Here is an 88,011-nt window from a genome sequence, read left to right as displayed (position 1 = left end):
AGTAGAGTGTGAGAAGCAATATTTCGAGAGGCTCGAAAGTGTCTAGAGAAGCCGGGGCGATTCATTAATGATTTTCTGGCTAAGCCATCACGGATCGCCCCAGATGATACAAATTGTGTCGCTGACTCAGTGACATGAGGGAGGGCCAATTGAATAAAGCAGTAGGGGTACATGTTAGGCTGCGGTGGATTCAACTCTGAAGCAAAACCCTACCCTAAAGGCAACCAAGGAGACAGAACGAGCACTTCCGCCATTGAAATTTACATATCATGACCATGAGCTATATTGATACACGACCATTTTCATTGCTTTTATAATATACAAAAACAGTTTTAAAGTTCATTTTTACAGTATGAGCATGGCGACTTGCTTTTATATATCACAAAAGCAAGTCGCCTAAGAATAGAGCAAATTGACACATTCACCAATGATGTTTAACCTCCTAAAAAACAGGAGGCTATATGAACAAGAATGAACCAGCACTAATAAAAACCAAAGCACTATTAAAAAAACTTGGCATATCTAGATCGACTCTGTACAGGTGGATTAAAGAACACAAGTTTCCACCGCCACACAATAAAGGTTTTTATTCTGCCGCAGAGGTCAGCAGTTGGATATCAAGGGAAAATCGCTCATCTTAGATGATGAATTATACCGCTATTTTATGACTCCATTATATTTACATTTCCTGAATGGATTTCACTGCCTCCATTAATTTTTTATCCCATAACTCATATGCCTCACGTTGCTCATTGGTCCAATCATGAAGATTGTAAATAGCCATGACACCAGCCATACTGTGACCAAGCATTTTCTCGGTTACCTGTGGCATGATGCGCTCCTCCGATAAACGCGTACTCAGCGTCCGACGCATGTCGTGCATACGCCAATACGGAAGATCCAGTTTATCTCGCACCCGCTCTGCTAGCTGGATCAGGGACGCACTGCTCAATGACTGCTTTGGATTCACCGGCGAGCGACATACTGGCCCCCCCTTTAGCCGAGATTTCGCCGCCGCTTCTTGCAGCAACATCATCACCCGGGTAGGAATAGGCCGACGTATTGGTGATCCACTTTTGGCACGAGCAGCGGGAACCGTCCAAATTTGCTCCTCCAGATTAAACTCACTCCACTGCGCCCCCAATGCCTCGCCGCTGCGACAGCCCAGCAGGATCACCAGTTTGGCCGCCAATTTTAATCCGCGGCTGGCCTTACTCTGTTCGAATGCAATCCAAATCTGAGCGAGTTCACGCATGGTCAGCACGCGAGTACCTCTCTCAGGTTGAGAACCCACATCCTCCGTGCGTAATTGCAACACTGGGGAGCCGACAATGAGATTTCTCCGAATACAAAAACTAAGAATGGATTTTAACCTGCGCAATAAATGCCCTGCGTTTTTCGGCTTTTTCTTGCCAATTTTATCAAACCACTCCAGCCAGCTGGAAAACGGGACCTGTTCAACCGGAATACCAATAAACAGAGGTTCGAAATAGCGCTGCATGGTATGCTCATAAAGCATGACCGTACGGGGCCGCAGCTTGGGCAGATGGTGCTCACGAAAATGCTCGCAGCACTGTTTCAGTGTGACATCATGCTTCTGGTGGAGCTTATCCCAGAAAACTCTAGGGTGTTCATTACGCTCAAGTGCACCACGGATAGCAGGGATCAAAGCCCTGGCATCAGCGAGTTTAAGGTCGGGATAGCGTCCAATTTTGAGTCTCGCCGCTTTTCCTTGCCAGCGATAGCGATATTGCCATGAGATGGTGCCACGCTCGGTGACCCGAGCTGACAATCCATCACGATCTGACAATTCCGTCTTGCCAAAGTAGGGCTTACCATAGAGTGCCCGTAGCTTCGCATCAGTAAGTGGCATATGACTCTCCTGTGATTGGCCATCTGATTTTTCACTGACACAATAACGCGCCCAGACGTGTACACAGATACGTACCAAACTGGTCTGAAACGGACTGAATCAAGATTGGACAAAATGAGACAATCTGAGATGACACTCCGTATAACGACTTGTTTTTAAAGCATATAAACACAATTCAGAACCACGAAATGAGCCAGCAGACAAAGCCTACCTTCTATTTCCACGACTACGAGACCTTCGGCATCAGTCCGGCCAAAGACAGGCCGTCGCAGTTTGCGGGCATTCGCACCGACGCGGATTTCAACGTCATCGGCGAGCCGCTGGTGATTTACTGCAAGCCGTCGGCAGATTACCTGCCGGAGCCGGAAGCCTGCCTCATCACCGGCATCACGCCGCAAAAGGCGATGAAGGACGGGCTGTGCGAGGCGGACTTCATCCGCCAGATCCACGCAGAGTTCGCCACCCCGGGCACCTGCGTGCTCGGCTACAACAGCATCCGCTTCGATGACGAGGTGACCCGCTATACCCTCTATCGCAACTTCTATGACCCCTATGCCTACGCCTGGCAGAACGGCAACTCCCGCTGGGACATCCTCGACATGCTGCGGGCCTGCTACGCCCTGCGCCCGCAGGGGATAGAGTGGGCCTTCGATGAAGAGGGCAAGCCGAGCTTCAGGCTGGAGAAGCTGACGGTGGCCAACGGCGTGGCCCACGCCAACGCCCACGATGCGCTCTCGGATGTGCTGGCCACCATCGAGATGACCAGGCTGGTGAAAAATGCCCAGCCCAAGCTCTTCGAGTACCTCTTTGATCTTCGCAACAAGAACAAGGTGAAGGCCCTCATCGACGTGGTGACCATGAAACCCCTGGTGCACGTCTCCGGCATGTTCTCCCCCTGGCAGGGGTGTGCGAGCTGGGTGTCGCCGCTCGCCTGGCACCCCACCAACCAGAACGCGGTGATCATGGTGGATCTGACCCGTGACCCGACTCCGCTCATCGAGCTCTCCTGCGAGGAGATCCGCGAGCGCCTCTACACCAAAAAAGAGGAGCTGGGGGATCTGGCCGGCATTCCGGTCAAACTGGTGCACATCAACAAGTGCCCGGTACTGGCCCCGGCCGCCACCCTGACACCGGAGCGGGCGGACGAGCTGGGCATCAATCGGGCTCAGTGCCGCAAGAGCCTGGATCTGCTGCGGGCCCACCCCGAGGTGCGGGAAAAACTGGTGGAGGTGTTCAACCAGGAGTTTGCCGGCAGCACCGACGGCGACCCCGACACCCAGCTCTACGCCGGCTTCTTCGGCCACGGCGACAAGTCCACCATGGATCTGGTGCGCGCCACCCCGGCGGATCTGCTGGGGGAGCGGGAGTTTGCCTTCACGGATCCCCGTCTGCCCGAGATGCTGTTCCGTTACCGCGCCCGCAACTGGCCCCACACCTTGAGCGAAGCGGAGCAGAAGCGCTGGCGCCTGCACTGCAGCGACTACTTCAGCCGCCGCCTGCCGGATTATGTGCCGCGCCTGGAAGCACTGGCGGAACAGAACCAGGGGAACGAACGGAACTTTGCGATTCTAAAGAGTCTCTATCACTACCTTGAAAATCTGTGAGATGTGAGCCGTTTCACAGTTAAAAACCGATGCGTTTCCCCGGCTCGCGACATAATGGGCAGGGAGCCCAAGCTCCTGATAGTGTGAATATTTAGATGCGCTGACGGCATGGATGCCGTGCTTTCGACTGTTGGGGAACTCTCGTTTTATGCGTTCAGCTCTGCCTGCTTTGACACTCGTCGCCTGTGCCCTGCTGCCCCAGGCTGCCCTCGCTGGCGCCCGGTTCGAGGTGCCAGACTACCTCTTGCGCCTGCCGGAGCAGACCTACCGGCTCATCGAGCGCAATTTCAGCACTCTCTACCAGCAGACCGACTTCACCCCGCAAATCACCAACAGCTATTTCAACCACTCGGATCTCTACCGCTTCGCCGGCATTCCCCTGGCCATCACGCCGCAAAACGGCTTCCAGATGGAGGTGTTCGGCCAGCTCTACAACAAGTCGTCCCAGATCTATGCCCAGATGAGCCAGGATCTCTCCCTCTATCGCACCCTGCGGGTGGACATGATGGGGGATCAGAGCGACGAGATCGCCATCGGCATGGGGCTCGGCATCCCCCTGACAACCCGCCTCACCGTCAAGGCGCTCGCCTCCAGCAACGAGATCCCGGGCTATGGCTCCGCCAATTACGCCATCGGGATGGAGTGGCACTTCTAGAGACCATTTCGCCACGTAAAAAAGGCTCCCGAGGGAGCCTTTTTGCAGTGCAACGCCATCAGGGGTAGCGGATCACCGCCCCCTGCCCCCCTTGCAGCACCAGGGTGCTCCCCAGGGGCGTCTCGTCCCAGAAGTCCGTGTCCCCCGGCGCCAACGGGAACTCGCAGGCGTGCTCCCCCCAGTTGAACAGGCAGAGCAGCTCGCCGCCCCCGGGCAGCGCCACCCGCCCGCGCTCGAATGCCATCCCCTCGAAGCGGGCCGCCGGGGTGCGCGCGGCGCACAGGGCCAGCAGCTTGCCAAGGCGCGCCCCTTGCGCCTCGTCCAGATCCTGCAATCTGTCCCCCGCCAGTACCATGCCACCGCTCGCCACCAGGGCGGCCAGGTGGAAGTCGTACTCGACGCGGCTCCCGTGCTGGCCCGGAATATCCCGCAGGCAGACGCAGTCGGGGTCCAGCACCCAGAGCCGCTCGTGCTGCCAGGCGCGGCAGAAGGCTTCTCGCGCTATCTGGCGAAAACGGGGGCCCTGGCGCTCCACGTCATCGCTCACCCGCATGCCATGTACCAGGCCGAGGCTCGGCCACAGCGGCGCATTGCAGCCGAGCAGGAAGGCCCCCTCCCCGGCGCCGCGCAGGATGGCGGCCATTCCGCGCCGATAGGCCTCCACCCGGGTGGCGGCGGGGTCGTGGAAGCGCCCACCGTGGATGGCCCCCCAGAAGTTGGCATCGAGCTTGAAGTAGTGAATGCCCCACTGGGTACGCAGGGTGCGAAATACCTGATCCAGGTGCGTCTGCACCTCGGGGTGGGTGCCATCCAGCACGTACCAGGGGGTGCAGCGCCAGCCCCCGTAGGTGACCCGCTCCGAGGGGAGCGGCAGGCCATCCTCCCCTTTCACGAACCAGTCAGGGTGATCCTGGAACACTTGCGAGCCGGGCTCGGCGATAAAGGGGGCGACCCAGAGCGCAGGCTCGCAACCGGCGGCGCGGATCTCCCCTGCCAGGGCCGCCACCCCCTCCTCGAACTTGGCGGAAGGGGTGAGCCAGTCCCCCATCCTGGCCTGATAGCCATCGTCTATCTGCACGTAGCGCAGGGCCGGAAAACGCTCGGCCCGCACCGCCAGGTTCTCGCGAATGTCCGCCGCGCTCACGTTCGCGTAGTAGTGATACCAGGAGCACCAGCCGCTCGGGCGCGTGGGCACCTCCCCCACCAGGGAGCCGTGCTCGGCGGCGATATGCTGCGCCAGCGTCGCGAGCAGGGCCTCCCTGTCCGGCCCCTCCAGGCAGATCAGCGCCTCGCTCTCCCAGTGTGCACCCGGCGCCAGGGTGCGCCCTTCGGTGTTCATCACGATCTCGAGGCGCCCGTCGGGAAGGAGACGAAACTCCCCGCCAAAGCGCTGGCAGCTCGCAAAGGCCAGCAGCAGCCAGCCCCCCTCCTGCGCCACCAGCAGCAGGTTGTGCACCGTGTGGTAGCCATGGTCGGCGGTGATGCGATAGACAGACGCATCGGGGCAGCGGCCCAGGTGCTCGGGGGCATTCCAGCGTCCCCCGGTCTGGGCCAGCATCTGGAACCCCTCTCCGTAGATGGCCGCGTCGGGCGCAAGTCCGAGATCCCCCTCAAACAGCCGCCAGTGGTGGACGGCCTCGGACTGCCTCCCGGTGTTGTCGAGCCTCACCCGGCAAAGCGGCCCCTCCCATTGGCGGGTTTGCAGCAGGGTGTCAGGAAGGGCGGGATCGGCGGGCAGTTGGCGCAACCGGGCCAGGAGAGAGGGGGTCGACATGGGAACTCCTTCTTGTGAATGGGGATGAAGCCGGGGCCATTGTATCCCCTGCGGGCCAGTTGACCCTGTTCCCTCCCCCCCGTGCCTGTTAAACTGCGACCTTGCTCACACTTGCCAAGATGAGGCCCCCGTGCTGCTGCAACGCACCCTGCGCTACCTTCGTGATTTTCTGGTCATCATCGCCTGTCTGCTGGCAGGCAAGGCCGTGGCGGCCATCCTGCCCTTCGCCTTCCCCGGCAGCATCATCGGCATGCTGCTGCTGTTCGTGCTGCTCTCCTTGCAGATCGTCCGCTTCTCCTGGGTCGAGCTGGGGGGCGGCCTGCTGCTGCGCCACATGGGGGTGCTGTTCGTGCCGGTGGCGGTGGGCCTGGTGGCCTGGCTCGAGCCCCTGCGCCAATCCTTCGGTCTCATCATGCTCTGCGTCGTGCTCGGCATCGTGCTCATCCTGGGCGCGGTCGGCCACCTCTATCAAAGGATGAACAAGCCATGATCCTCTGGTTCGCCCTGCCCCTCACCCTGGCCCTCTATTTCATGACCCGGGCCCTCTACCGCCGCCTGCCCTGGCCCGTCATCAATCCGGTGCTGATCCCCACCGCCGTCATCATCGGCCTGCTGCTCTGGCTCGATCTGCCTCTGGATCAGTACCAGCAGGGGGCCTCGCCCCTGACCGCCCTGCTGGAACCCGCCGTGGTGGCCCTGGCCCTGCCGCTTTACCAGCAGGCGCGCCAGATCCGCGACAAGCTCACACCCATCCTGGCCTGTACCCTCACCGCGGTGCTCATCTCGGTCTGTACCACCCTGGGGGTCGGCCACCTGATGGGGGCGGATCCGGCGCTGCTCGCCTCCATCGCCACCAAGTCCATCACCACGCCGCTCGCCATGAGCGTCAGCCAGTCCCTCGGCGGCATTCCCGCCATCGCCGCCGCCGTGGTGGTGGTGGTGGGGATCCTGGGGGCCCTGGCGGGCTACCCCCTGCTCAAGCTGATGCGGGTCACCGACCCCGAGGCCCAGGGACTCGCCATGGGAGCCTGCGCCCACGCCATCGGCACCGCCGCCTCCGCCGAGCAGGGGGTGACCCAGGGCGCCTTCTCGTCGCTGGCCATGGTGGTGTGCGGTGTGCTGACCGCGGCCATCGCCCCCCTGCTGTTCGCCCTCTACCACTGGCTGACCTGATCCCCGTTGCCATGGCCGCCCCTGCGGCCATGGCCTCTGTGCCCTTTCACCGTTTCCATCCGATACCCTCGCCTCCCTGATGCCGGGAGCTGGCGCACAGATTGCGAAAGACAAACGTTTCCTTTACCATCCCCGCCCCTTTGCCCATCAAGGCGTGAGCGCGCTCACACAATTCGCCGCGCTTGCTCCCTACAATGGCCCCCCAATTGGCCTTTGAGGACACAGTATGCATCCCCGCTTTGCCAAGCCATTCGAGACCCTTTCCGCCCCGCTCCAGGCCGCCCTGCTGCCCATGCTGGGGGACGATTTCCAGGCCCGTTTCACCCCGGACCAGGTCGCGACCCTGAAGGCCGCCACCGGGCTGGATGACAGGGCCCTGCGTCTGGCCTTGCTGCCGCTGGCGGCCGCCTGCTCGGTGGCCCCCATCTCCAGGTTCTTCGTCGGCGCCATCGCCTGCGGCCTGAGCGGCACTTGGTACTTTGGCGCCAACATGGAGTTCGCGGGCCAGGGGCTGTTCCACTCGGTCCACGCCGAGCAGTCCGCCATCTCCAACGCCTGGCTGGGTGGCGAGACCGGGATCTCCGAGATCACCGTGAACTACACCCCTTGCGGCCACTGCCGCCAGTTCATGAACGAGCTGAGCACCGCCAAGACCCTGAAGGTCTCCCTGCCGGACGATCTCAGCGAGCTGCAATCCTTCCTGCCCCACTCCTTCGGCCCCGCCGATCTCGAGATCACCGATGCCCTTATGAGCCCCCAGGCCCATGACGAGCTGGTGCTCGAGAGCGACGACCCCCTGTGGCAGGCTGCGCTCGCCGCCGCCCGCCAGAGCTATGCCCCCTACAGCCAGGGCTATGCCGCGGTGGCGCTGCAGTTCGAGGACGGGCGCATCTTCTGCGGCCGCTATGCCGAGAACGCCGCCTTCAACCCGAGCCTGCCCCCCATGCAGATGGCCTGCGCCCACGCGGTGCTGGGTGGCGAGGATCTCGCCACCGTGCGCCGCGCCGTGCTGCTGGAGAGCAAGGATGGCCAGATCAGCCAGCGGGATTCGGCCCAGTCCACCCTGAAGGCCCTGGGCTCGGTCGAGCTTGAGTACAAAGCCGTCTGACCCCGGCATCCGCCAACGGGAAGGGGAGCTGCGGCTCCCCTTCTTGCTCTCTGCGGCTCTCATCCTGCCCCTCACCCCCTTTCTCTGCGCCTCTGGCGCCGTGCATCAGATGCCCCCCTGCCCCATGTGAGGGCGGTCTCCCTCCGATGACCTTATTGGCAGACCTCCTCTGCGGTGGCGGGAAGCCCAGGTTAAGGGGTCAATGCCTCCCCTCGCCCCTTGCGGCCCCCGTGTGTGACCCCAAGATGCATTTGCCCAGCCACTGGGATCACCCCTCTCCATGGATTTTGCAAATACCTTTCCCTGCCGTTCCCCCGACGCGGGGCGGTATGGCGGCGGGAAACGTCGGGGAAGGGGTCAATGCCCCGCCCCCGCCCCTTGCGGCCCCCGTGTGTGACCCCAAGATGCATTTGCCCAGCCACTGGGATCCCGCCTTTCCATGGATTTTGCAAATACCTTTCCCTGCCTGTTCCCTCGACGCGGGGCGGTATGGCGGCGGCGGGAAGCATCGGAGAAGGGGTCAATGTCCCGCCCCCGCCCCTGGCGGCCCCCGTGTGTGACCCCAAGATGCATTTGCCAAGCCACTGGGATCACCCCTCTCCATGGATTTTGCATATACCTTTCCCTGCCTGTTCCCCCGACGACGGGCCATATGGCGGCGGCGGGAAACGTCGGGGGGGTCAATGCCCCAGCCCCCTGTCGGCTGCTTCCCCCCGAAATACAGCGGGGGAGCCACTGGCTCCCCCGCTGTCATTGATGTGGCCCATATGGCGGCACCGACCCCTGTCAGGACTCCCACAGGATGCGCTGACTGCCGGACCAGCGCTCGCCGATGTCCGCGTATTTTTGTTCCAGCAGGTGGCGGCGGATCTTCATGGTGGGGGTCAGCACCCCGTTCTCGATGTTCCAGGGGCTCTTGACCACCAGGATGCCCCGCAGGCGAGCATGGGATTCCAGCTTGTCGTTGACCCGATTGAGGGCAGCCTCCAGCTGGGCTTCCACCCCGGCCTTGTCCCCCTTCATGGCGCTCTCGGCGAGCTGCACCAGGGCGACCGGCTGCGGCATGCCGTAGCCGATGACGCAGAGCTGCTCGATGATGGGCTCCTGCCCGAGCATCCCCTCGATGGGCACCGGGGCCACGTACTTGCCCTTGGCGGTCTTGAAGACATCCTTCATGCGGCCGGTGATGGTGAGGTAACCCTCCCGGTCCAGCTTGCCCATGTCACCGGTGTGCAGCCAGCCCTCGGCGTCGATGGCCTCTGCACTGTGCTCGGGATCCTTGTAGTAGCCCACCATCATGCCGTCGCAGCGACAGAGGATCTCCCCCTCGTCGGAGATCTTGATGGTCACCCCGGGCCCGGCCTTGCCGACGGTGCCTATCTTGTCCGCCCGGAACGGGTAGTTGAGGGTGGAGTAGGCGTGGTTCTCGGTCATGCCCCAGGCCTCGGTGATATGGATGCCGATGCTGTGATACCACTCCAGCAGCGCCGGGGCCACCGGCGCCGAGCCGCAGCCCAGCACCCGCGCCTGATCCAGCCCCAGCCCCTTTTGCAGCTTGCTCTTGATGAGGCTGGAGACGAGGGGGATCTTGAGCAGCAGCGCCAGCTTTTTCTGGGGCAGCTTCTCGTGGATCTTGATGCGGAACATGGCCCAGAGCCGCGGCACCGAGATGAAGACGGTGGGACGGCAGCGCTTGACGTCCTCGATGAAGGTGTCGAGGGATTCGGGGAAGGCGATGGTGGCACCGCTGAACAGGCTGCCGCCGTAGATGTAGACCCGCTCGGTGATGTGGGCAAGGGGCAGGTAGGAGAAGCCGCGATCCTCGGCGGTGAGGGAGACCGCCTCCACCAGCTTCTCGCAGGACCAGGCGTAGCGCTCCACGCTCAGCATGGCCCCCTTGGGCTTGCCGGTGCTGCCGGAGGTGTAGACCAGGCTCAGCAGGGCATCCGGCGCCTGCACCGGGCTGTCCGGGATGGGGTCGTATTGCGCCAGCAGATCGTCCCACTGGTGGGCGGCCGGCATGGTGTCGTAAGGCAGGGCGATACGCAGCAGATCCCCGGGCACCCCCGCCTCCTGGCTCTTCCAGTCGTCCAGCTTGCCGACGAAGATCGCCCTGGTTTCACTGTGACGCAGCACGTACTCGATGGTGTCGACGTTGGCGGTGGGGTAGATGGGCACGCTCACGTATCCCCCCATCTGCATCGCCAGATCGGCGATGAACCACTGGGCGCAGTTCTTGGAGAGCAGGGCCACCTTGTCACCGGGCACCAGGCCCAGGGCGCGCAGTGCCGTCACCATGCGCCGCGCCTCGTCGGCAACCTCACCCCAGGTGAAGTCGACGTATTCGCGGTGGATGGTCTGACGCAGATAGATTCGGTCGGGACACTGCCGCTCCCAGTGATAGAGCATCTCGAGCGGCAGTCTGGTGGCAATGCGTGAGGTGGAGGCCATGGTTTAATCCCTGAAACAAAAGGCGAGCCTCATTATTAACCTTTTGATAACACTCAGGGAAGCAGATTACTTAAACTTGTGTTTGAACTGCGAATGGGATCAAGCTTCCGCCTGGGCCTGCAGACGCTTCCACATCTCCTGCACCAGCACCTCGTCCTGCTCGGAGAGCTCACCCTGCAAGATGGCCTCGTTCAGGCTGCGCAGCACATAGCTCTTGACGTCCCGCACCAGGGTCTTGCCCTCCAGCTCGGCGCGCGCCACCGCAAGGGAGATGTGCCCTCGCAGATAGCCACCCGCAAACAGCTCGTCTTCGCTGGCCGTGGCGACCATGGCGTCGATCAGTCCCAACAACTTGTGTTCAAAATCGTGAATCGTCATTTAACGCAGCCTCATTTCCGGGGTTGCCGGCAAAAAATTCGGGGAGTGGAACCGCGATCCGGTTGATCGCGGCTCTCTGGCGCCAGGCCAGCCGCATCCTTGATGTCCTATTCCGGGTTGGCCACCGGGTAGATGACCTGATCCTTGTATCCCGTGGTTATGCGCAGATAACCACTCAACGACCGGTTCAGTGCCGGATCGTCGGTGTCCACCAGCAGCGGACGGCCTTCTAGCGCCGCCAGCTTGGCTTTGGTGGCGAGCACCTGGATATGCTCGCGCCCGACGGCCCGGATCACGTCTGGACTCAATTGCTGATTTCCGCGCCCGAACAGATGTCCCTGACCGCCGATCAGGGTGATGATCAGACGGCAGCGACGGCCGCGGATCCGGGTCAGGATCTCGGCGGCGGACAGATCCTGCCCGATAAGCCGGCCATTTTCCACCAGATCCACACCGAGCAAGGTATTTTCCAGACCCAGCTCCCCCATGCAGGCGGCCACCGTGCTCCCCGACCCCATCAGGTAGAGGGTATCGGGCTCCATCTGCTCCACCACACCGGCGGCAAGATCGGCGAGCACCAGCTCCTCGGACTCCCGCCCCCCCTGCTTGACCGCCTGCACGTAGCGCAGATCCCCGGGCACCAGCAACTGGCCGTAATGGCGGGCGCGCACCTTGCCGGCGCGAAACGCCTCCTCGTCGATGTCCATCACCTCCGCATCCACCAGGCTCAGAAGCTCCCCTGCGATCATTCTGGCCGCCACCCGGCCGCTCGCCGCCGGCGTCACCCCGTAGACCCCTGAGTGGATCTTGCACCCCGCCGGGATGCCGAGCACATGGCAGGACTCCCCCACCGCCGCGCAGATGTCACGGGCGGTGCCATCGCCACCGGCGAAGAGCAGCAGATCCACCCCGGCATCGCGCAGGGCCAGGGCGGCAGCCCGGGTGTCCTCGGCGCTCGTCTGCGCCCCGGCAGGCCGATGGACGATGCGATGGGGCAACCCCAGCTCGGCGGCGAGGTCGGCCCCCATCTCTTCGGCCACCGTCAGCAGCTCGAATGACGTGGTCAGCTCGCACAGGGGCAACAGGGCCTGGCGAGCCCGCTCCCGGGCCTTGGGGACGGCCCCGCGCGCCAGCGCCTCTGCGACCATGCCGTCACTGCCCTTGAGACCGACGGCCCCGCCGATGCCGGCGACGGGGTTGATGATGAGCCCTAATCGAAACATGTTTCCCTCCTGTTGGATCGCCGCCATTTTTATCTTTTCCCGCCACTGGGACAAGCCATGACCCCCTGCTAAAATGCGCGGCTTCTACCTCAATCACTGTTCAACCAAGGTTCAATCATGCTGGAATGGATTGCGGACCCCTCCGCCTGGGTCGCGCTCGCCACCCTGACCCTGCTCGAGATCGTGCTCGGCATCGACAACATCATTTTCATCTCCATCCTGGTGGGTCGCCTGCCGGAAGCCCAGCGCCAGAAAGCGCGCATCCTGGGGCTGGGGCTCGCCATGGGCACCCGCATCCTGCTGCTGCTCTCCCTGGCCTGGGTGATGCGCCTCACCGAGCCCCTCTTCACCGTGCTGGGGGAAGCCATCTCGGGACGGGATCTCATCTTGCTGGTGGGGGGTCTGTTCCTCATCGCCAAGAGCACCCACGAGATCCACCAGAGCCTGGAAGGGGCTGCCGAAGAGGCGGGTGTGGTGAGCAAGACCGCGGGCTTCCTGTCCACTCTGGTGCAGATCGCCATCCTCGACATCATCTTCAGCCTGGACTCCGTCATCACCGCCGTGGGCATGGCGGATCATGTCCCTGTCATGGTGCTGGCCATCATCATCGCCGTCGGCGTCATGATGTTTGCCGCCAAGGCCATCGGCGACTTCGTCGATACCCACCCCACCATCAAGATGCTGGCCCTCTCCTTCCTTATCCTGGTCGGGGTGGCGCTGATGGCCGAAGGGCTGGATCTGCACATTCCCAAGGGTTACATCTACTTCGCCATGGCCTTCTCGCTGGTGGTGGAGATGATCAACATCCGCCTGCGCGGCCACCAGGAGCGGGCCAAGTAAACCGCGACCTGCCGAGAGATGGCCAAACAAAAAGCGCGACCCAGGGTCGCGCTTTTTTATTGCCTCGCCAACGGGGCGCCTTGGGCTCAGAGGACGTTGCGAGCGGCCACGGCGTCCGCCAGGTTGCGCAGCAGCACCTCGGTATCGGCCCAGCCGATGCAGGCGTCGGTGATGCTCTGGCCGAAGGTGAGCTCGCACCCGTCCACCAGATCCTGACGCCCTTCCACCAGGTGACTCTCCACCATGACGCCGAACACCGCCTTGCTGCCGGCACGCAGCTGACCGGCCACGTCCTCGGCCACCAGCATCTGGTTCTTGAACTGCTTGCTGCTGTTGGCGTGGCTGAAGTCGATCATCACTTTCTGGGGCAGACCGGCCTTGTCCAGACCACTCACCACCTCATCCACGTGACGGGCGCTGTAGTTGGGCTCGCGGCCACCGCGCAGGATGATGTGACAGTCCGGGTTGCCGGCGGTCGAGACGATGGCGGAGTGGCCGTACTTGGTCACCGACAGGAAGTGGTGCGGGGCGCTGGCGGCGCCGATGGCGTCGATGGCCACCTTGATGGTGCCGTCGGTGCCGTTCTTGAAGCCCACCGGGCAGGAGAGACCGGAGGCCAGCTCGCGGTGTACCTGGGATTCGGTGGTACGGGCGCCGATGGCACCCCAGCTCATCAGATCCGCCACGTATTGCGGGGTGATCATGTCGAGGAACTCGGAGGCAGTCGGCAGCCCCATGTCGTTGAGATCCAGCAAGAGCTTGCGACCCAGGCGCAGGCCGTCATTGATCTGGCAGCTGTTGTCGAGGTAGGGATCGTTGATCAGCCCCTTCCAGCCCACTGTGGTACGGGGTTTTTCGAAGTAGACCCGCATCACGATCTCCAGCTGATCTTTCAGCTCGTCGCGCAGCACCTTGAGGCGCTTGCCGTATTCCAGGGCGGCGACCGGATCGTGGATGGAGCAGGGGCCGATCACCACCAGCAGGCGATCATCGTCGCCGGCCAGGATGTTGTGGATGGCCTGACGGGATTCAAACACGGTGGCCGAGGCGGTGTCGGTCGCCGGAAACTTCTCAAGCACCGCAACCGGGGGCAATAACTCTTTGATTTCACTGATACGAACGTCGTCGGTTTGATGCTGCATGACCAAGTTTCCTGCTAGATGACTGCGATAAAGAGATCTCAATCTAGCCCTGTGCCGGGTCGGTGTAAATAGAAAATTACATTCTTCGGCAAGGAATTTTATTATCGCACCTTGCAAGTTTGCATAATGCTGCTAGGAGGCATGAAAAAAGCGGGGGGGCAGAGATGAAAAGGCCCGCACGAAGCGGGCCGAAAGGGCTCAGGCCTGACTGACGCTGGCCAGCTTGTCGAAGTAGTCCGGGAAGGTCTTGGAGGTGCAACCCGGATCATTGATGGTGACCGGCGTATCGGAGAGTGCCACCAGGGAGAAGCACATGGCGATGCGGTGATCGTTGTAGGTGTCGATGGCCGCGTGGGTCAGCTGTGCGGGCGGAATCACGGTGATGAAGTCGTGCCCCTCCTCCACTTCCACGCCCAGCTTGCGCAGCTCGGTCGCCATGGCGTGCAGGCGGTCGGTCTCCTTCACCCGCCAGTTGTAGATGTTGCGGATGGTGGTGGTGCCCTCGGCAAACAGCGCCGTGGTGGCGATGGTCATGGCCGCATCCGGGATGTGGTTCATGTCCATGTCGATGCCCTTGAGCGGCCCCTGCTCGGCCTCGATGAAGTCATCGCCCCAGGTGATGCGGGCCCCCATCTTCTCCAGTACGTCGGCGAAGTGGATGTCCCCCTGGATGCTGTGCTTGCCGATGCCGGTAACCCGCACCTTGCCCTTGATGGCGCCCGCCGCGAGGAAGTAGGAGGCGCTGGAGGCATCCCCTTCCACCAGGAAGTCCCCCGGGCTGACATAGGTCTGGTTGCCCTTGATGTAGAACACCTTGTAGTCGTCGTGCTCGATGACCACCCCGAACTGCTTCATGATGTGCAGGGTGATGTCGATGTAGGGCTTGGAGACCAGCTCCCCCTTGATGTGGATGCGGGTGTCGCCAGCCGCCATGGGGGCCGCCATCAAAAACGCCGTCAGGAACTGGCTGGAGACGGAGCCGTCGATGTGGACATCGCCACCCCAGAGCCCCTTGGCATCCACCACCAGGGGCGGATAGCCATCTTTCTTCAGGTACTGGATGTGGGCACCCGCTTCGCGCAGGGCATCCACCAGGTGACCGATGGGGCGCTCTTCCATGCGCGGCTCGCCGCCCAGGGTGTACTCGCCGGAGCCCAGGCACAGGGCGGCGCACAGGGGGCGCATGGCAGTACCGGCATTGCCGAGGAACAGGTTGACCGGTGCCGAGACCGCGAAGCTGCGACCCAGACCGTGCACGGTGCACTCGGTCTTGTCGGCGGAGAGCTTGTACTTGACGCCAAGCTGGGTCAGCGCCGCCAGCATGTGGCGGATGTCATCGCTGTCGAGCAGGTTGGTCAGCCGGGTGGTGCCCCGGGCCAGGGCCGCCAGCAGCAGGGCCCGGTTAGAGACACTCTTGGAGCCGGGCAGATTGACCACCCCGGCCACGCTAGAAATGGGTTCCAAACGCAACGAATTCATAGACTTCCTGTTCGATCTCAATTAAATCACCTGACCGGACGTTAACAGCCCGCGTCCCCCGCGGCAAGTTCGACAGTGGCACAACCGCGGGAGAGGGCGGCCTGGGTCAGGATGGGTCTGAAAAACAGACGCCGGGGAGTCCCCGGCGTCTGGCAATGGGGAGACACGCCTCAACCGTGGCGTTTGGCAAAGTCATCCATAAAGCTGACCAGGGCCTTGACCCCTTCCAGGGGCATGGCGTTGTAGAGGCTGGCGCGCATGCCACCGACGATGCGGTGTCCCTTGAGGGCCAGCAGACCGGCCGCTTCCGACTCCGCCAGGAACAGCTTGTCCAGGGCCTCGTTTTTCAGCTGGAAGGGCACGTTCATGCGGGAGCGGCAGGTCACATCCACCTTGTTGCCATAGAAGCTCGACTGATCGAGGTAGCCGTAGAGGAAGTCGGCCTTCTCCTTGTTGCGTGCTTCCATCGCCGCCAGGCCACCCTGCTCCTTGAGCCACTCGAACACCAGACCGGCCAGGTACCAGGCGTAGGTGGGGGGCGTGTTGAACATGGAGTCGTTCTTGGCGGTGAGCTGGTAGTCGAAGACAGAGGGCACATCGGCGCGGGCCTGGTTCAGCAGGTCATCGCGCACGATGGCGATGGCCAGACCAGAGGGGCCTATGTTCTTCTGGGCACCGGCGTAGAGGATGCCGAAGCGGCTCACGTCGAGGGGACGGGAGAGGATGGTGGAGGAGAGATCCGCCACCAGGGGCACATCGCCGGTGGCCGGGATGTCGAACATCTCGATGCCATCGATGGTTTCGTTCGGGCAGTAGTGCACATAGGCAGCATCGGCGCGAAACGCCGGCGTCGGCAGCAGGTGGGAGACCCCCTGCTCGTTCTTGGCCACCCCCTGGAAGGTCTGGATGTCACCGTATTTCTGGGCTTCATCCACGGCGCTCTGGGCCCAGACGCCGGTCACCAGGTAATCCGCCTTCTTGTTGGCGCCACCCAGCAAGTTCATGGGCACGGCGGAGAACTGGCCGCGGCCACCGCCGTGCATGAAGAGCACCTTGTAGTTGTCCGGCACCGCCAGCAGGTCGCGCAGGTCCGCTTCGGCCTTCTCGGCGACCGCCATATAGGGCTTGCCGCGATGGGAAAGCTCCATGACCGAGGCTCCCAGCCCCTGGAAATTACAAAATTCGCGCTGGGCGCGCTCCATGACTTCAACCGGCAACATGGCGGGGCCGGCGCAGAAGTTGTAAATCTGTTTGCTCATGACGCTTTCCGTGAATGGATGTGTGTGATCGGTGACTCGAACGTTTTTACACGACAGCCCCCCGTGGGGGCAAAGGCTTTTTGGGATCCAGCGCAACCTTTTGCCCCGGCGCCACCGGGCACCCATCAGACAAAAGCCCTGAACGGGCCAGGGCTTGCAGAGAATATGCATGGAAACGGGGGCGAGACAGCACGGACGGCCTTGTTCGCCCCTTTGTGGCAAATTTACAGCTTGGCGGTGAGCTCCGGCAGCAGGGTGAAGAGATCCCCCACCAGACCGTAGTCCGCCACCTGGAAGATGGGGGCCTCGGCGTCCTTGTTGATGGCGACGATCACCTTGGACTCCTTCATCCCCGCCAGATGCTGGATGGCGCCCGAGATGCCCACCGCGATGTAGAGCTCGGGGGCCACCACCTTGCCTGTCTGCCCCACCTGCAGGTCGTTGGAGACATAACCCGCATCCACGGCGGCTCGCGATGCCCCGACGGCAGCCCCCAGCTTGTCCGCCAGGGCGTCGATGAGGGCAAAGTGCTCTTTCGAGCCGAGCGCCCGCCCGCCGGAGACCACCACCCGGGCCGCCCCGAGCTCGGGTCTGGCGGAGCGCACCGCACGCCGCTCGATGAGCCGGGTACGGCAGCGCACCTCGGTCACCGGCAGCGATTCCATCACGGCACGCTCCTCCCCGGATCCGGCCTTGGCGAACGCGGTGGGCCGCACGGTGAGCACCTTGACGGGGGCGCTGCTTGCCACCCGGGCGATGGCGTTGCCCGCATAGATGGGACGCAGGAAAGTGTCGGGCCCCTCGATGCCGGTCACCTCGGCGATCATCTCCACCCCGAGCCTGGCCGCCACCCGCGGCAGCAGATCCTTGCCCTGGTTGCTGGCCGCCATCAGGCAGTGCTGGTAGTCCCTGGCCACCTCGGCGAGCAGTCTGTCTACCCCGTCGTTGAGCCCCTCCGCCAGCATGGGATGTTCCGCCAGCAGCACCCGGTTTACCCCCGTGAGGGCGGCGGCCTGCTCCCCCGCCTCCGTCAGCCCCTGCCCCAGCAGCAAGAGATGCACCTCGCCCCCCAGGCGCCCCGCCGCCGTGACCAGCTGGGCCAGGTTGTCGGCGATCCGCCCCTGATGATGTTCCGCAATCACAAGTACGCTCATGGCAGCACCTTCATGTCATCCATTGATCCCTTGCTCCCCTGGGCCGCTGCCCCATGCATGGCGCTCACGCCTGCGGGAGGCATCCCTCTCATGCCCCTGCCCATCAGAGCACCCGGGCTTCGTGCTTGAGCTTGTCTAGCAGCTCGTCCACCGAGCCCACCCTGATGCCGGCGCTGCGCACCGGCGGCGCCATTACCCCGAGCTGCCGTGTCTGGTCGGCCGGCACCACCCCGAGGGCGGCGAACGGCTGGCTCTCCAGCGGCTTGCGCTTGGCCTTCATGATGTTGGGGAGGGAGGCGAAGCGCGGCTCGTTGAGGCGCAAGTCCACGGTCACCACGGCGGGCAGCGCCATGCCGAGGGTCTCGAGGCCACCGTCTATCTCGCGGGTCACCTGCAATTCCCCCTCCACCAGCCTGATGGCGGAAGCGAAGGTGGCAAGCGCCCAGTCATTGAGGGCGGCGAGCATCTGCCCCACCTGGTTGTTGTCGGAATCGATGGACTGTTTGCCGAGCAGCACCAAGTCGGGCTGCTCCTGCCCGCACACCGTTTGCAGGGCCCGGGCCACGGTGAGCGGAGTCAGGGTCTCGTCGGTAACATAGTGCAGCGCCCGATCCGCCCCCAGCGCCAGGGCATGGCGCAACTGCTCGGCCGCCGCCTCGGGGCCGAAGGTCACCACCACCAGCTCGGATGCCACGCCGGCTTCCCGCAGCCTGACCCCCTCCTCCACCGCGATTTCACAAAACGGGTTGATGCCCATCTTCACATTGGCGAGCTCCACATCGGAGCCATCCCCCTTGACCCGGATCCTGACGTTGTAATCAACGACCCGTTTGACTGCGACCAGCAGCTTCATGGCGGTCATCCCTCATACCTGTTGTGTGGGTCCACCTTGTCGTCACTCACTTTTCTGCTGACAAAGTGGTTTACGTTTACGTAAACTACCAGCACTACCCTAGGCCAAGTCGAGCGCAGAGGCAAGATGGAACGCGAAGCAATGGAATTTGATGTCGTCATCGTCGGTGGCGGCCCGGCAGGCCTGAGCGCCGCCATCGCATTGAAGCAGCAGGCCCCGGCCCTCTCGGTCTGCCTGCTGGAGAAGGGTGCCGAGATCGGCGCCCACCTGATCTCCGGCGCCCTGCTCGATCCCGTCGCCCTCAGGGAGCTGCTGCCAGAGAGCTGGCAGGAGGCCCCCCTCGGCGTGCCGGTGACGGATGATCAGGTCCATCTGCTGCAAAGCGACAGCCGCTCCCTGCAACTGCCCCACTGGGCGGTACCACCCCGCATGCACAACGACGGCAGCCACATCATCAGCCTCGGCACCCTCTGCCGCTGGCTCGGCAAGCAGGCCGAGGCCATCGGTGTCGAGATCTACCCGGGCTTTGCGGCAAGCACCCTCATCGTGGAGGAGGGCCGGGTACGCGGTGTGGTGACCGGCGATCTTGGTCTCGACAAGGAGGGCAACCCCAAGCCGGATCACGTGCCCGGCATGGCCCTGTATGGCCGCTATACCCTGTTTGCCGAAGGGGCGCGCGGCCACCTCGGCAAACAGCTGATCGCCCGATTCCATCTGGAAAATACCGCCCAGCCGCAGCATTACGCCATCGGCTTCAAGGAGGTGTGGCAGGTGCCTGCGGGACAATCCCATCCTGGGCGGGTGCTCCATGGCAGCGGCTGGCCCCTTGGCGAGGGAAAGGGCAACAAGAGTCAGGGGGGCTTCTATCTCTATCATCTGGCCCAGGATCAGGTGGCAGTCGGCCTTATCGTCGATCTCAACTACCAGAATCCCTGGCTCAGCCCCTTTGACGAATTCCAGCGTCTCAAGCACCACCCCCTCATCGCGGCAACGTTGCAGGGGGGCGAGCGCATCAGCTACGGCGCACGGGCCATCACCAAGGGGGGCTGGCACTCATTGCCGCGCATGCACTTTCCCGGCGGCCTGCTCATCGGCTGTGACGCGGGCACCCTGGACTTCTCCCGCATCAAGGGGATCCACACCGCCATGAAGTCCGGCATGGTGGCGGCCGCGACGGTCGCCATGGCACTGCGAGGAGGGGATGAAGGGGGACGGGATCTGGCCGAGTTTCAGGACGCGCTGCAGCAAAGCTGGCTGACCCGGGAACTGAAGAGGGCCCGCAACGTTGGGGCCGCCCTGCACCGCTTCGGCCCCTGGCTCGGCGGCGCCTTCAACTGGCTGGAGCAGCGACTCTTTGCCTTGACCTCTCCTTTTACTCTGCTGGACAAGGAGCCGGATTACCGCCAGCTGCGCCTGGCCAGCCGTTGCCAGCCCATCGACTACCCCAAACCCGACGGCAAGCTCAGCTTCGACAAGCTCTCCTCCGTCTATCTGGCCAGCACCAGCCACGACGAGGATCAACCCTGTCACCTGACCCTTCAGGACGCGCACATTCCGGTCGAGGTCAACCTGCCCACCTGGGCCGAACCCGCCCAGCGCTACTGCCCGGCGGGGGTGTTCGAGATCCTTGATGGGGATACCCGGCCCAGGCTGCAGATCAACGCCGCCAACTGCATTCACTGCAAAACCTGCGACATCAAGGATCCTAGCCAGAATATCGTCTGGACGCCGCCCCAGGGCGGCTCGGGCCCCAACTATCCCAATCTGTAACAGGCTTGCCCACGCACACCAGAGCAGATAACAAGGAGACGCAGCCCCGGAACACCGCACGGAGACCGTTTTCTGCGCTTGGCCGGGGGCTGTCGCAGGGCGACCAGCAACCCGTCATTCCCGCCGGTGAGCCCGGGCCCTCCTCCACTCCAGCGCGAACAAAGGAGGCGACGCCGGGATCGCCCGCATCGGGGTCGCCACGGCTGATCCGACCTCGCTGTTTTTTTGAGCAAACAGGCTGAACCCCTGATGAATAGGCCCTGACAAGCGGGTCCCGCCCCTGTATAGTTCGCCGCATTCAGGTTGTCCATCGGCCTCGTTATGCTATTTCATGGGATCGCTTTCCGTGCGATCTAAGGCCGCATGAACCTGTGCAACCATCCCTGATTACCCATGACTTCTTAAGGGGGGACAGATGATCACCGCCTACATTCTCAACAACAAGGTGCTGGACATAGTCACGCTCGGGCCGGATGACATCGTTCCCGACAACACCGTCTGGCTGGATGCCTACAAGCCGGACACTGCGGAGCGAGAATGGTTGACGGGCCTGTTCCTGGAGGAGGTGCCGGACAAGGAGGAGCTCGATGACATCGAGGCATCCGCCCGCTTCTACTGGGACACCGACGGTCTGCACATCCACTCCCTGTTTCCCCAGCGCATCGGTCGCGACACCAAGGGTGTGCACGTCTCCTTTACCCTGCGCAACAACCTGCTGATCAGCATTCGCGAGGATGACATCGGCCTGGTGCGTCTGCTGCGCCACTACATGCGCCAGGACAGGCTGGAGGTCGAAGACGCCCTCGACATCCTGCTGGAGGTGCAGAACCTCAAGGTGGAGTATCTCTCGGATCTCATCGAGGATGGGTACAAGACCCTGGAGAACACCGCCGATCAGATCTTCGAGCCGGACCAGATCAACCCCATGCTCAAGGAGCTGATGGCCCAGGAAGAGGCCAACGGCCAGATCCGTCTCTCCCTGCACGATACCCGCCGCGCCCTGCGCTTCCTCAAACGCAGTCTGCGCCAGCGCATGACGGGGGAGCAGAACAAGTGGATCGACGAGATGCTGCACGACGTGGAATCCCTGCTGCCCCATACCCAGTTCCTGTTCGACAAGATCAACTTCCAGCTGGAGGCCTCCATGGGGGTGACCAATCTGGAGCAGAACAAGGTGATCAAGATCTTCTCGGTAGCCGCGGTCATCTTCCTGCCGCCGACGCTTATCGCCAGCATCTACGGCATGAACTTCGGCCGCATGCCGGAGCTCGCCTGGGAATACGGCTACCCCCTCTCCCTGGTGCTGATGGTGATGTCATCGCTGGGCACCGGTCTCTTCTTCAAGCGAAAAGGCTGGCTGTGACGCCGGAACCCGGCAACTAAAGACTGTGGATTGGGGGGCCTGGCCCCCCGATTAATTCCCGGCCGTTGCCGGCCTTGCAATGGCCTGCCCTGTGCCCCATATCCCCTTCATCACTCGCACTGCATGAATGGATACCGGGCCACCATGACCCTCTACCCCGAACACCGTTACGACGATCACGGCCAGTTGCGCCCCCCGCTCTGGTTCTGGCCCATCGCCCTCTTGCTGACCCGCTCGGTCTGGCTGTTTCTGATGGCCGGCGTCACCCGCGAGAGTGGCAGCGCCATCCTGACCCTCTTCTACCCGGACAAGCTCACCCTCTATGTCAGCCTGCTGACGGACGTGCCCGCCATGCTGGCGCTGCTCGCCTGCGGCGGCACCCATCGCCAGACCCACAGTGCCAGAGCCTGGCTCAGACGCCACAGCCGCGCTCTGCTGCTTTGCTCTGCCGTCAGCGGCCTGCTGATGCAACTGCACAGCCTCAATCTGCAGCAGTGGTCGTTCAACTGGCCCACCGCCCTGGTGCTCATTGCCAGCCTCTGGGCACTCTGGTATCTGCTGAGAAGCCGCCAGTTGCGGGATTACGCTCTGGATCAGCCCCACTGACAGGCTGGTTCACTGGCGCGTGACCCGGATCTGCAGAGTCTGGCGTTCGCTGCCGCTGGCCCCGCCCATGCCTGATGGATTGGCGATCGCGGCCTCCTGGCTGCCTTGGGTTGTGGAAAGCTCCCCCACCGTCAGCCACTGGCCCGGGGCGCCGCTCACCTCGGTGGCACTCTGGCCGGTGTGTATGTTGCCCCGCTCCACTCTTGCCTGTTCACTGCTGAGGGCCACCTGCACCCTGTCTCCTATCAGGGTCGCGGTGGCGTAGAGACCGTTCATCAGCGGCATCATGCCCACCACCCTTCCCCCCTGCCACTGGTAAAAGGTGACCGGCTGATAGGACCCCATCTGCAACAACACGGGCCGCCCGGAGAGGCCACGCACCTGCCAGTTGTCACTCTGGCTGCGTTCATAGTGCCGGGCATCCCCCTCCAGCAACCACTGCCGTTTGGCATCCAGGCCGAGCCCCACTCCGGCCTGCTGACGGCTGGAGGCGCCATCCACCCGCCACTCGATGAGCAGGCTTTGGGGCGGCTGGTTCACTTGCGCCAGGGTACGCTCGGCCTCCTGCAACTGGGCGGGGGTTCCACTCAGTACCAGCTGGTTGCCCATGGCGCTCACCCCGAGATCCGGGTAGATCTCCTTGAGCGTCTGCACCGCGGCATCCGCCTCGAATACCGGTATGACCTTCACTTCGGCCCTCAGGGGCAATGCCAGCAACAGGCAGCACCCAAGCCCCCAATACCCTGATCCAGCGCGCATCTTCTCCTCCCGGTGTTCACCGCCACCCTCTTGCTTCCTGCCATCATGGTCCATGGCGCCCCGATTGCAACGGGCCTGGTATGCAACCCCATACAGAGGCACCTGATAAAGACTCGTTAAGATACCAATCAATACAAATAAAAATGGTTATCATTTGTTGTCACAACAAAAACCCTCGGATACAATTCGGACTCATTTTTTCGAGTCAGCCTCTGATGAAGCCAGAATCCGTCGCATCCACCCCTGCCGCCATCCACCTGGCGCTGCTCATCAACATGCTCTCCATGGGCTGCATGATGATGGTGATGCCCCTTGGCCCGGAGCTGGTAACCCGTCTGGGGATGCTGCCGGAGCAGACAGGTTACTTCAGCGGCGGCGCCACCCTGGGCGCCGCCCTGCTGGGCCTCCTGGCCGCCCCCTGGCTCGATCGGGTCAACCGCAAACCCGCCCTGCTGGTACTGCTGGTCCTGCGCTTCCTGCTCTTGATGGCTTGCGCCCTGGCCGAGGATAGCCAGACCCTGCTGCTGCTTTTCATCCTGTCCGGCTGCGTGGCTGGCCCCCTGGGGGCCATCCTGATGGCGGCGGTGCTGGATCTGGTACCGCCCGCCGAGCGGGGCCGCCGTCTCGCTTACGTGGGCATGGCGTTTTCCCTGGCCGCCATTCTGATTGTGCCCGCGGCCCTCGTGCTGGCCCAGTGGTCTGGCTGGCAGAGCCCCTTCCTCTTGTTTGGTGCAGGGGGCCTGCTGCTGGCCCTGCTGTGTGCCATCTGGCTGCCGTCCCTGCCGGTCAACCGGGCCCCGGCAGGCCAGGGGATGCGCCAGTTGCTGGGGTCACCGCTCTGCCAGGGAGCCCTCTTCATCCTCTGCCTGCAGATGTTCGGCCACTTCCTGCTCATTCCGCACTTTGCCAACTACTTCCAGTTCAACCTGGGTTTCCCGCGCGAGCAGATCGCCAGCCTCTATCTGTGCGGCGGCCTTGCCAGCATGGCCACCATGCGCCTGTGCGGCGGCTGGATCGATCAGGGCCGCGCCCAGGGCGCCATCCTGCTCACCAGCCTGGCCCTGGCCCTGATCACCCTGGTGGGCTTTGCCTTGCCGGCAGGCCTGCCTCTCTATCTGCTGTTCACCCTCTTCATGGCCCTGAGCTCCGCCCGTGCCAGCACCACCCTCGCGGTCACGGCGGCCATTCCGGCCCCCCACCAGCGCGCCGCCTTCATGTCTTTCCAGGGCTCGATCACCAATGTGGCGGCGGGCCTCGGCAGCCTCTTCTCCGCCAGATATCTGGTCTCCGACGAGGGGGGCGCCCTGCACGGTTTCCCCACCCTGGCCTGGATCAACATTGCGTGCACCCTGGTGGCCTGCGCCGGTGTCTGGTTCCTCATCCGGGGCCTGAAGCGCACAAGAGATAACAATAATCCTGCCTCTGGCACCGCCAGACAAGGAAGTCAGTGAGCACCGGATCAGAAGAATCCGGACCCCATAACCTCAGTTATATCCATGGAGTTTTTGACAATGCAGTTGCAGCACGGCCTCTTTAAACTGAACCCCATTCTGCTCTCCCTTGGTCTGCTGGCCGTACCGGGCCTGGCCCAGGCCGAGTCCGTCAAGGCCAACGAGACGGTGGTGGTCACCGCCACCCAGACCAAGCACACCGAGCTGACCGCCCCGGCCAGCGTCTCCGTGGTCACCCGCGCCGATCTGGACAAGATGAACGTCAACAACATCGGCGATGCCCTCAAGCACGTGCCCGGTGTCAACATCATCGGCACCAACCCCACGGGTCGCAACGAGATCAAGATCCGCGGCATGGGCGGTGACTACACCCTGCTGCTGGTCAACGGCAAGCGGGTCAACGCCCGCGAGACCCTGGGCAGCTCCTTTGGCAACGACTTCGACTTAAGCTCCATCCCCATGGCCGCCATCGAGCGCATCGAAGTGATCCGCGGTCCCGTCTCCTCCCTGTACGGGGCCGATGCCCTCGGCGGCGTGGTCAACGTGATCCTGCGCCAGGCCAAGGAGAACACCGAAGCGGCCGTCGGCTACACACACACCATGCCCACCAAGGGGGATGGCGGGGATGCCAACCAGGGTAGCGCCTTCGTCTCCGGCGCCCTGATCGACAACAAGCTGCTGGGCAGCGTGGTGGTGGAAGGCTATCAGCGGGATCGCTGGAAGAGCGAGCAGTCCAACAACCCGGATGCCGACGCCCTGGAGAAACGGGAAGTGGTCAACGTGCTCTCCAGCCTGAAGTGGCTGGTGGCCGACAACCAGGACATCGACTTCGATCTGGGTTACAACCAGAACGACATGGACAGCTACTTCAACAACGTGCCCCGTGCCCCGACCGCACCGGCCACCCCCCACAACGTGCAGAAACTCGATCGCCTGAGCCTGGGGCTGACCCATAACGGCCGTTGGGAACACTTCGACAGCCGCGCTCGTTACTACTTCGAGCAGACCGATCTGATGGATGACTCCCAGCTCAACGGTGGTGCCGCCGACATCACCCAGACCAACAACACGGTGGATGGCCAGTTGAGCGGCTACCTCGGGGATCACCTGCTGACCTCGGGTGCAGAGTTCCGCAAGACCGAGCTGGAGCACAGCCGCAGCATCCAGAACGGCAGCGTGGATGCGAGCCAGAGCGCCCTCTACCTGCAAGACGAGTTCGGCTTTGGGGATCTGGCCCTGACGCTCTCCGGCCGTCTGGATCACCACGAGACCTATGGCAACGAGTTCAGCCCCCGTGCCTACGCCCTCTACTCCCTGAGTGACGAGTGGGTGATCAAGGGCGGCGCTGGCAAGGCGTTCAAGGCCCCGACCCTGGCCCAGTCCAGCGAAGGGTTCGCCACCACCGCCTGCCGCGGCGCCTGCAAGGTGATAGGCAACCCGGATCTGAAGCCGGAAACCTCCGTCAGCTACGAGCTTGGCACCGCCTACAACGCCGATCGCTTCGGTGCAGGCGTGACCGGCTTCCACAACGAGATCGAGGATCTGATCCAGAGCGATCAGTGGGGCCCAGGCTACCGTCCGACCGTCATGACCTACCTCAACGTCAAGAAGGCCCGCATCAAGGGGCTGGAGCTGACCGGCTGGTTCGACGTGCTCGACAACGTGCAGCTGACCGGCAACCTGACCCTGCTGGACTCCGAAGACAAGAGCACGGGTGACGATCTGGCCAAGACCCCGGATCACACCGGCAACATCGGCCTGGACTGGAAGGCGAGCGACGTGGTCAGCGCCAACCTGGCCTGGCAGTATGTCGGCAGCCAGGTGATCAAGGTGCCGGCCCGCAACGCCCAGGCATTCACCTCCAAGCACTACCAGACCCTGGACGTGAACACCAAGTGGACCGTCACGCCGGCCCTGGACTTCAAGCTCGGCATTACCAACCTCACCAACACCCAGCGTGACGAGGTGGCGACCGACGCCGACTTCATCCTGGAAGGTCGCACCGTCTACGCAGGGGTCGATTACAAGCTGTAATCCATCCTGTATGCGGGAGCCCCGGTCGCGGGGCTCCCTTTTTGCGTTTCTGCCTCCCCGAATTCAAGGAGTCATTGAGTGCTCAGATACCAAGCTCGGCTGTTCTGGCTCGGCGTGCTGCTCCTCTTCCTGCTGATTTGTCTGTCACTGGCCACCGGGGCCGGTGTCTATGGTGGCCGCGAGGTCGCCGGTTTCCTGATGGGCGATCCCGCCTTCGTGGCCGATGAAAAGCTCGCCATGATAGTCCATACCCTGCGCCTGCCCCGCACCCTGGCAGCCCTGGTGGTGGGGGCATCACTCTCCCTGGCGGCTTCCATGCTGCAAAGTGCCACCCGCAACCCTCTGGCCGAACCCGGCCTGCTCGGGGTCAATGCCGGCGCCGTCTTTGCTCTGGTGATCGGCCTCACCTGGTTTGGCGTCGAATCCGCCTACGGGTATCTGCTCTGGTCCGGCATGGGGGCCCTGCTCGGCAACCTCATCGTGCTGGGCCTCGGCCTCATGGTGGGGCGCTCCAACCCCCTCAAGCTCATCCTGGTAGGGGTCGCCCTCTCCGCCACCTTCGGCGGTCTTTCCAACTTCCTGCTGCTCTCCAACCGGGTGGTGCTGGAGCAGTTCCGCTTCTGGAACTTAGGGTCCCTTGCCGCCTCCAGTCTGGAAGCGGTACTCACCGTGGTCCCCTTCGCCCTGGCCGCCCTGCTGCTGACCCTGGCGCTCTGTCGCCCTCTCACCCTGATGCAGATGGGGGATCACCAGTCCAGGGCCCTCGGCATCCGCCCCACCCGGGTGCGGATCGGCGTGCTCTTGGCCGCAACGCTCTTCACCGCCTGCGCCATCGCCATCGCCGGTCCCATCGGCTTTGTCGGCTTCCTCGCCGCCTACTGCGCCCGCCTGGTGGAGCCGGTTCGCCTCGCCATCCAGGTGCGCTTCTCCGCCCTGTTAGGGGTGCTCTTTCTGCTCGGTGCCGATGTGCTGGCCCGCTGGCTGATCCAGCCCTACGAGCTGCCCAACGGCGTCATTCTGGCGCTCATCGGGGCGCCCGTGCTCATCCTGGTGGTGCGCAGCGGCGGCTTCCGCTCCCTGCAGGCCGTCAAATAAGGTGCCACGCCCATGAAGAACTCTCTCTCACTCCCGAGCGGCACCCTCTGCCTTCGCCTTGGCAGCCGCACCCTGTTGCTGCACCGCCGCGCCTGGCTCATCACCCTGGGGCTCCTGGTCGCCCTCACCCTGCTCTCCCTGCTGGCCCTCACCCTGGGTTCCGGCAAGATCACCATGATGGGGGTGATCCAGACCCTGCTCGGGGAGGGAAGCCGACTCGATCAGGTGACCGTCTTCAAAATCCGCCTGCCGCGCCTGTTGGCGGTGCTGGTGGCTGGCGCCGCCATGGGACTCTCGGGCTGCCTGGTGCAGACCCTGGTGCGAAACCGCCTCGCCACCCCGGACATGATCGGGGTCAACGAGGGGGCATCCCTGGCCATCATCATCTTCTCCCTCTATCTGACCCTGGGCACCTGGCCCTGGTGGGCCGCCCCCTTCGGCGCCCTGTTTGCCGCCGTCGTGCTCTATGCCCTGTGCAACAAGCCGGGGGAGCAGGGCTACCTGTTCGTGGTGATCGGCATCGGGGTCTCGGAGCTGATGAACGCCCTCGGCCAGTTCGTCATGTCCACCCAGTCCCTGGTGCACCTCACCAGCCTCTATCTGTGGAACATGGGCAACTTCGTCGGTCAGGGCTATGGCACCCTGCTGCCGGTAAGCCTGCTGCTCCTGCTCATCTGTCCCTGGACCGTCTGTCTCTCCCGCTCCCTCGGCGTGCTGCGCCTGGGACCGGTCACCGCCCGTACTCTCGGGGTCAACGTGAACCGGGTCCAGCTCGGGGTGCTGGCCCAGGCCATCATCGTCGCAGCCCTTGGCACCGCCATCGGCGGCCCCGTGGTCTTCATCGCCATGGCGGCACCCATCCTTGCCTCCTGGCTCAGCCGGGATCGCATCGTGCCGCTCTGGATTGCCGCCCTGTGCGGCGCCCTGATGCTGCTCGCCAGCGACACCCTGGTGCGGGTGCTGGCCAGCCCCCACGAAGTGGCTACCGGCATCATGACCCGCATTCTCGGCGGCCTGCTGCTGCTCTTCATCCTGCTCAAAGATCGCCAGAAGGCCGACTGACCATGGCATTCATCCATTTTCAATACAGACCGAGGGCCGCCCGATGACGCTCACCGTGAACCGACTCCAGTTCGGCTACCCGCAAAAGACCATCTTCAAGGAGATCTCCTTCTCCCTCCCCCGGGGCAAGCTGGTGGGGATCGTCGGCCCCAACGGCGGTGGCAAATCCACGCTGCTCAAGCTCCTTGCGGGACAGGAGCAACCCCGGTCCGGGGAGATCCTGCTCAAGGAGAAGCCACTCGGTGCCTATGGCGCCAAAGCCCTGGCTCGGGAACTCGCCTATCTGCCCCAGCGCCCCCTGGTCCCCCCCGGTATCCTGGTGGAGCAGCTGGTGCAATATGGCCGCCATCCCCATCAGGGCTGGTTCAATCAGTGGAGCGAGGAAGATGCCCGCATGGTGGACTGGGCCCGGGAGCGGATGCAGCTTGATGCCATCTGGCACCAGAGCGCCAGTTCGCTGTCCGGCGGTCAGGCCCAGCGGGTGTGGCTCGCCATGGTGCTGGCCCAGGATGCGGACATCATCTTGCTGGACGAGCCCACCAGCGCGCTGGACATCGGCCACCAGACCGAGGTGATGGAGGCCATCCATCGGGTCGCCGCCGAGGGCAAGACGGTGCTTATCGTCATCCACGATCTCGCCACCGCCGCCCGCTACTGCGACGAGCTGATTGCCCTGGGGGATGGCGCCATCCAGGCCATGGGCCCGGCCCGGGAGGTGGTGACCAAGCCCCTCATCGATCGCCTCTACCAGACCGATGTGGACATACTGCACGCCCCCGGCGACGGGGCCCCTGTCATCGTGCCCCGCCGACGCGCTGACGAAGTGCCCCGCCTGCGCACCGACCATGACGTGTCGGCCTGAGCAAGACCCTGTGCCAGAGAAAGAAACCGCCTGATGGCGGTTTCTTTCTCTGGGCTTTGCGTTGGCGTTATCCGGGCGCTGGTATCGTGCTCACAGCAGCAAGACGGTAAGCACGCCCCCCGGCAGGGCTTGCCAGTGCAGGGTGGCGCGCCAGCCGGCGGGCAGGGTCGGCGTCAGCGGGCATTTGAGCTCCAGGGTGAGAGTCTGCGCCGTCATGGCGAGCCAGCGGGCATCGAGAAAGTCAAAGTAGCGCCCCACCCGGGGATAGAGCCCCTTGAAGAGGCTCTCCTTGGCGGAAAACACCAGGGTCAGTCCCTCTGCCAGGCTCAGCTGGGCGTCGTGAACCCCCGCCTCCAGCCGTCCCCACTCCTCCCCATCCATGATGCCGGGCCAGAGCTGCGCCCCTTGGTCGCCATCGAGCCAGGCCTCCAGATCCAGCCCGATTCCCTCCTGGCCCGGGCGCACCGCACAGAGTGCCAGCCCCTGCCCCGCCAGCTGGCTGTGGCTGATGCTCCCCTCCACCCCTTCAGGCCAGAGCGGCTCCCGGGCCGCTCCGATGGCCACGCTGCATCCTGCAAGACCGAAGGGACGCAGGGCTTCACGGGCTGCGAGACGCCCTGCCAGAAACTCCCCGAGGCGCTTGGGGGCAGCCCCCTGCAATGAAGCAGGCAGGGTGATGCCCTGGGCTCCAAAGCACTCCGGCGAGAAGGCGGCGGGATCAAAACTGACCCGATGAAGAGACAGCGTCTCCAGGCCCGGCAGGCACAAGGTATCGAATTGACGGACAAAGGGTCCATCGAGTGAGGGACAACGAGGCAACATGAAAGGCTCCTGACAGGGGCCTGCGATGGTACCAAAGCAAGCCGAGGCCATGCCACAAATACAAATGACAACGCTTCTCACTTACTTTATGGTAGCATGTCCCCGCCCATTCGGGGCTGGCCGGGCGGCTCTCAGGCACTTTCCACAGACTCCGGCCCACCGATTTCACCCATAAGGATGTCACCATGAAGATCTTCTCCCCGCTGGCCACCTTGCTTATGCTGGCCAGCCTGACGGGCTTCCAGGCCCAGGCGGGCAACCGCCAGGTCATCGATGCCAACGGCCAGTCCCAGAGCGTCCCCGATGCGCCCCGGCGGGTCGTCGTGTTGAGCGAACTCGATCTCGACAGCGCCCTGACTCTGGGGGTGCAGCCGGTGGGCACCGTCAATGGGCGCGGCCAGTCCACCCTGCCCCGCTATCTGCTGGACAAGGCGGGCAAGGAGATCGCTGTGGTCGGGGATCTGGACAACCCCAATCTGGAGACCCTCATCGATCTGGAGCCAGACCTCATCCTCACCGGCCAGACCAAGCCCGAGCTCCTCGCCCTGCTCAAGGAGATCGCCCCCACCGTCGTCACCGGCAACTGGGGCGAGCCCTGGAAAACCGTGTTCGGTCGCAGCGCCGACGCGATGAACCGGGGGGCCGAGGCCAAGGCGTTCCTCACCCGGTATGAGGCCCGCCTGGCAGAGGCCCGCAGCAAGCTCGCCCAGCATCAGGGGGAACAGATGAGCATAGTGCGCTGGAACCCCAAGGGGCCGAGCTACATGCACGGCGGCACCTTTGCCAGCAGCGTGGTCACCGAGATGGGGCTCACCCGACCCTCCCACCAGATTGGCGACAAGAGCCCTCACTCCCCGGCCCTGAGCCTCGAATCCCTCAACCTGCTGGACGGTGACTGGCTGGTGATCGGCACCCTCAGCACCAGCGGGGATGCGGTGGATGCCATGAAGCAAGCCGAGCAGACCCCGGCCTTCCAGCAACTCGGCGCCATCAAGGGCAAGCGCTTCGGCGCCGTCGACGGGTCGCTGTGGACCTCCACCGGCGGCCCCCAGGCGGCCCTCAAGGTGATCGACGACGTCGAGCGCCTGCTCACCAAACCGGATGCCGCCCCCATCGCTCACTAAGCCCCCTCGGTTTACAGCCAACAAGAAGCCCGCATGATGCGGGCTTCTTTTTTATCCATCGCTCTTACCGTCCGGCAAGGCCGCCTACTCGGGCAAGGGCAGCGCCTTTCTGTCAAGCTTGCCACTGTCGGTCTTGGGCAGGGCATCCAGCAAGAGGATCCGTGCCAGCACCCTGTTGTTGAGGCATCGAGCCTGCAAGCCCTTTGTCACACCGGCAATGGCAGCGCCTTTCTGTCGAGCTTGCCGCTCCCGGTCTTGGGCAGGGCATCCAGCAGGATGAGCCGCGCCGGCACCATGTAGTGCGGCAGCGTCGCCTGCAACCCCTTGCGCAGGGCGAGGCGATTGAGGGTCACCCCGCTTTTCGCCTCCACGTAGCCCACCAGCATGGCCTCGTCCCCCTCTCCCACCAGACGCACCGCTGCCTCCTGCACCCCGGCCTGGCGGCGCAGTCCCGCCTCCACCTCGCCGAGCTCGATGCGAAAACCGCGCAGCTTGATCTGATCGTCGCGCCGCCCCAGATAGAGGAAGCGGTCCGCCCCAAGGAGGCGCACCCGATCACCGGTGCGATAGAGGCGATGGGTGGCAAGGCGCAGGAAGGCGGCGCTGGTCAAGGCCGGCTTGCGCCAGTACCCCTCGCACAGGGCCGGGCTCTCGATGCAGAGCTCGCCGCACTCTCCCTCTGCCACCGGCTGCCCCGCCTCGTCCAGCACCCAGTGCCGATAGCCGGGCAGGCTGTGGCTGATGGTGATCTGGCCATCAGTCGGTGGCCAGCGCACCTCGCTCACCAGGGACCAGACGGTGGCCTCGGTCGGCCCATAGCAGTTCCACAGCCGCCGGGTGCGGGCACAGAGCTGCTCGGCCAACCCTGAGTCCAGCGCCTCGCCGCCGCACAGGGCGGTGAGCGTCTCCCGCCCCTGCCAGCCGGCCTTGAGCAGCATGCGCCAGCAGGCCGGGGTGGCCTGCAGCCAGTTGATGGAGGAGTCGGCCTCGAGCAGGGCCAGCATCCCCAGCGGATCCTTGTTGTGCTCGCTATCGGCCACCGTCAGCCGGCCACCGCTCCAGAGCGGCCCCAGCATCTCCAGCAGGGAGATGTCGAAGGCCGGGGTGGTGATGAAGAGCCAGTGGCAGCTCGGTGATAGCCCGAGCCGCTCGCGGATCCCGTCGAGGAAGCAGAGCAGGGCCCGCCGGCTGATGACCACCCCCTTGGGCTCGCCGGTGGAGCCCGAGGTGAACATCATGTAGGCGGCCAAGGCGTCATCCACCTGGGGCCAGGAAACGGGCCCGGCAGGCGCCAGCCCGTCGAGAGTGCGCAGGGGGCAGCCGAAGTCCGGGGTGCCCGCCTCGTCATCGCAGATCACCGCCGACAGGCGCGCCTGACGGGCTATGCCCTGCAGCCGCTCCAGCGGAAAGTCCGGCTCGAGCGGCACGAAGCAGAGGCCGAGCCGCAGGCTGGCCAGCAGGCTGGCCACCAGATCGGGGCTGCGGGGGAGATAGAGGCCGACCCGCTCCCCCACCGCCAGCCCCTGCAATCGGGCGGCAATCTCGCCGACTCTGGCATTGAGCGCGCCGTAGCTAAGCCACTGCTCACCTGATCCGTCCTCACTGATGCCAGCCACGCCCATACGGATGGCGGGAGCCAGCGGGGTGGCGGCCAGACAGGCCGCCAGCCGCGCGCCCAGGTTGGCCGCCCCCTCACGGGGGGCAGGCCGGGTTTGCACGAGCGGAGCCTCATGCTTGATGGTCACCGTCATAATGCTGCCTCCGTTTGGCTTACCAGCCAGTGCCGATAGAGCCGGCTGGGGGATGGATGGGCCTTGAGCGTCTGCAGGGTAAGTGGCGCCCGATCCTGGCCAAACGCCTCGTTGAGGGCCGCCAGCAGGGCGAGCTGCTGCACCGAATCCACCCCGAGTTCACACAGGGTCTGCAGCCAGATCCCGGGCACGCCGCACTGGCGCTCCCACAGGGCCACCAGCACGCGGGCCTCGGCCGGCGGCTGAGCCAGGCTGGGGGCAGCCACTTGTGTGACAGTCGATGGTGTGGCGGCCACTTGCGCCTTCGCCGGGGACGGTGCCGCCGCCACGCTGGCCGGTTGGCCCAGATCCGCCTGCGTCAGCCAGCCAAGCTCGGCCAGCCAGTCAGCCAGCACCGCCTCTGCCCGGGCCTCGGGGATCTGCTCGCCGTCGAACTCGAGGCGCAGCTGGAGCGTCTCGCCACGGCTGCTGACCACGAGCGACAGAGGAAGCTCCACCTTCTCCACCACGGCGCCAAAGCGCGGCACCAGTTGGTGAGGCTCGGGGGCGACAGGGGCCACCGGCATGGGGTAGTTCTCGAACACGAACAGACTCTGGAACAGACGCACCCGGCCTTTGGTCAGTGCCGCCAGCGACTGGGTACCGTGCTCATTGAGCGCCATCAGGTCGGTCTGCAACCGGGCGATATGCTCGGCCAGGGTCAGCTCGGTGCGCCACTCAAACGCCAACGGCAGGCTGTTGATGTAGAGCCCGACGCTCGCGGTGATCCCCTCGATGGGGTAATCCCGGCCCGGAGTCACGTTGCCCACCAGGGTGACGGCATCGCCAGAGCGGCGTGCCAGCAGACGGTGCCAGGCATATTGGGCCAACAGGCCCGCGGTCACGCCAAGGTCGCGGGCTCGGCGCGCGAGCAAGGTCGCTACCTCGGCTGGCAGCGCCGTGGCGCACACCGCCGGTCGCAGCTGGGTATGGCGCCCGCTTGAGCCCGCGTCCAGCGTCACCCCGAACAGGCAGGCGAGATCGTTAGGCTTTGTTAGCAGCTCCTCCCGCCCCTGCCAGTAAGCCTCGGCGCTGCGGGCTTGGCTGGCGATATGGCGGCCAAACTCGAGCCAGGCGGTATCCGGCTCGCCCTGCGGCAGCAGGCCGTTCATCAGCGCCTGATAGCCGCGATGCAAGGAACCCAGCAACACGGGGCCGCTCCAGCCATCCAGCACGCCGTGATGGGCGCTGAAGATCACCTTGTGGTGATCGGGGGCCAATTTGAAACAGGCAAGGCGCAGCAGGGGGGCCTGCTCCAGCGGGATCGGGCGGGCCAGATCCTGCTGGCGGTAGGCCTGGACCCGTGCCTCTGCATGTTCCACTTCAGACAAGTCCTCATAGTGGAATGGCAACTCGGCATGCTTGAGAATGCGCTGCAGCGCGACCCCATCCGCCAGCACCAGTTCGCTGCGAAGGGCCGGCCAGCGGGCGATCTGCCCCTGCCAGGCCTGACGGTAGACCGCCACGTCCAGCGGCTGGTGATAGTCCATCTCGGTTTGCAGGTGATAGGCGTGATCTCGGGGCAGCAGCGCCCTGTGATGGAACATGCTCTGCTGAAGCGAGGTCATGGGCAGCAGGGTCTCCACCTCGCGCTCGCTCAGCACCCCATCGAGCGCGGCTTGCGAGAGGCCAAGCCCCGGGAAGTCGCTCGGGGTATGGCGCGGAGACGTCACCGCGCAGCAGTGCTCCACCAGCGCCGTCAAGTTGTCCGCCAGCCGCGCCATCAGGGCGTCGCTCGCCTGCTGGTTGAGGGCGCCCACCTGGCGCAGGGTGAGGCGGCCATCAAACACGCCCCCATGCAGACTGACCAACTCGCGCGGCAGGTTGTCAGGGGACGTGGGGGCCCCCGGTGCCAGCGGCAGAGGCTGCCAGGGCTGAGCAGCCTCGCCCTGATGGCTGACCCCCAGGTAGTTGAAGACGATCAGGGCTTCGGGCAGTGCCCAGCCTCGTGGGTGGTGCAATCGCAGGGCGTTGAAGCCCACCCCCTTGTCCGGCACGGCGCGCAGCTGCTCCTTGGTGGCGCACACCAGCGCATCCCACGCACCGGCATCCGCCAGTGCCAGCGGGTAGGTGCTGGTGAACCAACCCAGGGTACGGCTCACGTCGAGTTCAGTATCGATGGCCTCGCGGCCGTGCCCTTCCAGCATCACGCAGTGACGGCTGCCGTAACCCTGCTCGCTCAGGGTACGGGTCAGGGCCGCCAGCAGCAGGTCGAGCACCCGGGTGAAGTAGGCCTGGTTGGCGGCGTCGATAAGACGAGCCGTGGTCTCCTGACTCAGTTGCAGCAGGCTGGCGGCGGCGCGGCCATCGACGGAACGCGCCGCTTCCAGCAGGTGACCCTGGCTGCCCTCCCCCTGCGCCAACCAGAAGCCAAGCTGCTCCTCTTCCCGTTTGGCGTAGGCTGCGAGCCCCTCGCCCCACTGGCGATAGCTGCTGCCCTTGGCGGGCAGCGGCTCGCCCCTGCTCACCCGGGCCAGATCCTCGGCCAGAATGCGCCAGGAGACGGCATCGATCACCAGGTGATGGAAGGCGAGGAAGAGCCCCTCCACCGTCTCGCCCTCCCGCTCACCTTCCAGAGAGAGATTGCGCAGGCGGGCCCAGGCCAGGGTGTGGCCGCTGGCAGGGTCGAGCTCTCCCTGCAGCTCGGTCAGGCGGGCCTGCAGTTCGGCCTCGTCTAGATTGGCGGTATCCAGGGTCGGCAGCGGCGGCAATGGCAGTTCGGCCAGGTAGCGCTGGCCAGTCGGGGTCACCGCCAGGCGCAGGGCATCGTGGTGCTGGCACAGGACATTCAGCCAGCCGCGCAGGGCCTCATCGTCCACCCCGGCCGGCAGGCGCAGGATCACCCCTTGGTTCCAGTGACCGGATTTGGCAAAGCCCTGCTCGAAGAACCAGTGCTGAATGGGGTGGAGCGGGAACTCGCCGGTCAGGCTGCCCTGCTCGCTCCTGTGGCTGACCGCCTGCTGCTGGCCGAGCTGGCGGCAGAGGCGGCGCACCGTCTTGGCTTCGAACACGTCCTTCACGCTGCAGTGCAGTCCCGCATCCCGCAACCGGGTGGTGAGCTGGATGCTGAGGATGGAGTCACCGCCCAGACGGAAGAAGTCATCCTCCACCCCGAGCGGTTGCTTGAGCACCCCTTGCCAGATGGCGAGCACGGTCTGCTCCAGTTCGTTTTGCGGCTCGCCCTTGCTCTGCTGCCAGACGATGGCGGGCAGGCGGCGCAAGTCCAGCTTGCCGTTGGGGGTGAGCGGCATCTCGGGCAGCCAGCAGAGGCGCGCCGGCACCATGTATTCGGGCAGACACTCGCCGGCCAACTGCAGCAGGGCATCGCCGTCGGGCTCCCTTGCTCCGGCCTGCAAACAGGCGTAAGCCAGCAGGCGCCCCTCCTGCACCACCACCTTGATCTGGCGGATGGCCGGGCACAATTCGGCAAGCCGGGTCTCTATCTCACCCGGCTCGATGCGATAGCCGCGCAGCTTGATCTGCTCGTCCATCCGGCCCAGATACTGGATGTTGCCGTCGCGGCGCAGCAGGGCCCGATCGCCGGTGCGATAGAGGCGATGGGTACGTTCCTCATTCATTGCATCAAAGGCCAGCTCGATAAAGGCCTCTTGGGTGCGCTCCGGCAGATTGAGGTAGCCACGAGCCAGTCCCAGCCCCGCCAGGCAGAGCTCGCCGGGCACTCCCACCGGGCAGGGGTTGCCCGCCTCGTCCAGGATCAGCGCCTTCAGGTTGTTGACCGGTCGACCGATTGTGATGGGCGCCCCTGGGGTGAGCCGAGCGCAGAGCGCGGTGACAGTGCACTCGGTCGGGCCGTACATGTTGAACAGCGCCACCCGCTCCCCCCAGCGCTCCACCAGGCTGCTCGGGCACGCCTCGCCGCCAAAGCCGATGGCCTTGAGGGAGCCGAGAGCCGCCGGGGGCAATAGATTTGCCAACAACGCCGTGGGCAGGATCATATGGCTGGCACCGCAAGCGATCGCGGCACCGATCACCCCCTCGCCCGGCTCGCCAAAGTGCAGGGCCGCGCCGCAGTAGAGCGGCAGTAAGCTGGTCATGTTGCCCGCATCGAACGAGAGGGACATGCAGTTGAACATGGCCCCATTCTGATCAAGAGCGATGCGCTCACCGTGATCCGCCATCAGGTTGACCAGGCTGCCCTGCTCCACCATGACCCCCTTGGGCAGGCCGGTGCTGCCGGAGGTGTAGATGATCTGGGCCAGCATGGCGGCGTCCCGAGGCAGTGCGGGCGTGCTGGCTGGCATCTTGTCCAGCGCCAGCTGGTGCAGATCGTGATATTCGGCCGTCGTGCCCGCCAGCGCCTCGCCAAGCCGCGGATCCGGCACGCCACCCAGCACCAGGCTGATGGATGCATCGCCAAGGATATGGGCCAGCCGCTCGGCGGGATAGGCAGGATCCAGCGGTACGTAGGCCGCCCCCGCCTTCCAGCAGGCGAGCAGGGCGATGATGAAGGCGACATCGCGCCTGGCCTGGATGCCGATGGCGGCGCCCGGGGTGACGCTCTGAGCCTGCAACCAGTGGGCCAGCCGGTTGGCACGCGTTTCCAGCTCGCCATAGGTCAACGATTGCGCGCCGTCGCTGACCGCCAACGCGTCCGACAACTGAATAGCGCGCCGCTCGATATGACAGAGCAGGGTGTCGCGGCTCGGGTAATCCGGCGGCAGGTCGGCAAGCTGTGCGGCCAGCGCGGCCTGGTCGGTGCCCGCCTCCAGCGGCAACTGCCAGATGTCGGTGTCGGGGGCCGCCACCACGGCGCGCATCAGGTGCAGCAGGCGATCGGCATAAGCCTGGATGGTCTCTCGCTCGAACAGGGCGGTGGCAAACAGCCAGTCCACCCTGACGGAGTCCATCAGCTCGGTCACCTTGACCGAGATGTCGGTCTTGGCCGGCAGCACAGGCGAGGTCTCCTCCACCAGCTGGCAACCGGGGATGAGATCGTTGAAGTCCACCTTGGCCTGATAGACCAGCATGATCTGGAAGATGGGGTTGATGGCGGTGGTGCGATCGGCGCCGATGGCCTCGGCCAGCGCCTCGAAGCGGTAGAGCTGGTGATCGAAGGCCGCCAGATCTTCCTCCCGGCACTGCTGCAGATAGTCGACAAAGCTGGGCTTGCCGCTGAGTTGAGTGCGCAGCACCAGGGTGTTGACAAAAAAGCCCACCAGCGACTCGATCTCGTGGCGTTCGCGATAGGCGAGCGGCGTGCCGATCACCACCTCCTTCTCGCCGCTCTGGCGCACCATCAGCAAGGCAAACAGGGCGTGCAGACCGATGAAGTTGGAGGTGCTGTGGCGCTGGCAGAGGCGCTTGAAGCTCTCCCACAGATCGTTGTCGATGGTGGAGAAGACCAGCTCGCCGCCGCTGGCCTGATGGGCCGGGCGCGGCTTGTCGAGCGGGAGACCGTGCACCTCGGGGCTGCCACCGAGCCGATCGACCCAGAACGGTTTGAACTCGGCGTGATAATTGAGAAAACGGTCCGAGTTGAACCAGCGGGCATAGTCGAGGTAGGTGAGCGGCAGTTCGCTCACCTGCAGGGGCTCGCGGTTCTGATGGGCAAGAAAGGCACGCTTGAGATCCGCGAACATGTTCTTGACCGACCAGCCGTCGGAGATGATGTGGTGCTGGGTGATCAGCAGCACGTGTTCGCGGCTGCCCAGCCGGATCAGGTGCACCCGGCTCAGATCCCCCTGAGTCAGGGAGAAGGGGCGCCCTATCTCCTCGCGCACCCGGCGGGCCACATAGGCCTCCCGCTCGGCTGCCGGCAGCTCGCTCACGTCCTCAATCTGCAGTTTGAAGGGCGTGTGGGGCAGGATCTCCTGGGCCCCCCTGCCCGCCTCGTCCTTGATGAAGCGGGTACGCATGCTGGGGTGGCGGGCAAACAGGTGGTCGAAGGCAAACTCCAGCGCCGCCGTGTCCAGCTCTCCCTTGACGCGAAAATAGACCGGCATGTTGTAGAGGTGGGAGGCCTCCTCGTACTGCTCGATAAACCAGAGCCCGCTCTGGGACGACGAGAGCGGCCCCTGCCGGGCGCCCTCGGCATCACGTTGCGCAAGAATGGGTGCCTCGAAAGCGGCGCGGGCCGCCAGGCAGCGCACCAGCTCATCCTTGTGGGCCTTGATGGTGGCGCCGATGGTCGGCGTCACCGCCTCCTTGCTCGACTGGGAGATAAGCTGGCCCTTGTCGTTCAGCGCCAGCTTGACCCCCTGCCGTTCCAGCTGTTTCAACAGCAAAATCATATTGTTCATCTGTTTCTCAAGCCTCAGGCACTCAGGGTGGCGCCGCCGTCGACGACCAGATCCTGCAGCGTGATGTGGCTGGCCAGATCCGAGGCCAGGAAGAGGACGGTATGGGCGATCTCCGCCGGGGTGGCTACCTTGCGCAGGGGGATGCCGAGCTTGAACTGCTCCGGCAACCCGGCAATGGTGCGGGCCATGGCCTCCTCGCTTGGCAGCATGCCGCGCAGCATGGGGGTATCCGTCGAGCCCGGCGACACCAGATTGGCGCGCACGCCGAAGGGGGCCAGCTCCAGCCCCACCGTCTGGGTCAGGCTGGTGACCGCCGCCTTGGAGGCGCAATAGGCCGCCATCTGCATGCGCGGCACATGGGCGGCGTTGGAGCCGATGGTGACGATGGCACCGCGCTGCTGCCCCTTGAAGTGGGGCACCAGGGCCCGCAGCAGATAGAAGACGCCGCTGGCGTTGACCGTCATGCAGTCGTGCCAGTCATCATCGCTTAAGGTTTCGGTAGGACCGAGGTGCAGCACCCCGGCCCCGTTCACCAGCACATCCAGCCCGCCGTCCGCCAGCAGCGCTGCGCAGCAGGCGTTGACCGCCTTCGAGTCACCGATATCGAGCAGCCGGGTGGCATAGGGGTAGTCGGCCTCGGGAAACGCCAGGTCCAGCCCCACCACGGATGCGCCGGCCGCCACGAACTGCGTCGCCACCTCGCGGCCGATACCGCGCCCGGCCCCGGTCACCCAGACCCGCTTGCCAGTGAAATCAAAGGCCATTGCTTGTTGCTCCTTATCCATCACCACACCATCTCCACGCTCTCTTCGTCCTCGGCAAGCAGACCGTCGAGGAAACGGCAGAAATCATCCAGCCGAGGGTGATCGAACACGTCGGAGACCTTGACCTGCACCCCGAACTCGGCGCCGAGCCGGTTGACGATCTGGATGGTCTGCAGGGACTGGCCCCCCAGTTCGAAGAAGTTGTCGGCGGGAGCCATGGTGGCCAGCCCCAGGATCTGCTGCCAGATGGCGCCGACCCGGTTCTCGGTTTCGCTGCCCAGGGTCAGGGCTTCGCCGCCCGCCTGGTAGGCGGCTAGCAGGGCCTTGCGATCCAGCTTGTTGGAGCCGGTGCGGGGCAGCTGGTCATAGTGGCGATAGTCGGTGGGGATCATGGCGGCAGGCAGCACCCTGGCCAACTGCGCCTTGATGACCCGGCTGTCGCGCTCCGACCCCGCCACGAAGGCCACCAGCCGGCGCACGCTGCCGATGCTCACCCCCTGCACGCAGGCCTCATCCACCCCCGGCAGGGCCAGCAGCTGGGCCTCCACCTCGCCGGGCTGGATGCGATAACCGCTTATCTTGAATTCGTTGTCGCGCCGGCCGAGGTAGACCAGCCGGCCGGCCACCAAGCGCACCCGATCGCCGGTGCGATAGACGGGCATCTGCTTCGCACCGATCCGCAGGGTGCCAAAGCTCCCTTGTACGCCCCCCACATAGCCGTTGGCCAGCTGCGGGCCGAGCAGCACCAGCTCTCCCTCGCTGGCGGGTTGCTCCCCTGCCCCCAGAATGAGCGCCAGCATACCGGGCAGCGGCAGGCCGATGGGCAACTGGGCCTGGCTCGGGTCCTCCTGTTGCAGCTCCTGGGTGGTCACCACCACTGTGGTTTCTGTGGGGCCGTAGGTGTTGAACAGGCGCACATCGGAGCGGCCCTGACGCTGCCACTGGGCCAGCTGCTCGGGGTAGACCGCCTCGCCGCCGATGATGACGGTAGCCAGATTGGCAGGAATGTGGGCCTGACCCGCCGTCAGCGCCACCACCCACTCGTTCCAGAAGGCGGTGGGCAGGTCGAGGTGGGTGATCCCCATCTGCTCCACCTCGGCCGCAAAGGCGGGCATGGATTCGAGCAGGGCGTCGGTGCGCAGCACCAGGGTGGCGCCGGCGCTCAAGGTAGCGAACACCTCCTCGATGCTGGCGTCGAAGTTGAAGGGGGCGAATTGCAGCATCCGCGCCTCTTCATCCAGGTGATAACGGCAGCGGGCGGCGGCGGCGAAGTGATCCAGCGCGCCGTGGCTCACCGCCACCCCTTTGGGCAGACCGGTCGAGCCCGAGGTGAACATCAGGTAGGCGACGGCGCGGCCGGCGGCCGGCTGGTTGAGCCGATCACCGCTCACCAGATCCCCCGCCAGCAGGGTGCGCCCCTCAAACAGGCTGGCCAGCTTGTGGCGGTACTCGGCCTGGGTGATCAGGGTCTTGACCTCCCCCAGCCGCAGGATATGGCCCTGACGCTCCAGCGGCTGCTCGGGGTCGAGGGGCACATAGACGGCGCCCGCCAGCAGCACCGCCAGCTGGGCGAAGATGGCCTGTGGGGTGCGGGCCAGCATGACCCCCACCTTGTCGCCGGGGGCGACGCCTGCGGCCTGCAGGGCAGCCGCCATCTGTTCGGATCTGGCCAGCAGCGCCTCGTAGCTGAAGCGGGCCTCTCCCTGCTCCAGCGCGATCTTGTCCGGGGTCTGGGCGGCGAAGTGGCAGAGCGCCTCCAGCACAGGCCGCACCTGGAGAGCTTCATGGGCGGGGCCGGCGATCAGGGCGCTGGCTCGCTGCTCGGCCAGCCAGTCGGCCTTGAGCGTTCCCAGGGTCTGGGCGGGCTCGGCCAGCCAGCGTTCCAGCAGGGCAAACAGGGTATCGGCGATGGCCGCCAGATCCCCCTGCTGGTAGCAGCCGGGGTTGGCGTCCAGATCCAGTCTGGGCTGGCCATCGACGCCGACCTGCACTTCGATGGTGAGATCCTCCACCGGGCCGGCGCTGATGTTGAGAATATGAGCAGATAACGGCCCGAAGCGGCGAGCGTGATCGAACGGCATGATGTTGACCAGCGGGCCGAACAGGCGCTTGTCGCCCCCCACCAGGCCAAGGTCGCGGCGCAGCAGCTCGTAGCGGTAGTGCTGGTGCTTGCGCACCCCGCGCTTGGCCTTAGCCACGGCGCCGGCAGCCCCCGCCAGATCCAGTTCTTCACCCAGAGTCAGCGCCAGCGGGGTAATGTTCATCTGCATGCAGGGTACGGTCAGCGACGCCGAGCCGATGCGGTTCATCATCATCAGGCCGAGCAGGGTCTTATCCTGGCCGCTCGACAGCGAGAGCTGGGCAGAGAGACCAGCCAGCAGCAGATCGGGCCAGCCCAGCTTGTGCTCGTCGGCAAAGCCGGTCAGGGATTGCCACAGCGCCGCCGGCAGCGGACGGCTCTCGCGGATAAATTCGGCGGCAATCGGTGCGCGGGTCTCGCCAAAGGACTTCACCTCGGGCCAGGCTTGCAACTGCTCCTGCCAGAAGGCGCGGGCGGCGGCGTTCTTGCCGCTCTGCTCGCGGCTCGCCTCTTCGGCCAGCACCTCCGCCAGAGAGCCGAAGGGCGATGGGGAGTTCATCTTACCGGCCAGCCCCTCTGCATACAGCTCGGCGATGCGCTGGAACAGCAAGGTGGTGCCAAAGCCGTCGAGGGCGATGTGGTGCACGCAGCTGTAGAGATAATCGCGGCCGGGGCCGCGCAGCAGGGCGAAGCGGCAGGGCGCCTCTTGGGTCAGCTCGAACGGGCGGCGCAGATCGGCCCAGGCCCAGGCGCGGGCCAGCGTCTCGTCATCGCGCTCAAGGGAAACCTCTTCATAGGCCAGGGGCAGCTCATGCGAGACGAAGCAGACCGCCTCCTTATCGTCTTCGAAGTGGCCCTTGAGTGCCTCGCACTCCCCCACCGCCTTGGCAAGGGCCGCGACCAGCACTGCCGCCTCGACCTTGCCGTCGAAGGCGATGCACTCGGCGGTGTTGAACATCGCCTTGTCGTCATTGAGCAGATGTCCGGACCAGAGCCCCTGCTGGGGAATGGTCAAGGGGAAGCGGTTCATGGGGTCACCTCCAGCGCCTGGGCTGCCAGCCTGGCCTCGATGAGGCGCCACCAGCCATTGAGGGTCGGCAGCTTGGCGAGATCCACGAAGCCGAGCTCCACCCCGGCGGCGCGCCACTCGGTGAGCAGGGCCATGATCCGCACCGAATCCAGACCGTAGTCGATGAGGTTCTCGTCAGGGTCAAACTCCCCTTCGTCCTCGTCGATATGACTCAGCAGCCGCGCCTTGAGCCCCTCGTAGGTCAGCAACGGATTGGTCAGCAAGGGATTGGTGGGCTGGACGGCAGAAGCGGCAACCGGCGCAAGGGCCAGCACCTCCTCGCAGCGGATCACCTTGCCGCAGCGGGTTGCCACGTAATCGAGCGCCATCTGGTGATCGGCCAGGGAGAAGTCTGCCACCCCGTCCGCCAGGAAGAAGGGCTGGATGTCGCGCATGAAGGCGTCGCAGGCGGTCATCATGCAGCCGATATGGCCGTAGATGCCGCCGATGATCAGCTGATCCCGCCCCAGCGCTTTGAGCATCTGCTCCAGCTCGGAGCGCTGGAAGGCGCTGTAACGCCATTTGACCAGCACGGTGTCGTCACGCTCCGGGCGCAGCGCTGCCACCACCTGCTGCTGCTCGGGCCGCTTGTTGAGACCCGGGCCCCACATGTCGCTCAGCAGGGCGCGATCTTCAGGGGATTGATCCTTGGGCTGGGCGGTGTAGAAGACCGGGATGCCGAGGGCCTTGCACTGCTTGCGCACGGCGGCCAGGCGCTCGGTGAGCGCCGCGATCAGCGGGCTGTTTTCGCCATAGAAGGCGGTGAAGTACTCCTGCATGTCGTGGATCAGCAGGGCGGCGCGCTTGGGATCCAGAGACCAGTCGACTTTGTTGGCCTTCCACTGGCTGGGCATGGCGTAATTGTTCAGGGTTGGGATAGCCATAACGTCATGATTCCTTTTTAGTTTTATGCTGTTGTCAGGGGCTGGTTGGCGGCGATGGCGTGCGCAATGCGCGCCCGCAGCCCCTGCTTGTCAATCTTGCCCACCGCCGTCATGGGCAGGGCGTCCAGAGTTTCGAAACGGTCGGGCAGCTTGAAGTCCGCCACCCCGCGCTCGCGCAGAAACTTGCGCAAGGCCAGCGGCTTCAAGGCGGGATCCGTGCTGACGATGAAGGCGCAGCTCTTCTCCCCCATGGCGCTGTCGGGCATGGAGACCAGGGCCGCATGGGTGATGGCCGGATGATGCAGCAGCTGGTTTTCCACCTCTTCCGCCGCGATCTTCTCGCCGCCCCGGTTGATCTGATCCTTCTGCCGCCCCACCACGGTGAGGTAACCATCGGCATCCTGTACCACCAGATCGCCGGAGCAGTAGAAGCCATCGGCATCGAACACCCGGGCGTTGTGGGCCGGGCTCTGGTAGTAGCCGCGGAAGGTATAGGGGCCGCGGGTGTGCAGGGCGCCAGGCTCGCCGGGGGCAACCGGATTGCCCGCCTCATCGAGGATGCGCACCTCGTCATCCGGGCTCATGGGGCGGCCCTGGGTATGGATCACCTTCTCGTCGGGGTCGTCCAGCCGGGTGTAGTTGACCAGCCCTTCCGCCATGCCGAACACCTGCTGCAGCCGGCAACCCAGCAGCGGCACAATCTTGCTGGCCACCGCCTCCCCCAGCTTGGCGCCGCCCACTTGCAGCAAGTCGAGGCTCGCTAGTTGGGTGCGCGCGGTGGGATCCGCTTCCGCGGCCTGCAGCCAGAGCGAGACCGCCGGCGGCACCAGCGAGGTGAGGTTGACCCGGTGGCGGGCGATCAGCGGGAAACAGCTGATGGGGCTGGGATCGGGGGCGAGTACCACGGCGCCACCCGCCTCGAACACCCCCAGGGCGCCAGGGGAGCTCAAGGGGAAGTTGTGGGGCGCCGGCAGGGCGCACAGATAACGGGTATGGGAGCCGAGGCCACAGATCTCATTGCTGCGGCGCACGCTGTAGTAATAGTCGTCATGGGTGCGCGGGATAAGCTTGGGGGTGCCGGTGCTGCCGCCGGAGAGCTGGAAGAAGGCCACCTCGTCCGCCGGGGTCGGGCCACATTTCACCGGCTCACTCTCATCCCCCTTCGCCAACCAGTGGGTCAGCCCCAGCTCCCCCCCATCGCCCTCCAGCAGCACCAGCTCGACGCCGATGCTTGTCAGCAGCTCGCTCTCGCGACCCTTGCTCGCAAACAGCGGATGAGCCAGCGAGCCGACAAAGAGGCGCGGAGTGATCTGTTCGGCATAAGAGAGAAGCTCCAGCCGGTTGTGGCTAAAGAGCGCATTAACCGGCGCGATGCCGGCCTTGAGCAGGGCGAAGAACACCAGATAGAACTCGGCCGCGTTGGGGAGCTGCACCAGTGCGGTATCCCCCACCCCCAGGCCGTGGCGGGCCAGATTCGCGGCCAGCCGGCTCGAGGCGGCGTCCAGCTCACGATAACTGAAGCGGCGCTCGCCGCAGAGAATGGCCTCGGCGTCGGGGGCCAGCTCGCACTGACGCGCCAGCATGGCGGTTAGCGGCTCGCCGCGCCAATAGCCCTTGGTGCGGTAGCGCTCCGCCAACGCGTCGGGCCAGCGGGTATAGGGCAGGAAGCGGTTGGACTGGGTCATTGCGCCACCTCCAAATCCAGGCCCAGTGCCTTGAGCATGGTGCCCAGCTTGGTGCCGGTCTCGGCCCACTCCATGGCGGGATCCGAGCCCGCGACGATGCCGGCGCCGGCAAACAGCTCGACCTGATGGCCATCGAGCACGCCGCAACGGATCACCACGGCCCACTCGCCGTTGCCCTGGCTGTCGCACCAGCCAACGATGCCGCTGAACAGGGCTCGCCGGAAGGGCTCCTGCTCGCGGATGAACTGGCGGGCGAGTTCGGTGGGATAGCCGCACAGGGCCGGGGTGGGATGCAGCTGGCAGGCCAAGGAGAGCACCGACGCCTCGCCGCCATTGAGCCGGCCAGCGATGGGAGTGCCCAGATGCCAGAGGGTATCCGTGCTCATCAGCGAGGGATGAGCGGGGATCGCCAGCTCGCGGCAGTGGGGGGTCAGCACCCGGCGGATCTCGTCGATCACCAACTTGTGTTCATGCTGATCCTTGCGAGAGGCCAGCAGATCCCGGGCCACCATTTCGTCTTGCGCCGGTTCGCTCGCCCGACGGGCGGAACCCGCCAACGGGTGGGTGAACACCTCTCCCCCGCTGACCCGCAGCAGCAGTTCTGGGCTAGCGCCCAGCAGGCGGCGACCCTGGCCGAGCGGCAGGGAGAAGTGGAAGGCGTGGGGATTCTGGGCCATCAAACGGGCCATCACCTGCTTAGGGTCGGCAGGCTGGTGCAGGGTAAGGGTGAGTTTGCGCGACAGCACCACCTTGGCGAGCTTGCCTTGTGCAAACGCATCCAGCGCCGCACTGACCGAGGCCTGGAATTCGCTGGCCGGCGGGGTGCTCTGCACCGAGATGACCCGGTTGGCCTCGACGGTCTGCTCCACTTCTGTCGCCGGTGTCGGCTCTGTCGGGGCCAGTTTCTCGCTCCGCTCATAACGGCCGGGCACATAGAGGCAGGAAGCCTCTGCCGGATCAAACGCAAAAGCACCGATGAGCAGGGGGTTGCTCTGGCCGGCAGCCCTGGCGGCATCGAGGGCCAGGGTTATCTGCTGTGCCAGCAGGGGCCACTCGCAGGCGGGGGTGGTGATGGGTTGCCCCAGGTCAGTGGCACTGATCGTGCCCTGACACGAGGTAAACAAGAAATCAGGCGACATCTTCGCCTCGGCAGGTGCGCCATTTTCCATTACTCGAGTCTTCACGTCATACCCTCAAAGAAGATTCAAAATGATAATGATTATCAGTTTGACTTTGTGCGGCGGTAAAATACTCGCTTTGAAATCGCGGGGTCAATGGGATTTTGCACCGCTAAAACAGGAGCTTGTCTTTGGGTATGTCGGGGATGACGCCAGGGCGGGCCTGCTGGCCGTGAAGGAAAACAGCTACTCGAATGAAAACGGATTGCCATCCCCATATGGGGGATGCGACAGAAACCGGTCATAGAGGCCCCACTGGCGGCCAACCCGCTTTGCCTCTAAGATGGCGCCACCTCTTGTGACAGCCCCGAAAATGGAACCCTCCCATGTTGAAACACCTGCTTCTGCTCCCCTTCGCCCTGCTGCTGGCGGCCTGCTCGCTGACCCAATACAGCGTCAGTGAAGGAGAGATCAACCAGTACCTCAAGGAGCGAGTCGCCTTCGAGAAACAGCTGGGGATCCCCGGCATCATGTCGAGCAAGATCCGACTCGATGACATGCAAAGCCGCATCGGCCGCAGCCAGGCCGACAAGGTCGAGCTGGATGCCGCCGGCGAGCTGCAGGTGGCGAGCCCGCTGGGCAGCCAACAGATGAAGATCCGCCTCTCCCTGCGGGCACGCCCGGACTATGTGGCCGAGCAGGGCGCCATCTATCTGCGCGATCTCGAGCTGCTCTCCGTCAAGACCGAGCCGGCGGACGTGGGCACCGCCCTCTCCCCGCTGCTGCCCACCTTCAACCAGTCCCTCTCCCTGTTCCTCTCCCAGACCCCCGTCTACCGGCTCGATGGCAGCCGCCAGAACGAGGCGCGGATCAAGGAGAAGGTCGAAGCCCTCAAGGTGGAGCCGGGCCGACTGGTCATCCCCTTCAAACTGATGTGACACCTGCCGCCGCGCCTCTCCTCTTCACCCCACCGGGGCGCGGTTTTTTTCTTCTCAAGCCCCGCCCTTTGCCCCATAATGCACACCATTCTCATTTAGATTCATGAGAAGCGTCATAATAAAATCAACAATATGGTGAGAAGGACATGAGAAAAACCGTACTGGTGCAGGCGATCGCCTGCGCACTCCTCAGCAGCGCCGCACAGGCTGCCGTCAAGGTGGAGGACAAGACGTTCAACACCGCCGCCAACATGCTGGCCTACACCGAATTCGAGCTCTCCGGCGAGCCGCTGGCCGAGGCCCTCGGTCTGGATCTGGATGTGCTGGACGCCAACCGCGCCGACGAGCCGACCCCGTTCGACTTCGCCGCCGGGATCGAATCCTATGAATACTCCGAAGAGGCAATGTACGCCCTCAACTACCAGTCCGGCATGGGCCCCCATCTGGTCAACGGGCCGCAAAACCAGGCCCGTGGCGGCACCCTGGCCGACCTGGGCAAACGGGTACTGGCCATGGCCGAGGCCGTCGGCTTCCCCGCCGATGAAATTCCCCAGGGCATGTATCCCCTCTCCCTGCCCTACGCCTCCGCCAACCCGGAGTTCGCCCAGGCCGTGAACGCCACCCCGGTCAACGGTGACCAGATCACCATCAAGACCGCCAAGGGCAACGAGAAGAGCGTCAAGACCCAGGTCCCTGCCTACTTCCGCGACTACGCCACCCTGCGCTGGAGCGGCAGTGACAACCTGCTGGTCCCGGCCGCCGTGGGCGGCATCCTGCTCAAGGAAGTGATGTGGTCCCAGGACTTCCTCGGCGGCATGCACGTAGCCGAGACCGATGAAGAGGTGGAAGCCGCGTCCGCCACCATGGATCAGGACGGCAAGCACAAGCTGGGGGTTTCTGCCGCCGACGGCTTCAACGGCATGATGCTGACCGAGCAGTCCATCGACAAGCTGGCCATCCTGCAGGGTCAGCTCGGCTTTGACGGCAAGACCCTGGGCGCCAAGATCACCCCGCAGTACGATCCGGCCAAGGGGGTTGTCTACTTCCCTCATCAGGTGAAAGTGACCGAGACCAGCAAGAATGACGCCGGTGCCATCGGCAAGCTGGAGGTCGTGGACAGCTCCGCCCAGTTGCGCGACGCCTGGATGCTGCTGTGGCCCCTCTCCGAGTTCTACGCCTTCAGCGATCAGCGCACGGCCAACACTAACCAGAACCCGGCCTTCCACGCCGTGTTTGACGGTGCCCCGTTCGCCGGCGCTCCGGCTGCCAACCAGACCAACGATCTGGGCAAGGCGGTGGCGGGCAGTGATGCCTTCTCCCTGGCCCTGAACCTCTCCAACCTCACCTTCAAAAACCTGCAGGCCCTGCACTTCGAGCCCAAGGCCGGCACCCTGGTCGACAGCTGGCAAGCTGGCAAACAGGCCGGGCACGTCACTACCTTCGACGCCGCCTACGCCCTGGTCGCCCTGCAGATCTTCCAGCGCGCCCAGGATGCGCTGCCGGTGGGTTACGCCGCCGGTGACAATGGCGAGCTGAACCTCAAGACCCCGCAGGGTGAGCAGGCGATCGCACTGGTCCGCAAGCAGGCCGATTTCATCCTCGCCAACCTCAAGGGCAAGAACGGCCTGGTCCATGACGGTCTGACACTGGGCGGCAAGCTTGACGCCGGTCAGTCCATCGACGCGCAGTTCGCCGCCATCCGCGGCTTGACCGCCGCCTTCCTGGCCACCTCGGATGCCAAGTACCGCACCGCGGCGCGCGAGCTCTTCATCGCCGCCGACAAGGCCTACTTCAATGCCAAGGCCGGTACCTGGCTCGCCGGCAAGCAGGGTGAATACACCCCCTGGACCCAGGCCGCCATCTCCGGCGCCCTGCGCTCCGCCATGCTGAACCTGCGCAACGAAGGGGCCGAGAAGGCACCCGAGCTGGAGCTGGCCCAGCTGACCCAGCGCTACGTGAGCTGGTTCCGCGGCACCGTCAACGGCGGCATGCAGATGGCCGAGTGGATCGGCGACTCCGGCGAGAACGTCATCGAGGGTGCCGGCAGCGACACCGACGAAGATGGCGTCCCGCAAGTGACCGCCGCCGGTGGCAAGCATGGCACCGCCATGGTGATGGCCGGCAAGGCCCTGGTCAGCGAGAAATAAATCGACCACCAATAGAAAGGGAGCCCAGGGCTCCCTTTTTTTGTCTGTGTCGACGAAGTTAGCCGAGCTTGGCCAGCATCGGCTTGGTCACCAGCACGATGCCCTGCTCGGAGCGGTAGAAGCGGCGTGCATCCTCGTCCGCGTTCTCCCCCACCACCAGGCCGTCTGGCAGCTTGCACCCCTTGTCCACCACCACCCGGCGCAAGCGGCAACCAGCCCCGATCTCGACCCCGGGGAAGATCACCGCCTGATCCAGGGTACAGAAGGAGTGCACCCGCACGTTGGTGAACAGCACCGAGTTGAGCACGAAGGAGCCGCTCACGATGGAGCCCCCCGCGAACATGGAGTTGATGGTCATGCCGTGCTGGCCGTTTCTGTCCTGCACGAACTTGGCCGGGGGCGACATGTTCTGGCTGGTCCAGATGGGCCAGTTCTCGTCATAGATGTCGAGCTCGGGCACCACGGAGGCAAGGTCCATGTTCGCCTCCCAGAACGAATCCAGGGTCCCCACGTCGCGCCAGTAGGGTTTTTGCCCCTCCTTGGCCCCGACACAGGACATGTTGAACGGGTGGGCAAAGGCCTTGCCCTCTCCCACGATGCGCGGGATCACGTCCATGCCGAAGTCGTGCTTGGACTCCTGGTTGTGGATGTCCTCTTCCAGCAACTGGTAGAGGTACTCCGCCTCGAAGATGTAGATGCCCATGGAGGCCAGCGAGCGATCCTCGCAGCCCGGCATGGCGGGCGGATTGGCCGGTTTCTCCACGAAGGCGCGGATCTTGCGTTGCTCGTCGATGTCCATCACGCCGAAAGCCGATGCCTCGCAGCGCGGTACCTCGATACAGGCCACCGTCACCTTGGCACCGAGGCGCACGTGATCGAGCAGCATGGCGGCATAGTCCATCTTGTAGATGTGATCCCCTGCCAGCACCACGATGTACTTGGGACCGTAGTCACGGATGATGTCGACGTTCTGGTAGATGGCGTCTGCGGTGCCGCGATACCAGTGCACCTCGTCCACCCGCTGCTGGGCGGGCAGCAAGTCGATGAACTCGTTCATCTGGTAACGCAGGAAAGACCAGCCCGATTGCAGGTGGCGCAACAGGCTGTGGGACTTGTACTGGGTCACCACACCCACCCGGCGGATGCCGGAGTTGATGCAGTTGGAGAGCACGAAGTCGATGATACGGAATTTGCCGCCAAAGTGGACGGCGGGCTTGGCGCGGTTATCGGTCAACTGCTTCAGGCGGCTGCCCCGTCCCCCTGCGAGCACCAAGGCCATACTCTGATTCAATAGTTGCCGTGCTTTGGCGGTGTCTACGGGTTCTAGCAACATATCTACCTCTGCTCTGTTGGGGCTGTTTTCAACCCATCTTCGCTTTTTTTACAGACCATGAAAGTGTTTTCACTCACATTTAGTTGCATTCCGCCGGCGCTTTATCGTGGAGTTGCGTGAGTACTCATGTTTTGCGCCAGCGACTTGGTTAGAATTTCTACATCATGAACATCATCAAGGATGAAACGATGTTGAATAAACATGAGGGAAACCTGCTGCTGGTCAGCGCACTGGTCTGCATTCCCATGCTGCTGTTGCAGGGAGTGCTGCTCGCCCCCCCCGCCTCACCGCTCACCCTGCTGCTGGTCCTGATGACCACCCTGACGGGATTCGCCCTGCTGCTCTTTCTCACCCACAGCGTGCGCCGTGGGGAAAAGGCAAGGCAGGAGCAACGCTGGCTGCTGGCGCTGCAGCAGCGGGATCCTGCCATGCTCGACAGCGTACAGGCACAAACGGCTCTGCGCCAGCTCCTTGCGTCCTTCAATGAGGCCGAGATCGATGCCCACCGCCAGATCACCGAATTGCACAATCAGGCGACCCGGGACGAGATGACGGGGCTTGGCAACCGCCACGCCTTCCGGCGCGATCTGACCGAGCTGCTGCAACAGGAAAACACCCAGACCGCCATCCTGGTGCTCATCCGAGCCACCGAGCTCGGGACCCTCAACGCCCAGCGCGGCTTCCAGTCCGGGGATGCCTACATCCGGGACATCGCCGCCCTCATCAGCCACACCGTCAGCCGCTTCCCGGGCCACCGGGTCTATCGCATCTCGGGGGCCGATTTTGCCGTCCTGCTGCCCCCCCTGGCCCAGATCCCGCCCCATCTGCTGGGACGGGATCTGAAGCTCGCCTTCGATCGCTATCAGCACGATCACGAGCTCGAGAGCGCCGCCTACTCGGGGATGACCCGCCTGAGCAGCGAGCAGAAGATAGAGGCCATTCTGGCCCGGGCGGATCTCGCGCTGGCCCGCGCCCAGACGGAGGTGGTCAATGGCTGGGCCATCCAGCAGAACGACGAGGTGGTCGAGGTGCAGGGGCAGCGTCACTGGACCCAGGTGCTGACCGAGCTGCTGGAGCAGGAGAGCATCAGCTTCACCTGCCAGCCCATCCAGCCCCTGCATCGCGGCATGCTCGCCTACCACGAGATCTATCCCCGTTTCAGCAGCAGCGACGGCACCGTGCTGCCAAGCGATACCCTGCTCGCCATGGCGCAGCGGCTGGACATGGTACTGCGCCTGACCCAGATGGTGATCCGCCACGTCATCCGCCAATACCGCGCCTTCGGAGGCCACAACAGCCGATGGGGTCTCAACCTGCCGGGCTCCCTGCTGCAAAACAGCGCCTTTCTCATCTGGCTGGATCACCAGTTGCAAAAAGACCCCGACATCGGGGCCAACCTGGTGTTCGAGCTCGACGAGGAGCACCTGGAGCGCAACCTGACCGGGTCCAGGCGGCTGTTCGAGCTGCTCAGGCGCCACGGCAGCCGCTCGGCCATCTGCAACTTCGGCAAGGGGATCGGCTCCTTCAGCCTGTTTCGCGAGCTCAAACCCGACTACATCAAGCTGGACCCCGGTCTCATCACCGAGCTGGAGCAGGATCTCACCAATCAGCAGTTCGTGCGGATGATCGTCGACGTCTCCCATCGCATGGGCTGCCTGGTGATCGCGGAAGGGGTGGAACAGATAGGCCAGAAGCAGATGCTGCAGAGCATGTATGTGGACGGCTTGCAGGGCTACCTCATCGCCCGGCCCCAGGAGCTGGGGCCGGAGATCGGTCAGATGGGGATCTTCACGGAGACGGTTTCAGCTTCAACAGGGTCAGAATGATGTCGTTGAGCTGGCGATAGCGCTCCAGCTCCTTCTGATCGTAACGGGTCGCCAGCATGGTCGGGTTGTGGCGATGCTTGAGGTAGCGGTTGATCTGCAGGCGGTTGAACCCGGCCACCTTGTAGATCTGGCCGAGCAGGGCATTGAGCTCGTCGTCCGCCAGCCCGGCCCGGGTCAGGTAATCGGGTTGGGACGGGCTCTCCTGGCGGGCCGTGACCTTCTCCAGCTGGCCACGCTCCTGCAAATAGGTGAGCCACTGCTCCACGTAGAGCGGCTTGCAGCCCCCCAGCAGATTGAAGTACCCCACGGCATCGCAGCGGCACCCGCTCAGCAGCACCAGGGCCAGCTCGTCGCTGTCACACTGAAAGCTCACCGGGCCGCTCTGGCTCCAGTCCAGCGCCTGCACCTGGATCCTCCCCTGCGCCCCCGCCTTCGTGGTCACGTCAAAGACAAACATGGCACCTCCCGATCGGCAAAGGGTTGATGATGACCCATCCCCGGGACGGGTGCAAAGGCAAATCGCCTTTTCATGGTCCATGGCGGCCATAAAAAACCGGCCCCCCGAAGGGGGCCGGTTCATCACAATCCGGCAGGTCGGCTGACTCAGGCGTCCAGTTCCACCAGCGCCTTGGCCAGCTCGATGGGCTCGAGCTCCTGACCTTCCAGATCGGCGTTCCAGTTCGGGCCGACCAGCACGTCATCCTCGTCCAGATCGTTGATCCAGATGTCCAGGAACTCTTCGAGCTCGATCACTTCCGGCTCGTAATCCGCCCACTCGTCCACGCAGTGCAGGCGGGCATCCCCTTCGGCGGACCAGAGCGGCATCACGTCCGCATCTTCGAACTCGGCGGAGCGGCACACCACCCAGTCTTCACCGTAGCGCAGACCCCACACCTGACCCGACTCGCGGACTTCTTCGATGAACAGCTGGAAATTGGCGTCAAGATTGTCAGTTAGTTTGCTCATGGGGTCTCTCTCTTGCAAAGCAATGGCAGGCTGTCGGCCAGGGCTGGCCGAGAATGGGGCAGATGGTGTCCCAAAAGCCCCCCAGACTCAAGCCTTATCCCGAAAAAGCGGGGATAAAGGCCGTCAGATGCGATATTTCGCCACCAGGGCCCCCAGCTCGTCGCAGGCCAGCGCCAGTTGCCCGGATGCCTGCTCGGTCAGCCGGTTCTGGGCCAGGGCATCCGCCGCCAGCTGGGTGATGGCCACCAGCCGCTGGTTGATCTCCTCCGCCGCCCGGCTCTGCTCCGCCGCCGCCGTGGCAATCTGCCCATTCATGGCAGTAATGGTGTGGACGGATCCATCGATGGCATTGATGGCGACATCCGCATCGCCGGCCCTGTCCGCCGTCGCGCGGGAGAGCTGCTGCAACTGGCTGATGCCGCTGACCACCTTGCCGGCCCCCTCCTGCAGCCGCTGGATCATCTGCCGGATCTCGTCGGTGGAGCTGTGGGTGCGGGTCGCCAGGGTACGCACCTCGTCGGCGACCACCGCAAAGCCGCGCCCCTGCTCCCCGGCCCGTGCCGCTTCAATGGCGGCGTTGAGGGCCAGCAGGTTGGTCTGCTCCGCCACCCCGCGAATGACGTCGAGCACGGAGCCAATCTGCTGAGTCTCCTGCTCGAGGCGGCTCACCGCCTGTACCGTCTCCACCATCTCGTCCGCCAGCTGGCTGATGGACTCCCGGGTCTGGACCACCACCTCGCGGCCATGCTGGGCCAGATTAAGGGCCGAGTCCGCCGCATCGGCGGCCTGGGCCGCGTGCTGGCCCACTTCGCGGCTGCTCACCGTCATCTGCTCCATGGCGCTGGCCACCCGCAGGGTATCCTGCTCCTGGCCGGTGACGATGGCGCCGGTACGCTCCACCACCTCGGCCAGCTGGTGGGCATGCACCCGGTTCTGATCCGCTATCTGCTGGCTGCGGGCCACCAGCTGCGCCATCTGGCTGGCGAAGAGGTTGAAGTTGATGCTGAGCTGGCTCAGCTCGTCACGCCCAGACTCTGGCAGACGTACCCGCAGATCCCCCTCCCCCCTGGCAATGTTGCCAAGGGCCGAGACCGAGCGGGAGAGGGGCACGACGATGCTGCGCACAATGAGGCCGACCACGGCAAACAGCAGGAGGGCCAGCACCAGCCCGATCCCCAGCAGGGTGTGCAGCACCTCCCGGTACTGGGCCTCGACGTCGTCCACATAGACGCCGGTGCCGATGATCCAGTCCCAGGGGGCGAAGCGCTTGATGTAGGAGATCTTGCGTACCGGTTCGTCCACCCCCGGCTTGGGCCAGTAGTAGGCCACCTCCCCCGCGCCCTGGGCCCGCGCCAGATCGGCGAAGGCGACGAACAGCCTGAGCCCCTGCTTGTCCTCCACCCCAGAGAGATCCTTGCCGTCCAGCTCGGGTTTCATGGGGTGCATCACCATGGTGGGGTGGCTGTCGTTGATCCAGAAGTAGTCATCGTTGCCGTAACGCAACCCCTTGATCAGCGCCAGCGCCTCGGCCTTGGCGCTTGCCTCGTCCATCTCCCCCTTGCGCACCCTGGCTTCCAGCCCCGCCACCAGGCTGTAGGCGGTCTCAACCTGAGCCTGAGTCTGGCGGCTCTTCTCCCCCATCAGCCCCTGCTGATAGATCTGCAGGCAGAAGAACAGCAGCAGTCCCAGCAGCGCCAGCACCATCAGGGTCACCAGCGACAGACGCCGACCGATACTCCATTGTCTCAACATACCCTCGCCCCGCAGCAGCTACATATCCTTAACACAAGGTATGCCGCCGCGACGCGGGCTGTCCACGATGTCAGCAAAAGCGATGCCAAAAACATGATCCAGCCCCAAAAACAAGAAAGGGTGCCCAGTGGCACCCTTTCTCGTGGTCGACAGGAAGAGGTATCACCGCTCCCAGTACACCTCTTCCAGGCTGTCTTCCTTCTCCGGCAACCCGCGGGAGAGGCGCGGGCTGCTCTGGGCCAGCACCTCGTAGCTCACCCGGTTGGCGTACTTGCACACCTGGGCCAGAGAGGAGTAGGTCAGGAATTCCGAGAGATGCTTGGCGGAGTTCGGCACGTTCATGCGGTGGTAGGCGTTCGCCACCATGTCGTGCAGCACGGCGGACAGCGCCCCGTCCCCTGCCCCGTTGGTGTTCTTGATCTTCTCCGGGCCGCCCATGTAGGGAGAGATGTGGGAGTAGATACGCGCAGGCTTGCGGCACTTGTCCCGGGCCATGGGGCGGCTGAACTCGTACATGTTGAATTCGGGGATGACGCCGGGCAGCAGGGTGTGGGTGGTCTCGCGCTTGTAGTCCTCGTCGGTGTAGCTCGCCATGTAGAGGCCGATGGGGCCGGCGGTGCAGAGCACCATGTCCGCCCAGTCCAGCGCCTTGTCGGCCGCGCCGAGGGGATCCTTTATCCCGGTCAGGGCCTCCGCCTCGTCCTCGTTCATGGCGAGCACGGTCACGTTCTCGCTGATGAAATCACGCCACCACTGGGGATTCTCGTCGATGACGAAGCGGGTGCCCAGGGTCAGCACCACGGGCACCCCGGCCTCGCGGGCATAGCGCACCGCGGCCATGGCGGCCTCCTTCATGGGGGTGCCGTCAGCGCCGCGCACCAGGTAGGCGGTGATCACCAGGGCCGAGGCCTCCTTGATGATGGTCTCGGGGATGTGGTCCACATCCAGGTGATCCATCTTGCCGGCGTTGATGCCAAAGCTGCGCTCTCCCCCTTCGGTGATGAAGGTGAAGCAGCGCCCGACCGGGCCGTCCACCGGCTGCAGGTAGTCGAGGTTGACCCGGGAGGAGGTGTTGCACAGATAGCGGTAGGCATAGCTGCCGATGCGGATGTCCTGGCTCATGACGCCAAGCAGGATGGAGTGGGAGTCCGCCAGCACGGAGTAGTTGTGCATGGTGTTGCCGATGGTGCCGCCGGCAAATTCGCTCACCACCATGTTGTTGGCCTTGAGCTCGTCGTAGACCAGCTCCGCCACCTCGTCGGAGATGAGCATGGAGTGGCCCTTGCTCAGGCCGTACCGGTTCAGGAAGTCTTCGTCCACATGGGCTTCGATATCCACCAGAGTCTGATCGATGCCCACTACATAGGCCTTGCCCAGTTCGGTGAGCTGGGAATTCTGCGGGATCAGGGGATCACGTCTGTCGACCGGGAAGTAGTGTTTGGACTTGCGCTGACCGGGAAATTTCATGGCAATCTTCTGTGCTCTGGGGAAAAGAGGGGCGGGATTTTAACACAATCCACCACGCCGAAAAGTCGCACGATTGAATTTTGAGGTCAGTATAGACAAGGGCTTGCGAGGAAAACGTTTGACTTGCCTGCCACAAAAAACCACCCCGTGGCGGGGTGGCGTTGCGGGATGACATTCAGCTTGCCGAGAGCCCCTGCACCAGGGCCAGCACCGAGAAAATCCCCAGCGACAGCCAGAAGAAGAGGGTGCCGAAGAGGCGCGGCATGTTGGGAGCCCTGGGGATCTGGATGCCGATGGCATGCAGGATGCGCCCCACCAGCAGCAGCACACCGCCCAGGTGCAGCCAGAGCGCCCCGACCCCCGCCAGTTCGCACAGGGCCATCAGCAGCAGGGTGAGGGGCACGTACTCGGCAAAGTTGCCGTGGGCGCGGATCGCGGCCAGCATCTCGGGGGCTTCCCCCTCCCCTATCATCACCCTGAACTGGGCGCGGCGCTTGACCACCCAGAAGGAGAGCAGCAGGAACAAGAGCCCGAGCAGGCCGGCGTAAATCAGCGTGATATGCATCATCAGGACACTCCTTTATCGTTGAATCCGAACGTCCGCCACGTCGGGCACCGGATGAGAACGGCCATCATGCCAGCTCGCGACAGATGAGGGAAACCATCATGCGGATATGGGCCTGATCGCTGTTGAGGGCCGGGATGTATTCAAACTGCTCGCCACCGGCGGCCATGAAGATCTCCCGGTTCTGCACCTGGATCTCCTCCAGGGTCTCGAGGCAATCCGCCGAGAAGGCCGGGCAGATGACATCGAGCCGCTTGACGCCGCGAGAGGGCAAGTCGGCCACGGTCAGGTCCGTGTAGGGCTTGAGCCACTCCTCCTTGCCAAAGCGGGACTGGAAGCTCGCGGTCCACTGCTCCGGGGCCAGCCCCAGCGCCTCCGCCAGCAGGGCGGCGGTGCGCCTGCACTGATGACCATAAGGATCCCCTTCCCGCTCGTAGCGCTCGGGAATGCCGTGGAAGGACATCAGCAGATGCTCCCCCTGGCCGTGCTGCTCCCAGTGGCGACGCACGCTCATGGCCAGCGCCTGGATGTACTCCGGGTGGGCATGGTAATCGCGGATGAGCCGCACCACCGGCAGATTGCGCTCGGTTTTCATCGCCCTGGCCCAGGCGTCGAACACCGAGGCAGTGGTACTGACCGAATACTGGGGATAGAGCGGCAGCAGGATCACCCGGTTGACTCCCTGGGCCTTGAGGGCCTGCCAGCCGTCGGCCAGCGACGGGGCGCCATAGGTCATGGCGAGCGCCACCGGCACCTCGACCCCTTCCCGCTTGAGTTCGTGCTCCAGGGCCGCGCGCTGCTGCTGGCTGATGACCATCAGGGGGGAGCCCTGCTCGGTCCACACCTGCTGATAGAGCTTGGCCACCTTGGGGGAGCGGGTCGGCAGGATGATGAAGTGAAGCAGGGGGCACCAGAGGTAGCGCGGCAGGTCGACGACCCGCTGATCGTGCAGAAACTGGCTGAGAAACGCCTTGACCGCCGCCGTGGTCGGCGCGGCCGGGGTACCCAGATTGACCAGCAAGATCCCGGTTTTCGTGGTCACGTTAGCATCCTGTCGTTCTGTGTCGTGGGAATGGAATGCAAGAAAGGGCCCGGTATGGACCCTTTTCTCACCCTCATAGCCAGCCGGCGAACGGCTGCGTCCTGCCGGCCCTGAATGGCTTAACCGAGAATGGCGGCCAGTTGCTGGCTGACCAGATCCACCGGCTGGGTGCCGTCGATCTTGACGTAACGGGTGTTGCCCGCTTCCGCTTCCTTGCCGTAGAAACCGATGAGCGGCGCGGTCTGCTGATGGTAGACATCCAGACGCTTGCGCACTGTGGTCTCTTCGTCGTCGGCACGGATCACCAGATCTTCACCGGTCACGTCATCCTTGCCTTCCACTTTCGGCGGGTTGAACACCACGTGGTAGGTACGGCCGGAGCCGGAGTGTACGCGGCGGCCGCTCATGCGCTTGACGATCTCTTCGTCCGGCACGTCGAATTCCAGCACGAAGTCCACGGTCACACCGGCATCCTTCATGGCTTGCGCCTGGGGAATGGTGCGGGGGAAGCCGTCCAGCAGGAAGCCGTTGGCGCAATCCGGTTGCGCGATGCGTTCTTTGACCAGGCCGATGATGATGTCGTCGGAGACGAGCTGACCTGCGTCCATCACGGCTTTGGCCTTGAGGCCCAGCTCGGTACCCGCCTTGATCGCCGCACGCAGCATATCGCCGGTGGAGATCTGCGGAATACCGTGTTTTTCCATGATGAACTGAGCCTGGGTACCCTTGCCGGCGCCCGGAGCTCCCAACAGAACAATGCGCATACACGCTCCTAGTTGATTGGTTATTCAATTCTTGAGAAGGCAAAAAACTACACGTTTTCGCCCGTATTAACAAGCTCGCCCCGTGTGAGTGGCCAGATTATCACCACACTCCCGCCCCGTCTCTGCGACCAAAGACGCAGACGACGACCACGAAAAATGATTGAAAATGCAGCGGCGCACTAGAGGGGAACGGCCAAAAAAAAGCCCACTGTCATGCAGTGGGCCAATCACAATCACATCACGCCTGGAGTAGCAGACGGTTGATACGGGAGACGAAGCTCGCCGGATCATTGAGGCCACCCTGCTCCGCCAGCTGGGCCTGCTCGTGCAGGAGGGAGACCCACTCGCCAAACAGGCTCTCATCCTCGATGGTGCCGAGCTTCTTCACCAGGGCATGGTCGGGGTTGAGCTCCAGGATGTACTTCTGCTCCGGCACCGGCTGACCGGCGGCGCGCATCAGCTTGATCATCTGGGTGCTCATGCCGTGGGCGTCGGTGACGATGCAGGACGGCGAGTCGGTCAGACGGTGGGTGACGCGCACCTCTTTCACCGCCTCCCCGAGGCTCTTCTTGACCCGCTCCACCAGACCGGCGTTGGCTTTTTCAGCCTCTTCCTGCGCCTGCTTGGAGGCGTCGTCTTCCAGATCCCCGAGATCCAGTTCGCCACGGGTGACGGAGACCAGCTGCTTGCCGTCGAACTCGGTCAGGTGGCTCATCAGCCACTCGTCCACCCGCTCCCACATCAGCAGCACTTCGACGCCCTTCTTGCGGAAGATCTCGAGGTGCGGGCTGTTCTTGGCAGCGGCATAAGAGTCGGCGGTGATGTAGTAAATCTTCTGCTGACCTTCCTTCATGCGGCCAACGTAATCCTCGAGCGACACGGTCTGGGCTTCGCCCTCGCCGGCGGTGCTGGCAAAGCGCAAGAGCTTCGCGATCTCTTCCCGGTTGGCGTAATCCTCGGCCGGGCCCTCTTTGAGCACATTGCCGAACTCGCTCCAGAACTTGGCGTACTTCTCGCCATCCTCTTTCGCCAGCTTGTTGAGCATGGTGAGCACGCGCTTGGAGCAGGCCTTGCGCAGGGAGGCGGTCACCTTGTTGTCCTGCAGGATTTCACGGCTGACGTTGAGCGGCAGATCGTTGGAGTCCAGCACCCCTTTCACGAAGCGCAGGTAGGTCGGCATGAACTGCTCGGCATCGTCCATGATGAAGACGCGCTGCACATAGAGTTTCAGACCGTGCTTCTGTTCGCGGTTGTAGAGATCGAACGGCGCACGGGCCGGGATGTAGAGCAGGCTGGTGTACTCCTGGGCCCCTTCCACCCGGTTGTGACCCCACAGGAGCGGATCTTCGAAGTCGTGGGCGACGTGCTTGTAGAACTCCTGGTACTCCTCGTCCTTGATGTCCTTCGGGTTGCGGGTCCAGAGCGCAGTGGCGCGGTTGACCTGCTCCCACTCCCCCGGGGTGCCGACGATGGTTTCACCGTCTTCTTCCCGATCCGGAGTGCCCTCCTTGAACATCTCTACCGGCACGCTGATGTGGTCGGAATATTTGCTGACCACGGAGCGCAGGCGCCAGTCGTCCAGGAACTCCTCTTCATCGCTGCGCAGGTGCAGGATGACGTCGGTGCCGCGACCGGCTTTGGTCACGTCAGCCACGGTGAAGGAGCCTTCCCCTTGTGATTCCCACTGCACGCCCTGCTCCGGCGCGGTGCCGGCGGCGCGGGAGACCACGGTCACCTTGTCGGCCACGATGAAGGCGGAGTAGAAGCCCACCCCGAACTGGCCGATCAGCTGGGAATCCTTGCCCTGGTCACCGGAGAGGTGCTTGAAGAACTCGGCGGTGCCGGACTTGGCGATGGTGCCCAGGTGCTCGATCACCTGGTCACGGGTCATGCCGATGCCGTTGTCCGAAATGGTCAGGGTCTTGTTCTCTTTGTCCACCACCAGGCGCACGCGCAGCTGGCCGTCGTTTTCGAACAAAGAGGCATCGGAAAGCGCCTTGAAGCGCAGCTTGTCCGCCGCATCGGAGGCGTTGGAGATCAGCTCGCGCAGGAATACTTCTTTGTTGGAGTAGAGGCTGTGAGCCATCAGGCTCAGCAGTTGTTTGACTTCAGTCTGAAAGCCGTGGGTTTCGGCGTGAACACTTTGGGTCATCGACCAGTCCTCAAAACGTCGGGTTGAACAGATTCCCAAGCTAGATGGGGTTGGCCTCTCAAATATCAAGGGGCTTGCGTGCAAACTTGAGAGCAAATTTGCACACCGGCCCCTCGCTTGGCCCACACAGGCAACCCCCTCCCGGCCTCCCCCTTCACAAGGGGGAGGTGCACCGTCGTCCCCTGTCTGGCGAGGAGGGTCAGATTGGGATCGAGCGTGGAGCCAATAGCGGGGTCAGCCTTGCTCTCCCCTGCCAAAGGGAGGAGTGGGGCAGGATCCATTGCTCCCTCCCCTACCAAGGGGAGGGTCGGGGTGGGGTTCGTGGCTTTCTCCCCTGCCAAAGGGAGGAGTGGGGCAGGATCCATTGCTCCCTCCCCTGCCAAGGGGAGGGCCGGGGTGGGGTTCGTTGCTTTCTCCCCTGCCAAAGAGAGGAGTGAGGCAAGATCCATTGCGCCCTCCCCTGCCAAGGGGAGGGCCGGGGTGGGGTCCGTGGCCTCTTTAGCTCAGGCGCTGGCGCCCCATCAGGGAGTGGGAGAGCGTGGTGCCATCCACCAGCTCCAGCTCCCCGCCCACCGGCACGCCGTGGGCGATGCGGCTCACCTCCACCCCGGCGGTGCGTGCCATGTCGGCGATGTACCAGGCGGTGGCATCCCCCTCAATGGTGGGGTTGGTGGCGAGGATCAGCTCCTTGATCTGCTCCTCTTGCAGGCGGCGCTCCAGGATATCGAGCCCCAGCTCCTCAGGGCCGATGCCGTCAAGGGGCGACAGGTGGCCCATCAGCACGAAGTAACGGCCGGAGAACTGGCCGGTCTGCTCGATGGCGGCCACGTCCGCCGGGCTCTCCACCACGCAGAGCAGGCCGTTCTCCTCGCGCTTGGGATTGGCGCAGATCTCGCAGCGATCGTTCTCGGTAAAGGTGCGGCAGTGGCTGCAATGACCGATTTCGGTGAGCGCCCGGTTGAGCAGGGAGGCCAGACGCAGACCGCCGCTGCGCTCGCGCTCCAGCAGGGTGAACGCCATGCGCTGGGCGGACTTGGGGCCCACGCCCGGCAAGACCTGCAGCGCCTTCATCATCTCATCGAGCAGGGGACTGAATTTCATGGGGATATCCTTTGATGCCGCGAAGAGAGGCGCCGCCCCAGGGGCATCGGCAAGCCTTCTCTCCAACCTCTTTTGTTGGCGCAGGACTATACCAGCCCAGGGCCGCCAATGGCAGATCCCGCCCGCTGGCGCCTCGCCGCCGAGACGCACCGGGAAACCGGGCTGGCCCCGTTTTTCAGGGCCGGCAGACCCCCGCCAGCCCCCGCAAGGGGTAAAACAGCCTCCAAGGTGTTCAATTTTTCTACTCGATTGACCATAATCGTTAAATAAAACCAAACAATAAAACCTGCGTGTTGGCCCCGCCATCCTCGATTTGCCCCCTTCAGGGATCGGCTCAGCGCCCCGGGGGCGTGGCGCCGCCTGCCCTCACACGCCGATCGCTGGCGGAGCAGGCTCACAGGATCGCAAAGAAGCGCCGCATCTGGCACTCAAACAGGGGCGAGATCAAAGTATTGGGGACAAGTGCCCCGGTAAACTTGGCCCCCGTGACAGGACGAGGGCCTCCTCTTCCTGCCAAGGCTACGCCCCTTCTATCGCGACGCAGCCCGTTGCCCCCCGTTCGTTGCACCCGATGGCCCATGCCGTGGCGGCAGGCCAGCAGATGGGAGTTCGATATCGCATGACATCCCCCAGGATGATCGCCGGATGGCCGCCCCTGTCGGCCCTCCCCAGCCCCCTTGTCATGAGGGAGGGTTCCCTGCCCCCCGGTTATCAGGGAGGGGCGCTGGCCCCTCTTTGGATGGCGCCATGACCACGTCGACACGCCTTCGACTGCGCCGGGAATTTCATATAGACGGCATCGTACAGGGGGTCGGCTTTCGCCCCTTCGTCTATGGGCTGGCGCTGCGCCACAGCCTTGCCGGCTATGTATTGAACGACGCGAGCGGCGTCACCATCGGCGCGGAAGGATCCCCTGAGCAGCTCGCCAGCTTTGCCCGCGAACTGCGGGAACTGGCACCGCCCTTGAGCCGCATCGATCATTTTAACGAGCGGGAGCTGCCCCAAAACCCGAATCCCGATTACAACGGCGCCTTTCATATCAAGGCAAGCCAGCAGCAGAGCGCGGCCACGGTCGCCATCTCGCCGGATCAGGGGATGTGCGAGGCGTGCGCCACGGACGTGGCCAATCCAAGCGATCGCCACCACCACTACCCCTTTACCAACTGCACCCACTGCGGCCCGCGCTACACCATCATCCGCCGCCTCCCCTACGACCGCCCCCATACCGCCATGGCAGGCTTTGCCATGTGCCCGCGCTGCGCGGCAGCCTACGAAGATCCGCTGGACAGACGCTACCACGCCCAGCCGGTGAGCTGCCCCGAGTGCGGGCCGCATCTGACCTGGCGCAGCGGCCGCGGCGATACGCTGGCCGAGCGCGAGGGTGCCCTGCAAGCAGCTGCCAGCGCCCTGCAAGCGGGGGCGCTGATTGCGGTCAAGGGGATGGGGGGGTATCACCTGATATGTGATGCCCGCAATGAACGGAGTGTGGCCAGATTGCGAACGCTCAAGCGGCGTGAACGCAAGCCGCTGGCGGTGATGATGGGCTCCCTTGCCGAGGCCAAACTGCATGTCACCGGCAGCGAAGACGAGTGGAAGCTGCTCACCTCTCAGGCCAGACCCATCACCCTGCTGCGCAAGCGCATTAACGATGATCGGCTCTCAGAATCCCTACTGACAACCGCGCCGCTGGCCGAGAGGATCGCCCCCGGCATCCCCTACCTTGGCATCATGCTCCCCTATACCCCACTCCATCAGCTGTTGCTGGATGCCTGCGCCATGCCGCTGGTGGCCACCAGCGCCAATGGTCGCGGCAGCCCAATCCTTATCGAGTGCGAGGCGGTGGTCAGGGAACTCGGCAGCGAGATTGACGGCATCCTGGATCACAACCGCCCCATCCTGCACCCGTGCGACGACAGTCTGGTGCAGTGGGCGGGCGGGCGGCGCCAGACGTTGCGGCTAGCCCGGGGCTATGCCCCCTGCACCCCCAGCCTGCAAGAGGCAGTCAAGGTACCGCTCTTGGCAGTCGGGGCGCAGCAGAAGAACCAGCTGGCGCTCGCCTTCGGCCGCCAGCGCATCTACAGCCCCTATATCGGCGATCTGCACAGCTTGCCGATGCAAGGCCACTTCGAGCAGACTCTGGCGACCTTTCGCGATCTCTACGATCTCAAACCCGAAGTGCTGGTCTCGGATCGCCACCCGGGCTATCTCAGCCATCAGTGGGCCAAGGACTATTGCCAAGATCAGGGTGCCACCCACCTCAAGGTGCAGCACCATCACGCCCACCTGCTGGGGGTGATGGCCGAGCACGACATCAGGGGCCCTGTGCTGGGGGTTGCCTTCGACGGCACCGGCCTTGGCGATGACGGCACCCTCTGGGGCGGCGAGCTGCTGCTGGCAGACATTCAGGGCTTTACGCGGGTTGCCCACCTCACCCCCTTCAAGCTGATCGGCGGCGAAGCGGCCATCCGCGAACCGGTGCGCCAGTTGCTGGGGCTGCTGTTTGAATCGCACAGTTCTGAGCAGATCAGCACCCTCGATATTCCGTTGATCAAGCAACTGCCCCTTAAGCGGATCAGCAACCTGCACCAGCTCTGGCAGCTGGGTCGCAACGCCCCCTACACCAGCTCCATCGGTCGGCTGTTCGATGCGGTGGCGGCGCTGCTGGGGGTGATCGATACCCCGGATTACGAGGGCGAAGCAGGGCTCTTGCTGGAGGCGGCTGCCTTGCAGCTGGCCCCCGATGAAGCGCCCTTCCCCCTCGCCTTTGGCCTCAGCCAGTCAGCGGAGGGGCCACTGCAGATCCAGTGGGCCGAGCTCATCCATACCCTTGTCAGCGAGCGGCGCCAAGGCACCTCCACCGCCAGCCTGGCCGCCGGCTTTATCCGCGCCATCAGCAAGCTGGTGGTTGCCCTTGCCGAGCGCTTCCCCGGCTATCCGGTGGCGCTCGGGGGCGGCGTCTTTCAAAACCGGGTGCTGATGGACCAGCTGGTCCCCGCACTCGAAGCCGCCGGCCGGCGGGTATTGACCAGCGAAACCCTGCCGCTCAATGACGGTGGCATCGCCGCCGGTCAGCTCTGGTTTGCCATCCACCATATTGCCACGCACCGCCCAACCACAGCCGGCTGTGCCACCTTGTCGGAGTCCTGAAATCCATGTGTCTATCCATCCCCTCTCAGGTGGTGCAACTGCACCCCGAAGATAACTGCGTCACCGTCGACACCCTGGGGGTGCAGCGGCGCGTCAGCTGCATGCTGCTCGAAGAGCCTCTCAACATTGGCGACTATGTGCTGCTCCATATCGGCTTTGTGATGAGCAAGATTGACGAAGCGGAGGCGCAGGCCAGCCTCGAGAGCTTCCGCCAGATGGTGGCCCTGATGCCCAAACAAGAGACGCTGCCATGCTGACCTTGAATGACCTCTTTCAGGGCTTTCGTGAGCCCCAGGTGATCCGCTCCCTCGCCGCCCAGATCACCGAACTGGCCAATGATCTGCCCGAGCCGCTGCGGGTGATGGAGGTGTGTGGCGGCCATACCCACACCATCATGAAGTACGGCCTGCACCAGTTGCTGCCGGCCAGCATCGAGTTTGTCCACGGCCCCGGCTGCCCGGTCTGCATCATGCCCAAAGAGCGCATCGATCAGGCCATCGAGCTGGCCCGCCAGCCCAACGTTATTCTGGTGACGCTGGGGGACATGATCCGGGTGCCGGGCTCCAAAGGCACGCTGGCCCAGCAGCGCGCCAAGGGGAGCGATATCCGCCCCGTCTATGACCCCCTCGACGCCCTGCGCATCGCTCGTGAGAACCCGGAAAAAACCGTGGTCTTCTTCGCCATCGGTTTCGAGACCTCCACCCCGATGACAGCGGCACTCTTGGCTGCTGCGGAAGAGCAAGGGATCGAGAACCTCTTGTTTCATATCAACCATGTGCTGGTGCCCCCCGCCATTCATGCGGTGATGGCCGACGGGGTGGCCAAGGTGAACGCCTTTATCGGTCCCTCCCACGTCAGCGTCATCACCGGCGCCGATATCTACCTGCCCATTGTCGACCGCTATCAGGTGCCAGTGGTGGTGAGCGGCTTCGAGCCGGTGGATGTGATGGAGGCGCTCTTGATGATGGTGCGCCAGAAGGTGGAGGGTCGCTACGCGCTGGAGGTGCAATACAGCCGCGCCGTCACTGCCAGCGGCAATAAAGCCGCCCAGCGGCTGGTCGAGCGCTTTTTCGAGACCCGCGAGCACTTTCGCTGGCGGGGCCTTGGGGATATCAACGCCTCCGCTCTGCGCCTGCGCGATACCTTCGCCAGGCGCGATGCGGAACGTCACTTTCAACTCAGTGAGACCCCCATCGATGACCACAAGGCCTGCCAGTGCGCCGATATCCTGCGTGGGCTGGCCAAGCCGAACCAGTGCAAAGTCTTTGGCCGGGGCTGCACCCCGACCCAGCCCATGGGCAGCTGCATGGTCAGCTCCGAAGGGGCCTGCAATGCCTACTACCGATATATGGGGATCCAGGAACGATGAGAGAAATCCAACTTAGCCACGGTGGCGGCGGAGTGGAAATGAACCAGCTGATCAATCAGCTCTTCTTTCGCCACTTTGGCAACGAGATCCTGTTGCGCGGTGAAGATGCCGCCCTGCTGCCGGTCAGCGGCCCCGTCGCCTTCACCACCGACAGCTTTACCGTCTCGCCGCTCTTCTTCGAGGGGGGCGATATCGGCAAGCTGGCTATCGCCGGCACGGTCAACGATCTCGCCATGATGGGGGCCAAACCCGAGTATCTGAGCGCCAGCTTTATTATCGAGGAGGGATTCCCCTACGCCGATCTGGTCCGCATCGTCGAGTCGATGGCGACCGAGCTTGCCAACAGCGGCGCCCGCATCGTCTGCGGCGATACCAAGGTGGTACCCAAGGGGGCAGCCGACAAGATCTTTATCAACACCAGCGGGGTCGGCACCTTCCCGCTGCCCGAGCAGAGCCGGGGCATCTCGGTGCGCAACCTCAAAGCCGGTGACGCCATCCTGGTGTCGCGGGATATCGGCAGCCACGGCGCCTGCATCCTGATGGCCCGTGACGCCCTGCAACTGGGCTCCGATCTCAAGAGCGACTGCACCACCCTCTGGCCGCAGGTAGAAGCGCTGCTAAAAGCGGGTATTACCCCTCACGCCCTGCGCGATGCCACTCGCGGTGGCCTTGCCGCCGTGCTCAACGAGTGGAGCAGCGCCTCCCAGGTGGCCATCGAGCTGGAGGAGTCCGCCATTCCGGTGTGCGATCCGGTGCGTGGCCTGTGCGAGCTCTATGGTTTCGAGCCCCATGATCTCGCCAACGAGGGGACCATGGTGCTGGCCCTGCCTGCCAAACAGGCGCAGGACGCACTGGGCATCTTGCGACAATTTAACCCCGCCGCCAGCCAGATCGGCGTGGTGCAGGCAAGCGATCGTCACAAGGTGATCCTCAACAACCCCTGGGGCAGCCGCCGTTATCTGGAGCTGCCGCAAGGGGAGCTGCTGCCGCGGATCTGTTGACCGGCCATGCCGTTCCGTCAATTACAGGGAGGAGTCACTGCTCCTCCCCATATCGGTTAAGGAGCCACCATGCACGAAATGTCTCTGGCCATGGCCGCCATCGATCTGGCGGCCGAACAGGCCACCCAGCGGGGCTTTACCAAGGTGACCGCCCTCTGGCTCGAGGTCGGCAGCTTCTCCTGCGTCGACCCGGACACCATCGCCTTCTGTTTCGAGGCCGCCGCCAAGGGCACCGCCGTCGAAGGGGCCCAGCTGCACTTTCAGCACCAGGCGGCAGAGGCCTGGTGTTACGACTGCAACCAGACGGTCACCCTCACCGCGCGCGGGCAGGCCTGTCCCGAGTGTGGCGGATACAAATTACGAGTCGCGCAGGGTGATAGCCTGCGCATCACCGACATCGAGGTAAGTTGATATGTGTAGCGTATGCGGATGCGGCCAGGCGCGGATCGCCGGCCATGAGCACGATCATGAGCATCATCATGAACATGAACATAACCATGAGCATGGCCATCATCATGCTCATGACGCCCATCACCATCATGGCCACGATCAGAGTGCGCCGCGCACCCTGATCATTCACCACCACTACCACCATCAGGGGGATGTCCATCACCACTACCACGGGGTGCGGGCACCCATGAGCCATGAGGGGCATGATCACCCACACGACCATCATCATGAACATGCCCACTCTCATGACCACGGCCATTCCCACGCGCATCCCCATGATCACAGCCATGACCATGACCATGACCATGACCATGACCATCAGCAGGGTGATCTGCACTATGGCAAAGGGGAAGCGGGATTGTCGGTGCCCGGCATGGGGCAGCGCCAGCTGATCGCCATCGAGATGGATGTGCTGGCCAAGAACAACGCGCTGGCCGCCCACAACCGCGAACACTTCGACGAGGCGGCCCAGCTGGTGCTCAATCTGGTGTCGAGCCCGGGTTCAGGCAAAACCACCCTGCTGTGCGAAACCCTGCGCCAGCTGGCCGACAAGCGCCCCTGCGCGGTGATCGAAGGGGATCAGCAGACAAGCAGAGATGCGAATCGCATTCGTGCCACCGGCGTCCCTGCCGTGCAGATCAACACCGGCAAGGGCTGCCATCTGGACGCCAAAATGGTCCACGACGCCTGCCACCAGCTGCCCGCCAATGAAGGGGGCATCCTCTTTATCGAGAACGTCGGCAATCTGGTCTGCCCCGCCAGCTTCGATCTCGGCGAGAAGTACAAGGTGGCGATCCTCTCCGTCACCGAGGGGGAGGAGAAGCCTCTCAAATACCCGGACATGTTCGCCGCCGCCCAGCTGATGGTGATCAACAAGATCGATCTGCTGCCCTACGTCAACTTTGACATTGCCCGCTGCATCGAGAACGCCAAACGAGTCAACCCCTATATCCAGGTGATCCAGGTAAGCGCCACCACAGGTGAAGGGATGGATGCCTGGCTCAACTGGCTGGCGACTGCCTGAGTGCGGATAGATCACAACCGCTGATAACGGTGGATAACAAAAGAGGGAGGCTGATGCCTCCCTCTCTTTATCTGCGAAATCTGCGAACCTTGTCAGGCGCTCTCTCTATACCGAATAGCCAGCGTTTCATACTCGCCCCCCTCACCCTCTCCCCAGGGAGAGGGAACCGGTTCGTGGATACAGGCAACATGCTGCAACAATACGATTCCCTCAAACCCCTCAGGGGAGCTTCGAGCATAACAACCAGCCATATTTTCAAACCCAGAGGTTCTCCAAACCCTAAACCCCGAGCCTGGCGAAATGGCACCTTCTGCTCCCTTCTCCCCTTGCGGGAGAAGGGTTGGGGATGAGGGGAAAGCCAACCCTCAGGCCACGCTACGGGCCATCGCCTCCTGCTCCGCAGGCACCTCACCAAAACGTAGCACCCGATGGCAGATCTGGCGCAGCAGTGCCTGCTGGTGACTGAATATCACCATGCCAAGCCCGCGCTGTTCGCACTCAATCATCAACTCCCGCCAGAGCTGGCGCTGAATCTGCGGATCCAGCTGGGCTGTCACCTCATCGGCAATCAGCAGACGAGTGCGAGGATCGAGGGCGCGCAGCAGCGCGATACGGGCCAGCTCACCACCGGAGAGCTGGCCGGGTTTACGACCGAGCCATTCAGGCTTGACCATAAAGCGGGCAAGCATGGCGTCATCGGGGCGCCATACATCCCAGAGCGCCTGCCCGGTGGTGCGATAGGGATTGAAAGTGAGTTCCGGGTGCTGGGGCACCAGCTGGATGGGGTTATAACCTTTTACCTGTTCAGGCACCGGCTGCCCATCCAGCAGGATCTGCCCGCCAGCCCCAACCGGTTGCCAACCCGCCAATACCCGCCCCAGCGTGGTCTTGCCATGGCCACTCGGCGCAGAGATACCGAGTCGCTCGCCCGCTTTCACCGTCAGCGACAATCCCTGCCAGAGGGGACGTTCCCCCTGGGCGATAGTGAGATTTCGTACTTCAAACATCAGGAAACCTCCGGCACAGAGAAGAGCGCGTTGAATTCCGGCAGTGCCTGCCAGTGGGCGCGGAGCATCTCGCTCCCCTGCCCCTGACGCAGATGGTGGCAGCTCAAAGTATCGCTCACCTGCCCCTGATGCAGCGCCACAATGCGATCGGCAAAGCGGGCCGCCAGCGCCAGATCGTGGGTCACCCAGAGGATACCGCTGCCCTGATTGGCCAATTCACGCAACTGGCCGAGCAGCAGACAGGCCAGCCCCTCGTCGAGCCAGGCGGTGATCTCGTCTGCCAGAATGTAGCGGGCGCCGCCGAGCGCCGCAGTGCAGGCCAGAATGCGCTTGGCCATGCCGCCGGAGAGCTGGCGCGGGAATCTGTCCAGGGTGGTCGTGGGCAGCTGGTAGCGCAGCAGCTGCTCACCGAGCCGCTCGCGGGAACCGTTCTGGCCGCAGAGACGTGCCGCACGGCCCAGCTGGCGCTCCACCGTCAGCAATGGATTGAGGGCGCTTACTCCCTGTGGCACATAGCAGAGGGTGTGGCCGCGTAAACGGGTCCGGCTGGCATCGCACAGGGGCACGCCATCAAGGGAGATGGAGCCGCGCATCCTCAGATTGTCCGGCAGCAGGGTCAGAGCGCTTTGCAACAGCAGGCTCTTGCCCTCGCCGCTCCCCCCCACCAGCGCCACTATCTCCCCCGGCGCCAGTTGCAGACTGATATCGGTCAGCAATGGCTGCCAGCTGCGCCGTCCCAGCCAAGAGTAGTGGGCCGCCTCTATGGTCACATGGTCAAAACTCAGCATGGTTCACTCCTGTGCCACAACAGCTGTTGCAGAGCGCGGGTTGCCTGATCAAAGAGCAACACCAACAGCAGCAACATCAGCCCCGGGAAGAGGGCCAGCCACCAGCCGCCACCGGCCAGATAACGCAGCGCATCGGCCAGCAGCAGACCCAGCGAGGCCTCGTGGGCCGCCAGGCCAAAGCCGAGAAAGCTCAGCGCCGCACTGTGCAGCACCGCATGGGGAAACATCAGCAAGGTGCCGATAAACCACTGGGGCAACAGCCCCGGCAGCAGGTGGATGCGCCAGCGACGCAGCGCCCCCATCCCCTGACAGCGGGCCAGCACCACATAGTCGCTGCAGACGATCCGCCGCGCTTCTGCGCAGAGAATGAGCGCCAGCTTGGGCCAGTGGGTGAGCGCCACCGCCAGGATCACCCCGCGCATGCCGCCCCCCACGGTAAAGCAGATCAGGATCAGCAGCAGCATATGGGGCAGCGCCAGCATGGCGTCGATCACCATTCGCACCGCCGCATCACATCTGGGATGAACGAGCGACACGCTTGCCGCCACCATGGCCAGCAGGCCACTGCAGAGCGCCGTGCCTAGCCCAAGTTCCAGACTGGTGAGGGTGCCCTGAAAGGCGCGCAACCAGAGATCCCGCCCCATCTGATCGGTGCCGAACCAGTGGGTCAGCGAGGGGGGCTGCTGGCGCGCCAGCAGATCCATCGGCACATCCTGATGAGAGAGGCTCCAGCCGTAGCTGGCCAGTAGCAGCAGGCAGATCAGCGCAAAGCCAAGACGCAGCAAGGAGGGGAGCGGATTAAACAGCATGCTCGCCCTCCCAGCCCCGGTTGATGCGGGCCAGCAGCACCCGAGCCGCCGTGTTGCCCAAAAAGACCAGCAGAGTGCAGAAGAGCACGATTCCCATCAGCAGGGGGATATCCCCCCGCAGCCCCGCATCCACGGTGGCCTGACCGAGCCCCGGGTAGGAGAAGACCTTCTCGGCCAAGAGCGACCCGCCAATCAGCTCGCCAAGGGAGGCAAACTGCAGACAGATGGCCGGGGTCAGGGCGTGGCGCAGCACGTGAAAACGCAGCATGGGCCAGCCGCCATCCCCCTGAGCGCGGGCGTAGCGAATAAAGTCGCTCTCCAGCACCTCGGCCACCCGCGCCCGAGTATGCAGGGCAATGTTGCCCACCCCGAGCAGCGATAGGGTCGTCACCGGCAGCAACAGATGGCGCAATCGCATCAACCAGTCCGCTTCATCGGCAGAGAGCCCCGGCGTCCAAGCGCAGCAGACCGGAAGCCAAGGCCAGTGCACCGCAAACAGGGCGAGCAGCAACAGGCCGACCCAGAAGGTGGGAAGGGAGGCAAGCAGGTAGGCAAAGCGGCAAATAAGACGATCGGGCCAGCGATTGAGATAGCGACCGGCGCAGAGGCCCAGCAGAATCCCGAAAAAACCGGAGAGCAGCCAGGCACCCGCCAGCAGCAGGAAGGAGGCGGCAAAGCGCTGGCCAATTACCTCACCCACCGGTGCGTTGTAGAGCATGGAGTAACCGAGATCCCCCTGCAGCACCTGGCTAAACCAGTGCCAGTAGCGCAGCCAGAGCGGTTGATCCAGCCCCCAGCGAACGGCGATGCGGGCGTACTGCTCCGGCGGCACATGGAGCAGATCGTTGCCGATATAGGCTTTGATGGGGTCGATGGGGGAGTAACTCAGCAGCACAAAGGTGGCGACCGAGACCAGACATAACAGCCCTGCCAGACGCAGCAGGGCTTTTAGAGTAGCAGTCATCATAGTGGACGAACTTAACGGCACGTCCACCGCCAATCCTGCAGGTTGTTGAGCAGGGACCAGCTACCGTGGATTTCCGGCGCCCCCTTGCCAAGGTCGATGCAACGGTTGGCGAGATAGGTGTGCTGCACGTTGAGCAGCCAGGCCCAGGCGGCATCTCCCTGCACTCCGGCGCCGGTCTTGCCATCCCACTCCACCTGCTGCCAGAACGGCACGGCCGCCTGCCAGTTCGGGGCATCCAGCGCCTGCATGAGGTGGCCATCCACCACAGGGTTGCTGTAGTAGCCCGGGTTGTAGAACTCCACCCCACCGGAGCCGCTCTGGTAGTGGTGATAGAGCTCCATGGGATCCAGACTCCCCCACCCCATCAGCACTGGGTTGGCGTGCATCTCACGCTCCACCTGCTCCCAGCTGCCGGACTTGAGGCTCACCTCAAGACCGATGGACTTGAGCATGGCGCGCACCGCTTCCGCCAAATCCCGGCGGGTGCTGTCGCCACTGGTGTACCAGAGGGTAAAGGCGGCGCGCAGGTCGCCCTTGTGGCGAATGCCGTCACTGCCCATCTTCCAGCCGGCCTCGTCGAGCAGGGCGTTGGCGTGGGCCGCATCCCCATCCTTGAAGGCGGTGGCTTTGTTTAGCCAGGGCAAGCCTTCCACCGCGCTGTAGGCGGGGATGGCGTGCCCTTCCAGCAGTTGATCGGCCAGCAGCTTGCGGTCGATGGCGTAGTTGATGGCGCGGCGCACCGCTACATCCGAGGTCACGTCGTTGCCGATGGGATAACCCTTGGCATCCTTGCCGCCCGCAGGCGGAATGGGGAAGACGATGCCGCGGTTCTCGACACTCGGCCGCACCCACAGCTTGAGGGAAGCAGGCACGGTGGGCGCCAGCGAGGGGGCGATGCGCACCACATCGAGCTGGCTACTCTGGGCGGCGGCATAGGCGCTCTCTTCATCGATAAAGACAAACACCAGCCGTTTGAAGTCATTGTTGCCGCCGGCGTAATAGGGGTTCGCCTCCACCACCAGTTGCTGACCGGGCAGGAAGCTCACCAGCCGGTAAGGGCCGGCACCGACCGGCTTTTGGGCATAGGCTTTTGCGTCGTAATCCTTCTTCGACACTATCCCCAAAGATCCCAGCACGTTGACGAAGGTGCTCTGGGGAGCACTCAGGGTGATGGCAACCTCGGTGGGCGAGAGCACCTTGGCCGAGACAAAGTTGCCCATGTCGATCTTGCCGCCGCCTTGGGCTGCGCTGTTGTAGGTGAAGGCCACATCCTCGGCGGTGAGCGGTGCACCGTTGGAGAATGTCAGGTTCGGCTTGAGGCGGATAAGCCACCCCTTGCCATCCTTGCTCGGGGTCACCGATTGGGTGAGCACATTCTGCCAACTGAGATCGGCGTTCTGCTTGAGCAGCGGACTGTGTAGCAGCAGGTAGCTGCCGTGGCTCCAGCCGAGCAGAGGATCAAACCCTTCGGTGGGTTCAGCGCCGATGGCGAGCTTGAGTTCGGCGGGGACGGGCTGGGCCGCCAGCGCTATGGTAGAGAAACCGCCCGAGAGCAGGGCCAGCAGGAGGGTGGCAACCACAGGGGCGCCATAAAGGCGAACCTGACTGCGGGGATGACGGGGGATGATCATAAGACTCCTTATCCATCTGAACCACCCGACACAGGGGCGCCGGGCGATACATCGAACGAGGGGGCCGACAGGGGCCCCGAACTATGGCAGATGCGCCCTGGGGCCTAGGACTCGGTGGCGCCGAGTCCCAGGCCGCGACGGGCACCGAACAGGCGGCGCCGGCTCAAGTTCACGCCGCCCTCCCCCTGCTGCACCGGAAGCGAAAGCAACATCTTGAGGGTACTGCTCACCAGCGCACGCCCCTCGTCGGCCCCCAGATGCGGGTCGATGGGGGACATGAGCGAGCAAGCCAGCAACTGCCCCGTCTCGGGCAATTCACCCACCATAAAGGTCAGGTTGCCGCAGGGGAGCTGCAGGGCGAGGCGTTCGCTGCTGCCGCGCACCGGCCAGAGCTGATCCGGCCCCGGCAACACCACCACACTCAGCATCCAGGGGGTGAGCACGCAGCCAAGCCACTGACCTTCAAACAACACGCACTCCGCCACAATGGGCATGCTGGCGTGATAGAAGGGCAGCACCTGCATCTCCTGCTGCGCGATCCGCTCGTACTGGGCTACCAGCAGAGGCGCGGGATTGGTGGCAAAACCGGCAAACTCCAGCGCCGACTCTCTCGCGGCTTCGTTCACTGTCTTGTTCACTACCTCATTCACAATGGATTGCGCCATACGCCCTCCCGCGCTCGCTCGGCCTTCTCCTGCTCGGATAGCGGGGTGGCCGGAGCCCCCAGACTGGCCAGCAGGGTCAGGATCCGATCCGTCGCCTCCCCCAGCGCCGCCGCCACCACGGGAGTGAGGCCGATGCGGGGTTCGAGGGATTCGGGCTCGACCCCGATCAGGGTGAGCCGCCTGGGGGATTCCCCTGTCATGTGCAGCGCCGAGAGCACGTCCGCCAGCCCCAGCTGATGGGGAGAGATCTTGCGACCGAACAGGGTCGGGATCTCCTCATCTTTCAGGGTCACCACTGTGCCCGGCGGGTTACCGCTGCGCACCGCGTCCGCCAGTATGATGTGGTCACGACTGGCCATCGCTTCGAGCAGCTCCATGCCGGCGGTGCCGCCATCGAGCAGCTCGATGCCGGGGGCGAAACGGTAGTTGCGCTCCAACACCTCGACGATGCGCACGCCGACGGCCTCATCGCTCAAGAGCAGGTTGCCCACGCCCAGGATCAGGGTGTTCATCACAGCACCTTCACCTGAGTCGTTTCGCCATTCTGGGTATCCACCACATGCACTGCGCAGGACATGCAGGGGTCGAACGAGTGGACTGTGCGCACTACTTCCAGCGGCTTGGCGGGGTCAGCCACCGGGGTGCCCACCAGGGATTGCTCGTAGGGGCCGGGTTCATCGTTGAAGTTGCGCGGGCCCGAGTTCCAGGTCGACGGCACCACCGCCTGATAATTCTCGATCTTGCCGCCCTTGATGACGATCCAGTGAGAGAGCATGCCGCGCGGCGCCTCTTCAAAGCCCACCCCGCGAAACTCCTTGTCCGCCGGGATCTCTGCCTTGATATAGGCGGTGGTGTCCCCCTTGCCGATATTGTCCACCAGCGCCTTCCACTGATGTGACAGGGTGTCTTTGAGCACGCAGCAGCGCACCGCGCGGCCGATGATGCGGCCCATGGTGGAGTGCAGCTGTGCAGGTGTGATGGCCGAGCCGGTGAGCGCCTTGTAGATGCCGTTCAGCTGATCGAAGTGCGTCACCGTCTCCGGGTGCTTGGCGGCGAGCTTCACCAACAAGTCTGCGAGCGGCCCCACCTCCACCACCTTGCCATAGAAGGTGGGGGATTTGACCCAGGAGTATTTGCCGTCATCCTGCCAGCCGGTGTAGTTGGGCTCGGTCTTGCCCTCCCAGGGTTTGAGGGGCTCGTCATCCTTGTACCAGGCGTGCTTGTTGCTCTCGGCGATGCCATCCATCAGCCAGGCATCCTGATGGCTCTCGATGGGGCGATAGCCGGCCAGATCGCCATTCTCGATGTAGCCACCGGGCATCAGGAAGCTGCCGCCGTCACCGTCGGTGGGCAGCTCCGGCACGCTCAGGTAGTGCTTGGCCCCCTGCCCCAGGTTCAGCCACTCGGGGTAGTGCGCGGCTATGATGGCGGCATCCACCTTGTAGACCTGCTCGATGAACTCGCCGAGCCGGTCGATAAAGCTCTTCACATAGAGCAACCGCTCCAGGTTGAGCACGCTCGGTGCATCCAGGTTGATGGGGTTGGCCACCCCGCCCACCGCCAGGTTCTGGATGTGGGGCGTCTTGCCGCCGAGGATGGCGACGATGCGGTTGGCATCGCGCTGGCACTCCAGTGCCTGCAGATAGTGGGCCACGGCGATGAGGTTCACCTCCGGGCTCAGTTTCATCGCCTTGTGGCCCCAATAGCCGTTGGCAAAGATGCCGAGCTGGCCGCTCGCCACCAGGGCGCGGATCTTCTCCTGCACCTTGGTCAGCTCGTCGGCGCTGTTGAGGGACCAGGTCGATACCCCCTTGAGCATGTCCGCCGCTTTTTGCGGATTGGCCTGCAGTGCGGCGGTGATGTCCACCCAGTCCAGCGCGGAGAGCTGATAGAAGTGGACGATGTGATCGTGGATGTTGTGGGCCGCGATGATGAGGTTGCGGATGTACTGGGCATTGACCGGCACCTTGGCGCCGATGGCGTTCTCCACCGCCCGCACCGAGGCGATGGCGTGAATGGAGGTGCACACCCCGCAGATGCGCTGCACTATCATCCAGGCATCGCGCGGGTCGTTGCCCTTGACGATCTCCTCCATCCCGCGCCACATGGTGCCGGACGACCAGGCCTTGGTGACGACGCCGCCTTCGATTTCACAGTCGATACGCAGGTGACCCTCGATGCGGGTGATGGGGTCTATGGTGATACGTTGGCTCATACGTTGGCTTTCCCTCGGGCCTGATAATCTTGGTGAACACGTTCAAGTGATGGCAGTACCGGCAGCAGCCGGATCAGCAGCAAATAGGCACACACCTCGATGGCGACGAAGCCCAGGGAGATCAGCACTTCCGCCGCGGAGGGGAAGTAGTGGTAGCCATTGCCGGGGTTGAAGGCGAGCAGGGAGTAGTCCAGTCGCCAGAGGGCGGCGCCCAGCAGCATGCTGAGAGCTCCCAGGAACAACATGCGCGAATCGCGGCGGCTCTTGTCCCAGTGGAACACCAGCAGCGGGAAGATCATCAGCGCGATCTCGCTCCAGAACATCAAGGCATAGCGATTCCACTGGGAGAGATACTCCGACTTGTCGTTGATGACGATCTCGGCAAAGCGCAGCGCCACAAACAGGATCAGGAAGATGTCGATCACCTGGGTCAGCTTGTAGAACAGCGACTTCTCGTTGGGGCCGCGCCCCGCCAGCCCCGCCTGCACCAGGGAGCCTTCAAACACCACGATGGAGAAGCCCATGATGAAAGCGGTCAGAAGCGAAAAGACCGGCAGCAGCTCGTAGCTTTGCCAGAGCGGATGGATCTTCTCCCCCGCCACTATCATCAAAGAGCCCATCGAGGATTGGTGCATGGTGGGCAGCAGGGCCCCCAGCGCCAGGATGAAGAACATGATCTTGTTGAGCCGCGCCATGGAGGCCTTCCAGCCGAACTTCTCCAACAGTACGGGGGCAAACTCCAGCGCCATCACCCCGATGTAGATAGTCATGCAGACCGCTGTCTCGAACAGCACCGAGGAGGTGTTGAAGAAACCCGGAATGTAGAAGTAGGGCAAGTTCCAGTAACGGCCAACGTCGATGGTGATGGAGAGGCCGCCCAGCGAATAGCCGAACAGGCTCGCCAGCAGGGCTGGCCTTACCAGGGGGTGATACTCGCCCCGGTTGAAGACGTAGACCGCCCAGGCCAGTGCCCAGCCGCCGCAGGCGAAACCGGTGCCGATCAAGAGGTCAAAGGAGATCCAGAGACCCCAGGGGTAGCCGCCGTTCAGATCGGTGACCGAGCCCAGCCCGAAGATGAGGCGTTTGAGGATCAGCATGCCGCACAGGATGACGAACGGCGCCAGCACCATGACCGGCCAGCTGACCAGCCTGCCCCCCAGCGGATGTGCCTTGTGATTACTCATGATCCTTGCCTCCCGATTGCTTGTCATGGCCCGCGTGCGAGTCATGATCGTCGCCATCCTGATGGTCCTTGGTGTTGCGGCGAATGAGCACCGAGAGCCCGGTCAGCACCACCAGCGGCAGCACCATCCCCTTGTAGAGGGTGTGCTGGATGTGCTCGGAGCGCGCCCCGGAGGAGAGCTCCGGCAAGTCAGGCATGTCGAGCTTGGTGTAGGGCACCCCGGCCAGCACCAGCACCTGGGTGCCGCCCCCCTCCTTCTCGCCATAGACGTAAGGCTGGTAGTTGGGCACTTCATGCAGGTAGGGATCGTTGGCGCTGAAGGTCTGGCGCGGGTAGGCATATTCGCTGCCCGGGGTGGCCAGCAGCCGGCGCTTGGCCTCGGCCATCAGCGCCTCGCGGGTGCCGAAGATGACGGCGCCGGTGGGGCACACCTCGACGCAGCCGGGCAGCTTGCCCTGATCGATGCGCTCAAGCCCCTTCTGGTTGCAGAGCTCACACTTGTGGATCGCCCCGAACGGGTTGTCGTAGTCATATTTGGGCACGTCGAACGGGCAACCCACCATGCAGTAGCGGCAGCCGGTGCAGACGTCCGGGTCGTAATGGACGATGCCGGTCTTGGGATCCTTGGTCAGCGCCTGCACCGGGCAGACGGAGACGCAGTTGGGATCGACACAGTGCATGCACTGCTTCTTGATGTAGGCATAGCCATCCACCAGCTGATCCTTGTGCTCACCCGTGCCGCTCTTCCACACCTGAATGATGTTGTTGGTGTAGGGGCTCAGCTTGTCGTTGTTGGACCAGGTTGCTTCCCCGGCCGGATTGGCCGGGTTGCCGTTGAGGCGCTGACACTCAGCCACACAGGCCTGACAGCCGATGCAGAGGGTGGAGTCGTAGAGCATGCCGAGCGCGCCGGGAATGGGCGGCTTGTTCTCGGCCGCCGCCAGGGCAGTGCCGGAGACGGTGGTGCCCGCCGCCAGCGCACCGACGGAGGCGAATTTGAGGAAGTTGCGTCTGTTCACGGTCACTCCTCCCGTGATGAGTGCTGCTCGGCTTCATGGCGCTTCTGCTGGCGACCGAGCTCGCGCACCGTCATCAGACTCACCCCGACCAGCACCCCGAGCGCCCCACCGATAAGGCCGGTGGCGGTGGGCGACATGTGCCCTCCCTCCTGAATGGCCACGTCGGGCTTGTTGACCCGCGGGGTGGGATTCTCCACCTTGGCGAGCTGGAAGATCCCCTTGCTGAAACCCACTCCCTGCTCGTTGCAGCCGTAGCAGGGATGGCCGATGCCCACCGGCCAGATACCGCCGCCCACGTCGCAGAACTCCAGGGTCGAGCAGTTGCCGTAGGTCTCCGGCCCCTTGCAGCCCAGGTGATAGAGGCACCAGCCCTGACGGTGGCCCTCGTCACCGAACTCCTTGGCGAAGCGGCCGGCGTCGAAGTGCGGACGGCGCTCGCAGTTTTCGTGGATGAGCCGTTCATAGGCAAACAGCGGCCGCTTCTTGGCATCGAGCGCCGGCAGCTTGCCGTAGGTGATGTAGTAGGCGACCGTGGTGAGGAAGTTGTGGGGGTTGGGCGGGCAGCCCGGGATATTGATAATCGGCGTGCCGAGGTTGCCGAGGGCCTCCTCCAGGCTGACGGCGCCGGTCGGGTTGCCGCCGCTGGCGGGCACCCCGCCCCAGGCGGCGCAGGAGCCGATGGCGATGACGGCAGCCGCATCGGCAGCCGCGCGGCGAATATGGTCGACGATGGGTTCACCGGCCACCATGCAGTAGATGCCGCCATCTTTAAGCGGGATGGAGCCGTCCACCACCAGCACATACTTGCCCTTGTAGCGTTCGATGGCATTGTGCTTGTTCTCTTCGGCCTGATGGCCGAAGGCCGCCGAGAGTACCTCGTGGTACTCCAGCGAAATGGTGTTGAGGACCAGGTTCTCGATGGTGGGGTGGGTGGCGCGCAGCAGCGACTCGGTGCAACCGGTACACTCCTGCGCCCCTATCCAGATCACCGGGGGTCGCTCGGGGCTGGTGAGCGCGGTGGCCATCTTGGCCACGGCGTGTTGGCTTAATCCAAGGGTTGCGGCCATCCCGGCGCACAATTTCATAAAGTCACGGCGATTAATTCCATGAGCCGATAAAAAAGTATCCTCGACCATTCTTCTTATTCCCGTCAGTGAGCATTGTTTGACAAATGCTTAATTGCGGGAATGCTATGCCTCCCCCTCCCCCTTTATGTTGATCTCCATCAAGTCGAACCCTATTAATGCCTCTATTGGACTGGAGAGTGAAATTAAAAAAGCTATATGCTACATGCATTTATTATTTTCCGAGCCCCCAAAACACCCACAAAGAGGTATTTCAAGAAAAACCTAATTAACACCATATAAATTACGTCTTTGTTTTCGGCATGAAATTATAAAAATGAAAGCATTGTCACAGAATTTATTTTTCGGCCCTGTTATTCCAGCATCTCATCTTCATCAATAGGTGTTGCAGCGTACATAACGCCACCAGTCAGTCCTTCATCTCTTGCCAAAACAGAAATAAATTAATCAAGCGCGGTACTTTAATAGCCAAGCTCAAGGACTACAGAAAGTGGCTGAATCACCAGCAGAAACGCTTGTATCTCGTACGCAACCCGCTTTCATTGTACAGACCAGGCAGGCCTCCCAAGCCATGATGACACAAGAAAACACCGGCTGAAGCCGGTGTCAGGTGATAACTAGATCTGTACAGTCAGTCAATAACTCCATGTCATACTGGGTTTATTGAAATATCTATTTGCTTAACGGTTTCTGAGCCGATGAAACGTATTGATTTATTATCATAATAGTAAATTAAATCACCATCTTGTATCGCTGAAGGCTTACCATATACTTTTAGGACGTTAAGCATTTTACTTCCAACAAAAATCCCCCTACTGCTAAACCCTATATCGCTCTTGAGGGTAATCCTAGTTATTCTGTAATCATCAAAATCTCTTTTTATTTTATCATAGTTAAGATTGGATGACTCTATATAAATAGGGTCAAAATCGTGTTGATAAAACTTATAATCAACCCCATTTATAGTTCTAAATAAATCTATATATTTATTCCCATTATCTATTTCAGTGAGATTATCAAATAGCCATGCTATATCACTGTAACTATTGTCAATATGTATTTCAGTACCATTGAAATCTACAAAGAAATCACCTTCTCTCACATTTAATTTATCTGTCGATATGCTATCTTTGCTGATGCGAGGTGATTTAACCCATCCAGCATGTACTATTCCATTTCTATCTAAATAATTTATATATTGGAAGCCATTATATGATGCATATGATACTGCTTTATCACCATTAATAATGAAAACTTTATTTGATTTACATTTTTCGAGTGGAAAATCATAAAAAAAAGTTCTCCCTTTCGAGGTCACAATGACATCTGAAAGACCATAGTTCACGCCTTCATAATCAGTATCAACACTCGAAAAACTCATTTTTTCACACTCGGATTGAGCACTGAAAGAAAGTAGTAAAAAAACAAGATAAAATATACTTTTCACCAATCACTCCTCGTAAACAGGAACATCTATGTATAGAACGGCATCTGGAAAAATATCAAATCGTTTCTTCATGTTAGGTATTTGATGTTTGGCCCACAGAACATCGCTAGCGTACTGATGTTCACCTGGTGATGCGGGGTTCCAACGCATTTTATAGAGTGTATTTTGTTTGTATTTGGGATGGTTAACAAAGTTATCAGAGATCCATTTAGCCCCTCCATCTATTGCTTTATCAATAGAATCCCATCCTTTATCAAACGCATACTTTGTGCCTAGTGAAGGCTTATCATCTCTAACATTAATTCCATACATATTATAAACTTTAATTCCGTTAAATTCTTTTCCACGTGCGAACCCTGATGTCCCTCGACCAGTTTCTAGTGATGCATGGGAAACAAGATATACTTCACTGACATTATATTTTTTAGCTGCAGACGTAAAAACAGAACCTTTCCCTTCCAAAACTCCTTGACCAAACAAAAACTTATTTATTTCATCATCTGAAACTTCAGAATACTTAGACAGATCAAGAAATTGATAGATAGAATCTTTAGTGACGTCATCGTCTGGAGTTAGATTCACCAACACTTCATTTCGACTTGCTATCTTATAGTTTCCTACTTTGGGGGCATACTGGGAAGGGATTGCCATTTGTTTATCCAGTGCATACGATAGTGGATACCTATAGTGCGTATAGTTTACTACAAATCGATCTTTTTTCTTTCCATAAATAGCTATGGGGTAAATGTGATAAATATTAGGACCAATCTTTAAACTAGCAGCAGTCTGCATCCATTCCAGCTTATCGATGCGCTGTTTTTCATGATCCACCAGCAGGTCAAAATCAGGCAAGCCAATTTTAGCCATCAGTTTTTCCAGCCACAGATAACTGCTGGCCGACGATTTTTCATACCACTCGCTGGGATGCTTTACGATAAGCTTGTGAAGTTGCTCTGCATTGCTGCTATTTTGCAGCGCGGCCTGGATCTCTTCACTGCTCAGTTCACCGCTCTTGTCGGTATCAAAACTGATTACCAATTCGGTAAAGAAAGTAGGCGGCACATCCGGGTCCAGATAACCATCTGATCCTGAACCATCAACCTTTTTAAAGCCAATCTTAAGCCAGTCATGCTGGCTCAAAAGCTCCACTTGCTCTTTCTTGACATATTTTCCTGACGAAATGCTGACCCACTCCTGCTTGGCGGCATCTTTTTCAAACGTTGGTGATTCAACCAGCGCTTCCAGACTCTTGTCACCGGTTGCCACCCAGAGATCTTTACCATCCTGCTTTTTCTTCTCGTGCAAGATGAGTCCCGCCGGGACCTTGGCATAGGTGGCACCACCTTTTGTTCCCGCTTTGTTGGCCAATACATCGTCCAGTCTGGGATCCTGGGTGAAGATTTCAAGATGGACTTGATGCTTGCTCTTCTTGCCACCAATCAAAGAGCCAGGCGTTTCCACCAGGCCGAGATAGCCGATGGTCTCACCTGCGGCAATAGCCACGGGAGATGGCAACACATATAGCTCACCAAGATGAGAAGGTGTACGCGCATTTACCTTGATAAATTCATCTTCGACGCACACCCAGGCCATACCGCAACTACCCGCAGCACCATCTGCATTCGGTGTCACATATTCGCATTTGGCCATCTTGCGTGCTTTGTCACCCACCCAATGGAATTCGAGTTGGTGGGCATCATACGTCACTTTTGTTCCTGCGGGCAGAGAAACGCTTCGGTCTCCTGCCCTCAGACGACCTGTAGGCCCATTGAGAACAGGATCCGCACGACCAACCATATTCGTCAGCACCTCGGCATCTATTTGATCGAATAGCCAGGTTGGCACATTGGGCTTGATAAAGGTCACTGCTTCCGGGCTATTGGCGATCCAGACCGAACTCCCTTGACTGACCACAACACCGGCCTTCTCGGCCTCTTTCATCTGGGTATTGGACAACTGACTCTTGATGATCACCTTGATGAAGTCATACACCTTGCCCCCAACATTCCCCTTTTGGGATGGCACACTGCTGTCCATTTCCAGCTCGGTATCCTTGGGCAAGGTGAAGCGCGGCAAGGCGGCATCAACACGCCGCTGCTCGGCATCGGGATTGGCATGGGGAACGGAATTGCGCGCATTCCACCCCTTCTTCAGTACCAGCTTCTCGGTGCTTTGGTACTGATCCCAAGGCAGCAGATGCATATAGAGCGAGTAGAAGGTGAACTCATTTTTCGCCCTGGTCTCTGCATTCACTTCACAATATTCATGCTGTACCAGGCAGAAGCAGTTGGAATAACGCAAGGACTCCCCCTGAAATTCAGAGGTCAGGTAATCCTTCATCATCCGGAATGCCACCACCTTGCCATCGGCCATGGCTCTGACAGGGTACTTATCCTTGCACCAAGGAGCACTCTTGTCGCTGATATGAATGCCGCCATGCCATTTGTTGTGATTGCCAAGAAGATAGTGACCCGATTGCTCGCCATTGATCAGCGCCGTCAGTGCCTTGACGTCCTTGAACTCTTCCCCTGTGGCTGTGAGGATGGGAAATGCAAACTTCATGCTGTTTCCTTATTCAGAAAAGAGGTAAAACGCGCCAGGCTTCTCTTCTTTCAAGAGTGCCTCCATCGCTTTCTCGGTGGCAATCGCCTTGACCAGTTCAACCAGTTCAGGGACTTTCACCACCTCAACCCCCTTGGGCACTACGGGGGCCTTGCCAGCCCAGCCAGAGCCTGAGCCTGCGCTGCCGCCGGCATTGAGTTTGATGGCGGGGCCCACCAGCTTGATGCCGCTCGGGTCTACTTTCACAAAGCTGCCGCCTCCCTTGAGGGTTATTTCAGAACCCGCCTCCAGCACCAGCTTGTCGCCCACCTTGATATGCACTTCCTGACCGGCTTCCACCAGCAGGGACTGCCCCAGCTTCTGGTGCAGGCTGGCATCCACCGTCAGCGAGTAGTCGGCTTTTATCTGGTCGCGCTTCTCACCCTCCACCGTCAGGTGGTCGTTGGCCTTGATGCGGGTCACCCGCTCATTGTCGATATCGGTGTGCTGGTCGTGCTTGATGTGCCAGGCGGCGTCGTTCTCTATAAGCACGTTCAGGTCTTTCTGACCGTGGATGTAAATCTCTTCCTTGCCCGCCTGGTCCTCAAAGCGCAGCTCGTTGAAACCCTCCCCCTGGTGGGTTTCGGTGCGCAGCACGGTGCGGGTCTTGTTGGCCGGCAACTCGTAGGGCGGCCGGTTGGTGGCGTGATAGGTGCGCCCGGTCACAATGGGCTGGTCGGGGTCCCCCTCCAGGAAACTCACGATGACCTCGTGGCCGATGCGTGGGATGGTCATCATGCCATACTGGCCGCCGGCCCAGCCTTGCGAGACTCGCACCCAGCAGGAGCTCTGGTCGTTGCTCGAGCCGTAGCGGTCCCACGGGAATTGCAGCTTCACCCGGCCATGTTCGTCGCAGTAAATCTCTTCCCCCTCGGGGCCCACCACCATGGCGATTTGCGGACCGTCCACCATCGGCTTGTGAGGAGCCTCAGGGCTGCCGATGCGCGCCCGCCAGGTGGTGCTCGCTTTCACTACGCTGAATTCGTTGTGGTAGACGGAGGGGCCGCTGCCCCCCTCCTCTTCCAGTGCCTGCGGCTGCAAGCCGGTGTGCTGGATGCGCACGATTTGCCAGTCGGTGTTGAGGCTGCCGTTGGGGTGTTCGGTAAGCGAGAAGCTCTGCCCCGGCTGCAAGGCCGCGCAGTTGGACTTAGCCTGGCCCGCCACCGCATCGTTGCGCAGCGCATCGAGCCGGTGCTGGGCAAAGGCCTTGCCGCTGCCATCCTGCTTGTAGCGGCCCGGGAAATCGAAGTGCTGGTAGGTGTCGCGCTGATGCTCAAGCTCCGCCCCCTGCTTTTTGTGGGAGAGACCGTAAGCCGGGGTCTTGAAGCTGTAGTCTTTGAGCTCCACATCGCTCGAACGCACTGCCTCCCGATAGTGGAACTGACGGACGTAGGGCCCCTGTTCCAGCGAACGGTTGCCGAGGTTGAAGAAGAGCTCGGGGCCGGCGGTCAGGGCGGCCGCGTCATCGGCAAACACGATGCGATGCTTGCCCGCTTCAAACTCGTGGAAGTAGAACATCCCCTCTTCGGCGGCGAGGCGGTTCACGAAATCGAGGTCAGTTTCCCGGTACTGAACGCAGTATTCCCGCTTGGCATGCTCGTTTTTCAGGGCAAACGCATAGTCGGTGATGCCGTGCTCTTGCAAGAGGATGGAGAGGATTTCATCGGGCTTCTGCGCCTGGAAGATGCGGGAGTTCTGGCGAAGTGACAGACGCCACAAGGCCGGCTGCACCAGCAGCTGATAGCGGGTGCGGCGAAAGCCGCTATCCCCTTGCGCAAAGTCACTGACCACCCCGTACACCCGGCGCTGCAGCTCGCCGCTGTACCACACCAGCAGCTCACAGGGCTGGTCCAGCACGGCGCCAACGTCGATGTCGGGCTGGGCACTTGCCAGCTCAAGGCGCAGGTTGAACGGCCGGTTCAACGCCTCATCCAGTGCAAACTCGGCCACCACGAAGGTGCTCTCGGGCAGGGCCCCCACCTTGAC

The 88,011-nt window shown here is 63.0% G+C and carries 69 protein-coding genes; 25 read left to right on the top strand and 44 right to left on the bottom strand.

Going from position 1 to position 88,011, the window contains the following annotated elements:
* Positions 1–461 precede the first annotated feature (461 nt).
* Complete coding sequence (locus BGO64_RS20810; RefSeq protein ID WP_080944303.1) at positions 462–641, top strand: helix-turn-helix transcriptional regulator; 180 nt, start codon at positions 462–464, stop codon at positions 639–641.
* Between the two features lie 38 nt (positions 642–679).
* On the opposite strand, the gene BGO64_RS09645 is transcribed toward BGO64_RS20810, so the two are convergent.
* Positions 680–1,873 carry a tyrosine-type recombinase/integrase gene (locus tag BGO64_RS09645; protein WP_286700588.1) on the bottom strand — a complete coding sequence of 398 codons (1,194 nt, stop codon included), beginning with the start codon at positions 1,871–1,873 and terminating at the stop codon, positions 680–682.
* A gap of 188 nt (positions 1,874–2,061) precedes the next feature.
* On the opposite strand from BGO64_RS09645, the gene sbcB reads away from it, so the two are divergent.
* Together sbcB and BGO64_RS09635 are read left to right on the top strand one after the other, a co-directional pair.
* Positions 2,062–3,477 carry an exodeoxyribonuclease I gene (gene sbcB / locus BGO64_RS09640; RefSeq protein WP_286700587.1) on the top strand — a complete coding sequence of 472 codons (1,416 nt, stop codon included), beginning with the start codon at positions 2,062–2,064 and terminating at the stop codon, positions 3,475–3,477.
* A gap of 148 nt (positions 3,478–3,625) precedes the next feature.
* Positions 3,626–4,132 (top strand): hypothetical protein, encoded by a 507-nt coding sequence (locus BGO64_RS09635; RefSeq protein ID WP_039038881.1) that lies wholly within the window; start codon positions 3,626–3,628, stop codon positions 4,130–4,132.
* Between the two features lie 58 nt (positions 4,133–4,190).
* Here BGO64_RS09635 and BGO64_RS09630 read toward each other — a convergent pair whose 3' ends face one another.
* Positions 4,191–5,906 (bottom strand): glycoside hydrolase family 36 protein, encoded by a 1,716-nt coding sequence (locus tag BGO64_RS09630; RefSeq protein WP_286700586.1) that lies wholly within the window; start codon positions 5,904–5,906, stop codon positions 4,191–4,193.
* A 130-nt stretch (positions 5,907–6,036) separates the two neighbouring features.
* Between BGO64_RS09630 and BGO64_RS09625 the strand changes: the two genes are divergently transcribed.
* The 3 genes from BGO64_RS09625 to cdd all read left to right on the top strand — a co-directional run bounded on the left by BGO64_RS09625 (position 6,037) and on the right by cdd (position 8,187).
* Positions 6,037–6,396, top strand: coding sequence for a CidA/LrgA family protein (locus tag BGO64_RS09625; protein ID WP_010674461.1), 360 nt, complete (start codon positions 6,037–6,039; stop codon positions 6,394–6,396).
* Positions 6,393–7,079, top strand: a complete 687-nt coding sequence (locus BGO64_RS09620) for an LrgB family protein (protein ID WP_041212945.1) — start codon at positions 6,393–6,395, stop codon at positions 7,077–7,079. The genes BGO64_RS09625 and BGO64_RS09620 overlap by 4 nt, the downstream gene beginning before the upstream one ends.
* Positions 7,080–7,305: 226 nt before the next feature.
* Positions 7,306–8,187, top strand: coding sequence for a cytidine deaminase (gene cdd, locus BGO64_RS09615; protein ID WP_010674459.1), 882 nt, complete (start codon positions 7,306–7,308; stop codon positions 8,185–8,187).
* Positions 8,188–8,973: 786 nt separating this feature from the next.
* Here the strand turns inward: cdd and BGO64_RS09610 are convergent.
* The 3 genes from BGO64_RS09610 to BGO64_RS09600 all read right to left on the bottom strand — a co-directional run bounded on the left by BGO64_RS09610 (position 8,974) and on the right by BGO64_RS09600 (position 12,239).
* Entirely contained in the window at positions 8,974–10,638 is a 1,665-nt protein-coding gene (locus BGO64_RS09610; RefSeq protein WP_043155860.1) for an AMP-binding protein, read from the bottom strand.
* 99 nt (positions 10,639–10,737) lie between these two features.
* Complete coding sequence (locus tag BGO64_RS09605; RefSeq protein ID WP_010674457.1) at positions 10,738–11,016, bottom strand: YfcL family protein; 279 nt, start codon at positions 11,014–11,016, stop codon at positions 10,738–10,740.
* 107 nt (positions 11,017–11,123) lie between these two features.
* Entirely contained in the window at positions 11,124–12,239 is a 1,116-nt protein-coding gene (locus BGO64_RS09600) for an ATP-NAD kinase family protein (RefSeq protein ID WP_042881832.1), read from the bottom strand.
* A 117-nt stretch (positions 12,240–12,356) separates the two neighbouring features.
* Here BGO64_RS09600 and BGO64_RS09595 point away from each other — a divergent pair, with 117 nt between their 5' ends.
* Positions 12,357–13,079: a TerC family protein gene (locus tag BGO64_RS09595; protein ID WP_010674455.1), complete on the top strand. Its 723-nt coding sequence runs from the start codon at positions 12,357–12,359 to the stop codon at positions 13,077–13,079.
* 86 nt (positions 13,080–13,165) lie between these two features.
* Here BGO64_RS09595 and aroG read toward each other — a convergent pair whose 3' ends face one another.
* The 5 genes from aroG to BGO64_RS09570 form a co-directional block, all read right to left on the bottom strand.
* Positions 13,166–14,221, bottom strand: a complete 1,056-nt coding sequence (gene aroG, locus BGO64_RS09590; protein ID WP_219604703.1) for a 3-deoxy-7-phosphoheptulonate synthase AroG — start codon at positions 14,219–14,221, stop codon at positions 13,166–13,168.
* 198 nt (positions 14,222–14,419) lie between these two features.
* Positions 14,420–15,700 (bottom strand): 3-phosphoshikimate 1-carboxyvinyltransferase, encoded by a 1,281-nt coding sequence (aroA, locus tag BGO64_RS09585; protein WP_042863731.1) that lies wholly within the window; start codon positions 15,698–15,700, stop codon positions 14,420–14,422.
* A 170-nt stretch (positions 15,701–15,870) separates the two neighbouring features.
* Positions 15,871–16,959 carry a 3-phosphoserine/phosphohydroxythreonine transaminase gene (gene serC, locus BGO64_RS09580; RefSeq protein WP_286700585.1) on the bottom strand — a complete coding sequence of 363 codons (1,089 nt, stop codon included), beginning with the start codon at positions 16,957–16,959 and terminating at the stop codon, positions 15,871–15,873.
* A gap of 224 nt (positions 16,960–17,183) precedes the next feature.
* Positions 17,184–18,113, bottom strand: coding sequence for an electron transfer flavoprotein subunit alpha/FixB family protein (locus tag BGO64_RS09575; RefSeq protein WP_286700584.1), 930 nt, complete (start codon positions 18,111–18,113; stop codon positions 17,184–17,186).
* 103 nt (positions 18,114–18,216) lie between these two features.
* Complete coding sequence (locus BGO64_RS09570) at positions 18,217–18,966, bottom strand: electron transfer flavoprotein subunit beta/FixA family protein (protein ID WP_286700583.1); 750 nt, start codon at positions 18,964–18,966, stop codon at positions 18,217–18,219.
* A gap of 126 nt (positions 18,967–19,092) precedes the next feature.
* Between BGO64_RS09570 and BGO64_RS09565 the strand changes: the two genes are divergently transcribed.
* The 3 genes from BGO64_RS09565 (at position 19,093) to BGO64_RS09555 (ending at position 22,705) form a co-directional block, all read left to right on the top strand.
* The gene (locus BGO64_RS09565) at positions 19,093–20,736 is read left to right on the top strand and encodes an electron transfer flavoprotein-ubiquinone oxidoreductase (protein WP_286700582.1); all 1,644 of its coding nucleotides are present in this window, start codon (positions 19,093–19,095) and stop codon (positions 20,734–20,736) included.
* A 415-nt stretch (positions 20,737–21,151) separates the two neighbouring features.
* The gene (corA, locus tag BGO64_RS09560) at positions 21,152–22,099 is read left to right on the top strand and encodes a magnesium/cobalt transporter CorA (protein ID WP_005301617.1); all 948 of its coding nucleotides are present in this window, start codon (positions 21,152–21,154) and stop codon (positions 22,097–22,099) included.
* 144 nt (positions 22,100–22,243) lie between these two features.
* A complete protein-coding gene (locus tag BGO64_RS09555) occupies positions 22,244–22,705 on the top strand; it encodes a DUF2919 domain-containing protein (RefSeq protein WP_223919624.1) in 462 nt (153 codons plus the stop codon).
* 9 nt (positions 22,706–22,714) lie between these two features.
* Here BGO64_RS09555 and BGO64_RS09550 read toward each other — a convergent pair whose 3' ends face one another.
* Positions 22,715–23,464, bottom strand: a complete 750-nt coding sequence (locus BGO64_RS09550; RefSeq protein WP_286700581.1) for a hypothetical protein — start codon at positions 23,462–23,464, stop codon at positions 22,715–22,717.
* A gap of 215 nt (positions 23,465–23,679) precedes the next feature.
* On the opposite strand from BGO64_RS09550, the gene BGO64_RS09545 reads away from it, so the two are divergent.
* The 5 genes from BGO64_RS09545 to BGO64_RS09525 all read left to right on the top strand — a co-directional run bounded on the left by BGO64_RS09545 (position 23,680) and on the right by BGO64_RS09525 (position 29,968).
* Positions 23,680–24,915: an MFS transporter gene (locus BGO64_RS09545; RefSeq protein ID WP_286700580.1), complete on the top strand. Its 1,236-nt coding sequence runs from the start codon at positions 23,680–23,682 to the stop codon at positions 24,913–24,915.
* 60 nt (positions 24,916–24,975) lie between these two features.
* On the top strand, positions 24,976–26,949 hold the full coding sequence (locus BGO64_RS09540; protein WP_010674445.1) for a siderophore amonabactin TonB-dependent receptor: 1,974 nt from the start codon (positions 24,976–24,978) through the stop codon (positions 26,947–26,949).
* A gap of 78 nt (positions 26,950–27,027) precedes the next feature.
* Complete coding sequence (locus BGO64_RS09535) at positions 27,028–28,044, top strand: amonabactin ABC transporter permease subunit 2 (protein ID WP_286700579.1); 1,017 nt, start codon at positions 27,028–27,030, stop codon at positions 28,042–28,044.
* Positions 28,045–28,056: 12 nt separating this feature from the next.
* Positions 28,057–29,106: an amonabactin ABC transporter permease subunit 1 gene (locus tag BGO64_RS09530; protein ID WP_286700578.1), complete on the top strand. Its 1,050-nt coding sequence runs from the start codon at positions 28,057–28,059 to the stop codon at positions 29,104–29,106.
* Between the two features lie 43 nt (positions 29,107–29,149).
* On the top strand, positions 29,150–29,968 hold the full coding sequence (locus BGO64_RS09525) for an amonabactin ABC transporter ATP-binding protein (RefSeq protein WP_198497351.1): 819 nt from the start codon (positions 29,150–29,152) through the stop codon (positions 29,966–29,968).
* 90 nt (positions 29,969–30,058) lie between these two features.
* Here the strand turns inward: BGO64_RS09525 and BGO64_RS09520 are convergent, their stop codons facing one another.
* Positions 30,059–30,790, bottom strand: a complete 732-nt coding sequence (locus BGO64_RS09520; RefSeq protein WP_286700577.1) for a 4'-phosphopantetheinyl transferase family protein — start codon at positions 30,788–30,790, stop codon at positions 30,059–30,061.
* A gap of 185 nt (positions 30,791–30,975) precedes the next feature.
* On the opposite strand from BGO64_RS09520, the gene BGO64_RS09515 reads away from it, so the two are divergent.
* Complete coding sequence (locus tag BGO64_RS09515; protein ID WP_226044355.1) at positions 30,976–31,914, top strand: ABC transporter substrate-binding protein; 939 nt, start codon at positions 30,976–30,978, stop codon at positions 31,912–31,914.
* Between the two features lie 206 nt (positions 31,915–32,120).
* On the opposite strand, the gene amoH is transcribed toward BGO64_RS09515, so the two are convergent.
* From amoH to BGO64_RS09480, 7 genes are read right to left on the bottom strand one after another with little or no spacing between them, the layout of a single operon-like run.
* Positions 32,121–33,665 (bottom strand): amonabactin biosynthesis glycine adenylation protein AmoH, encoded by a 1,545-nt coding sequence (gene amoH, locus BGO64_RS09510; RefSeq protein ID WP_286700576.1) that lies wholly within the window; start codon positions 33,663–33,665, stop codon positions 32,121–32,123.
* Positions 33,662–39,964 (bottom strand): amonabactin biosynthesis non-ribosomal peptide synthetase AmoG, encoded by a 6,303-nt coding sequence (gene amoG, locus BGO64_RS09505; protein WP_286700575.1) that lies wholly within the window; start codon positions 39,962–39,964, stop codon positions 33,662–33,664. Before amoG ends, amoH begins: the two co-directional genes overlap by 4 nt.
* 14 nt (positions 39,965–39,978) lie before the next feature.
* The gene (amoA, locus tag BGO64_RS09500) at positions 39,979–40,728 is read right to left on the bottom strand and encodes an amonabactin biosynthesis protein AmoA (protein WP_286700574.1); all 750 of its coding nucleotides are present in this window, start codon (positions 40,726–40,728) and stop codon (positions 39,979–39,981) included.
* A gap of 20 nt (positions 40,729–40,748) precedes the next feature.
* Positions 40,749–43,838 (bottom strand): amonabactin biosynthesis non-ribosomal peptide synthetase AmoF, encoded by a 3,090-nt coding sequence (amoF, locus tag BGO64_RS09495; protein ID WP_286700573.1) that lies wholly within the window; start codon positions 43,836–43,838, stop codon positions 40,749–40,751.
* The gene (gene amoB / locus BGO64_RS09490; protein ID WP_286700572.1) at positions 43,835–44,761 is read right to left on the bottom strand and encodes an amonabactin biosynthesis bifunctional protein AmoB; all 927 of its coding nucleotides are present in this window, start codon (positions 44,759–44,761) and stop codon (positions 43,835–43,837) included. The genes amoF and amoB overlap by 4 nt, the downstream gene beginning before the upstream one ends.
* Positions 44,762–44,784: 23 nt before the next feature.
* Positions 44,785–46,446 (bottom strand): amonabactin biosynthesis (2,3-dihydroxybenzoyl)adenylate synthase AmoE, encoded by a 1,662-nt coding sequence (gene amoE / locus BGO64_RS09485; protein WP_286700571.1) that lies wholly within the window; start codon positions 46,444–46,446, stop codon positions 44,785–44,787.
* The gene (locus BGO64_RS09480) at positions 46,443–47,630 is read right to left on the bottom strand and encodes an isochorismate synthase (protein ID WP_286700570.1); all 1,188 of its coding nucleotides are present in this window, start codon (positions 47,628–47,630) and stop codon (positions 46,443–46,445) included. Before BGO64_RS09480 ends, amoE begins: the two co-directional genes overlap by 4 nt.
* A gap of 320 nt (positions 47,631–47,950) precedes the next feature.
* Between BGO64_RS09480 and BGO64_RS09475 the strand changes: the two genes are divergently transcribed.
* Positions 47,951–48,502: a lipoprotein gene (locus BGO64_RS09475; RefSeq protein ID WP_039038906.1), complete on the top strand. Its 552-nt coding sequence runs from the start codon at positions 47,951–47,953 to the stop codon at positions 48,500–48,502.
* Positions 48,503–48,648: 146 nt separating this feature from the next.
* Positions 48,649–50,649, top strand: coding sequence for a hypothetical protein (locus tag BGO64_RS09470; RefSeq protein ID WP_286700569.1), 2,001 nt, complete (start codon positions 48,649–48,651; stop codon positions 50,647–50,649).
* A 58-nt stretch (positions 50,650–50,707) separates the two neighbouring features.
* Here the strand turns inward: BGO64_RS09470 and glgC are convergent, their stop codons facing one another.
* Entirely contained in the window at positions 50,708–51,982 is a 1,275-nt protein-coding gene (gene glgC, locus BGO64_RS09465) for a glucose-1-phosphate adenylyltransferase (protein WP_039038908.1), read from the bottom strand.
* A gap of 188 nt (positions 51,983–52,170) precedes the next feature.
* On the opposite strand from glgC, the gene BGO64_RS09460 reads away from it, so the two are divergent.
* Positions 52,171–53,808, top strand: coding sequence for an EAL domain-containing protein (locus tag BGO64_RS09460; RefSeq protein WP_286700568.1), 1,638 nt, complete (start codon positions 52,171–52,173; stop codon positions 53,806–53,808).
* On the opposite strand, the gene BGO64_RS09455 is transcribed toward BGO64_RS09460, so the two are convergent.
* The 9 genes from BGO64_RS09455 to recR form a co-directional block, all read right to left on the bottom strand.
* A complete protein-coding gene (locus BGO64_RS09455; RefSeq protein WP_010674428.1) occupies positions 53,771–54,265 on the bottom strand; it encodes a hypothetical protein in 495 nt (164 codons plus the stop codon). The genes BGO64_RS09460 and BGO64_RS09455 overlap by 38 nt on opposite strands.
* 146 nt (positions 54,266–54,411) lie before the next feature.
* A complete protein-coding gene (locus tag BGO64_RS09450; protein ID WP_010674427.1) occupies positions 54,412–54,774 on the bottom strand; it encodes a DUF2750 domain-containing protein in 363 nt (120 codons plus the stop codon).
* 123 nt (positions 54,775–54,897) lie between these two features.
* Positions 54,898–56,526 (bottom strand): methyl-accepting chemotaxis protein, encoded by a 1,629-nt coding sequence (locus BGO64_RS09445; RefSeq protein WP_225315776.1) that lies wholly within the window; start codon positions 56,524–56,526, stop codon positions 54,898–54,900.
* A 162-nt stretch (positions 56,527–56,688) separates the two neighbouring features.
* Positions 56,689–57,993, bottom strand: a complete 1,305-nt coding sequence (locus tag BGO64_RS09440) for an inosine/guanosine kinase (RefSeq protein ID WP_010674425.1) — start codon at positions 57,991–57,993, stop codon at positions 56,689–56,691.
* 175 nt (positions 57,994–58,168) lie between these two features.
* A complete protein-coding gene (locus BGO64_RS09435; protein ID WP_010674424.1) occupies positions 58,169–58,561 on the bottom strand; it encodes an MAPEG family protein in 393 nt (130 codons plus the stop codon).
* A gap of 64 nt (positions 58,562–58,625) precedes the next feature.
* On the bottom strand, positions 58,626–59,600 hold the full coding sequence (gene hemH, locus BGO64_RS09430) for a ferrochelatase (protein WP_010674423.1): 975 nt from the start codon (positions 59,598–59,600) through the stop codon (positions 58,626–58,628).
* Positions 59,601–59,719: 119 nt separating this feature from the next.
* Positions 59,720–60,364, bottom strand: coding sequence for an adenylate kinase (gene adk / locus BGO64_RS09425; RefSeq protein WP_010674422.1), 645 nt, complete (start codon positions 60,362–60,364; stop codon positions 59,720–59,722).
* 238 nt (positions 60,365–60,602) lie between these two features.
* Entirely contained in the window at positions 60,603–62,516 is a 1,914-nt protein-coding gene (gene htpG / locus BGO64_RS09420; protein WP_039038912.1) for a molecular chaperone HtpG, read from the bottom strand.
* A 498-nt stretch (positions 62,517–63,014) separates the two neighbouring features.
* On the bottom strand, positions 63,015–63,617 hold the full coding sequence (gene recR / locus BGO64_RS09415; RefSeq protein ID WP_010674419.1) for a recombination mediator RecR: 603 nt from the start codon (positions 63,615–63,617) through the stop codon (positions 63,015–63,017).
* Positions 63,618–64,364: 747 nt separating this feature from the next.
* Between recR and hypF the strand changes: the two genes are divergently transcribed.
* The 5 genes from hypF (at position 64,365) to hypA (ending at position 69,545) form a co-directional block, all read left to right on the top strand.
* Complete coding sequence (gene hypF, locus BGO64_RS09410) at positions 64,365–66,764, top strand: carbamoyltransferase HypF (protein ID WP_286700567.1); 2,400 nt, start codon at positions 64,365–64,367, stop codon at positions 66,762–66,764.
* Between the two features lie 5 nt (positions 66,765–66,769).
* Positions 66,770–67,021: a HypC/HybG/HupF family hydrogenase formation chaperone gene (locus tag BGO64_RS09405; RefSeq protein WP_201968897.1), complete on the top strand. Its 252-nt coding sequence runs from the start codon at positions 66,770–66,772 to the stop codon at positions 67,019–67,021.
* The gene (hypD, locus tag BGO64_RS09400; RefSeq protein WP_286700566.1) at positions 67,015–68,133 is read left to right on the top strand and encodes a hydrogenase formation protein HypD; all 1,119 of its coding nucleotides are present in this window, start codon (positions 67,015–67,017) and stop codon (positions 68,131–68,133) included. Before BGO64_RS09405 ends, hypD begins: the two co-directional genes overlap by 7 nt.
* Complete coding sequence (hypE, locus tag BGO64_RS09395; RefSeq protein WP_286700565.1) at positions 68,130–69,134, top strand: hydrogenase expression/formation protein HypE; 1,005 nt, start codon at positions 68,130–68,132, stop codon at positions 69,132–69,134. Before hypD ends, hypE begins: the two co-directional genes overlap by 4 nt.
* Before the next feature lie 69 nt (positions 69,135–69,203).
* Positions 69,204–69,545 (top strand): hydrogenase maturation nickel metallochaperone HypA, encoded by a 342-nt coding sequence (hypA, locus tag BGO64_RS09390; protein ID WP_286700564.1) that lies wholly within the window; start codon positions 69,204–69,206, stop codon positions 69,543–69,545.
* Here the strand turns inward: hypA and BGO64_RS09385 are convergent.
* Entirely contained in the window at positions 69,523–69,891 is a 369-nt protein-coding gene (locus BGO64_RS09385) for a hypothetical protein (RefSeq protein WP_286700563.1), read from the bottom strand. The two genes, hypA and BGO64_RS09385, sit on opposite strands and share 23 nt — an antisense overlap.
* Between BGO64_RS09385 and hypB the strand changes: the two genes are divergently transcribed.
* Complete coding sequence (gene hypB / locus BGO64_RS09380; RefSeq protein WP_286700562.1) at positions 69,772–70,608, top strand: hydrogenase nickel incorporation protein HypB; 837 nt, start codon at positions 69,772–69,774, stop codon at positions 70,606–70,608. The two genes, BGO64_RS09385 and hypB, sit on opposite strands and share 120 nt — an antisense overlap.
* Positions 70,609–70,973: 365 nt before the next feature.
* On the opposite strand, the gene BGO64_RS09375 is transcribed toward hypB, so the two are convergent.
* The 14 genes from BGO64_RS09375 to BGO64_RS09310 all read right to left on the bottom strand — a co-directional run.
* On the bottom strand, positions 70,974–71,615 hold the full coding sequence (locus BGO64_RS09375; RefSeq protein WP_286700561.1) for an ATP-binding cassette domain-containing protein: 642 nt from the start codon (positions 71,613–71,615) through the stop codon (positions 70,974–70,976).
* Positions 71,615–72,403, bottom strand: a complete 789-nt coding sequence (locus tag BGO64_RS09370) for an ATP-binding cassette domain-containing protein (protein WP_286700560.1) — start codon at positions 72,401–72,403, stop codon at positions 71,615–71,617. Before BGO64_RS09370 ends, BGO64_RS09375 begins: the two co-directional genes overlap by 1 nt.
* Positions 72,397–73,212, bottom strand: a complete 816-nt coding sequence (locus tag BGO64_RS09365) for an ABC transporter permease (RefSeq protein ID WP_286700559.1) — start codon at positions 73,210–73,212, stop codon at positions 72,397–72,399. The genes BGO64_RS09370 and BGO64_RS09365 overlap by 7 nt, the downstream gene beginning before the upstream one ends.
* Positions 73,202–74,206, bottom strand: coding sequence for an ABC transporter permease (locus BGO64_RS09360; RefSeq protein WP_502686716.1), 1,005 nt, complete (start codon positions 74,204–74,206; stop codon positions 73,202–73,204). The genes BGO64_RS09365 and BGO64_RS09360 overlap by 11 nt, the downstream gene beginning before the upstream one ends.
* Entirely contained in the window at positions 74,191–75,810 is a 1,620-nt protein-coding gene (locus tag BGO64_RS09355) for an ABC transporter substrate-binding protein (protein ID WP_286700557.1), read from the bottom strand. The genes BGO64_RS09360 and BGO64_RS09355 overlap by 16 nt, the downstream gene beginning before the upstream one ends.
* A 104-nt stretch (positions 75,811–75,914) precedes the next feature.
* Positions 75,915–76,475, bottom strand: coding sequence for a hydrogenase-2 assembly chaperone (gene hybE / locus BGO64_RS09350; RefSeq protein WP_286700556.1), 561 nt, complete (start codon positions 76,473–76,475; stop codon positions 75,915–75,917).
* The gene (locus tag BGO64_RS09345; protein ID WP_167826295.1) at positions 76,457–76,987 is read right to left on the bottom strand and encodes a HyaD/HybD family hydrogenase maturation endopeptidase; all 531 of its coding nucleotides are present in this window, start codon (positions 76,985–76,987) and stop codon (positions 76,457–76,459) included. The genes hybE and BGO64_RS09345 overlap by 19 nt, the downstream gene beginning before the upstream one ends.
* Positions 76,987–78,690: a hydrogenase 2 large subunit gene (hybC, locus tag BGO64_RS09340; protein WP_286700555.1), complete on the bottom strand. Its 1,704-nt coding sequence runs from the start codon at positions 78,688–78,690 to the stop codon at positions 76,987–76,989. The genes BGO64_RS09345 and hybC overlap by 1 nt, the downstream gene beginning before the upstream one ends.
* Entirely contained in the window at positions 78,687–79,874 is a 1,188-nt protein-coding gene (gene hybB, locus BGO64_RS09335) for a Ni/Fe-hydrogenase cytochrome b subunit (RefSeq protein ID WP_024941907.1), read from the bottom strand. Before hybB ends, hybC begins: the two co-directional genes overlap by 4 nt.
* Entirely contained in the window at positions 79,867–80,892 is a 1,026-nt protein-coding gene (gene hybA / locus BGO64_RS09330; protein WP_042015680.1) for a hydrogenase 2 operon protein HybA, read from the bottom strand. Before hybA ends, hybB begins: the two co-directional genes overlap by 8 nt.
* A gap of 2 nt (positions 80,893–80,894) precedes the next feature.
* Positions 80,895–82,028, bottom strand: a complete 1,134-nt coding sequence (gene hybO, locus BGO64_RS09325; RefSeq protein ID WP_286700554.1) for a hydrogenase 2 small subunit — start codon at positions 82,026–82,028, stop codon at positions 80,895–80,897.
* A 598-nt stretch (positions 82,029–82,626) separates the two neighbouring features.
* A complete protein-coding gene (locus BGO64_RS09320) occupies positions 82,627–83,424 on the bottom strand; it encodes a hypothetical protein (protein WP_286700553.1) in 798 nt (265 codons plus the stop codon).
* Positions 83,425–83,427: 3 nt separating this feature from the next.
* On the bottom strand, positions 83,428–85,986 hold the full coding sequence (locus tag BGO64_RS09315; protein WP_286700552.1) for an N-acetylglucosaminidase: 2,559 nt from the start codon (positions 85,984–85,986) through the stop codon (positions 83,428–83,430).
* 9 nt (positions 85,987–85,995) lie between these two features.
* On the bottom strand, positions 85,996–88,011 hold a 2,016-nt coding region (locus BGO64_RS09310), incomplete at its 5' end, for a type VI secretion system Vgr family protein (protein WP_286700551.1).

Source organism: Aeromonas sp. 62-46 (assembly GCF_001898585.1).
Taxonomy (GTDB): Bacteria; Pseudomonadota; Gammaproteobacteria; order Enterobacterales; family Aeromonadaceae; genus Aeromonas; species Aeromonas caviae.
This window is presented reverse-complemented; position numbering and strand designations above follow the sequence as displayed.

Bases quoted from the DNA above. Each gene is read 5' to 3' on its own strand.
- BGO64_RS09595 (WP_010674455.1), top strand. From the start codon at position 12,357: ATGCTGGAATGGATTGCGGACCCCTCCGCCTGGGTCGCGCTCGCCACC.
- BGO64_RS09450 (WP_010674427.1), bottom strand. From the start codon at position 54,774: ATGAGCAAACTAACTGACAATCTTGACGCCAATTTCCAGCTGTTCATC.
- BGO64_RS09600 (WP_042881832.1), bottom strand. From the start codon at position 12,239: ATGTTTCGATTAGGGCTCATCATCAACCCCGTCGCCGGCATCGGCGGG.
- BGO64_RS09550 (WP_286700581.1), bottom strand. From the start codon at position 23,464: ATGCGCGCTGGATCAGGGTATTGGGGGCTTGGGTGCTGCCTGTTGCTG.
- BGO64_RS09405 (WP_201968897.1), top strand. From the start codon at position 66,770: ATGTGTCTATCCATCCCCTCTCAGGTGGTGCAACTGCACCCCGAAGAT.
- BGO64_RS09545 (WP_286700580.1), top strand. From the start codon at position 23,680: ATGAAGCCAGAATCCGTCGCATCCACCCCTGCCGCCATCCACCTGGCG.
- BGO64_RS09645 (WP_286700588.1), bottom strand. From the start codon at position 1,873: ATGCCACTTACTGATGCGAAGCTACGGGCACTCTATGGTAAGCCCTAC.
- BGO64_RS09605 (WP_010674457.1), bottom strand. From the start codon at position 11,016: ATGACGATTCACGATTTTGAACACAAGTTGTTGGGACTGATCGACGCC.
- hybE (WP_286700556.1), bottom strand. From the start codon at position 76,475: ATGGCGCAATCCATTGTGAATGAGGTAGTGAACAAGACAGTGAACGAA.
- corA (WP_005301617.1), top strand. From the start codon at position 21,152: ATGATCACCGCCTACATTCTCAACAACAAGGTGCTGGACATAGTCACG.
- BGO64_RS09570 (WP_286700583.1), bottom strand. From the start codon at position 18,966: ATGAAGCTGCTGGTCGCAGTCAAACGGGTCGTTGATTACAACGTCAGG.
- sbcB (WP_286700587.1), top strand. From the start codon at position 2,062: ATGAGCCAGCAGACAAAGCCTACCTTCTATTTCCACGACTACGAGACC.
- BGO64_RS09445 (WP_225315776.1), bottom strand. From the start codon at position 56,526: ATGTTGAGACAATGGAGTATCGGTCGGCGTCTGTCGCTGGTGACCCTG.
- BGO64_RS09635 (WP_039038881.1), top strand. From the start codon at position 3,626: ATGCGTTCAGCTCTGCCTGCTTTGACACTCGTCGCCTGTGCCCTGCTG.
- BGO64_RS09555 (WP_223919624.1), top strand. From the start codon at position 22,244: ATGACCCTCTACCCCGAACACCGTTACGACGATCACGGCCAGTTGCGC.
- hypA (WP_286700564.1), top strand. From the start codon at position 69,204: ATGCACGAAATGTCTCTGGCCATGGCCGCCATCGATCTGGCGGCCGAA.
- hypD (WP_286700566.1), top strand. From the start codon at position 67,015: ATGCTGACCTTGAATGACCTCTTTCAGGGCTTTCGTGAGCCCCAGGTG.
- amoF (WP_286700573.1), bottom strand. From the start codon at position 43,838: ATGAACCGCTTCCCCTTGACCATTCCCCAGCAGGGGCTCTGGTCCGGA.
- htpG (WP_039038912.1), bottom strand. From the start codon at position 62,516: ATGACCCAAAGTGTTCACGCCGAAACCCACGGCTTTCAGACTGAAGTC.
- BGO64_RS09620 (WP_041212945.1), top strand. From the start codon at position 6,393: ATGATCCTCTGGTTCGCCCTGCCCCTCACCCTGGCCCTCTATTTCATG.
- BGO64_RS09385 (WP_286700563.1), bottom strand. From the start codon at position 69,891: ATGGTCATGGTCATGGTCATGGCTGTGATCATGGGGATGCGCGTGGGA.
- BGO64_RS09515 (WP_226044355.1), top strand. From the start codon at position 30,976: ATGAAGATCTTCTCCCCGCTGGCCACCTTGCTTATGCTGGCCAGCCTG.
- amoH (WP_286700576.1), bottom strand. From the start codon at position 33,665: ATGACGGTGACCATCAAGCATGAGGCTCCGCTCGTGCAAACCCGGCCT.
- hybB (WP_024941907.1), bottom strand. From the start codon at position 79,874: ATGAGTAATCACAAGGCACATCCGCTGGGGGGCAGGCTGGTCAGCTGG.
- BGO64_RS09460 (WP_286700568.1), top strand. From the start codon at position 52,171: ATGTTGAATAAACATGAGGGAAACCTGCTGCTGGTCAGCGCACTGGTC.
- BGO64_RS09375 (WP_286700561.1), bottom strand. From the start codon at position 71,615: ATGTTTGAAGTACGAAATCTCACTATCGCCCAGGGGGAACGTCCCCTC.
- BGO64_RS09470 (WP_286700569.1), top strand. From the start codon at position 48,649: ATGAGAAAAACCGTACTGGTGCAGGCGATCGCCTGCGCACTCCTCAGC.
- BGO64_RS09530 (WP_286700578.1), top strand. From the start codon at position 28,057: ATGAAGAACTCTCTCTCACTCCCGAGCGGCACCCTCTGCCTTCGCCTT.
- BGO64_RS09345 (WP_167826295.1), bottom strand. From the start codon at position 76,987: ATGAACACCCTGATCCTGGGCGTGGGCAACCTGCTCTTGAGCGATGAG.
- BGO64_RS09455 (WP_010674428.1), bottom strand. From the start codon at position 54,265: ATGTTTGTCTTTGACGTGACCACGAAGGCGGGGGCGCAGGGGAGGATC.
- cdd (WP_010674459.1), top strand. From the start codon at position 7,306: ATGCATCCCCGCTTTGCCAAGCCATTCGAGACCCTTTCCGCCCCGCTC.
- BGO64_RS09540 (WP_010674445.1), top strand. From the start codon at position 24,976: ATGCAGTTGCAGCACGGCCTCTTTAAACTGAACCCCATTCTGCTCTCC.
- BGO64_RS09610 (WP_043155860.1), bottom strand. From the start codon at position 10,638: ATGGCCTCCACCTCACGCATTGCCACCAGACTGCCGCTCGAGATGCTC.
- hybC (WP_286700555.1), bottom strand. From the start codon at position 78,690: ATGAGCCAACGTATCACCATAGACCCCATCACCCGCATCGAGGGTCAC.
- BGO64_RS09365 (WP_286700559.1), bottom strand. From the start codon at position 73,212: ATGCTGTTTAATCCGCTCCCCTCCTTGCTGCGTCTTGGCTTTGCGCTG.
- amoE (WP_286700571.1), bottom strand. From the start codon at position 46,446: ATGACCCAGTCCAACCGCTTCCTGCCCTATACCCGCTGGCCCGACGCG.
- hypB (WP_286700562.1), top strand. From the start codon at position 69,772: ATGAGCCATGAGGGGCATGATCACCCACACGACCATCATCATGAACAT.
- recR (WP_010674419.1), bottom strand. From the start codon at position 63,617: ATGAAATTCAGTCCCCTGCTCGATGAGATGATGAAGGCGCTGCAGGTC.
- BGO64_RS09520 (WP_286700577.1), bottom strand. From the start codon at position 30,790: ATGTTGCCTCGTTGTCCCTCACTCGATGGACCCTTTGTCCGTCAATTC.
- serC (WP_286700585.1), bottom strand. From the start codon at position 16,959: ATGAGCAAACAGATTTACAACTTCTGCGCCGGCCCCGCCATGTTGCCG.
- amoB (WP_286700572.1), bottom strand. From the start codon at position 44,761: ATGGCTATCCCAACCCTGAACAATTACGCCATGCCCAGCCAGTGGAAG.
- hypE (WP_286700565.1), top strand. From the start codon at position 68,130: ATGAGAGAAATCCAACTTAGCCACGGTGGCGGCGGAGTGGAAATGAAC.
- hypF (WP_286700567.1), top strand. From the start codon at position 64,365: ATGACCACGTCGACACGCCTTCGACTGCGCCGGGAATTTCATATAGAC.
- BGO64_RS20810 (WP_080944303.1), top strand. From the start codon at position 462: ATGAACAAGAATGAACCAGCACTAATAAAAACCAAAGCACTATTAAAA.
- amoA (WP_286700574.1), bottom strand. From the start codon at position 40,728: ATGGCCTTTGATTTCACTGGCAAGCGGGTCTGGGTGACCGGGGCCGGG.
- hybO (WP_286700554.1), bottom strand. From the start codon at position 82,028: ATGGTCGAGGATACTTTTTTATCGGCTCATGGAATTAATCGCCGTGAC.
- BGO64_RS09525 (WP_198497351.1), top strand. From the start codon at position 29,150: ATGACGCTCACCGTGAACCGACTCCAGTTCGGCTACCCGCAAAAGACC.
- glgC (WP_039038908.1), bottom strand. From the start codon at position 51,982: ATGTTGCTAGAACCCGTAGACACCGCCAAAGCACGGCAACTATTGAAT.
- amoG (WP_286700575.1), bottom strand. From the start codon at position 39,964: ATGAACAATATGATTTTGCTGTTGAAACAGCTGGAACGGCAGGGGGTC.
- aroG (WP_219604703.1), bottom strand. From the start codon at position 14,221: ATGCAGCATCAAACCGACGACGTTCGTATCAGTGAAATCAAAGAGTTA.
- aroA (WP_042863731.1), bottom strand. From the start codon at position 15,700: ATGAATTCGTTGCGTTTGGAACCCATTTCTAGCGTGGCCGGGGTGGTC.
- adk (WP_010674422.1), bottom strand. From the start codon at position 60,364: ATGCGCATTGTTCTGTTGGGAGCTCCGGGCGCCGGCAAGGGTACCCAG.
- BGO64_RS09435 (WP_010674424.1), bottom strand. From the start codon at position 58,561: ATGATGCATATCACGCTGATTTACGCCGGCCTGCTCGGGCTCTTGTTC.
- BGO64_RS09370 (WP_286700560.1), bottom strand. From the start codon at position 72,403: ATGCTGAGTTTTGACCATGTGACCATAGAGGCGGCCCACTACTCTTGG.
- BGO64_RS09355 (WP_286700557.1), bottom strand. From the start codon at position 75,810: ATGATCATCCCCCGTCATCCCCGCAGTCAGGTTCGCCTTTATGGCGCC.
- BGO64_RS09565 (WP_286700582.1), top strand. From the start codon at position 19,093: ATGGAACGCGAAGCAATGGAATTTGATGTCGTCATCGTCGGTGGCGGC.
- BGO64_RS09440 (WP_010674425.1), bottom strand. From the start codon at position 57,993: ATGAAATTTCCCGGTCAGCGCAAGTCCAAACACTACTTCCCGGTCGAC.
- BGO64_RS09315 (WP_286700552.1), bottom strand. From the start codon at position 85,986: ATGAAGTTTGCATTTCCCATCCTCACAGCCACAGGGGAAGAGTTCAAG.
- BGO64_RS09475 (WP_039038906.1), top strand. From the start codon at position 47,951: ATGTTGAAACACCTGCTTCTGCTCCCCTTCGCCCTGCTGCTGGCGGCC.
- BGO64_RS09575 (WP_286700584.1), bottom strand. From the start codon at position 18,113: ATGAGCGTACTTGTGATTGCGGAACATCATCAGGGGCGGATCGCCGAC.
- BGO64_RS09630 (WP_286700586.1), bottom strand. From the start codon at position 5,906: ATGTCGACCCCCTCTCTCCTGGCCCGGTTGCGCCAACTGCCCGCCGAT.